Source organism: Nocardia pseudobrasiliensis NBRC 108224 (assembly GCF_001613105.1).
Lineage (GTDB): Bacteria > Actinomycetota > Actinomycetes > Mycobacteriales > Mycobacteriaceae > Nocardia > Nocardia pseudobrasiliensis.
Genome location: NZ_BDBS01000023.1, coordinates 111,362 through 222,170, shown reverse-complemented (window position 1 = coordinate 222,170; position 110,809 = coordinate 111,362). Strand labels below are relative to the sequence as shown.

The window sequence follows — 110,809 nt, the reverse complement described above, 5'->3', positions numbered from 1 at the left end:
ATTCGCGAAGGCCCCGACCGTTTGGTCGGGGCCTTCCGCGTATCCGAACCATATTCGCCGAATCCTGCTGTGCCATTTGCACAATCGACAATCCGCGGACCACCGCCGCTCATCCGATCGATGCCCGCCGTTGGCTTTGCGCCCGCAATCCCGTTCCGTTCCGCTCGGTAATGTCGCGGCCCTGATCTTGGTCGAGGATAGGGATGCGGTATGTGGACTCGAATTCTTCGCATCGGCCTGCCGATGCTTTTGCTGGGACTCGTCTTGGGAACACCGCCCGCACAGGCGACGCCCGGGCAGCTGCCGACGCAAATCTCCGGCGGCGCATGGCAATCCGGTCACGTCCAGGGCATCGCCCTCGACGAGCAGAAGGGCGTCATGTATTTCTCCTTCACCGATCTTCTGGTGAAGACCGATCTGCAGGGCAGGGTTCTCGGCACGGTCGAAGGCTTCACCGGACATCTCGGTGATCTGGCCTTCAACCCGCAGGACGGCCGGGTGTACGGATCCCTCGAATACGCCGACGCCAATGCGTTCTATATCGCGGTGATCGACGGCGATCGCATCACCGAGCGCGATATGGATGCCGTGTCCTCCGGACTGGTCAAATCCGTTTACCTGCGCGAGGTCGTCGCCGATTACACCGCACCCGGGCATCGCTACGGGTGCAGCGGAATCGACGGCGTGGCCTTCGGCCCCACTTTCGGGGCCCGAGACGGCGCACCGAAACTCACCGTCGCCTACGGCATCTACTCCGACCTCGACCGCGACGACAACGACTACCAGATCCTGCTGCAGTACGACATCGCCGACTGGCGCGCCTATGAACGCCCGCTAAACCAGAACGCCCCGCACACCAGCGGCCCGGCCGCCCCCGCGGGCAAATACTTCGTCTACACCGGCAACACCACCTACGGCGTGCAGAACCTCGAGTACGACCCGCACACCGCCAACTGGTTCCTGGCGGTCTATCCCGGCAAGAAGCCGGAGTTCCCCAACTACCCGTTCTTCATGATCGAGGCGAGCGCTCAGCCGCAGCGACAGGATCTGCAGGGCCAACCGCGGCCGGAGCAGGGTCTCGTCCTCCCGCTCGCTCCGGGCGGACTGGAAGACGAAAACACCGGCACCCGCGGCTGGAAATTCGAGGCCCCATACGGACTCGTGGCCCTGGGCGACGGCCGGTATTACGTCGTGACGAAGGGGACGAGCGGTAAGAAGCAGACCGGCACCGCGCATCTGTACCGCTGGACCGGCTCGACTCCCACACCCTTCACGAAGGTCTAGCCGAACCGTGCCAAGCTCGTAGGCATGGCTCTGCGGACTTCGTTCACGAATCTCATGTCCATCGCGCATCCGATCGCCTCGGCGCCGATGGGTGGCGAGGCGGGCGGCGCCCTCGCGGCCGCGGTCTCCAACGGGGGCGGGCTCGGCCTGATCGGCGCCGGTCGCGGCGATCGCGACTGGTTGACCCGGGAGGCGGGCATCGCCCGGAAGTCCACCGCGAACCCGTGGGGCATCGGCTTTCTGGTCTGGGCCATCGATCCCGACGCGGTGGCCTTCGCCCTGGAGTTCCAGCCCGCGGCGATCGTGCTGTCCTTCGGTGATCCGCAACCGTTCGCGCGGCGGGTGCACGATTCCGAGGCCGAACTGATCCTGCAGGTGACCGATCTGGATGAGGCCCGCCGCGCGGTCGACGTCGGCGCGGACATCATCGTCGCGCAGGGCAGTGACGCGGGTGGGCACTGCGGTGAACACGGCTTGGGCACAATGTCTTTCGTCACCGCAGTGGTCGACCTGGCCGGGTCGACTCCGGTGCTGGCCGCGGGCGGGATCGGCGACGGGCGCGGTCTGGCCGCGGCGCTGACCCTCGGCGCGGCCGGTGCGCTCATCGGCACCCGCTTCCAGGCGACCCCCGAGGCGCTGGTTTCGGCGGAAATCGTCAAGGCGCTGCTCGATGCCGACGGTGAGGACACCGAAGTCAACCGCACCCTCGATATCGCGCGCGGTTCCGCCTGGCCGCATCGCTATCCCGCTCGTACGCTGCGCAACGAGGTCCTCGAGCGCTGGCGCGACCGCGACGACGAACTGCGTTCGGATACAGCGACTCTGGCGGAGTACATCGACGCGGCCGCACGCGGCGATCTGAGTGTCGCACCCGTATGGGCCGGTCAGGGCGTCGGCCTGGTCACCTCCGTCGATTCCGCGGAGGACATCGTCAGGCGGATCGTCGACGAGGCCGAACAGGCCCTCGACCGCATCACGCGATAGTCCGAATCGGGCCCTCTTGATTGTTGCTGCGGCAACAGTATATTGTTGCTGTAGCAACAACCTGGAGATCTCATGATGTACTCGTTCACCGAAGAGGCCGTGATCACCGGCGATATCGACCAGATCTGGACGGTGGCCACCGATGTGGCGCGCTGGGCCGACTGGGATCCGCACGAGGAGAAGTCGCGGATCGAGGGCCCGTTCGCGCCGGGTACCAAGGGCTGGGTGAAGCCGAAGGGCGCCCCCGCCGGGCCATTCCGGATCGTCGCGGTGGAGCCGAAGCGATCGTGGACCAGTGAGGCCGGGATCCCGTTCGGAAAGCTGCGCGGACATCGCACCTACGAACCGCTCGGAGACGGAGCCGTGCGCGTCGCGGAAACGGTCGAGGTGCACGGTCCGTTCGGCCCGCTGTTCCACTGGATCTGGGAGAAGGCCATGCGTGCCGATATGCCGCACACCTTCGCCGCACTCGAGGCGGAAGTCGCGCGCCGTGCCTGAGCGCCCGCACGCCACCCCACAGGGCCCATTGCAGAGCCCGGGCTTCTGGCTGCATCACGCCGCTCTGGAATGGCGAGCCACCCTCGAACGCAACCTGCAGCCACTCGGCCTGACCCCCACCCAGTTCAACCTGCTGGCCTCCACCGGATGGCTTGCGCGCCAAGGCAACCCACCCACCCAACAGCAGGCCGCCGATATGTCCGGCACCGACCGCACCATGGCCTCCCGAGTGATCCGCACTCTGGAAGACCGAAATCTCCTGCGCCGCAACCCCGACCCGGTAGACGCCCGCACCTATCGCCTCGAACTGACCACCGCCGGAAAAGAACTGGCCAAGCGCGGAATCCAGATCGCGGTCGACACAGACACCGAACTGTTCGGCACCCACGGCCCCCTCCTCCGAGACCACCTGCGCCCCATCGCCGCCCACCGCTTCCCACCCGACCGCCTACCGGAGTAACACGACAACCGCCCCCCACGAATCACCAGCCAATCGCCCCCAGCCTTCGCACGCAGCCGAACCACCCGCATGGGTTGCCGCCACCGCGTCGCTGCCGACCGGAATTCGCGATGGCCGCACCGTTCGCAACGGCGGCTCGGTCGGCAGTCTCAGGTCCGATGTCCTCGGGCTCGGCCGAGAGCGTAGGCCACTGCCTCGGCGGGGTCGGCCGCGGTGGTGATCGGAATGGGTTGGCCGTGGGTGTCGGCTATGGACCAACCGCCCAGTGAGACAATGGGAATGCCGCCCCGGCGGTGGGCGAGGGCGAGTTCCGACAGCGTCCCCCACGATCCGCCGATCACGATGACCGCGTCGGCGGATTCGATCAGGATCGCGTTTCGGGCCTCGCCCATATTCGTGTACAACACGGCGGACAATCGTGGACAGGTTGCGGAGCGGTCGGTGTCGGGGCGTATGCCGATCACCAGACCGCCGGCGTCGCTGGCTCCTTCGGCCACGGCCGTCATGACGCCGGTGCCGCCACCGCAGAGCACCGTTGCCTCGGCTTCGGCAAGGAGTCGGCCGATTTCGCGGGCGCGGGCGGCCTCGGTGGGGTCGCAGTCGCGGGGACCGCAGACCGCGACCTGATACGGCATGGTCATCGGCTGGTGGCCGCGCCTTCGAGTTCCTGTGCGAGGGCGGACAATTGATCGGCGGTGCCCTGTTCGCGCCAGGCGGGCTGTTCATGGCCGTCCAGATAGACGCCGTGTTCGGTGACCACCAGGTGTGTACCGCTCTCGGTGGCAACGAATTCCACCGCGGTGAGCGAGACGGTGGCGACCGTCTCGCCCCAGTACATCGTGGAGGTGTAGACCAGTCGCTCGTCGGGGACGAGTTCCTGATAGAGCGTCTCGAAGCTCAGCTCGACCCCGTCGTGGACGCCCTTGGCGGTCTCCCGGCCGCCGACGCGGAAGTCCAGTTCGTGCCGGGCGCTACCGCCCGCGAACCAGCGGGCCTTGGTCGCCGGATCCGACCAGGCGGCGAAAACCGCTGCGGGCGTGGCCGGATAGTCGCGCTCGAGGGTGAAGGTGGCGTGGGTGACATTGCGATCGGACATGGCTCTACTCCTCGTGATCGGTCTGTTCGGCGAGGATCTCGCCGAGTGCGTCCAGGCGGTGCTCCCATCGGGTGCGCCGCGCGCCCAACCATCGTTCGGCGGGCCGCAGCGCCTCGGGCACCAACTGGCAGGTGCGTACTCTCCCAACCTTTTCCGACCGCACCAGCCCGGCATCCTGCAGTACCTGCAGATGTTGAACCACCGCCGCCAATGACATCGGCAGCGGCTCCGCCAGCGAGCTCACACTCGCCGGACCCGCACTCAGCCGCTCGATCAGCTGCCGCCGAGTCGGATCGGCGAGTGCGCGGAAGACCTGGTCGAGGTCCTCGAATTGGTTAAGCACCTACTTAAGTGTAGGGACTCGACTCCAATAGTCAAGCCGTGGCTTAACTATTGGCCGCGCGCGAACGGTTCACCCCGATGGATAACGTAATATGTTGCCGCACAAAGCGTTTCGTTATCACGCAGGCGATCCGGCCCCTCGCGGGGTGTGCTCGGCGAACTATTCGCTATTTCGGCCGTATCGGCCGTCCGAGCCCGAGTCGCGCGCCATCCGCCCTGCCCGGCCCTGTCCGAAATGTCACAAAGGATTCGCCGCTTCGCCCCCGAGTTTCGCCGTCGTACCGGCCGTCCCGTCGTATTTCCTGGTCCGGTCATATGTCCGTCTTGCCGTAAGAAGTCGAATCAACTGCGATTATCGGATCGAAATCTCACAGCGCTGAGAACTTCCAAATAATAGCTAAAAAAATCCTCCAAAAACTCTTCCCTTGAACAGTTCCATCGACTATCGTCCGATTCGGCAAATCGCCAGTGACCTGCGGGTGCAGTTTCTCACCCGTATACGCGGTCAGGGAGACAACTTCCGGCTAACGCAAGGAAAGTCGGAGGTACAACCGATGAGCCCGATCTATGACGAGGGGATCGGGCCCTTCGGTAAAGTCTCGCGCAATGTCACAGGAAACGAACGCGGGCAGGATGTACGCCGGGCAGCCCGTAGAAGACCGGCAACGGCAGCGACGTGCGCGTTTTCTGGAGTCCGGATTGACGGTTTTCAGCCGAGACGGCTATGCCAACAGCTCGGTCGGAGCCATCTGTAAAGATGCCGGACTCTCCTCACGGCAGTTCTACGAGGAGTTCACCGGGCGCGAATCGCTGCTGCTCGAGCTCTACGAACATATCGACCGGGAATCCCGGGAGGCGGTATCGGCCGCGCTGGCCGATACCTCGGAACACCGTGCGGTCGAAGCCATCGACGCGGCCGTGCGGGCCTATGTCGAAGCCATCGGCCGCGATCCACGCAAGGCGCGCGTCGCGCTCGTGGAGGTGGTCGGCGCGGGACCGAAGGTCGAGAAGTTTCGCCTGGAGTTGCGCCGGGCCTGGGGATCACTGCTGGCCAGCGCCGCGGAAGACGCTGCGTTACAAGGAGAGATCCCACCCGGTGACTACGAGATGCGATCGGTCGCGATCATCGGCGCGGTCAACTACGTGGTCGACGCGTGGAGCGGTTCGGAGCCGCGCCGGCCGCTCGACGAGATCATCCGCGTGCTACGTCGCGTGATCATCGGCGCCGTCAGCGCGTAGCTGTCGGGTCCGATTCGCTCTAGCATCGACTGCTATGCACGTCCACGAGGGGGGCGGGACGGCCCCGAGTTTTGTTGTCTGCGGGGACAATCCGCTGGTATATCAGCTGGCGCTGCAGTTGGTGACGCGGTTCACGGATGCGGCCGTGACGGTGGTGCTGCCCAATCGCGACGGTGGGTTCGTACCGCAGCTGGAGCGGTTGGAGCGCGTGCGGATCCAGTGCGCCGATCGGCTGGACGAGGAGACGCTGCGCCGGGCCGGGGTCGCGTCCGCCCGTGCGCTGGTGCTGGTGGATCAGGCCGATGTGGAGAATTTCCACGCCGCGCTGCGCGCACACGAGCTCAATGCGCGCATCCGGCTGGTGATTCGGATGTTCAATACCGGCTTGGGTTTTCGCATTCGCAGCCTGTTCGCCGACTGTGTGGTGCTGTCGATCTCGGAGATCGCCGCGCCGTCGTTCATCGCGGCGGCGCTCGGTGAGAAGACCCTGGACTACCTGCGACTGGGCGAGCGGACGCTGTATGTCACCGGCCCGTCGGACGCGCCGGCCGGGAAGGTGGTGTGCGGCCTGAGCGAACGGTCCGGAGCCATCCGCTTGGTACCGCCCGGCCAGGGCGGCGACCGGGCCCTGGCGCTGGCCGATCGGGTGCTGAATCTGCCGAATCGGCGCGATCATTGGGTACGCGTGGCCCGGTATCTGATGCGCAACAACCTCGTTCGCCTGACGCTGGTGCTGCTCACCCTGATCACCATCGGCTGCGCGCTGATGGTGGTGGTCGGAAACGCCTGGAGCGACGCGATCTACGAGACGCTGCTCGACGCCGCCGGCGCCGCGCAGCCCGAGCACGCGCGCTCAGGCGCCTTCAAGGTGTTGCAGGTCGGCGTCGTATTCACCGGTCTGGCACTGACTCCGGTGGTTACGGCCATGGTGGTGGGCGGGGTGCTGCGCGCACAGCTGTCCGAACAGATCGGCCCCGATCCCGCGGGTTTCAGCGATCATGTCGTGGTCGCCGGACTCGGCAATGTCGGCTCCCGCGTCATGGAGCAGCTGTGCGATCTCGGGGTGCGCGTGGTCGGACTTGACTACGACGAGAACGCCCGCGGTATCGCGCTGGCTCGCACGCTCGGGGTTCCGGTGGTGATCGGCCAGGCCACCTGGGAGGACTCCCTACAGGCGGTGGGTGTTTCGCGCGCCCGCGCGCTGGTGCTGTTGACCAGCAGCGACGCGGTCAATCTGGAGGCGGCGCTGCTCGGCCAGTCCTATCGCGACGATCTGCGGGTGGTGCTGCGCCTGTCCGATGACGATCTGGCCGAGCGCGTGCAGAAGAGTCTCGGAAAGGCCGTGGTGCGCAGTGTGTTCCAGCTCGCGGCCGATGGGTTCGCCGCCGCCGCGGCCGAGCGCCGGGTGATCGCGACACTGTCGGTCAACGGCGACACATTGATGATCGCCGAGATCCCGGTCGAGACGGATTCGGAACTCGCGGGAATGGCGCTCGGCGCGGCCGACGTATCCGAACACACCCGCGTCATCGCCCTGCAGCGCGCGGTCGGCGGGGAGGTGGAATGGCAGCCCGATCCGGAAACCCGGTTGGCCGCGGGCAATCAGCTCGTGGTGGTCTCGACCTCGGTGGGCCTGGAGGAGCTGCTGACCCGCAGCGTGGGCTCCGGGGGTGATACCCAGTAGCGTGCCGGATATGGAGACTGTTCCGATTCAGGTGCCCGACGGCAGCACCGTGCCGGTGCGGTTGATTCCGGCGCGCGGTCCGCATCGCCATCCGATCACCCCGGACGCGCCGCGCGCGGTGGTCGTGATCATTCCCGGACTGGGGGTGCCGGGGGCCTATTACGAGATGTTCGCCGATCATCTGGCCCGGCGCGGCTTCGACGCGGCGATCGGCGAGCTGCGCGGCAACGGGGACAGTCGGCCCAAGCCCAGTCCGGCCAGCGCCTACGGATATCAGGAACTGGTCTCGGTGGACTTCCCGGCGATCTTCGAGGTGGTGCGCGAGCGCTTCCCGGACAGTACGCCGATTCTGCTGGGGCACAGCATGGGTGGACAGCTGGGCGTGATGTACGCCTCGCGGATCCGGGGGCGGCTCGGCGGGCTGATCCTGGTCGCCTCGGGTACGCCCTACTTCCGCGGTTACAACGGTCTGGCACGCTCGGCATTTCTGCTCGGCCCGGCGGCGGTCTCGCTGACCGCGAACCTCGCGGGCTTTTGGCCCGGCGACCGCATCACCGCCGGCGGCTTCGGGCGGCAGTCGAAGGTCTTGATCTCCGATTGGGCGCGCCTGGCCCGCACCGGCCGTTTCGAACCGGCCGGTGCGGACATCGACTACGAGGAACGTATCGGCCGGTTGAAACTGCCGGTGCTGTCGATCACCATCGCGGGCGACGATCTGGCCCCGCGCGGCTCGGCCGACCACCTGCTGGCGAAGCTGCCCAAGGCCCGCGTGAGTACCTGGCATCAGCCGGAGGCGTTGGGGCACAACGGCTGGATCACCGATCCGGTCACCACCGTCGACCGGATCGAGCGGTGGATTCGTGATCGCTAACTTTCCATCAGCAGCTGGGTGAAGAACTCGTAGATCAGCGCCGCCTGGAACGCCAGCTGCTTGTTGTCCGCCGCGCCGCCGTGGCCGCCCTCGATGTTCTCGTGGTACCAGACAGTGTGACCCTCCTCCTCGAGGAGGGCGGCCATCTTGCGCGCGTGTCCGGGATGGACGCGATCGTCGCGGGTGGAGGTGGTCAGCAGGATCGGCGGATAGGTCGCATCGGCCCGGGTGTTCTGATACGGCGAGTATTTCGCGATGTACTCCCACTCCTCGGGCTTGTCCGGATCGCCGTATTCGGCCATCCACGACGCACCGGCCAGCAGCAGGTGATAGCGCTTCATATCCAGTAGCGGCACCTGACACACGATGGCGCCGAACAACTCCGGATACCGGGTGAGCATCACGCCCATGAGCAGTCCGCCGTTACTGCCGCCGACCGCGCCCAGCTGCGGCGCGGTGGTGATGCCGCGATCCACCAGATCGCGGGCGATGGCGGCGAAATCCTCGTACACCTTGTGCCGGTTGGCCTTCTGCACCTGGGTATGCCATTCGGGGCCGTATTCGCCGCCGCCGCGGATATTGGTCATCACCCAGGTGCCCCCGCGTTCCAGCCAGCCCATTCCGGACGCGCCGCTGTAGGCGGGGGTGCGCGAGACCTCGAAACCGCCGTAACCCGACATCACCGTCGGGCCCGGTGTGCCTCGGCGGTCGCGGCGGCGAATCACGAAGTACGGCACCATGGTTCCGTCGTCGGAGCGGGCGAAGAACTGTTCGGTCTCGATGCCCTCGGCGTCGAAGAAGCCCGGTTCCTGTTTGAGCGCTTCGGCCGAACCGCCGACCGAACTGGCCAGCAGCGTGGCGGGGGTGGTGAAACCGCTTGTGGTGAGCATGAATTCGTCGCCGCCCTCGAGCGGGTCGAGATTCATGACATTGGTGGTGGCCATGGGCGGGGTGTCGGCCAGCGGCTGGCGTGACCAGTCGGTCGGATCCACGACATAGAGCTTGGTTTGTACATCCTCGAGCGTGATCAGAATCAGATAGTTCTCGGTCCACCCGTATCCGTGCAGCGAGGTGTGCGCGTCCGGGGTGAACACCACCTCGAAATCCCTTCCGCCCGAGAGGAATTCCTCGAGATTCGTCGCCAGCAGCGCACCCGCGGGATAACTCCGCCCGCCCACCTCCCACGGCGATTTCAACCGCACCAGCAGCCAATCCTTGTACCAGGACTCGGAGGCGTCGCTGGGCACATCCAGATAGCGCAGGCTCCCATCGGCCTCGAGCAGATACACCGACTCGTTGAAGAAGTCGGTGGCCCGGCCGATGTAGTGCCGCTCGTAGCCGGGCGTGCGGTCGTAGCCCGCCGAGACCAGCACATCACCCCGCTCACCCTCGAATACCGTCTGCGCCTCGCTCAGCGGCGTTCCGCGTCGCCAGCGCTTGGCGATGCGCGCGTAGCCGGAATCGGTGAGCGAACCCGGTCCGAAATCCGTCCCGACATAGACGGTATCGGCATCGATCCAGCGGATCTGCGACTTCGCCTCGGGCAGATGGAATCCGCCGTCCTCCGGTTCGCGGAAACGCTTGGTGCTCATGTCGAATTCGCGGACCACCTTGGCATCCGCGCCGCCGCGCGACAGGCTGATCAACGCGAGCGACTGCTCGGGCCGCAGGACCGCGGCCCCGCCCCACACCCAGTTCTCGCCCTCCTCGGCCGCCAGCGCGTCGAGGTCGACCAGCACCTCCCATTCCGGCTCGGCCGCGCGGTACTGCTCGAAGGTGGTCCGCCGCCACAGTCCCTTGGGATGGGCCCCGTCGCGCCAGAAGTTGTAGAGCCACTGTCCGCGCCGGGTCGGATACGCGATCCGGGTGTCGGTATCGAGCATGCTCAGAATCCGATGCTCCAGATCGGAGAACCGGTCGGATGCGGCAAATCGCTCCACGACCACGTCATTGTGGGCGCGTGCCCAGGCCAGGGGTCGCTCCCCGGTCACCTCCTCCAGCCACAGGTACGGATCGGACCGCTGCTCCTCGATACCGCTCATGCAAGTCATTCTTACTGCGGTTAGGCTCGACTGCGTGACTTCCCACTACGATGTCGTCGTTCTCGGTGCTGGTCCCGGCGGGTATGTCGCCGCGATTCGCGCCGCACAACTCGGCCTGCGAACAGCGATCGTCGAGCAGAAATATTGGGGTGGCGTGTGCCTGAACGTCGGGTGCATTCCGTCCAAGGCGCTGCTGCGCAATGCGGAGCTGGCGCACATCTTCACCAAGGAAGCGAAGACGTTCGGTATCACCGGCGAGGCGAGCTTCGACTTCGGCGCGGCCTTCGATCGCAGCCGTAAGGTCGCCGACGGGCGCGTCAAGGGCGTGCACTTCCTGATGAAGAAGAACAAGATCGACGAGTTCGACGGGAAGGGCACCTTCACCGACGCGAATACGTTGTCGGTCGAGCTGACCAAGGGCGGTACCGAGCAGATCACGTTCGACAACGCGATCATCGCCGCGGGTACCGTGACCAAACTGCTGCCGGGCACCTCGCTGTCGCAGAACGTGGTGACCTACGAGGAGCAGATCATGACCCGCGATCTGCCGGGTTCGATCCTCATCGTGGGCGCGGGTGCGATCGGTATGGAATTCGGCTACGTGCTGAAGAACTACGGCGTCGACGTGCGCATCGTGGAGTTCCTGGATCGCGCGCTGCCCAATGAGGACGCCGATGTCTCCAAGGAGATCACCAAGGCGTACAAGAAGCTGGGGATCACGATCACGACCGGCGCCGCGGTGCAGTCCATCGAGGACAACGGCTCCAAGGTCACCGTCAGCATCAAGGACAACAAGTCCGGCAATGTCGAGACCGTCACGGTCGACAAGGTGCTGCAGGCGGTCGGTTTCGCGCCGCGGGTGGAGGGCTACGGCCTGGAGAACACCGGCGTGCAGTTGACCGATCGCGGCGCGATCGCCATCGACGACTACATGCGCACCAATGTGCCGCACATCTACGCCATCGGCGATGTCACCGCCAAGCTGCAGCTGGCCCACGTGGCCGAGGCGCAGGGCGTGGTCGCGGCCGAGACCATCGCCGGCGCGGAGACCCTGCCGCTGGGCGACTACCGGATGATGCCGCGCGCCACCTTCTGTCAGCCGCAGGTCGCCAGCTTCGGTCTCACCGAGGAGCAGGCCCGCAACGAGGGCTACGACGTGAAGGTCGCCAGCTTCCCGTTCATGGCCAATGGCAAGGCTCACGGCCTGGGTGATGCCCAGGGCTTCGTGAAGCTGATCTCCGACGGCAAGTACGGCGAACTGCTCGGCGGCCACCTCATCGGCCCCGACGTCTCCGAACTGCTGCCCGAGCTGACCCTGGCCCAGAAGTGGGATCTGACGGTCAACGAGCTGACCCGCAATGTGCATACGCATCCGACGCTGAGCGAGGCGCTGCAGGAGGCCTTCCACGGCCTGGCCGGACATATGATCAACTTCTAGTCCCGGCCGAAAGCATGCCGGGATAAGGTAACCGACTGAACGCCCCGCACTCGATACGAGTGCGGGGCGTTCGTCGTTCATTGGTTCGCTACCCCATTTCGGGCTGTCGAACTGCGTGAACACAGGTAATGCGGTACTCGCGCCGACGGCTCGGACGGCGCAGATCATGGTTGCCCGGGGGGATCTCCACGAAGGACCACCATGATCGACTATCGCGCCCACGCGGCGTTTCATCAGGATCTCCTGCAGCTGTTCCAGAATCACCAACTTCCCGGCGACGGCCACGCCCTGCAGGACCAATTGACCCAGGCCGCCCTGGATCTCCCCGATCACGCACTGCTCGGCGCATTCGTCGATCATCTGGTGTGGCACGCGAATTCGGACGGCGTCGAACTCGGCCACGTGCGGACCGCAGCCGGGTTGTGGCAGCGGGGCCGCGACCTCTACGACCGCGCCGGGGCCGCTCGCGCCGATATCGAATTCGCGCTGACGAATCCGGCCGATCCCACGGCCGTCACCCGCTTCGGCCGGGGCTTCGCGGACCTGAAGGCGATGACCACCGACCTGAAGGCCATCTCCACCGAGATCACCGGCCTGCGAACGGTTTTGGAGCTGCTGCCGCATCTGGCGACGTCGCATCCGCGCCAGCGGTCCGCGCCGATCGCGGACTGGGGGCTCGCCGATCGGTTCCTCGCCCGGGGCACCCATCTGTTCTTCCGCGAGCTGTCCGGGGGCACGCCGGAGGTGACGGCCTTCCAAACCGGTGTGCTGAGCTCCTATCTCGGCAATGTCATCGGATCCGGCTATCTGAGTTCGGTGACCGGCGGCCCGCGGCGCGCGCATCGCTTCCGCGATCGCCTCGCACGAAACAGTTTGGGCGCGTGGACCGCTCAGCAGCACCCGATTCCCGGGCTCACCGCGATGGCGGACCGGTTGAGCTTCGGCGCGGCGGCCCCGGCCGACGCCGCAGTGCCCGCGGATATCCGCCAGGCCGTCGAAACCGCCCTGGAGCGAACTTATTCCGGCCTGCCCGCCACCGCGGATCTGGATACCGGACTGCGCCGGATGATCGAACATTTGCGGCTGCTGGACACTTTCGACCTGCCGCCGCTGCCGGATCCCATGAGCCTCACGCTGCTCGACACCCTCGAGGTGAGCGATCTGGGTGCGATGGCGGGCGGCGGCGTACTCGGCCCCGCCAACTACGGCGACGATCCGCAGCCCGGCTCGAATGCCGGGAATTCCCAGCCGACCACGGCCGACAAATCCAGCAGTTCCGGTAACGACTGCGGCTGGGTGATCGCCTTCGTGATCGTGGCCCTGCTGGTCGTGGCCATCGACTGCATCGTGCAGATCATCGATCACGGCGAATGCGATCCGGCCGAGGTGCTGCCGGGCGGGCAGGACGACGAGGAGCCGGAGGGGCAGGTCGTCGTCGAGGGTCAGTTCCTCACCACGGCCGCGTCCGACGGCACCGGCGCGCATATCGTGCAGCACATCATCGATGTGCAGACCGCGCTGTGGCAGTCCTTCGCGAGCGCGCGCACCTTCCTGGCCACCATCGGTCTGATCTATCCGCCCGCCGAACAGCTCGGCTCCCCGCTGTTCGCCCAATTCCTCAGCGCCCCGGCCGATCCCGGCTGGCCGCATCGGGAGGATCCGCAGGCGCTGGCGAACTACATCTTCGCCCCGACCACCCCGCAGGAGCAGGCGACGCCGACCCGGTCTCCGGCGCCGAGCGCCGCCCGGCTGTTCGCGGCCTTCCCCGAACTGGCCGCGGAGTTGCTCGCGCGCTGGGACGCCGATCCGGTGAATCTGGATCTCGACGCCGATCGGGGGCATCGGCATCCGTGCTGGACCGTCGCCGAATCCGGCCGCATCACCGACCAACCCGTACCCGTCCGGGTGCTCGGCTACAAGGAAATCTGAGGTCCGCCATGCCTTATCAGGACGATATCCGCGACAACTACTCCACCTGGCTGGTAATCCCGTATTTCCAGGGCGATCTGGGCGTCTCGGGCGTGGATCGCCCACTGTCCCAGGTGGTTCCGCTGCCCGGTTCGGCGCAGCCGATCATGTGGCTGTGCCCGAGCATCCGGGTCAACGGCGGGCCGCTGCGCACCTATCGGCCGGGGGAGCCGACGACGGTCACGGTGACGGTGGCCGATTACGGCGGCGGCACCAGCCTCGCTCCGGTCACCGTCACGCTCTGGTGGAGCGATCCGAATGCGGCCTTCTCCCAACTGCACGCCTTCGGCCAGGCCACGACATATGTCGCGTCCAAGGGCGGTTCGGCCACCGTGACGATCGTCGGCACGATCCCGATCGCCGGACATGCCTGTCTGCTCGCCGCGGTCAGCGCCCCGAACGATCGAATTCCGCAGGGCACGGGCGTCGCGCCCGGCGTCGAACGGCATTGGGCCCAGCTGAATCTGGACTCGGTGGCGACCGATCCGCAGGGCCGTGCCCGCAGCCGGGTACGGGTCGGCAATCTCGGCCGGGACATCCGCTCCTATCACATCAGCGCACGTCGCCCCGACCGAGAAACCGCCGCGCAGCTCAGCCGGGATCTGAATATCGATATCGGCTCGCACATTCCGGCGAACTGGTCGCTGATCGATCCGGAGGGCGGCCGCGGCGACGGCGACGCCCCGCTGCGGGTGGTACTCGAACCGGGTGCGTCCAAGGAGCTGCTGCTCGAGGTCGAGCTGAGCGAACCGCCGGGACGCGGCAGCGCAACGGTTTTCGAGGTCGTCCAGCACAGTGCGGCCGATCCCGATTTCGATGTGCACGGCGCGCTGGGTGTGGTGGTCACCGGGCCCGAAGGCTGAGCGGTGGACCCGGTCGCCTAGTCGCGGTGGTAGGCGGCCTGGGCCTCGACGATCGAGCCGATATTGGTCTCGAGCGTGACGATCAGCGCCTCGAGGTGCTCGGCGACCTGTGCGCCCAGTTCGGTGAGGGTGTATTCGACGCGCGGGGGGATGGCCTGGACGACCTCGCGGTGGATCATGCCGTCGCGCTCGAGGGTCTGCAGGGTCTGGGAGAGCATGCGCTCGCTGACCCCGTCGACGCGGCGGCGCAGGGCGCTGAAGCGGTAGGGACCCTCGCGCAGCGCGACCAGGGCCAGCGTGCCCCAACGGCTCGCGACATTCTGCAGAACCGGCCGCGACGTGCAGTTCTTGGCGAATACGTCGGCCTCCAGCGTCGGATCGGCGTTGTCGGCCGGGCTGTGCGGCGTACTCATGACTGTGATGCTACCCATCCATCTAGTAGTGCCGGAATATCCTGTACTAACTAATAGTTAGTGCTATATATTCCGTACGCACTGAACGAAAACTCATTGGAGGTAGTCATGACCGTCGCCGTCACCGGGGCCAGTGGTCAGCTGGGTCGTCTCGTCGTGGAGGCGCTGCTGCGCCGCGATGCCGGACCGGTCGTCGCGATCGTGCGCGATCCGGCGAAGGTGGCCGATCTGGCCGAGCGCGGCGTCGAGGTCCGGCAGGCGTCCTATGACGACGCCGCGGCGCTGGATCGGGCGCTGGCGGGTGTCGACCGCGTGCTGTTGATCTCCGGCAACGAGTTCGGCGCGCGCGTGGATCAGCACACCGCCGTGATCCGCGCGGCCGAGCGGGCGGGTGTGGAGCTGCTCGTCTACACCAGCATTCCGCAGGCCGACGCCAATCCGATGATTCTGGCGCAGGAGCATCGCGGGACCGAGGATGTGCTGGCGAAAGCGGCTGTGCCGCACGCGATTCTGCGCAACAGCTGGTACTGGGAGAACTATCTGGGGGCGCTGCCCACCGCGGTCGAGAGCGGTGTGCTCTACGGCTCGGCTGGTGATGGTCGGGTATCGCCCGCCGCCCGGGCCGACTACGCCGAGGCCGCCGCGGTGGTGCTCACCACCGAGGGGCACGCCGGGCAGATCTACGAACTCGGCGGCGATGAGCATCCGACCTACGCCGACCTCGCGCGGATCGCCGCCGAGGTGTCCGGAAAGCCGGTGCGGTATCAGGACCTCCCGCGCGACGACTACGCCGCCGCCCTGGAAAAGGCCGGTCTGCCGGGCGATTACGCGCGGGTGCTCGCCGACGCCGACGAGGTGATCCGCACCGGTGTACTCGATGTGACGAGTGGTCATCTGCGCAAGCTGATCGGTCGCGCCTCCACACCCGCGGCCGAGGTGTTTGGTCCGGTACTGGCCGGGTAGCACCGGGGGTGCGCCGATTCGACGCGGCGCTTCATGGGACGGGATGGACAGGCGTTCCCGGCTCCGGCCGGGAACGCCTGTGCCGTATCAGAATTCGGCGTTCACCCACTGCACCAGCTGGATCACGATGCCGTTGGGATCGCGCATCTGGAAGTAGCGCTCACCCCACTCCTCGGTCTCGATCGGCGTCTCGATCGGCACGCCCTCGCGCTGGACGCGCTCGTATTCGGCATCGATGTCGTCGACGACGAAGACCACCAGGGTGCCCTGCCCGGCATCCCCGGCGATGCGCGCGGGGGCGAAGGTGGACAGGCCGGTCCGCAGATAGATCACGTCGAGGCCCGCGTCGGGATGGGCCAGCGAGAAGAAGCCGTCGGCCGACATGCTCACCTCGAAACCGAAATGTTCGATGAGGAAGTTCGCCGAGGCCTCGGGGTCGGCGACGTTCAGGGACAGTGCGGACGCGGCGATTTTCATGGTGACCCTCCATCCTGTCGCCCCGATCGGGGCGCGATTAAATTATATACTTAGTACGGAGTACTTTGTATAGAGTTGAGCTCGTGGTCGTGATCACACCGATACGATCGTGGCGGAGGTGAGTGCGGCAGTGAGTGAACGCAGTAGCGCGGGAGATCCCGCGCGGACGCTGGAGTTGCTGTGGGGTGCGCCCGGCCGGGCGCCCACGCGCGGCCCGAAGCAGCGCAGCAGCGTCGAGGCGGTTGTGACCGCGGCGATCGAGATCGCCGATACCGAGGGGCTCGAGGCGCTGACCATGCGCGCGGTCGCCAAGAATCTGGGCTTGACGCCCATGGCGACCTACACCTATGTGCCGGGCAAGGCGGAACTGCTCGATCTCATGCTGGATTCGGTCTATCGGCAGATGCCGCGGGCCGAGCTGGGTGAAATGCCCTGGCGGGAAAGGGTTGCCACGATCGCCGAGGAGAACCGCGCGATGCTGACCCGGCATCCGTGGGTCGCCTACGTCCCGACCACCCGTCCGCCGCTGGGTCCCGGCCTGGCGGGCAAATACGATCACGAGCTGAGCGCCTTCGACGGTCTGGGCCTCGACGACGTCACGATGGACGCCGCCCTGACCTACGTCCTCGGCTTCGTCACCTCGGTGGCGCGCATCGCCATCGATACGGCCCGCGCGGCCACGGAAAGCGGCCTGTCCGACCATGAATGGTGGCAGCGCACCGCCCCGGTCCTCGAGCGCGTCTTCGACCCGTCCCGCTACCCGCTCGCCGCCCGCGTAGGCGCGGCCGCGGGCGAGGCCCACGACAGCGCCTACAACGCCGATCACGCCTGGGATTTCGGTATGCCCCGCCTACTCGACGGCCTCGCCGCCCTGATCGAACGGGACTGAGTCCTCGTCAGGGCACCAGCGGGCGCACCTTCTCCGCGACGAATCGAACGAACCCCTCCAGATCGGGCTCGTCGGCCGTCGGTTGCAGCGTGACCGAATCGGCCCCGGCCTCGACCAATCGAGCGATCGCATCGGCCACCGCCTGCGCGTCACCGGCCACGCCGAGATCGGCGGTATCGGTGGCGCCCATGGCGCGCAGATCCGTGTCGAGCCGTTCGGCCGCATCGGGACCGGTGGCGGTGGCCAGGTTGACCACGACATACGGCTTGTCGGCGTGCCCCGCGGCGGCTCGACTCGTGCCGACGAGTTCGATTGCGTGCCGGGCCTTCTCGACGCTGGTGCTCGCGGTCAGCACCACGCCGTCCGCCTTCTCGCCGACCAGGCGCAGGGTGCGCGGACCGGTCGCGGCGGACAGCAACCGCGGCGCGGCGGCGGGCGGCCAGTCCAGCGCCACCTCATCGAGCTGGATGTAGCGGCCCCGCACCGAGACCCGTTCGCCCGACAGCAGCGCGCGCAGGCCGTCGATGTATTCACCCAGCAGCGTCACCGGCGAGTCGACCCGAGCGCCCGCCTGTCCCATCCACTCCTGCACACCGTGTCCGACGCCCCAGATCGCACGCCCCGGAAACATCCGTTCCAGCGCGGCGATCTCCATGGCCGCCAGGGCGATATTGCGCAGCGGAACCGGGAACACCCCGACCCCGATGCGCACCCGCTCGGTCCAGGCCAGGGCCGTCGCGGTGGTCGCAACGCCGCCCTCGGCGAAGCAGTCCTCCCAGATCCACAACTCCTCTAGTCCGGATTGATCGGCGACACGGGCGATTTCGCGCAGCCGCTCCGGCGGATTCTGGGGACGGAAGGCAATGCCGAGAGTCGTCATATCCCATCGGTACCAGATGGGACCGACGAAAAGCACTCCTGCCGCTGAGGCCGACAGTAAGCATTCCTGCCGCTGAGCGAAGCTCAGTGGTCGTTCTGAATGCGCAGCGTGGTGATCGTGCTGGCCAGCCCCTCGTATTGATTGACCAGCAGCACGATTTCGATCAGCCGCCGCTCGTCGTAGTGCGCGGCCAGCGCCGACCAGGTCGCATCGTCGAGGTCGCGGGTCCGCACGAGCTGATCCACCGCGCTGAGCAGCGCCCGCTCTTTGTCCGACCATCCGGCCGCCTCCGGACCGAGCCGCAGCCGTTCCAGGATCTCCTGGGTGACTCCCGCCCGCTTACCGAGCCGGATGTGGTGCTGGGTCTCGTATTCGCAGCCGCGCAGATGCGCCACGCGCAGAATGACCAGCTCGGAATCGAATCGGCGCAGCCGCCCGCCCGGCATGAGCTTGCCCGAATAGTGCAGCCACCCGCGGAACAGTCCGCCGGTGCGCCCCAGCGTGCTGAACAGATGAGCGTCGGGGGTGCCCGCGGCGCGGGAAAGCACCTGCCAGGCAACCCAGTTGATCGGTCCCAGCTCCTGCAGCCGACCCGGCGCGATACGCGGCTGATTCGACACCATGCCTCACGCTAACAGGGCGCGAGCTCCGCGCGCAGCGGCTATCGCAGCACGTAGGGCGATATGGAACTGCGGTGCTCGCTGATATCGAGGGATTTGCCCAGCGGCGGGAAGGCGCGCTGCGGGCAGTTCGTTCGCTCGCAGACCCGGCATCCCGCGCCGATAGGGGTGGCCGTGGGGTCGTTGAGGTCCAGCCCGTCGGCGTAGACCACCCGGCTGGCATGCCGCAGTTCACAACCCAGTCCGATGGCGAAGGTCTTGCTCGGCTCGTTGTAGCGGGTGGCGCGGCGCTCGACCGTGCGGGCGATCCACAGATATTTGCGGCCGTCGGGCATCTGCGCGATCTGGGTCATGATCCGGCCCGGATAGGCGAAGGTCTCGTAGACGTTCCACAGCGGACAGGTTCCGCCCGCGGAGGAGAAGTGGAATCCGGTGGCGGACTGGCGTTTCGACATATTGCCCGCCCGGTCCACGCGCACGAACGAGAACGGCACCCCGCGCAGCTTCGGCCGCTGCAGCGTCGAGAGGCGATGGCAGATGGTCTCGTAACTCTGGGTGAAGAACGCCGAGAGCCGCTCGATGTCGTAGCGGAAATCCTCGGCCACCTCGTGGAAGTACGAATACGGCAGCACGGTCGCGGCCGCGAAGTAGTTGGCCAGACCCAACCGCGCCAATTTACGGGTGTCCTCGGAGGCGAAATTGGCCTCCTCGACCAGTTTGTCGATCAGATCGCCGCATTCCAGATAGGCCAGTTCGGCGGCGAGTTTGAACACCCGCTGTCCGCCGGACAGATAGGGCGCGATCTCGAGCCGCCGCTCGGCCGCGTCGAACCGATGCAGCACACCGTCGCCCAGATCGATGCGCTCGACGATCTGCACGCCGTGGGCGGTGGTCAGCCGCCGCGCGATCTCGCGTTTGAGATCACCGCCGTGGAAACGCATGCGGGTCGCGAGTTCCTCTGCGGCGGTATCCAATTCGTGGATGTAGTTCTGCCGCTGATAGAAGAAGTCGCGGACCTCCTCGTGCGGGCGGGAGATCGCGCCGTATCCGCTGCCGTCGGAGAAGCGGTCCTCGGTGGCGGCGGCCAGCTGGGCGGTCGTATTGCGGTAGCGGCGGTGCATATTCACCATCGCGCGCGCCAGGCTCGGATGCGCGGAGACCATATCCGCGATCTCCTGGGCGTCGGCCTCGATGCCCAGCTCCTGGTCCATGACGACCTCCTGCAGTTCGGCGATGAGCCGGGTGTCGTCCTGCGAGGAGAAGAAGCTGGTGTCGACGCCGAAGATCTCGCTGATGCGCAGCAGTACCGGTACGGTCAGCGGGCGCACGTCGTGTTCGATCTGATTGAGGTAACTCGCCGAGATCTCCAGCTTCTTGGCGAGCGAGACCTGGCTCAGTCCTCGTTCGGTGCGCAGTTGGCGAAGCCGCGCCCCGACGTAAGTCTTGGCCATATGTCCAGTTTATGGGCGGTTTCGCAGGTTTGCCAACGGGGAATTAACAAATCTGCTGCGCGATATGTCACACCCCCGCGCTACCGTCGATCCGTGTTGCTCACCCGAGTCGTCGAGGCGTCGCAGACCGTACGGGCGACCTCCTCGCGCAAGACGAAGATCGCCACGGTCGCGGAGTTGTTGGCGCAGGCGGGTTCCGATGAGCTCGCCCAGGTCGTCGCGTGGATATCCGGTGAGTTGCCGCAGGGCCGCATCGGCACCGGCTGGCGCACCCTCACCGCCGTCGCGGTCGAACCGGCCGCCGCGCCGAGCCTGACCGTCGCGGCCGTCGACGCCGCGTTCACCGACCTGGCCGCTACCGCGGGAGCCGGTTCCGCGGCCCGCCGCCGGGAGTTGCTGGTCGCCCTGCTGGGCGCGGCCACCGCCGACGAGCACGATTTCCTGATCCGTCTGCTGACCGGTGAGCTGCGTCAGGGCGCACTGACCGCGATCGTCGCCGAGGCGGTCGCGCGGGCGGCCGAGGTGCCGGTCGAGGCCGTGCGCCGGGCCTACATGCTCTCGGGTCGATTACCGGTGACCGCCGCGGCCGCGCTGACCGGCGGCGCGGCGGCCCTGGCCGAATTCCGGCTAGAGGTGGGCCGGCCGATTCGGCCGATGCTCGCCTCGCCCGGCGCGACGCTGGACGAGGCGCTGACGGAGTTCGGTGGTGAGGTGAGTGTCGAGCACAAGATGGACGGTGCGCGAATTCAGGTACACCGCAGGGACTCCCAGGTTTGGGTGTTCACCCGCACACTGCGCGACATCACCTCCGGGGTGCCCGAGCTGGTGCAGCTGGTGCGCGAATTACCTTGCGACAGCGTCGTTCTCGACGGCGAGACCCTCGCTCTCAACGATTCCGGTCGCCCGCGCCCGTTCCAGGAGACGATGAGCCGCTTCGCCACCGATCCCACCATCGATCCGGCCCTGCGCCCGCCCGCGGCCACCTCCACGCGGGACCTGCTGCTGCATCCCTACTTCTTCGACTGCCTGCATCTGGACGGTGTCGATCTGCTCGACGCGTCACTGACCGAGCGTCGCGAGGCGCTCATCAAGGTCGCGGGCGAACACAGCATTCCGGCGCTCATCCGCCCCGACGCCGAGGCCGCGGCCGAATATTTCGACGGCGCGCTGGCCGCCGGGCACGAGGGTCTGATGATCAAATCGCTGTCCGCGCCGTACGCGGCGGGCCGACGCGGGCGGGCCTGGCAGAAGATCAAACCCTCGCACACCCTCGACCTCGTGGTCCTCGGCGCGGAATGGGGCTACGGCCGCCGCACCGGATATCTGTCGAATCTGCATCTGGGCGCGCGGGATCCGGACGGGGGCGAGCCCATCATGGTCGGCAAGACCTTCAAGGGCCTCACCGATGCGCTGCTGCAGTGGCAGACCACCGAATTCCCGCGCCACGAACGCACCCGAGATCCCCAGGCGGTCTACCTGTATCCCGAACTGGTCGTGGAGGTCGCCCTCGACGGCGTACAGATCAGCCCGCGCTATCCGGGCGGGGTGGCCCTGCGCTTCGCCCGGGTGGTCCGCTACCGCCCCGACAAGGAACCCGCCGAGGCCGACACCATCGATGCCGTGCGAGCCCTGCTGCCCGCCGGAACGACCGACGCCACGCCGAGCCGAAAGTCTTGAACCGACCGACTGGTATGAGAGGCCGGCATCCCCGGAATCTGTACGACAGCTGGTGCGCCAAGGGCGCGCGGGTTCGGCTCGCGCCCTACCCCGGTGAGCATTTCATCGTGGGCGCGCTCGCGATTCCGGGGGTGGCGACCTGGGTGGGCCGGATGCTCGACGACGCCCTCGTGCCCGACGGGTGCACCACGATCGCCACGCCCTGAAGCGGGGTTGACAGAACATTCACAGATTCGTCGCGGTCCGTCTCGAGGTTGGCGGCGCACGCTCGATGGCGTCGGTTCGGCCGATACGGATCAACTGCCCTGATCCGGCCCTCCCCGGCCCGCGGCGACGCCTACCCTCGCGGCGTCGCCGTTCGGGTTTTCGGCCCCGGAAATTCAGTTACTTCTTAGCCGGAACCTGGCGAGAGTTCAGTTCGCAGGCGCACACTGGTAGACGAGGACGAAGAAGAACGAAGAACCACTTCACCGCTGCCGGCGACACATCCCCCTGCGTGTCGTCGGCAGCACCTTTTTCAGTGTTCGTATTCGTGATGTCCGTTCAGTCTCGGCAACCGGCACCGCCCCGCGCTGACCTCGGTGGCCAGATCCGCATAGGCGTTCGCCAGTTCCGTCAGCCGCCGCCAGGCATCGTCGGCGAGCCAGTCCGGGGTCGTGGTCAGGGCAAGATAGGCCAGGGCCGAGAACTGGGCCAGCCGATCGATGACAGTGCCCACCGTCTCGGTGTGCAGACGCGCGCCGCCCGGCGCGACCGGTAACTCCGTGGCGACCCATCGATCGATATCGTGCACCAGTTGCGCGCGCTGGCGATCGATATCGGCGGCGGCGCTGACGGACAGTCGGTGCTCGTGCAATTCGGCCAGGCGGCAGGCGCGGCGCAGCACGAAGTGCTCACCGGGTTCCAATCCCCGGCACGCCTGCAGCAGAAGGTCTTTCGGTGGGAGCGATGCCACGGCGGCCATATTGCACGGCGAATGTTTCTGATCGGCAACGGTCGCCGGATCAGCCCGCTTCCGGATGTCCCACCTGCGTCAATCCGTCGTTCCCGGTGCGCTGCCGGACGTCTTCGAGCAGGGTGCGCAACAGTTCGGCGAGCTGAGCGCGCTGATCGGTGTCGAGGGTCTCCAGCAGTTCCACTTCCCGTTCGAGCACCAGATCGACCGTGCGCTCGACCAATTCGTGCCCCGCCGCGGTGAGTTCCACCCAGACCGTGCGCCCGCCCGGTTCGGAGCGACGCAGCACCAGCCCGTCGCGCTCGGCGCGGGCCACGCGCTGGGAGATCGCGCCCGGGGTCACGAGGGTGCGGTGCGCGAGTTCGCGAGTGCTCAGCGTGTAGGGCGGGGAACTGCGGCGCAGCACACTGAGCAGATCCAGCGTGGCCGTATCCACCCCCGCGACCGCCAGCACCCGGCGACGATCCTCGCCGAAGATCTTGGCCAGCTGCCACAGTCGGGTCACGATGCCGATCGATTCGGTGGGCGTACCCGGACGTTCCCGCTCCCAGGCCGCCGCGATCTCATCGGCGGCGTCGGCTGCCATCGCGCACCTCCTTCGCTGTTCGCCTTGCAGTTTAGACCTAAACGACTACAGTGGGCGATGTTCGTTTAGATCTAAATCTACTGGGAGGGAATCCTGATGGCACGCACAGTCCTGGTGACCGGCGGCGGAACGGGAATCGGATACGCGATCGCCGAGCGCTTCCTCGGCGACGGCGACACCGTCTACCTCACCGGCCGCCGCGTCGAGGTTCTGGAGAAGTCCGTCGCGACCTTGGGCGAGCGGGCCCATGCGATCGCGTGCGACCACACCGACCCCGAGCAGATCTCGACCCTGGCCGCCCGCCTGCCCGATCGCCTCGACGTCCTGATCAACAATGCCGGTGGCCAAACGGGATTCGACCGCCCCGAACCCGAGGACCTCACCGCCCTCGCCGAAAGCTGGTGGTCCAATCTGAACGCCAACCTGCTCAGCGCGGTCCTCACCACCCATGCCCTCACCGACCGCCTCACCGAGGGCGCCACCGTGATCCACCTCGGTTCGATCGCCGCCGACAACGGCTCCGGCTCCTACGGCGCAGCCAAGGCCGCCCTCTCCTCCTGGAACATCGACCTGGCCCGCACCCTCGGCCCCCGCGGCATCACCTGCAATGTCGTCTCCCCGGGCTACATCGCCGACACGGAATTCTTTCGCGACAAACTCACCCCGCAGCGCCGAGAAACCTTGATCTCCAACACCTTCACCGCCCGCCCGGGCGCCCCCGAAGACATCGCCGCCACAGTCCACTTCCTCACCACCCCTGGAGCCCGCCACATCACCGCACAAACCGTCAACGTCAACGGCGGCGCTCACCCGACTCGCTGACGAGCCCCCCTCCGCCCACCCCGACGGCTCCGAATGAGTAACATGTTGACTATGAGTACACACAGCTTGCGGGAGCTACGCGCGCAGCTGGGGGCCGTCGTGCGGAGTGTGGCCGCGACCGGTGAGGAAGCCATCATCACCGACAGCGGTAGTGAGATCGCGGTCATCATCTCGATGGCCGACTACGAGCGGCTGCACGAGCATGCCGATCTGTTGGATGCCCTGCGTCTGCGCGAACTGCGCGACGAGAAGTTCAAGACCATGTCGATGGCGGAGATGCTCGAATCGCTCGGCGTCGATCCGGCCGAACTACTCGCATCGTGACCGGACGGATGCGAATCGAATTCCATCCCGAGGTCCTGAAACAACTGCAACGTCTGCCCCGCGAAGCGTTCGGCACGGCATTGCGCATGATCATCGACCTGGCCGACGATCCCCGGCCCGCCGGGGTGAAGAAGATCGTCGGCAGGCCGAACGACTGGCGAATCCGCTTCGGCCAGTACCGAATCGTCTACAGCATCGACGACAAAACAGGCACGATCACAGTGTTCGTCGTCGCCAAGCGTTCCGACGCGTACCGATGATCGCGAGTATGAACGGGGGATTGCCGTGGACTTGGCCGACGCATATCAACTCGCCTGGATGGAGCGGGAAACCTCCGGCGAACAAGCCCTGTGGGACGCCACCGCCGCTGACGGTACAGCCTGACCGAAAGCCGCTGCGCTCAAACGAGATCCACCCGAACCCCCGCCTCGCGGATGGCGTTGAGGGCGTCCGGGGCGGCGGCGGTGTCCATGACGAGGATGTCCACATCTTCGATGGAGCAGATTCGGGCGAGGGCGGTTTTTTCGAGTTTGTCGGCGGTGGCCACGGCGATGACTCGTTCGGCGCGGCGAACCATTTCAGCGTTGATACCGGATTCGTCGAGGTGGCGGCCCTGGGCGCCGCCTTCGGCGGTGATGGCGTTGACGCCGAGAATCAAAGTGTCCAGACGTAATTCGGCCATGGCGCGTTCGGCCAGGGGGCCGTGCAGTTCATAGGACTCGCGGCGGGCCTGGCCCCCGATGCAGATGGTACGCAGATGCGGGCGCAGGACCATTTCACCGGCGATATTGAGGGCGTTGGTGACTATGGTCAGCTCGGCGGTGGCCAGATCGGGACGGCCGGCCAGCGCGCGGGCCACGGCCGTGGTGGTGGTGCCGCCGTTGAGGCCCACCACCTCGGTCGGAAGTACCAGGCTCGCAGCGTGTTCGGCGACCCGCTGCTTGGCGGCATCGCCACCGCGATAGCGGGCGGGCAGTTCGTAGGCGACCGAGGTCGCCACGATGCCGCCGTGCGTGCGGGTCGCCAACTGCTGATCGGCGAGGGCGGTGAAGTCGCGGCGGATGGTCGCGGGGGAGACGCCCAATTGCTCGGCCGCCTCCTCCACCGACAACCGGCCGGTGTCGGCCAGCAATTCCAGCAGCCGGTTCCAGCGCTGGGATCTATCCGTCGCAGCGGTCATTTCACGCTTCCGGCGGTGAGACCTGCGACCAGGCGCTTCTCGATGAGCGCGAACAAGATGACGACGGGCACGATGCCGACGGTAGAGATAGCGAACACATATTGCCAAGCCGTGTCGTACTGCCCGATGAACTTCGTCAAGGCCACCGACAGCGGCTGATTCTCCGGCGTGGTCAGGATCACGAGGCTCGCGGCGAATTCGTTCCAGCACGAGACGAAGGCGAAGATCGTCGCCGTCACGATGCCCGGCCACACCAGCGGCAGGCTCACGCGCGTCAGGATCTGAATCCGGTTCAGCCCGTCCAGCTGTGCCGCCTCCTCGATCTCCACCGGCACCGAGGCGAAGAAGCTGTGCAGAATCCACACCGCGAACGACAGGTTGAACGCCGCGTTCACCAGAATCATGGCCAGCCAGGTGTCGTTGATGCCCAGGGTGAAGAATTCCCGTAACAGACCCGTCACCAGCACAACCGGCTGCAACATCTGCGTGACCAGTACCAGCCCCAGAAACGCGACCTTGCCCGGAAACTTCCGTCGCGCCGAGTAATACGCCGCCGGAATCGCCACCAGCAGCACGATCACCGTCGCGAACACCGAGATCACGATCGTGCTCACGAGATTGAACGGCAGGGGCGTCTCGGGCGTGTCCCACATGGTGGCGTAGTTGTCCGGCCGCCACTGTTCGGGAATGTAGGTCGGCGGAATCCGCAGGATCTCCGAACGCGGCTTGAGCGAGCCGAGCACCATCACCAGATACGGAATCAGGAATATCGCCGCGATCACGACGCCGACCGCGGTCAGATCCCACCGTCGCCGCACCTTGCGAGGGGTGAGGTTCGAATCACCCTGCGGCACAATCGCTTCGGCGGTCGCGGCCGCGGCGGCCCGATCGACGGTGACCGGATTGGATGCTGTCATCACGCCTCCTCGCGCGCCGATCGGGTGAGCCGCACATACACCGCGATGATCACGATGATCAGCACGAAGTTCAGCACGCTCATGGCCGCGGCCGTGCCGACCTGCTGATTCTGCCGAATCAGCTTGAAGGTCAACGTGGTTGTCGTATCGGCGTCGAAACCCGCGATACTGCCGGTCAACACCTGCAGAATGGGCAGCGAGTTGAAGACGTTGATGATGTTGATGATCGTCGCCACCGCGATCGCCGGGCGCAGCTGCGGCAGCGTCAGATGCCGGTAGCGCTGCCAGGCGCCCGCGCCGTCGACCCGGCCCGCCTCCTCGATCTCGGCCGGAATCGCCTGCAGCCCGGCCAGGATCGTATAGGTGGTGAACGGCACCGAGACGAACACCGCGACGCCGATCGCCACCAGGAATGCCGGACCCGCCTGCTTGGTGAAGCCGAAACCCCGGTCCAGCACGCCGATATCGACGAGGAACCGGTTGGCGATGCCGATATCCGGATTGAGCATGTACTCGAAGATCGTCGTCGTCATCACCACCGACGCCGCCCATGGCACCAGAATCGCCAGCCGCACCGCGGTGCGGCCCGGGAACTGCTTGTTCAGGAACTGCGCCAGCGCCGTGGACAGCACCAGCGTGATGACCACGACCGCGATCACCCAGACCACGGTGTGCAGCAGAATGCTGCCCAATTCCTCGATGGCGAACAGCTTTCGGAAGTTCGCCAGGCCGGCCGGGCCGCGATCCTGCCCGTAGGGGCTCAGATCGCGGGTGCTGGTCCACACCATGTACCCGGCCGGGAACGCGACCACCCCGGCGATCAGTACCAGCACCGGGCCGATCCACGGCAACGCGCGCAGCGTTGCCGTGGATCGGATCAGGGCGCCCCTCAACTCGCCGCCTGCTGAATCTTGCCCAGCACCGACGCCGGATCGGCGCCCTGCGCGATGGTGCCCATCTGCTGGCGGATCGCGCCCTGGGCCGCACCCCACTTCGGGTTGTTGCTGGGGTAGAACTTGGCCACCGGCAGGGTGGCCGCGAAGGCCTTGGTGACCGGGTCATCGGCCATGGCCTGGGTGCCGCTGTTGGTGATCGGGATGAAGTGCTCGGACTTCACGAAGCCCGCGTAGGTCTGCGCGGAGTAGAAGAAGGTCAGGAACTTCTTGATCGCGGCCTGCTTCTTGCCGTCCTTCTTGAACGCCATCAGATGATCGGCGACACCCAGGGTGACCGGGTCACCGGACTTGGTGGGCGAGGGCGCGGTCGCGTACTTCAGGCCCGGGTTCTTCTGCGCGATCTGGCCGATGGTGGGCGGCAGACCCTCGATCATGCCGATCTTGCCCTGGTAGAAGGCGTTCAGCGCGTCCAGGCGGTTGGTCGCGCCCGGATTCGGCTGGGTCCCACCGGATTCCGCCATCGCCTTCATGGCGGCGACGCCCTCTCGGTTCTGCGGGGTGTCGACGGTGATCTTGTTACCGTCGGACCAGTTGCCACCCGCGCCGAAGGTCCAGATGGAGGTCTCGCCCTGGGCCTCCTCGCTGCCCAGCGGCAGACCGTAGCCGGATACGCCGCCGCCGAGCGCCTGGATCTTCTTGGCGTCCTCGGTCAGCTCGGCCCAGGTCTTGGGCGGCGCGGCGATACCGGCCTTGCTGAACAGGTCGGTGTTGTAGAACAGCGTGCGCGTGGAGGCGAACAGCGGTAGCGCCCACTGGGTTCCGTCGATCGAGGCATTCTTGGCGAAACCGGGCTGGATATCGCTGATCACCGACGGTTCGACGATATCGGTGGCCGGGTACAGCTTGCCGTCGGTGGCGAAGCTCGAGTACGCGTCGATGTTCAGGATGTCCGGGGTGGTGGAGTCGCTCTGCAGCTTCGTGCGCACGACATCGTTGATCGAATCCCAGGACTCCATCTGCAGCGTGACCTTGACGTCGGGGTTCTGCTTCTGGAAATCGGAGATGATCTTGTCCCACTCCGACTTGGTGCCGTCGCTGTAGATCGGTGCCAGGAAGGACAGGGAGTTCGGATCCGACGCATCGGACTTGTTGCCGCCGAACCCACAGGACGACACCGCCAACACCAGGCCGGTGAACAGCGCGAACGACGAAACTGCGCCGCGGAGTGGACGTTTCACGAGCTAGACCTTTCAATGAACAATCCGTTTGGTCAGAATCTAGCCCCTATGTTGATCGTTTGTGACCGTTTTCGTTGTTAAGTTGACATGAACGATCAATCGGGTTGATCCTGAGTTCGTGCCGACCTCTGCCGAGCGAATCCCCGAAACTCATCTGGCCGCCGAGGTGGCCACGCAGCCCGACGACTGGACGCGCGCCGCGTCGATCGCCACCGACAACGCCGCCCTGCTGCCGCAGCCGGGCGAGCGCGTGGCCGTCATCGGTTGTGGCACCTCGCTTTTCATGTCCCGCGCCATCGCCGCGCTGCGTGAGTCAGCCGGTCAGGGCCTGACCGACGCCTGGCCCGCGAGCGATGTGCGCACCAGCCGCGACTACGACCGATATCTGGTGATCTGCCGCTCCGGCACCACCACCGAGGTCGTCGAGGCCATGCGCAATATCCCGACCGGGGTGCCGCGCACGGTGATCTGTTCCAGTCCGGGCACCCCGGTGCTGGAGTTGGGCGATCCGATCCTCATCGACGAGGTCGACGAGGAGTCGGTCGTGCAGACCCGCTTCGCGACCACCACGCTGGCGATCCTGCGCTGGCATCTGGGCGAGGATCTGAGCCCGGTCATCGCCCAGGCCCGCTCGGTTCTTGCCGAGGACCTCGAAACCTCCGTCGCCGCAGTGCGTTTCGCCGAGCAGATCAGCTTCGTGGGCCTGGGCTTCGCGGCCGCGCTGGCCGAGGAGGCGGGGTTGAAGCTGCGCGAATCCTGCCAGTCCTGGGCCGAGAGCTATCTGGCGACCGAATACCGACACGGCCCGATCAGCATCGCCGCACCCGACCGCGCGGTATGGGCGTTCGGCCAGGTGGATCCCAGCCTGGCCGACGACGTCAAGGCCACCGGCGCGCATTTCGAACAGCGCGATATCGACCCGATGGCCGATCTGGTGCGCCTGCACCGGTTGTGTGTGCTGCGCTCGGCGGATCTGGGCCTGGACCCGGACCACCCGCGCAGCCTGAACCGGTCGGTGATCCTCGGGTAGGGGCGCGTCGTGACCGCCGTGGCCCCCGATGACCTGGTGCTCGCCGTCGATGTCGGCGGCACCACGATCAAGGCCGAGATCACCGATGTCGCCGGAACCGTTCTGACGACGGGCACGGTCGCCACCCCACGCGGGGAGGCGGCCTTCGACGCCATGGGCGATATCGGCGCGAAACTGCTTGCCGAACTTCCACAGCATCTGCGCGACCGAGTGACCCGGGCGGCCGTGGTCGTACCCGGAATCGTGGATCCGGATCAGGGACTCGCGGTCTTCAGCAGCAATATCGGCTGGCGGGATGTGAAGGTGGGCAACCGCTTTCCCGACCGCTGGGGCTTTCCGGTGCTGTTCGAACACGACGTCGCGGTCGCGGGCTGGGCCGAATGGCGATATGGCGCAGGCCGCGGCCACGACGACGTGTGCGTGGTCATCCTCGGCACCGGGATCAGCGGAACGCTGTCGGTGGACGGCCGTCTGGTCCGCGGCGCGGCCGGGCAGGCGGGCGAATACGGGCACATCCCGGTGCGGCATCGCGACGGATTGCCCTGTCCCTGCGGCAGTATCGGCTGCGTGGAGACCGTCGCCTCCGGCGCGGCCATCGCCCGCGCGTACACCGCCCGCACCGGCCGCGAAATCTCCGGCGCGGAAGAGGTTTTCGCGGACCTGGACACCGACCCCGACGCCCGCCACGTGGTGGACGACGCCGTCGACGCCCTGGCCGAGGGACTGTTCGGCGCGATCCACGCCACCTGCCCCGATCTGATCGTCCTCGGCGGCGGTCTGGCGGGCGCGGGCGCGGCGCTCACCGGAGCCCTACAGGGCCGTTTCGACAAACTGCTCAAGGTGGCCACACCGCCGCGAGTCGTATTGGGGGAGTTCGGCGCTCGCGCGGGTCTGGTCGGCGCGGCGTACTACGCGCGAGTGGGTGCCCTCCAGTGAATACCCCGAATCCACCCGCGGTCGAGCCCGATCTGCACACCCTGCTGCGCAAATCCGGATCCTCCGCCTTCCTCGGTCACTGCGGCTCCTCCTCGTTCCTGGGCCGCTGCGGCTCGCCCGCATTCCTCGGCACGGCGAACAAGGCCGAGGAGGTGACGGGTCGTGAGTGACCTCCGGTTGCGCGGTCGGATCCTGACCGGCGTCGAACTGATCGAGGACGGCGTGCTCACCGTGCGCGGTGATCGGGTGATCGCCGTCGAGTCGTTGACGGATTGGATTGCCGGACACCCTGATTCGGAGCTCCCCGCCCATCTCGGGCCGATCCTGCCCGGACTGGTGGACATCCACAACCACGGCGGCTTCGGGCACCGGTTCGACACCACCGATCCGGACGAGGCTCGGGCCGCGGCCGCCTTCCACCACGCCCAGGGCTCGACCAGCGTGATCGCGAGCATCGTGACCGCCGCGCCAGCCGATATGGTCGCGCAGGCCCGCGCGCTACAGGTGGTCGCGGATGAGGGCATGCTCGCCGGGATCCACGCCGAGGGACCGTTCCTGTCGGCGAATCGCTGTGGCGCGCAGGATCCGCGCTATCTGATCGACCCCGATCTCGGACTCGTCGAGCGGCTGCTGGCCGTAAGCGGTTCGCTGCGCATGATGACTCTCGCCCCGGAGCGGCCGGGCTTCGAGGCGGCGGCGAAGTTGCTCGCCGAGCACGGGATCGTGGTCGCGCTCGGCCACAGCGACGCGCCCTATGCCGAATTCCGCGCGGCTTTGGCTCCGGCCGGATTCGCCACCGTGGTCACCCATCTCGCCAACGGCATGCCCCCGCTGCATCACCGCGGCCCGGGGCCGGTGGCGGCCGGATTGGTGGCCGCGGCCGAGGAACGGGCATATGTGGAACTCATCGGGGACGGTGTGCACGTCGAACCCGGTTTCGGCGCACTGGTTTTCGCGACCGCACGCCATCGCGTCGCGCTCGTCACCGACGCGATGCAGGCGGCCGGGCTCCCCGACGGCGAATATCGACTCGGCCCGCAGCGAGTACGAGTCGTCGACGGGGTGGCCCGGGTCGCGAGCGGCTCGATCGCGGGCGGCACCGCCACCCTGCTGCGCTGTGTGCGCTGGATGGTGCGTGAATGTGGCGTCCCGCTGATCGATGCCGTCCGGGCCGCGACGGTCACCCCCGCCGCGGCCCTCGGACTCACCGATGTCGGTGAACTGCGCCCCGGCGCGTTCGCCGACGTGGTAGTGGTCGATCCCGAGTTGGGGTTGCGTCGTGTGCTACGTCAGGGACAGTGGTTGACGTGATCCTCACCGTGACGATGAACCCGGCCTACGACATGACCTATCGCGTCGAACAGTTCGAACGCGGTCGGGTGCATCGGGTGCTCTCGGTAGAACAGCGCATCGGCGGCAAGGGCATCAATGTCGCGCGCGTGCTCAATCAACTCGGCCGCTATTGCCGCGCGACGGGATTCGCCGACTACGCCTTCGCCGCGGCCGCCGAACTGGAACTGCCGGTCGACTTCGTGCACGCCCTGCCCTGGGTGCGTCGCACGCTGGTGATCAGCGAATCCGACGACGGCACCGCCACCTCGCTGTGGGAACCCGGCGCCCGCGTGAGCGATCCGTACGCCGTCGATCAGCTCATGGTCCGAGTGACCGGACTGCTGCCGGAGACCGGCGGCATGGTCGTATCCGGATCGCTGCCCGGTGGGGTGGGTCCGCAGGTGCCCGCCAAATTGGCCGCCGCCGCACTCGCCGCGGGCGTCCCGACCATCTGCGATGTGGACGGCCGGGCCCTCGAACTCGCTGCTCAGGTGCCCGGGGTGGTGCTCATGCCCAATGGTGAGGAACTGCACCGCCTGACCGGCGTGACCACCGAAACCCCCGAACAGATCGTCGCCGCGGTGCGGCCGCTGCTCGATGTCGGTGTGCGCGCGGTGATCGCCACTCGCGGCGGCGACGGCATGATCGCGATCACCACCGACGGCGCCTGGTCCGCCGCGCTGCCCGAGTCGATGGCCGGAAATCCCACCGGCGCGGGCGATGCCGCGGCCGCGGCCGTGATCGCGGGTCTGGCCGCCGACCCGAAACCCGATTGGCCGCAACTACTCGTCGACGCCGTCGCCACCTCCGCTGCCGCCGTGGTCATCCCCGTCGCGGGCGAAATCGATCGCGTCCTGCGCACGCGCCTGACCCCCGACGTCGTCGTCACCGAGCTGAACACCTAGGAGAACCCCCGCTCATGCCCCTGGTCCCCGTCCCCGACCTGATCGCCGCGGCCCGCCCCGGCGGCCTGGCCGCGTTCAACGTGATCGCCCTCGAACACGCCGAGGCCATCGCGGCGGCGGCCGAGGCGGCGAAACGTCCGGCGATCCTGCAGATTTCGCAGAATACGGTCCGATACCACGGCGGCCTGAAACCGCTGGCCCGGGCCTGCCTGGCGATCGCCGAGGACAGTTCTGCGGCGCTGGCGGTCCACCTCGACCACGCCACCGAACGCACCCTGATCACCGCGGCGGTCCAGCTGGGCATCACCTCGGTCATGTACGACGGCTCCACCCTCGCCTACGCCGAAAACCTGGACAGCACAGCCGATATCGCACGCTGGTGCCATGAACGCGACGTCTTCGTCGAGGCCGAACTCGGCGAGGTCGGCGGCAAGGACGGCGCCCACGCGCCCGGCGTGCGCACCGATCCCGACGAGGCCGTGGCCTTCGTCGCCGCGACCGGTGTGGACGCGCTGGCCGTGGCGGTCGGCTCCTCGCACGCCATGCACACCCGCGACGCCCGCCTCGACGACGAACTGATCGCCCGCCTCGCCGCGAAGGTGCCGGTGCCGCTGGTCCTGCACGGCTCCTCGGGCGTTCCCGACGCGGGCCTGCGCTCGGCGGTCGAACACGGCATGACGAAGATCAATATCGCGACTCGGCTGAATGTCGTTCTGGGCGAGGCGATCCGCGAGGTCCTGGCCGCCGACGACCGCCTGTCGGATCCTCGCAGGTACCTCGGCCCCGGCCGCGCCGCGGTGCAGGCGGAGCTCGAACGCTTCCTGCGCCTGCTCGCCTAGGAGAAGACCACGCTGGCCACGAATTCACCCGGCTGCACCCGATCGCCCGGCGCGAGCGGATGGCAGCACCCGTCGCCGTCCTCCTGTTCGTGCAGCCAGGCGGTGGTGTCGGTGTCGTTGACCACCTCGGCGTCGATCCACATCTGCACGTTGTAGGCGATCGTGTCGACGGGATCGGTGAGTGTGCGCCGGTGGCCGTCGGAGTCGATGTAGATGAAAACGCCGATTGCCATGCTGTCTCCCTTCGACCGGAATTATTCCATGTCAGAAGGTCTTTTCCAGATCTGCCGCGAGCCGGTGGCCAACTGTGACAGCGCGTTGCCACGGTTGTTATTCGACCGCACGGTACAGTCCGCGAATGGGACATATGCCCCGCCCGGTTCGCGCGGCGCAGCTGATGGCCCTGGGCATGGCGATGCTGGGCATCGTCTGCACGGCCTCGGCCGGTTGGCTGCTGGGCGCTCATCTGGCACTCGTCATCGCGATCGCCTTCGTTCCGAGTTGGCTGCTGGGCCTGCTGGCATTGGCATTCGGCGCGGTGGGCAACACCATTCGCATCGCGGCGATCCTGCTGGCGGGTCTGAACATGCTGTGGACCGTGCCCGCGATCACCGCGGGCCATCCACCGGGCTGGCTGGGCCCGATCGTCTCGGTGATCCTCATCGTGCTGCTGTTTCGCCGCTCGGCCCGGCAGTGGTTCGAGCCCGGCTGGTAACGCACCCGAAATCTGGTGTGCCGATTCGCAATATCGGCGCAACCGGTTGCTCCTAGGGTGACGGTTTATGAGCAGTACGGAGACCGCGGGCACGGGTATTCATCTCAGCGGTCTGAGCAAGACATTCCGGGTCGGGCGGCGCGCGGTGCAGGCGCTGGATTCGGTCGAACTCCACACCGAACAGGGCACATTCCTGTCCCTGCTGGGACCGTCGGGCTGCGGAAAGTCCACGGTATTGCGCATTCTGGCCGGACTAGAGACACCGACGGCGGGCGCCGCCAAGATCAATGGGGCTACCCCCGCCGAACTGCGTCGCCGCCACGAATTCGGCATCGCCTTCCAGGATTCGGCGCTGCTGCCCTGGCGCAGTGTGGAATCCAATATCAAACTCCCCCTGCAGGTCGCCGGATTGCCGGTCGAGCCGCGGCTGATCGCGGATCTGATCGCCCTGGTCGGCCTCGAGGGTTTCGAGAAGGCCAAGCCCGCGCAGTTGAGCGGCGGTATGCGCCAACGGGTTTCGATCGCGCGGGCCCTGGTGGTCAAGCCGAAGATCCTGCTGCTGGACGAGCCGTTCGGCGCGCTCGACGACATGACCCGCCAGCGGCTGAACCTCGAACTGCTGCGCATCTGGACCGAAAAGCCGGCCACCACGCTGATGGTCACGCACGGTATCGGCGAGGCGGTATTCCTTTCCGATGTGGTCGCGGTGATGAGTCCACGCCCGGGCCGGGTGGTGGAGGTGGTGCCGATCGATCTGCCCCGCCCGCGCACACCGGAGATGATGCGCTCACCGCAGTTCCACCGGCTGCACGACTATCTGTCGGAACTGCTGTTCGGCCGCAGCGGCCGCGGCGGGATCGAGGCGGAAGCCGAGTCGGCCCTGGGTGTTTCGGAGGCGGTCGAATGAAACGACTGGGCGGCGCGCTCGGTATCGGCGCGCTGATTCTGCTGTGGTGGATCCTGGCCGAGCTGCGGGTGGCGGGCGGGACGATTCCGGGCCCGTGGACGGTGCTGCACACCATGTACACCGACGGTTGGGCGCTCTACGGTCCCAACTTCCGGATCACCGCCCTGGGCGCGCTGAAGGGATTCGCCTGGGGCAACGGCCTGGCCGTGGCGCTCGCGGTGCTGGTGATGCTGGTCCCGCCGATCGAATCGCTGGCCACCCAGCTGGCGATCCTCAGCTACTGCACCCCGCTGCTGGCACTGGGCCCGATCATCCTGGTGGTGTTCGGCGGGCGCACCCCGACGGTATTCCTGGCGGCGATGTACTGCTTCTTCACCACCATGGTCGGTACGGTTTCCGGTCTGCGCTCGGCCGATCGCACCAGCCTGGATCTGGTCCGAGCCTATGGCGGCGGGCGCTGGCAGCAGCTGTGGCGGGTGCAGCTGTTCGCGGCGCTGCCGAATACTCTGGCGGCGTTGAAGATCGCCGCGCCCTCCGCGGTGCTCGGTGCGATCATCGGCGAATATCTCGGCGGCGTCGACAGCGGCATCGGGGTCGCGCTGACCGCGGCGCAGACCTCCTACAACGTGCCGCGCACCTGGGGGATGGCCCTGGCCGCGGCCGCACTGGCCGGACTCGGCTATGTCGTGGTGGCGCTGGTTGCGCGGGCGCTCGCGCCCTGGACCGGACGGGAGTCGCGGGCATGAAGGCTGTTCGGCGGATCGCGAGATTCCTTTTCCCACTGATCATCTCGCTGATCCTGATGTTGCTCATCTGGTACGCGTTCTTGAAGTCGTTCCCGCAGGTGGGCCCGCGGGTGGGTAAGACGCCCGGCGATGTGTGGACCTATCTGACCACCAGTGACAGTGCGCGCCAGGCGATTCTGTCGGATCTGCGTATCACGCTGCAGGACGCGGCGATCGGTTTCGGCGTGGGTATGGCGGCCGCGATGATCGTCGCCGCGCTGTTCGTGACCCTGCCCGCTGTCGAGCAGTCGTTCATGCCGGTGGCCATGCTGCTGCGCTCGGTTCCGCTGGTGGCGCTGAGCCCGATCATCGTGCTGGTATTCGGGCGCGGGCTGACCGGCGTGACCGTACTGGCCGCGATCGTGGTGTTCTTCCCGGCGCTGGTGATGATCATGACCGGACTGCGCTCGGCCTCGGCGCAGGCGATGGAACTGGTTGCGGCATACGGCGGTTCGCGCTGGACGCGATTGCGGATGGTGGGAGTTCCGGCCGCGCTGCCCGCGGTGTTCGCCGCGGCGCGGATCTCGGTGCCCGGGGCCCTCATCGGCGCGCTGCTGGGGGAGTGGCTGGGCAGCGGAACGGGGTTGGGCTCCAGCCTGGTTCGCGCCATACCGACCTTCCAATACAACCGGCTGTGGGCCTCGATCGTGCTGGTCACCCTGGTGTCGGTGCTGCTATACGCCATCGTGGGCGTGATCGAGAACCTCGTCTTGGCAAGATTCGGCTCCGAGGCCGGGAACAATTGACGCGAAAGCAAAGTGAACGCAATCGAAACACCCTAGATTTCCGACATGACTCGCGTTACAGACCGTCGTTCCTTCCTGCGCTATTCGGCGCTGTCCGGGCTCGCGCTCGGCGGCGCGGGATTGCTCGCGGCCTGCGGTAAGGACTCCTCGTCGGGCAATGCCAACGGCTCCGCCGCGGACGGTTCCAAATACGGGACGGTCGCCATCCAGCTGTCGTGGCTGAAGAACATCGAATTCGCCGGTGAGTACTTCGCCGACAGTAAGGGGTACTACCGGGACGCGGGCTTCGGCCACGTCAATTTGATCGCGGGCGGCGCGGCCAGCACCTCGGTCGAGGCCGGACTCGACACCGGCAAGATCTGGCTGGGCATGTCCGCACCGCAGACCACCGCGCCCGCGGTACTGGACGGTCTGCCTGCCAAAATCATCGGCACGACCTATCAGCGCAATCCGTTCTGCATCGTCAGCTCCGCGGCCAAACCGATGATGTCGCCGCTCGAGATGAAGGGCCGCAAGATCGGCGTGCAGGACACCAATCAGCTGATCTTCAATGCCCTGCTGGCCGCGAACGGCATGAGCGATAAGGACGTTCAGGTGGTTCCCGCCCAGTTCGATCCGACACCGCTGGCCAACGGCGAGGTCGACGGCTGGGTGAGCTATGTGACCAATGAGCCGATCACGTTGGCGGCCAAGGGGTTCCAGACCGCGCATTTCCTGTTCGCCGACTTCGGCCTGCCGCTCACGGCCGAAACCCTGACCGTGCGCCAGCAGACCATCGATAACGAGCGCGACAAGCTCAAGGCGTTCCTGGCCGCGGAGATCAAGGGCTGGAAGGATGTCGTGGCCAACCCGGCCGAGGGCGCGCGCCTGGCCGTGGAGGTCTACGGCAAGGATCAGCGGCTGGATCTGGGCGAGCAGACGCAGGAGGCCAAGGCCCAGAACGATCTGGTCGTCTCCGAGGACACCAAGGCCAACGGCCTGTTCACCATGACAGACAAACTCGTCGCCGCGAATATCGAGGCGCTGAGCAAAGCCAAGATCAATATCAAGGCCGATCAGCTGTTCGACATGTCCGTCCTGCGCGAACTGTTCGCCGAGCGGCCGGATCTGAAGTAACTCAGGACACCGCCAGCGTCGTGCGGGCGCTCGCCCGCACGGCCAGCAGTTCCGCGGCGATCGCCACGGCCGTCTCCATCGGCGTGCGCGCCCCGATATCCAATCCGGCCGGGGCGTGCAACCGGGCCAGGGTGGCCTCGCCGAATCCGCCGGCCCGCAGGGCCTCGAGCCGATTGGCATGCGCGCCACGGGAACCCAGCGCGCCCAGGTAGCCGAATTCCGGCAGTCGCAGTGCGACCGTGAGCAGCGGGATCTCGAATTTCGGATCCTGGGACACGGCGATCAGTGCGGTATCGGCGGTGATCGCGCCCGCGGCGGCCTGCGCGTTGAGGTAGCGGTGCGGCCAGTCCACCACCACCTCCGCGCCCGGGAAGGACGCGGTGGAGGCGAAGGTTTCGCGGGCATCGCAGATCGTGACGCGGTAGCCGAGCAGGCGGCCCTGTGTCGCGAGCGCGGCCGCGAAGGGATTGGCGCCGAAGATGATCAGTCGCGGCGGCGAGGTGAAGGAGGAGACGAACACATCCGATTCCGGCAGCGACACCATCTCGGTGTTGTGGCGGCGATCGGTCACCAGATGCTGGCCGATGACTTCCGGATCGGAATGCCACACCACGGTGAATACGGTGACCGGCTTGTAGATCGCCATATCCGCGGCGACATCGGGGAATTCGGGGAAATGCACGCGGGAGAACGGTTCCACGAACACATCGATCGTGCCGCAGTCGGATCCCACATCCAGTCCGGATTTGGCATCGAAGCGGCGTAATTCGCGCCTGCCGGTACGCGCGGCCTCTACCGCGCCCTCGTATACCGCCGCCTCGTAACAGCCGTCGGAGACCGATCCGAAGACGCCGCCGTCCGGATCGACCAGCATTCGCGCGCCGACCGGCAATGGGCTGGGACCGAAGGTCCGTACCAGGGTGGCCAGACCACCCGTTCGGCCGCTGTGCCATACCCGCAATAGGTCATCGACGATGTCGCGCATCACACACTGCTCCCGGTCAGCGTGCGCGATTGGGCGGGTAGTCGTGGTCGCGACCCGTTGCCAAATCGTCGCACGTGACGGCCACGATATCGGTTCTCCCGTCCAGAAAGGTACGGGCTCCGGAATTTCCTTGCGCGGATTTGATCACCGCCGCCCAGTGGTCGTGAAATAGCACAACCGGATGACCGGGGCGGCCATCGAATGTCGCGCGCGCCAGCCCGCTCGGCGCCGCCCGCGCGGCCGCTATCACCCGCGCGACGACATCTGCTCCCACATCCGGCGTATCGACCGGCATGATCGCCACATACCGCGGTGCCCCGGCTTCGGTCGGTTGTTCGTCGTGTCGCGCGATCGCGCCGAGGCCCGTGCGCAGCGACGCGGCCAGGCCCACCGCCCAATCCGCGGCCCAGACCGGTTGCACGCCTTCGGGAATCGCGAGGGTTTCGCAGATCAGCCACCGCCCGTCCGGCCCGCGCCGCGCCGGGCCGGTCGCGCCCAGGACGACGTACAGCGGATCGCAGCCGCCCGCCCGCAGCGCCGCGACGGCCGTGCGCAACCAGGCCCCGTCCTCGGCCAGCACCTTCGGGCGGCCGTAGCGGGTGCCCGCGCCCGCGGCCAGCAGTACCCCCGCGCAGCGTCCGTCGCTCATGGCCGCGAGGGTAGCCGCGTGCGGTGATCTTCGCCGTCCGAGTGGCATCCGTCCTGGCGGTCGCCGATGCTGGGAGGCGATGACGAATGAGGAGATCGACCTGCGCGCCCTGGCCGCGCTGCCCGAGGATCAGGCCGTCGAACTGCTGCTTACCTGCTGTTCCTCACCCGCCTGGGCGCGGGCCGTGGCCGCCCGGCGACCCTTCGCCACTCTTCCCGAGCTGTTGGCGACGGCCGATCGCGCGCTGGCGGAGATCTCGGAGGAGGAGTTGGATCGCGCCCTGTCCGGCCATCCCCGGATCGGCGCGACGCCCGACAATCCCTCCTCGGCCCGCGAACAGGCCGGAGTGGCCGACGCCACCGACGACATCCGCGCCGCGCTGGCCGCCTGGAACCGCGCGTACGAGGCCGAATTCGGCCATGTCTATCTGGTCTGCGCGACCGGCCGCACGGCCTCGGAACTGCTCGACATCCTGATGTCGCGACTGCACAACGACTACCGCACCGAGCGCGGTATCGTGCGCGAGGAACTGACCAAGATCAATCGGATCAGACTGCGCCGATTGATCCGCGATCCGGCGGAGGCGCGATGAGCACCCTCAGCACCCATATTCTCGACGCGGTTCGCGGCGCGCCCGCTGCGGGCGTCGCGGTGACGCTTCTCGCCGCGGATGACACCGCATCGGCCACGGCGGTCACCGATGCCGACGGGCGGATCGCTCGGTTGGGGGAGAGCCTCGGGCCGGGGGTCCACCGCGTGCGATTCGCCACTGCCGAGTACTTCGCCGCGCAGGGCGTCGAGACCTTCTATCCCGAGGTCACCATCGCCTTCACCGTGGCCGAGGAGCGGCACTATCACGTGCCGCTGCTGCTGTCGCCGTTCGCCTATTCGACCTATCGGGGCAGCTGACCTCGCCACGCAACATCCTCGCAATCCAAAGCCTTTAGTCTGGGTAACAGATCGGCCCCGGGCCGCGGCAGTATGGTGAGGATTGGGGTGGTCGACGTGGATTTGGATACGGTGCGCGAGTTGGTGGTGGCCCGGGAACGGGCCGATCTCGCGGCGCTGACCGGATCCGCGGCGGTGCTCGCGGGCGGCACCTGGCTGCTGTCGGAACCGCAGGATCACATCGAACGCCTCGTCGATATCACCGCACTCGGCTGGCCCACGCTCACCGTCACCGACGCGGGCCTGGAAATCGCCGCGACCTGCACCCTCGCCGAATTCGACACTGCCGCGACGCCCGCGGAATGGCCTGCGGCGGAATTGTTCCCGCTCGCCTGCCGGGCGCTGCTGGCCTCGCACAAGATCCGCCGGACCGCGACCGTCGGCGGCAATATCTGCCTGGCGCTGCCCGCCGGTGCGGTGCTCGCCGTGCTGACCGCCCTCGACGCCGAGGCCCTCCTCTGGCACGGCGACACCGAACGCCGAATCCCGCTGTCCCGGTTCGTCCTCGGTCCGGGTCGCATCGATCTGCGCCCGGGCGAGGTGTTGCGCTCGGTGCACATCGAGGCCGCGAAGATGCGCTCGCGCACCGCCTTTCGCAAGATCGCCCTCGCCCCGCAGGGCCGCTCCGGTGCGGTCGTCATGGGTCGCGCCGATGTCGACGGCCACTGCGCGATCACATTGAGCGCCGCGACCACCCGCCCGATCGGCCTCGAATTCGCCCGCGTGCCCACAGATGGCGAACTCAGGGCAACCATTCTGGACCTGCCGCGTGAGCTCTGGTTCGACGATCCACACGGCACACCCGCCTGGCGACGCCACGTCTGCACCGTGCTCGCCGCGGATGTGCTGGCCGAACTACGGGAGGCGCGGCCGTGAAATTCGAACTCGACGGCAGATCCATCGAGGCCAACCCCCGCCCCGGACAGTGCCTGCGCACCCTGCTGCGCGAACAGGGCGAAACGGCCGTGAAGAAGGGCTGCGACGCGGGCGACTGCGGCGCGTGCGCGGTCCTCATCGACGGGGAGGCCGTCCATTCCTGTGTCTTCCCGGCACACCGCGTGGCCGACCGATCGGTGACCACCGCGGCCGGACTCGGCACCCCCGCCGACCCGCACCCGATCCAACAGCGCCTCGCCGAGCGGGGCGGATTCCAGTGCGGCTTCTGCACCGCCGGAATGGTGGTCAGCGCATGCGATCTGGAACGGATGTGCGCCGGTTCGCCGCGCCCCGAACAGCTTCCGGACCTGCTGAAGGGAAATCTGTGCCGCTGCACCGGCTATCGGGCCATCGGCGAGGCGATCTGCGACGCCGACGCCGCGGCCGATCCGGGCATCGCGCCACCGGCCGCCCTGCGGGTGGTTTCCGGGACCGAACCGTTCACCATGGATATCGCGACCGACCCCGCGGACGGTCCGCCCACACCGCCGCTGCACCTGGCCGTGCTGCCCAGCCCGCATCCGCACGCGCGCATCGTCTCGATCGATACCTCGGCGGCCGAGGCGATCGCGGGCGTGCGCGCGGTGCTGACCCACGCCGACAGTCCCGCGACCGCGTATTCCTCGGCCCGCCACGAGATCCGCGAGGACGATCCGGACGACACCCGCGTCCTCGACGACGTGGTGCGCTTCGCGGGCCAGCGCGTGGCCGCGGTGGTCGCCGACACCCTCGATATCGCCCGGGCCGGATGCCGCGCGCTGCGCGTGGTCTACGAGCCGCTGCCCGCCGTCTTCGACCCGGAGGCCGCCCTGTCGCCGCGTGCGCCGAAACTGCATGCCGACAAACCGGATTCGGCCCGGATCGCCGATCGCGAACGCAATATCGTGGCCGAGGTGCACGGTCGCGCGGGCGATGTGACGGCCGGACTCGCGGCGGCCGCCGAGGTGGTGCGCGGCGTCTGGTTCACCCCGCGCGCCCAGCACGTCCACCTCGAAACCCACGGCAGCATCGGCTGGCTCGACGACACCGGCCGCCTGGTCATCCGCACCAGCACCCAGGTGCCGTATCTCGTGCGCGATGAGCTGTGTCATCTGTTCGAACTGCCGCGCGAGCGGGTGCGCGTCTTCGCCAAACGCGTCGGCGGCGGTTTCGGCGCGAAGCAGGAGATGCTGTCGGAAGACCTTGTGGCCCTTGCCGTCCTGCGCACCGGCCGCCCCGTGCAGTACGAATTCACCCGCACCGACGAATTCACCGCGGCCACCTGCCGCCACCCGATGCGCATCGAGGTGACCGCGGCCGCCGACGCCGACGGCCGCCTGACCGCCCTGGCCATCGACGTCCTCGCAGACGCCGGAGCCTACGGAAACCACAGCGTCGGAGTGCTTTTCCACGGCGTGAACGAATCGGTCGCGCTGTACCGCTGCGCGAACAAGCGCGTCGACGGCCGCGCGGTCTACACCAACAACATCCCCTCCGGCGCGTTCCGCGGCTACGGCCTGGGCCAGATCGGCTTCGGCATCGAATGCGCCCTCGACGAACTCGCCCACCGACTCGGCCTGGACCCCTTCGAATTCCGCCGCCGCAATGTCATCGTGCCGGGCGACGCGCTGATCGGCGGCCCGTGCGTGGACGACGACGATCTGACCGTAGCCAGCTACGGCCTGGACCAGTGCCTCGATCTCGCCGAGCGAGCACTCGAGCGCGGCCGCGCCGACGCACGGGTCGAGCCGGGCTGGCGGATCGGCGAGGGTATGGCCGCCGCCATGATCGCCACCATCCCGCCCCGCGGCCACCACAGCGTCGCCGAGGCCGAACTCCTGGCCGACGGAACCTATGAAATCCGCGTGGGCACAGCGGAATTCGGCAACGGCACCACCACCGTGCATGCCCAGCTCGCGGCGGACGCCCTGGGGACCGACGTGTCGCGCATCCGAATCCGCCACGCCGACACCGATCTCACCGATCACGACACCGGGGCCTTCGGCTCCACCGGAATCGTGGTCGCGGGCAAGGCCGTTCATGCCGCCTGCGTCGAATTGCGGAAACTGATGATCGCCCGCGCCAGGGGAAATCGCCAACTCACCGCCCGAGAACTGTTGTCGTCCGGGCGATTGCACGCCCGCGCCGACTACGACGGCAGTCAGCGCTCGGTCGCCTTCAACGTCCAGGCCTTCCGCATCGCGATCAACCCCGACACCGGTCAGCTGCGCATCCTGCGGTCGGTGCACGCCGCCGACGCCGGTGTCGTACTCAACGAACGCCAGTGTCGCGGTCAGGTGGAGGGCGGCGTTGCCCAGGCCATCGGCGGCGCGCTGTATGAGGACATGCGTGTGGACGAGGGCATCGTCACCACGAAAACCCTTCGCCACTACCACATTCCGCAGTACGCCGACCTACCCCGCACCGAGGTGTACTTCGCCGCGACCGCCGACGAATTCGGCCCGCTGGGTGCCAAGTCGATGAGCGAATCGCCCTACAACCCGGTCGCCCCGGCCCTGGCCAATGCCGTTCGCGCCGCCCTGGGCGTGCGGCCGCACGCGCTGCCGCTCACGGCCGACCGCCTCTGGGAGCTCTACGCGAACAGATTCCGCACGAACGGCACCGAATCGACGAGCGAGGCGTTCACCGTCCCGCTGTGATCGGTCGGATAGGTCTTGAACGTGACCGGCTGCCCATTGGCCTGCAGCACCGCGGCGAAGCGCAGCGTCTCCGGGGTGATCACATCGGTGTCGCGCAGGCCCTGACCCATGAACAGCGGCTTGTCGTAACCCGTTTCGGGCAGTCCGAGGTAGTTGTACAGCAGGCCGTGCAGATCCGGGATCTGCGACAGCGGCCGGGCGAACAGATCGCCGACCACCACATTGTGCTCAGACGCGTCCTCGGCCAGCGCGCCCACGCATTCGCGCTGTCCGCGCGCGACCCATTCACGGCCCGCGTCGGTCAGGAACGAGTCGATATTCAGCTCCGGATGCGCGGTGCGCAGGCCGTTGAGAATGAACAGCACATAGGCGGTGGTGTCCTTGCTCAACTTCACCGGCGGCACACCGGGTCCCAGCGGCTGCAGAATGTCCTCGATATAAGCGGGCGTACCGGTGGCCACCGCACCGCGGTAATCCAATTCGGGTCCGCCGAATTCGGTGGCGTGCCGCGCGGTGGCCACCGCCGCCCCGCCGCCCTGGGACTGACCGACCACCACCCATTTCTTCGCCAACGAGCCGTAGTGATCACTCGCGGCCCGCACCGCGTCGACGACATTGTGCGCCTCGACCACACCGTCCAGATACGGATGCTCACCCGGCGTGCCCAGGCCCGCGTAATCCGCGGCCACGATCGCATAGCCCTGCTTCAACCACGTCCCCAGATAGGCCCAGTCGCGCGCGACCTCCGCGGGCCCGCCCACGCTGTAGGCGCAGTCGTCACCGAGCCCGACCGTCCCGTGCGCCCACGCGATGATCGGCCATCCGCCCGCGGGCGCCTCGCCGGGCGGGAAATACACCGCGGCGCTCGCGACGGTCGGCTGATCGCCCACGGTCGTGGTCGAGTAGAGCAATCGCTCCGAATTCACCGATCCCGGCAGGGTCGCGGCGGCCGACAGCGGTTCCACCGACCGCACCACGCCCGTGGCGGGCGCGGCCTGGGCGATCGGTAGGCCGAGTAGGCCGGTCGCCGAGGCGACGGTCAGCACGGCCGTGGTCAAGAGCTTCCGCATACGTGAGTCCTCTTCTCTTTCCCCAGAACACAAGTCTCGCAGTAGGGCGCATGTCCATCTCGTCGCCGGGTATCTCGTCTACCCGATAAGTGATCCAGACCACACAGGAGGCGCCCGCCCGAGCTTGTGAACGTCATCACAAGCGGGAATCTGCACCGCCGAAGCAACCAAGTGGTAACGATCACCCAAACAGTACGCGCGTTACGCTAAACTGCAGGTCAGACCTACTCGCGAGTAGATGTCGGCCGTGCAATTAACTCGCAAATTTCACAGGATTAGCAAAGTGACCGACAAAGCTAGCCGAGATTCGCATTAGCAACAGGTAGACGGCACTTTTGGTCTGTGCAATCGTGTGGAAGTACACCCCGAGGCCCTAGCAAGCCTGCAAATTGCCGCTCCAGCAGAGTTCGGACATTCCCCCGAGTGCCCCGGACTGGGGCACCGACTAGACCGAAGAAGTGGAGTCAAGAGATGTCGAACGTTGGCACCCCGAAGACCGCTGCGGAAATCCAGAAGGATTGGGACACCAACCCCCGCTGGAAGGGCGTCACCCGCAACTACACCGCGGAGCAGGTTTCGAAGCTCCAGGGCACCGTCGTCGAAGAGGCCACCCTGGCCCGCCGCGGTTCGGAGATCCTCTGGGATCTCGTGAACAACGAGGACTACATCAACTCCCTGGGCGCCCTCACCGGCAACCAGGCCGTGCAGCAGGTCCGCGCCGGCCTGAAGGCCATCTACCTGTCCGGTTGGCAGGTCGCCGGTGACGCGAACCTGTCCGGCCACACCTACCCCGACCAGTCGCTGTACCCGGCCAACTCGGTGCCGTCGGTGGTCCGCCGCATCAACAACGCGCTGCTGCGCGCCGACGAGATCGCCAAGGTCGAGGGCGACGACTCGGTCAAGAACTGGCTGGCGCCGATCGTCGCCGACGCCGAGGCCGGCTTCGGTGGCGCGCTGAACGCTTACGAACTGCAGAAGGCCATGATCGCCGCCGGCGCCGCCGGCGTGCACTGGGAGGACCAGCTGGCCTCCGAGAAGAAGTGTGGCCACCTGGGCGGCAAGGTGCTGATCCCCACCCAGCAGCACATCCGCACTCTGACCTCCGCGCGTCTGGCCGCCGACGTCGCCGACGTGCCGTCGGTGATCATCGCCCGCACCGACGCCGAGGCCGCCACCCTGATCACCTCGGACGTGGACGAGCGCGACCGTGAGTTCCTGGACGGCACCCGCACCGCCGAGGGCTTCTTCGGCGTGAAGAACGGCATCGAGCCCTGCATCGCTCGCGCCAAGGCCTACGCGCCCTACGCCGACCTGATCTGGATGGAGACCGGCGTGCCGGACCTCGAGGTCGCGCGCAAGTTCGCCGAGTCGGTCCGCGGCGAGTTCCCGGACCAGCTGCTGGCCTACAACTGCTCGCCGTCCTTCAACTGGAAGGCGCACCTGGACGACGCGACCATCGCGAAGTTCCAGCGTGAGCTCGGCGCGATGGGCTTCAAGTTCCAGTTCATCACCCTGGCCGGCTTCCACTCGCTCAACTACGGCATGTTCGACCTGGCCTACGGTTACGCCCGCGAGGGTATGACCGCCTTCGTCGACCTGCAGGAGCGCGAGTTCAAGGCCGCCGCCGAGCGTGGCTTCACCGCCATCAAGCACCAGCGCGAGGTCGGCGCGGGCTACTTCGACACCATCGCCACCACGGTCGACCCCAACACCTCGACCGCGGCGCTGAAGGGTTCGACCGAAGAGGGCCAGTTCCACTGAGCGATCAGTATTTCCAGGCTCACTGAGCAATCAGTGATTTCCCCGGCGCAGCCGGGGACGGTGGCCGGGACCCGGTCCGCATCACCCGGGTTCCGGCTCCGCCGGAAAAGCGCGAAAGCGCTTCACCCACAAACCAATAGCCGCCCGGCATAGGGCGCACCTCGGCCCTTCCCGCTGAACAGCCCCGGCGGGAAGGGCGTCCCTATTAACGTTTCCCGTCGAAGGCGCGGGGCTCTACGAGAGCCGACACCTTCCACCGAACAGATAAGTCACCGACAGCCAGACACCAGGAGCGGGACGTGAGCAGCGAAAAGATTCAACGCGTCGGAATCATCGGCGCCGGACAGATGGGCGCCGGAATCGCGGAGGTTTGTGCGCGGGCGCATGTCGACGTGCTCGTGTTCGAACCCACTCGGGAGCTGGCCGCCGCCGGTCGCGCCCGCATCCTGCGGTCGCTGGATCGTGGCGTGTCCTCCGGCAAGATCACCGAGCGCGAGCGGGAGCAGACGGCCTGGCGGCTGCGGTTCACCTCCGACCTCGGCGATTTCGCCGACCGTCAGCTCGTGGTCGAGGCGGTCGTGGAGAGCGAAGAGGTCAAGACCTCGATCTTCGCCGAACTCGACAAGGTCGTGACCGATCCGGACGCGGTGCTGGCCTCCAACACCTCCTCCATCCCGATCATGAAGGTCGCGGTCGCCACCACCCAGCCCGAGCGGGTCGTGGGCATGCACTTCTTCAACCCGGTGCCCGTGCTGCCGCTGGTCGAGCTGGTGACCACGCTCAAGACCAGCGAGGCCGTCTCCAAGCGCGCCGAGGCCTTCGCCTCCGAGGTGCTGGGCAAGCAGGTCGTGCGCTCGGCCGACCGCTCCGGCTTCGTCGTGAACGCGCTGCTGGTGCCGTATCTGCTCTCGGCCATCCGGATGGTCGAATCCGGTTTCGCCACAAAGGAAGACGTCGACAAGGCCATGGTGCTGGGCTGTGCCCACCCGATGGGCCCGCTGGCGCTGACCGACCTGGTCGGCCTCGACACCGTCAAATCCATCGCCGACTCCATGTACTCCGAGTTCAAGGAGCCGCTGTACTCCGCGCCTCCGCTGCTCATGCGCATGGTCGAGGCCGGTCTGCTCGGCAAGAAGACGGGCGCTGGCTTCTACCAGTACAACAACAGTCGTGTCTGATGACGCCGCCTTCGGCGTCGCGTGTTCGCGGCCCTGAGGCTCGCTCCGGAGCGGTCGAGACTCGCGCCTCGCGCATGCGCTTCGACCGCTCCGGAGCGAGCCTGCCGCGAACGGCGCTCGTAAGACTCGCACCCGAGTTGGTTGCGCGAGTGCCGGGCGTCACCACCCATGGTCTGAGCCGCCGCGCTGGTGGCGGCATTTCCCGTTATCGGGCATAAGCTGCATAAAGGGTCGGGCTGAACCCGCAGCTCGGAAGGAGTGTCCCGCTCATGGTCAACGTCACCGACGGCTTCGGATCGAGCATCCTCGGATATCCGAGGATCGGACCGCACCGGGAACTCAAGCGCGCACTCGACGCGTACTGGCACGGCGGCATCTCCCGCGAGGAGCTGCTTCGGGTCGGCCGGGAGATCCAGGACAGTCAGTTCGCCGAACTCAATGCCGCGGGGCTGACCCAGGTCCCGGGCAACACCTTCTCCTTCTACGACCACATCCTGGACAACGCGCTGCTGTTCGGCGCGGTCCCCAAGCGGTTCGAGCCGTATCGAGAAGGCTTGCATCCCTTGGACTTCTACTTCCTGATGGCCCGTGGCCGCCCGGATCTGCCGCCGCTGGAGCTGGTCCGGCTGTTCGGCTCCAACTACCACTACCGTCAGCCCGAGTTGGACGCCGACACCGAATTCTCGCTGCATCCCGAGGCCCTGCTCGACGAGTTCGACCGGGCCAAGGCGAAGGGCATCGAACTGCGCCCGGTCGTGCTGGGTCCGCTGTCGCTGCTGCTGCTGTCCAAGGCCGGCCAGGTGCCCGGTGAGGACGAATTCGATCGACTCTCGCTGCTGGACAAGCTGCTTCCGATGTACGAGCAGCTGTTCGAGATCCTCGCCAAGCGCGGATCGACCTGCGTGCAGCTGGACGAGCCGTGCTTCACCAGCGATCGCACCCCCGAGGAGTTGGCCGCGTTCGAGCGCGCCTACCAACGGCTTTCGACCGCGCCGCTGCGTCCGCGCATCCTGGTCACCGGCCAGTACGGCGATTTCGGTGAGGCCGTGCGCGTTCTCGCCCGGACCGCCGTCGAGGCCATCGGCCTGGATCTGGCCAGCTACCGGGTGCGTCCCGAGGAGCTCGCCGAGATCCCCGGCATCAAGCGCAAGCGCCTGTACGCTGGTGTGATCAGCGGGACGAATGTGTGGCGCGCCGACCGCTACGTCACCCTCACCTATCTCAACGAACTGGCCCAGGTCTGCCCGGATCTCGTGGTCGCCACCGGCACCACGCTGCTGCACGTGCCCTACGACCTGCTCGTCGAATACGATATCGAGGGTCCGGTCGCCGATCGCCTCGCCTTCGCGAAACAGAAGGTGCTCGAGGTGGTTTCGCTGGCCAAGGCGCTCACCGAGGGTCCGTCGGAGAAGTGGCGCAAGCGACCCAGCGAGGTGCACTTCAAGCAGAAACACGCGGTGCGCCAACGGGTTTACGCCGTGACGCAGGATATGCGCGAGCGCGAACCGTACGAGGTGCGCCGGGAAGCGCAGCGGCAGAAGCTGAATCTGCCCGTTGTGCCCGCCACCACGCTGGGCTCCTTCCCGCAGACCGCCGCGGTCCGCCAGGCCCGCTACGACCTCGGCGAGGGGCGACTGTCCTACGAGGAGTACCGCAAGCGTATCGAGGCCGAGATCGAGTCGACCATTCGGCTGCAGGAGGACATCGGCCTGGATGTGCTCGTGCACGGCGAGCACGAGCGCAACGATATGGTCCAGTACTTCGCCGAACTGCTCGACGGTTTCGCCACAACGCATTTCGGCTGGGTGCAGGTCTACGGCTCGCGCTGCGTGCGTCCGCCGATCCTCTACGGCGATGTCGCGCGGCCCAAGGCGATGTCGGTCGAGTGGATCACCTACGCGCAGTCGCTCACCGACAAACCGGTGAAAGGCATTGTGACCGGGCCGGTCACAATGGTCGCTCGCTCGTTCGTGCGCCAGGATCAGCCGCTGTACGAGACGGCCGATCAGGTCGCGCTGGCGATCCGCGACGAGCTGGCCGATCTGGAGAAGGCCGGGGTGGCCATCATCCAGGTCGACGAGCCCGCCGTGCGCGAACTGCTGCCGCTGCGCCCCAACGGCCGTCGCGAGTACCTGCGCTGGGCGGTCAACGCGTTCCGGCTGGCTACCTCGGGCGTCAAGTCCGAGACCCAGATCCACACTCATATCGCCTATTCCAGTCGCGCCGAGATCGTGCAGGCCATCGAGGAACTCGACGCCGACGTCACCGCCATCGTCGCCAGCCGCTCCATCGACTGGGTGCTCGAGGCCCTGCAGAAGGACGCCGACCAGGGCCACGGCCTGTCCCACGGCGTGGGACCCGGTGTGTACGAAAGCCGTTCGGCCCGCATCCCCGATATCGACGAACTCGACGAGGCCCTCACCGCCGCGGCCGAGGCCGTTACCCCCGAACGCCTGTGGGCCAACCCCGACGGCGGCCTGAAGACCCGCCACTACTGGCAACTGGAACCCTCCCTCCGCAATATGGTCGCCGCCGCCCGCCGCGTGCGCCGACGGTCCGAATCCGAATAGGGCTGCGCTCTCGACGTCGTTGCGGCAGGATCATTGCCGCAACGACGGCCGGGTGGCGGACGGGAGAATCGTGGTGAGTCGCGGAATGCGCGGTATCGGACTGTGCGCGATCCTGCTGGGATTGACGCTTCCGGTGGTCGAACCTGTTGCCGCACAAGCTGAATCGAACAACTGCGCCGCGAGCGCGGCCACGCTCATACCCGCGACCGCGCCCCTTCTCGACTATGCGGAGAACCTGACCTACGACCAGCATGGCAATCTGTGGGTGGCCCGGATCGGGCGGAATCAGTTGCAGCGCTACGACAGTGCCGGGCGGATGACGGCGACGGTCGCGGTCGAGTCGCCCGGTGCGGTGCGAACGGGGCCGGACGGATTGATCTACGCGGTGTACGGCGATTCGCCGCTGAGCCGGTTGCCCGGCACGGTTGGCGGGGGTGTGGTCCGCTTCGACCCGGAGGCCGCCACGCCGATTCCGGAGGTCTTCGTCTCCGGCCTCGGCATGCCCAACGGGGCCGCCTTCGACTCCGCGGGGAATCTGTACATCGCCGATACCGCCGAGGGCGTCATCCGAATTCGCCCCACCGGCGTGATCGATACGCAGTGGAGCGCTCACACCGCGATCCCCGGAGCCAATGGCATCGTCGTCTCCGACGACCTCGTCTACGTGACCGAGTACTACAGCCTCGACGGCCGCGTCGTCCGCATCCCGATCGCCGATCCCGCCGCACGGACGACCGCCGCGAACGTACAACTCGGATCCTCCCGGTTGTCCGCCATGCCGGACGATCTCGCGCAGGCTCCCGACGGCTATCTCTACGACGCCACCACCACCGGCTCGCTCGTCCGTATAGATCCGCTCGCCCACACCACCTGTCAGGTGTATTCCGGCGCGGACCCGCTGACCGCGGTCGCCGTCGCCCCGGACGGATCTCTGGCCGTCTCCACCATCGGTGGACGGGTATTGCGCGTTCTACCCGCCTGACCAACTCACGGGCACTACGCTGCCATCCGGAATCACCGCGGTGTCGAATCCTTGATGGAGCTGGGTCCACAGGAGGTTGGTCGGTGCGTGTTCGCAGGTCGTTGGTCCGCGCGATGGCGTGGATCGCCGTGGGGGGCTTGGGGTTTTCGGCTACGGCGCTGGCGCGGCCGGGCGATGCGCACGCGACCGAGGCGCTGCCCGGCGTGCTCACCGGCTGGGACTCCTACCGTCACCTCGAGCGGCTGCCGTATCTGGGCCTCGGGGCGCAGACGCTGCAGAGTTCGAGCTTCGATCGCAGCGGTGGCAACAACGACGGCGCGGGCGGCTGCGTCGGCGCGGGTGGGGCCGGATGCGTGGTCGCCGAGGATCACGGTGCGGGCGAAGTCGATTCGATCTGGTTCACCATCGATCGCGGTGATGTGACCGCCCTGGGCGAGCTGCGGATCGAGCTGGACGGGCGGACGGTCGTGAGCGCGCCGCTGCAGGCCGTGGTCGACGGCGCGCTGGGTGCGCCGTTCGCATATCCCTTGGTGGCCAACGCCGATCAGTCGCCGGGCGGGGTGTACATCAAGGTGCCGATGCCGTATCACGATCGGATGCGGGTCAGCGTGCAGAACCCCGTGCAGTACTACCACGTGACCTATCGGCATTTCGCGACCGGAATCGGGTTGGACACCTTCGATCCGTCCGATCGCGCGGAGGATGTGCTGGCCATGCTGCGCTCGGCGGGCGGCCACGATCCGAAACCGCCCGCACCCGGAGCGCGGGCCCAGCGGCAGACCGTCACCGTACCCGCGAACGGCAGCACGACGATCGCCGGTGCGACCGGACCCGGCGCGGTCTCGGCGCTGCGACTGCGGCTGCCGAATGCGGGATCCTTCACCGCGCTGCGGCTTCGAATCGCTTTCGACGGAAGGGATTTGGTCGATTCCCCGGTGAGCGAGTTCTTCGGGCTCGGTCTCGGCCCGGGCGGGGTCGTGCCCGTGCGCGCCCTGATGTTCGCCGCGGATCCGCGACCCGGCGGGTGGGTTTCGGCATGGTGGCCCATGCCGTTCGCCGCGGCGCTGTCGGTGAGCCTGGTGAACACCGGCGGCGACCCGATCGACGGCATCGATACCGAGGTGGTGGTCGATCCGGATCCGCAGTGGGCAACGGCCCTGCTGCTGAAGTCCGCGGGCTACTTCACCACCCGATCGCATGCGGGACCGACCGAGCCGGGCCGGGATTGGATATTCGCCGACGATTTCGGGCGCGGCAAGTTCGTGGGTGTCAGCCAGACCATGCGCGGCGGCTCGCCGTGGTTTCTCGAGGGCGATGAACACGTCTATGTCGACGGTTCGCCGGTACCGCAGATCAATGGAACCGGGACGGAGGATTTCTACGAGGGCGGCTGGTACTTCGACAGCGGCCGCAGTTACAGCCTGCCGTTGACGGGAGCATCCACCCCCGCCTGCGCGGGCTACTGCGTGAACGCCTATCGGCTGATGCTCGCCGATTCGGTCGAGCACCTCGCCCATCTGCGTTTCGGTATCGAACACGGCGGTGTGAACGAGGAGCCGGCAGTTTACGGATCCACCGCCTTCCGTTACGCCGCAATGTAATTCACATCGGAAAAGGGGTTCGAGTGAGAGTGCTCGTGGCGGCCGCGCTGGTTGCCGTCGGCATATGCGTATGCGATTCGCCCGCCGTCGCGAATATCGTGCCCGAACGGGTTTCGAGCGGCGCGTTCGACAGGGTGTACGACCCGAGCGATGAACTGCGGAATTGGTACGTCAACGACCATTCGTTCGTCTTCGACGAGTCCGACGCCACCTGGCATCTGTTCGGCATCACCCATACCGAATTCGCGGCGCCCTACGGTGAGACGACGATCGGACATGCCACCGCGAAACAACTCGGCGGACCGTGGACCACGCAGCCCCCGGTTCTGAGGGCCGATCCCGCCTATGGGCGGCCCTACGGCGAAACCCATTTGTGGGCCCCGCATATCGTTTCCGAAGGCGGCGTCTATTACATGTTCTATTCGGGCGGCGCGCCGCTCGGCAGCCGTTCCGCGATCAGTCTCGCGACCTCCACCGATTTGGTGAACTGGACCCGCGATCCGGATGGTCCGCTGTTCCGCGACGGCTGGGACGCCCGCGATCCCATGGTGACGCGCGTGGGCGACCAGTGGGTCGTGTATTACACCGCGACCTCGACGCCGGTGGGCGGCAGCCACATCGTGGCCTACCGGACCAGCGCGGATCTACGGCATTGGAGTGAGCGCCGGACAGCCTTCACCGATCCCGGTCCGGTCGGCTTCGGCGGCGGACCGACCGAATCGCCGTTCGTCGTCCAGCACGGCAACCTGTGGTACCTGTTCATCGGCCCGCGCGGCGGCTATGTCGGCACCGACATCTTCTACAGCGACAACCCCTGGCATTTCGACAACTCGGCGCGGGCGGGTCATATCGACGCCCACGCCGCCGAGGTCGTCGCGGACGGTGATCGCTACCTGGTCAGCTCCGCGGGCTGGGGCCAGGGCGGACTTTCTCTCGCCCCGCTCGTTTGGCACACCGCCTGATCGGCCGATTATCCTGTCTCCGACCGATTTTCGACAGGAGGCGCAGCATGGGAATGTTCGACCAGTTCAAGGAAGTCGCCGAAAAAGCGAAAGATCTTGCCGCTCAGCATGCCGACAAGATTGATCCGCTGATCGAGAAGGCGGGCGACATCGTGGACGAAAAGACCGACGGCAAGTTCGCCGGACAGGTCGACTCGGTTCAGGACGCGGCGCGGAAGGCGCTGCGCGAACAGTAAATCGCATAGGCGTTTCGAGCGCCGCCTGCGCGGATTTTCGGCGGATTGCGCCTAGCATCGGCTAACGAATCGTTACTTCTCTTCGGCGTGGAAGGGACGGTCGATGCGGTCGCTGGCGGTGTTCGTTGTCGCACTCTGTTGTTGCACGGTGGTGACGTTCGGCGAGGCGTCGGCCGATCCGGTCGATTCGATCGAACGACCCGCCGACGGAAGTATTGCTCCCGAGGGGGCTAATGATTGGCAATGCGCACCGCGCGCGGTGCATCCGGATCCGGTCGTACTCGTGCACGGCACCTGGGGAAATCAGAACTCCTGGGATGTGCTCGCACCCGAGCTGCGCTCGTCCGGATATTGCGTCTATTCGCTCAACTACGGCCGCGACACCTCCAGCATCTGGGGCGCGCGCCCCGGTGTCTACGGCACCGGCGATATCCGTGCCTCGGCGCGGGAACTGGCCGCATTCGTGGAAAAGGTTCGCCTCGCGACGAATTCGCCACAGGTCGACATCGTGGCCCATTCACAGGGCGGTGTGCTCGCTCGGCAGTACATGCGTTTCGAGGGCGGTGCGAATCCGGCGGATCCGCAACAGAACAAGGTGCGCAACGCGGTGTTCATCGCCGCGACCAATCACGGCACCACGGCCATGGATATGGGCCGTCTGGTTCATCTGGGCAGCTCCGACGGACCCGCCGATCGAATGGTCGGCGCGGTGCTCGGCACCGCCGCGGCCCAGCAGGTCATCGGCAGCGATTTTCTGCATCGCCTCAACGCGGGCGGGGATACCGAACCCGGCGTGCACTACACGGTGATCGCCACCCGCGTCGATCAGGTCTCCACCCCGCCGGAATCCGCGTTCATGCGCCCGGGCCCGGGCGCGACCGTGGAAAACCTCTGGGTGCAATCGTTCTGCCCGACCGACGACACCGATCACGGTCGACTACCCCAGTCGCCCACCGTGATCGGACTTGTGAAACATGCCCTCGATCCCTCCTATCAGGAGTCGAATTGCGCCGCATGACCCCGAATTCGTACGACCACCGCGTCACCACGCCCGCGCCCCGGCCGTTCATGTTCCCGATCGTGCCCCTGCTGTGCCTGATCCCCGTGGCCTGGTTGAGTGCGAGCTGGTCCTTCGGCCGCGTGACCCGATGGCTCCGGCGCAGGCCCGCGAAATCCGTGGCCACGCATCGCACCCTGAGCGTCGCGGCTGTGTTGCCGGATCTGTACGACCGTCCTCGACACCGCACACCGGTCCATTCGGCATGAGCGACATACATATTCGCCGCTGGCTGGCCCCGGGCGTGCTGACCGCCGTGGTCGCGACCGCGGCCGCCGCGCCGCCACCCGACGCCTCCGCCACTCCGGCCCCCGACGCCGAAGCGGCAGTGCTGTCCGAAATCCGTGATACCGCCGCGGACCTCACACCGTTGCGAGGGCCCGATCGAGACGCGCTGGTCGCGGAGATCCGAGACCTACCGCTGTCGTCCGCCCGGGCCGCCTGGGACGAGACCGCGGCCTTCCGACTGCCCGCCGGACGTTCGGCGACGATCACACCCCTCACCGCGACGAACGGCGCACTCGCGGTGCTGTTCGCCGCCGACGGGACGATCATCCATCACGCCGAAACCGACCTCGTCCCAGGCACGGACGGCGACGCTGCCGTCACGACCCGGATCGACGTGCGTCCCGCAGAGACGCACGTCGTACCCGCCGATCGGCTCGCCGCCACCACACGCGATATCGCGGTGCGGGAGATCCTGCTCGGACCGGGCTGCTGGGCCGCGGTGACGACAGCCGTCCTCGCGACCCTGCTCGTGATAGTTCTGATCCCGCTCAACATGATCCCGTTCTTCGGGACCATCCTGTTCACCATCCTGGCCACCGCGCTGCTCATGACCTGGGTTCCGGCGATTCCCCTCTGCCTGGGCCTGTAGCTTTCCGGCCCAAGCCCGCCCGTGTTATCCGTCCGCTCCGGACATCGGAACTACTCGGGCACGTCGGCGTCGAGCGGCACATTGACCCAACTGGGCGCGTCCGGATCCAGCCGCAGATGCTCCGGCCGCAGCCCGCTGTCGACCAGCGCCGGCAGCGGCGGCACACCCTTGGGAAAGTTGCTGGCGTACACATCGACTCGCAGCCGATGTCCCGGTTGCAGCACCGCATCGGTCGGAGTCAGCGCGATATCCAGCGTGACCGGCTCCCCGGGCACGGTGGTCTGCCGCCGATCGATGTCGACATACGGCACGGGCACCGTGTAGTCGCCATCGGCCGACCGCTTGCTCTGCGCATCGTCGATCTGCCGCAGCGACGCCACCAGCTGACCGGTGGTGAGCTCGCGCGAATTGCCGTCGGGCGAGACGTCGTTCACCGTGGCGACCCAGTACCCGTCGGCGGCATCGTGAACCACATTGAGGTGTACCGCGATCGGGCCCGACAGGGTGGTCGGCCGGGTGACCGCGGCGCTGGTGAACGTGAGACCGTTGGCCTCCCAGATCCGCGAATCATCCGAACACGCCAGCACCAGCGCGGGAATCCCCGCGGCGATACGCGTGGTGTCGCGCGAGCACAGGCCCAGCACGCCCGGCGCGACGGTCAGATCGCGCACACCGGCCTGTAGCGGCTGCGCCGACAGACTGCCGTCGTACAGCGACGTCCCGGTGGTCCCGGACGGTCGATCGTCGAGATACATACGGCGATAGGTGATTTCCGCACGCGGGAAGGATGCCAGCCCGGTCCACCCGCCACCCTGCTGCTTGACGGTGATCGGACTGTAGCGATCGATCCCGTTATCGATCCCCTTGAGCCACTTGTCGAACCAGGCCCGCTGCAATACATCCAGGCGCGGCGGCATCCCCGGATGTCCGAAGCCGCCCAACCCCAGTCCGGAGTGATAACCGTCGCCCATGATCAGCTTCTTCTGTTCCAGCGGAAGCGGAATCGCGTTGAAGGCATCGGTCGCGGTGGTCCCGAACACATCGAACCAGGCATCGGCCATGAACGTGGGTACGGTGATCCCGGCCGGATCGGCGCTCAACCCCTGCCGCCACCGCGAACCCTGCCGGAACACGTCCAGCGTCTTGGGCATCAGCTGATCGACCCTGGTCGAACCCCAGGCATTGGCGACCACATCGAGGAAGGTGAGCGGATCGGCGAGGCGGTCCTGTAGCCAGCGCAACTGCTGCGCCGGATCGAACCTGCCCGCGAGCATCGACTCGACATCCGGGGCCATCTTCGCCAAATTGACTGCCAGCAGCCAGAATCCGAGAAATCCCAGCCCGACCGCACCGCCGGGTCCCGCGATATCGCGGAAGATATCGGCGCTGCCCTCGTAGGAGAACACGGCCTTCAGCGCCGGATTCTTCTGCGTGGTCGCCTGCAGGGCGGTGATCGCGGTGAACGAGGTGCCCATGGTGCCGATAGTGCCGTCGCTCCACGGTTGACGGGTGATCCAGTCCATGACCTCCGAGGTGTCGCGCCGCTCGCGCTCACCGAAGATCTGCCACTGCCCCTCCGAGGTCCCGGTTCCGCGCAGATCGACCTGGACCAGCGTGTATCCGGCCTTGGCCAGATCCCAGTCCTGAATCGCGGCCTGTACGGCACCGGAGTCCAATTGCCTTGTCAGATCGGTGATTCCGGACAGCGGTGTACCGCCGAGATTCAGCGAGGCGATCCAGGGCAAGAGCACGTTCTCGACGCCCGGGATATGCAGTAGCACCTGGCCTAGATTCATCACGACCTTGCCGTAACCCTGCATTTGCAAAATGACGGGGCCGGGCTGCTGGGCTACCGCCGAGCCGTGTGCCGGGCGCACGACGTCGGCCTTGAGTACGGTGCCGTCGCTCATTGTGATCGGCACGGCCATGTCGACGGAGATATCCGAATACGGTTGCGGCCCATCGACCGCCGCGGTCCAGGCCGCGGCCAAGTCGCCGCCATCGATACCCGTGAATTCGCCGGAGGTGGCGAGGGAGGAGGGTGCCGCGAAAGTTGTGCAGATTGCCGCGGCAACGGTAACTGTGAGTGTGCGGACTGTCAGATGGGTGAAAGTCGCTGTCTTCATTGAACTTCGCTTTCTGCCAGCTAACCCCTACCGGCGAGTAGGACTGTAACGGCAGTCACACGAACTTGGCAAGATAGCGATCGGTCACCATCGAAGTCGGGATACTCTAAGCTGGATTCGGTGCGGAGAACCCAACAGGAGCGCCGCGAGGCCACCATCACGAGGCTGATCGACGCGGCCATCGTGACGCTCGACGAGCTCGGCTACAGCCGGGCCTCGGCGAATACGATCACCGCGCGCGCGGGCCTGTCCTACGGCGCGCTGTTTCGACACTTCCCGACGATGAGCGAATTCATGGCGGCCACGGCGCGCGAAACCGTCCGGCGGCATACGGAATTGGTGTCCGAACGCGTCCGGGAACTGGCGGGCCGGGACGGTCGAACCGACCTCGAGGCCGTCCTGGTCGCCATGCGCGAACTCGTGCGCGAACCGACCCACCACGCCGTACTCGAGCTGACCGTGGCCGCGCGCACCGACGAGCAATTGGCCGCGGCCATGCGCCAGACCATGTTCGAGGCCGGACAGGTCATGATCGAGGCGGCCACCCGGATGGTCGGCCACGAATCCGACCTCGACGCCAAGGATTTCGTGACGCTGGTCTTCCTGATCGCGGATATCTCCGACAGCGAGGCCATCCAGCATCCGCTGCGGGCCCCGTATCCGGAGATCTACGATCGCCGCATTCATCTGCTCACGAAGATGCTGAAAGCACTGTCGCCGCAGTGGGATACGGCCGCCTCGAACTGAAGCTCACCGATCCAGCGCGGCGGTGAGCGAATCGAGTCCCGCCGCAATGGTTTCCGGACCGGGTGCGGCGGCCGGATCCAGCAGCCACTGGACCAGTAGGCCGTCCAGCAGCGTGAGCAGGATCGCGCCGAGGGCGTCGTCGGGATCGCCTTCCGGCGCGAGCATCCGCGCGAACGCGGTGCGCGCCTCCCGCTGCTTGGCGGAGATCTCGGCGCGCACCTCGCCGGAATGCAGTGCCTGGGCGAGACTTTCGATATTGGCCGCCCAGACGCCGTGATCCTCGGTGAAACTCGTGGTCAGCTTGGCCAGGAAGGTCCGCAGCCGCGCGGCGGGTTTGCGCTCGGCGCTCGATTCGAGATTGTCGAGAATGCGCTGCACGGCCTCGGTCGTCGATTCGATCATCGCCTGATTCAGCAGGGCGTCCCGAGTGCCGAAGTGGTAGTTGATCGCCGCGAGGTTACTGCCGGAGCGGGAGACGATATCGCGCACGGTCGTTCGCGCATAGCCCCGTTCGGCCAGGCACTGCTTGGCCGCGGCCAGTAGATCGTCCCGAGTTCCCACGTCAGCAGGGTAGCAAGCGACGACTGACAACCGTTTCAAACAAACGTATTGCACAGATGTATAAAACGCTCGTATGCTTCCGGCCATGACGCAACGACCGATTTCGCCGCTGGAACAAGGCTTCTTCAGCGCGGGCGCCCAGCTGGGTTCCGTGCCCGTGGGCGGCATGCCGCTGTTCATCGGGTCGACGATCGAGGGCGAACTCGACCTCGACGCGCTGCGGGAGGTGCTGGGCGAACTGGTCGCCGGGCATCCGCTGCTGCGCTGCGGCCACGTCCTGGACGACGGCGTGCCGATGCTTCGCCTGATCGAGGGGTATCGGACGCCGCTGGCCGTGGCCGCGGGTGGCGAGGAGGAATATCTGCGCTTGGTGAATCAGCCGCAGGATTGGACCGCGGGACTGTTCCGCGCGGTGGTGCTGCGCGAAGGCCGGGTGAGTCGAATCGTGCTGGTGATTCATCACGGGATCTCGGACGGGCGTTCGGCTTTCGCGCTGTTGGGGGAGCTGTGGCGGCGCTACACCGCGCGCGTGGTCGGCGCGCCGATGCCGATTACCTCTGCGACGCAAGAACTTCCGCAAGCCGTGGACGATCTGCTGGCGGCGACGATGCCCGAGGCGGAGGCGCTCGATCTGCTCGACATGATGCGGGGCATGCTGATCGAGCCGCCGCACACCCTGCCCCGCGACGGCGCGGCCGGTGATCCGCTCGGTCGCTACGCCGTGGATCGAATCGAATTGGACGACAGGGAAACCGGGCGTGTGGTCGCGGCGTCCCGGGCCGCCGGGGTGTCGGTCCACAGCCTGCTGAGCGGGTACGCGATGGCCGCCGTACGGGCGCAGTTCGAAACCCCGGCCGCGCTCTCGATGATCTGCGGCTACGCGGCCGATATTCGCGGCGCGCTGGACCCCGCGCTGCCGGAGAGCCTCGTGCTCAACTGCGCCTCGGGTGCGGGCACCCCGCTGTCGATCGGTCCGGACGCCGATCCGATCGAGTTGGCCCGGCTCGTCGACGTCGATATCCGCACCGCCCGCGAGCGCCGCGATCCGGCGCGACTCGCGGTGGCGTTCCGGCATATTCGCGACGAGGCCACCGCCACGATGTTCAGCGCCCCGCCGACGATCGCCCTGTCGAATATCGGCCGCGTTCCCGCGCACGCGACTCCGGCCGGGGTGCGCATCGTGCGTGACGACGTCTACGCCATGGGCCCCGGTATGCCGCCGAAACTCACCATCTTCACCCTCGGCGACCGCCTCACGATTCAGGTGGAATACGACACCGTCGACCACAGTCGCGCCCAGTTGACCCGGGTTCGCGAGGCGCTCACGACGGCACTGCGTCGGATCGAGGTTCCCGAAGTCCCGGCAGCGACGCACTGAGCGCGAACGCGCTGAGAACGAGACTGCCCTCGACGACGTGCACGATATTGCCGAAGGTGTCGACGGCCATGAGGTGCAGGACATTTCCGCCGCCGAGGAAGCCGAGCGCGGCGATCAGGAGATAGAAGGGACCGCAGGTCCAGGTGTAGACGAAGGCCCGATTGCCCCGAGGCGCGGCGACCAGCCCGGCCAGGCCCGTGAGGAGATGGAACAGCGCGTGCCACCCGTTGACGGTGACGGGTATGAAGGCCAGGAATTGGATCGCGCAGGACCGCGTCCGCCCGGCTGCCCGATCGCGGCCATCGCGCTCGGCGCGGGCCCCGAGGACGCGGGATTGCTGGAAGCCGCGAGATTCGCCGAGGCGGACGCGGCGGGCCTCGCGGCCCTGTTCATCGCGGTCCTGGAGGGTGGTCTGGTGCTGTGCCGCACCGAGGGAAGTAATGAGCGCTGGGCCGCGTCGCGGCCGGACTCGAATACGCCTTGCGCAACTGAGGCCATCCCCGCGGCCGTCGTTGTGCTGTGCGCTGGATATTCCACCGCGGGGATGCCATTGCGGGTTTTCGTCTAGGCAGCACCTCCTTTGAATTCGGTCCAGAACTGATGGCGCACCGCATCCCAGAGCGCGGTGAACTCCGGCAGGAACTCACGCACCGAAGCGAGATCCGGGCGCGGATCTCGCTCGAACGTCGCGAGTGTCGTGCCATCGCAGACTTTGCGCACCGCGACGATTTCGAGGCGTTGTAAGTCCCACCGCCACAGCGCCTCCAGTCCGTCGAGTTCGGTGCGCTGCATTCCACTCAAGCCGTCCCCCTTTCGTTCGCTGACGGGATCAGGGGACCATGGCGTCGGTGCGGAACCGGGAAAATCAGTCCGTCCGAGACGGTTTCGCGCGAAACCGCAGGAAGAGGTTCATTACGGGAGTAAAGTCGGTACCGCGCTGGATACCGGATAGATCCACTTCTGTAGGGGGTAGTCGATCCATGTCCAACGACGATGACGACCAACCGTCGACTCTGGCGCAGCGCGAACTCGGACGCTTCCTTCGTGAGAAGCGTGAGGGTATGGGGTTCACGATGCTGCAGGCGGCGCGGTTGGTGGGGTTGAGTAAGACTGCGCTCCAGCGTTTGGAGACAGCGAGATTGAAGAGGAAGTATCGGCCTCAGGATGTCGAGGCGCTGTGTGAGCTGTACGAGGTGAGCGATGAGGAGACCACTCATGCAATGGAATTGGTCAAGCAGGCTCGAATGGCCATGGCCGTTAGCGGTTTGTACGTCGACGCCAAATTGATTACGTACGTCGGACTAGAATCAACAGCGCGTGAATTGATTTCCTATGAAGAGATTGTTCCTGGCTTACTGCAGACGCCGGACTACGCACGAGTGTTGATCAGTGGCTGGTTTCGGAACGATGATGCAGAGAACATCGAGCGGCGTGTTGCACTGCGGACGAAACGGCAGGTCCTGGTGACGCGTCGAGCAATGCCGCTGAAATTTCAAGTCCTGCTTCATGAGTCGGCCCTGCATCGCTTGATCGGCAACAAGCACATCATGCGCGCTCAGTTGCATCATCTCGCCGAGATGAGCAAGCGGTCGAACATTGAGATTCGCATCGTGCCGTTCTCTGCTGGCTGTACTTGGGGAGTGGTGCCTGGAATGTTCTCGATTCTCGACTTCGGTGTCGATTCGCGAGGTAATCGGGTGCAGCCGTCCCTGGTCTTTCTGGAAGGTAGTGGCAAGTTTGATCTCTACGTTGAGGGAGATGAGGTGAAACGTTACTATGAATTGGCTTCCGCAATGCGGGAAACCACTCTGGACGAACAACAATCGCGCGACCTCCTGAGGCGGGCGGCGAGGAGTTACGAGAGATGAGCGATCTGGCCGGGGCGGATTGGTTCAAGTCGAGTCGCAGCAATGGGAGCGGGGCATGCGTCGAGATCGCCTGGCTGCCCAACGGCGAGACGGCCGTACGTGATTCGAAGGACCCCACCGCCCCGGCCTTGGTCTTCACCGCTGCGGAGTGGACCGCCTTCATCGAGGCGCTCCCTATTCAGTAAGGGCACTTAGGGATTCGCCCCTAACCCCGCGGAGCTAGCCCGAATCCACTCCCGGGAGTGATGCCCGCCCACGGCCGCGCTTCCTACCGTGACAATCGTGCAGATAAGAAAATACGCGGCCGCCGCCCTGCTGGCCTCCAGTTTCGCCCTCTCCGCCGGATTCGCCAGTGCCGCAACGACTACCGCCGTCTCCGCCCCCATGGACACCGGCAGCGCGGCCCCCGCGCAGCCCTACCGCACCCCGCCCACCCAGAACGCCTGGGACGACGATTGCGACGGCTACAACTACACAACCGTGGTCGGCTGCCCGGGCTACCTCCCGCCCCAGGCCCCCGAACCGGTGACCCCGCCGACCCAGCCGACGATGCCGCCCACGACCCTGCCCGTCGATACCCACGACTCCGGTTCGACCACACCCGGACACGTCGAAATACCGTCCGTCTCCCAGAACAATCACCCCGGCGCATAACGTCGCCGCAGTTTATGGACACCTTCACCTGGTGTCCGGAATATCCGAGTCATCCTAGACTGGCCGCATGCGCGCCCGACGGCTCCCAGTCCTTCTTGCATTCGCCCTGCTCACGCCCCTCGCCGCGGCCTGCTCGGCGGAGGGGCCGGGCACCTCCACCAACTGCGAGATCAGCGCCTGCACGGTGACCTTCGCCCGCGGTGTCGACGCGCAGGCCAGCATTCTCGGCATTCAGGCCAAACTCATTGCGGTGGACGGCAATATGGTCACCCTTGATGTGGCGGGCCAGAAGGTCACCGTCCCTGTCGGGGAGACGCAGCCCGCCGACGGCCGCAGTGTCACGGTGCAGGAGGTCACCGCCGACAAGGTCATCGTGCGCGTCGCCACCGGCCTCACCTCCGGATAGGCCCGAGCTGCCGGTGCGGGCGATTCCTACTCCAACTGTCCCTCGTTGAATTCATCGGTCCCGCACAGACTTTCCGTGCGCGACGACTCGGTCGGCCAGGTGACCCCGGGATCGAAGGTCCACTGCGAGATCGGTCCGGCCGATCGCCAATACAGGCCGCCGCCCTCGGGGACCGCCTCGAAGATGTCACCGACGCCCGGGACCAGCTGCGGGCCCGAGCAGTAATCGTCGAAATCGGTGCCCGGCTGGCGAGCGCCCTCGCTGTACAGACCCGCGGGTTCGGGCTCCGCGCCCGGATTCGGCACGGTGCTGGCCTGATTCGTCGCGGCCCCCTCGGTCCAGGCCGCCGCCGCGCCATCGGTACCGCAACTGTAGACATGACCTCCGGCAACGACTGTCGAGCCCTGCGGATGCGGGCCGCCATCCCACAGGCAATCGGCTCCACCGGGGGCCGCGTGCGCGACCACTGTGCCGAGGCCGACATATCCGGTGGCCACTGCGGCCACGGCGAGCAGACGAACGGTTCTCATGGCTTCGATTGTCGGCTTGTCACGGTTGCGAATCGCCTTGTCACAGCTGCTAATCAGGAAGGTATCAGCTGACCGCAAGCCATCCAATTGTCTCGCGGCAACGAAGTTCTGATTGGAACAAACGTCGAGGAGCGGGAGTGACCTTGGAAGCATGACGAAGTGGTCGATTGGTGCTCGCGGTGATGGCCGCCATAGTGTGTTTCGGGGTGGCTGCGCAGAGTTCTGTCGGGGTGGCGGGCGGACGAGCCCGACAGCGGGTTGGCGGCTCATAGCGCCGAGCTGCTGTCTGCGATGAAAAAGCTGAAGGACGAGGAGTTTTCGCAGAGCGATGACGAGCGGCTGCGGCAGTCGGGCCTGTGCACGTCGAAGCAGGAGGAGAATGCCGAGGGCAATGGATGTGCGGGCAAACGGAAGGCCAGCGCTCAAAAGCGGCTGGACGCCGTCGACAAAGCCATTGCGGAAACCATGAACGAAGAAGACGAAAAGCGGCTCACCCGAGTAACTCCCTTGGAGATGCGATCCGATGTCGGGGTTGCGCCCGAAACCCGGGATATCCCTCCGGCGCGCGGCGCGGCACTGGACGCGAAGGCGGCCGCTGTTCTCGCCTACGAACTGGACGGCAAGGAATCCCTGAAGGATCGGCAGGACGCCGACAGGGCCGAGGCGATCGCGTTGGAGATGTGGGACATGATGGGCTGGAACGTGAGCTGATAACCGGCTGCGGCACAACCGTTTCCACACATTCCACCCATATTCGGCGGTAGGCTCCTGATCTCGCTATAACTCAGGAGAACACCATGGTTCGAAAGTTAGCCGCCACCTTCGCCGTCGCCGCCGCCCTCACCGGGGCCTCCGGCGCGGTCGCCTCGGCCGCCACCCCCACGGCCCCCGCTCCCGTCCAGCCCGTCGCCGTCCAGCCCGTCGCCGCGGGCCAAACCCAAGCCCTCGCGGGCGGGCAGGTCGGGGCGGTCGTCGGAACGGTGGTCGGCGTCGGAGTCGGCGCGGTGGCGGGTGGGGCCTTCGCCTGTATGGTCACCCTGCCCGTATGCCCCGCGACCGCACTCGTCGGCGTCGGCGTCGGCGCGGTGGCCGGTGGCGCGATCGGCGGCGCGGTGGGTGCGGGCGTCGGCAGCGCGATCGGCGCGCAGATCCCGGGTTAGCCCGAAATCGGCCCGGCACAGTCGAAATGGCTGTGCCGGGCCGAATCATCTTTCACCGGAGCGTCGAGCGCAATTCCGTCTTCCCCGCGGCAGGGGCTTGATTCGGCAAGCGGTATCGGATAGAACTTGTTCGTTGCGATCCGCAACGCGAAACATTCTGCACGCCAATGGGTTGCGTGCACGGGGGTCCGGGAGGATTTGGAAAATCATGCGTAGCACCATGCGCAAAATCGGTCGTAAGGCTCTCATCGCGGCATTGCCGCTGGCGATCGCGACGACTTTCGCGAGCGCGGGTACGGCATCCGCCGAGGTCACAAGTATTGTCCCGCAGTCGGTTTCGGTCGTGCAGGCCCCGGTCGCGGTTCAGCCCGTCGCTGAGGCCGCCGTCCAGCCGGTCGCCGAGTTCGTCGACCAGGCCACCGCCGCCGATATCGCGCCGTCCGACGCTTCGGAGGACGCACAGCCGGTGGCGGCCGAGGCGGCCCAGGATATCGCCACGAATCCGAATGCGGCCAACCATGATCCGCTGGGCAATGGCGCGGCGGCCGGTGCGATCGTCGGCGCGGTATTCGGTGCGGTCGTCTGTGGCGTCACCATTATCGGCATCCCGCTCATTCCGCTCTGCATCCTCGGCCCCGCGCTCCAGGGCGCGCTTATCGGCTTGATCGTCGGCGCGATCGCCCCCGACGTCATTCCCCAGGTCCTGCCCTGATCCCTTGGCAGTGAACGCTTCTCGCCCCCGGTAGTCGAATCCGATTCGGCTACCGGGAGCCGGGTCGACCTCACCGACTCGAGCCCGCTCCCGATGCGGTGGTAGGCGCCGACGCCCCAGACCGCCGGGTGTGAATCATCGCGAAACAATCCGTTCATTGTGAATCCCCCATAGTGAACGAAATATCGAACAGCGTCGGCGGAGCATCGTCGATCCGCCGACACCGACCCCCAGTTCCCCCGGGCTCTCATGCTCCCCGCTCGAGCACCCGCATCCACTGTAACATGAACATTATTCATATTTATGTTCATGTCGTGTCAAGATGACGAGTGTGGCCCCCGAACGTCAGCACCGTCGCCGAGAACCGGTCCAGGAGCGCAGCCGCGAGCGCGTCGAACGCCTGCTGACCGCGGCCAGGGAACTGCTGGACGAGCAAGGCCCGCAAGCGGTTACGACCCGCTCGATAGCCGAACGCGCCCGCCTGCCTGTGGCCACCCTCTACCAGTACTTCGCCAATCGCGAAGCGGTACTGGGCGAATTGGCGCTGCGCCTGATGGACCGCCTCGACGAGGAACTCCCACAACGCCTGGCGGCCCTACCCGCCACCACCCTCCCGGACATGGTCCACCAACTGATGGAACTGCACCGCGAGATGTACCGCAGTGAGTACCCCGACCTGGTCCCCATCTACTACGAGTCCCGCCGATCCGGCGCCACCCCCGACGCGATCCCCCACCGCCGCCGCTTCGCCCACATGGTCCACGAATCCCTCATCACCCGAGGCCTACTCCCCGCCGACACCGACCCACTGATCACCGAACTGGCCGTCGAATTGGGCGAACGCGCGGTGGAACTGGCTTACCGGCACGCTCCGGGCGGGGATCCGGTGGTGTTGTCGGAGGGGACTCTCGCGGTGACCTTGTATCTCGAATCCCATGCGGGCGGCGGTGGCTGATGAAACTGTTCAGCCGAACTGAAGTCGCATGGAGTGAATTTCGAAGTCCGAATCGCCGTCGATTCCTCCCGCGAGGATCATCACATCCGGCCATCCGGAGCAATCAGGCGTGCGGTAGAGAAATATGCTCTTGTGGTAATTGTTCTGCACGGACAAGAAGTGATCGGCCTTGAAATCGGTGAAGCAGCCGGTGATCTCTGTGCCGTCCGGGTTCGTCAGCGTCGCGCCCCATTCCTCGCCTTGAAAATACAGCTCGGTCCACAGGCATACATCCCATCCGCAGGAGTATGGCTCGGGGTATTCGCTCTTTGCTGACGCGGTTCGATCGCTGAGGCATACGGTGGCAACGGCCAATGCGGCTGCGCAGTATGAAGTAAATCGTCGGTACACGGTGGGTTCCTCCCCTTGATGTGACGTTGCCGTCATGGAACCTCGACGACGCACTTCCGCCTACCCATCGATCGGTCGGAAAGGGGTGAATCCGCTGGTGGGAGAGGGTTTCTCGGTTTGCCGGTCCGGCGGCGATCAACCGTTGTCGAGAGCCTGTTGCAATGTCGTGAGATAAACGGTCGCGGAGTCGGTTTCGGCGGATCCGATATGTTGGTAGATCGTGATGGCATCGCGGAGTTCGGTTATCGCCGTGTTGATGTCGCCGAGGCTGGCTCGGCTGCGCGCGAGGCCGTCCAGCGCCCGGGCTTCGTGCAGGGGACTGTTCACCTGACGCGCCAGTTGTAGCCCGACGGTGAACAGCGCCAATGCTTTCCCGTGTTCCCCCGTTTCGGCGAGCGCCGCGCCGAAGCGATTGAGGGCCTCCGCCTCCATGATCTGATCCCCGGCATCGTGCAGCATCGCTATGGCCTCCTGGCCCAGTTCGATGGCGGCCTGGCGATCGCCGCTGCGGTAGCGCGCCGATGCCGAAATGCCCAGCGCCACAGCCTCGATCATGCGGTCGCCGACGGCACGTGCCAGGGTCAGCGTGCGCTGCGCGGCGTCGACTGCGCCGGGCAGATCACCGCTGTCCGCGAGGACCAGCGTCAGATATGTCAGTGCGTAGAGTTCGTGGAAATTGCCGGGGTCGAGGGATAGCGACAGCGCTTCGTTCAACAGGCGCACCGCGCCGGGGAAGTCGCCGCGACGCCAGTGCGCCGCGCCGAGGTGGGTGACGGAGGCCGTTTGGCCGACGCGATCGTCGAGTTCACGGTAGATCGTGAGTGCCTGTTGCAACAGATCCGCGGCATCCTGATAGACGCCGGTCCGGTAGTGCAGCAAGCCGAGACCGAGGAGGGCATTGGCGTCGCCGAGCCGGTTGCCGAGTCGCTGGTAGATCCGGCGAGCCCTCTCGAGTATTTCGGCGGCTTCGTGCTTGTCGCCGGTTCGGTGGCCGATGATGCCCAGGCCGAGGCAGGCATTGGCCTCGGCGAACGGGTCGTCGATCCGCCGAGCCAACTCGATCGCCCGTCGATGTAGTTCGCCCGCCTGCGGCCAGGGGCCTTCGCGAAAGAGCAGGCTCGACAGCGCATCGATCAGTTCGATTGCCCGCGATGGTTGGTCGTGGGACGACGAATGCTCGATGAAGGCCAGGAAATTGGCGCGCTCCCGCCGCATCCATGCCAGAGCCTCAGCTGTGTCGCGGAGATTCCGGGGCGACGGAATGGGCGCTCGCGGCGGCCTGACAGCGGTCGGGTCGGTGGGTTGGGTAACGAGCCTGAGATATCGGTCCGCGGTCGCTGCGGTGTCGCAGTAATAGGAGTGGAGGCGGTCCAATGCGTCGGCGCGGTCGCCGGGCGTGTCCGTAGCCGCGAGGTCATGCGCGTATTCGCGCAGCAGGTCGTGCATGCGGTAGCGACCGGGTGTGGTCTCGTCGACGAGGTGGTCGGTGTAGAGGGCCTCGAGGGCGCGTCGGGCCCTGGCCAGCGGGATGTCGTCGAGGGCCGCGGCGGCATATTCGTCGAAGTCGGGTCCCGGATGCAACCCCAGCCGACGGAACAACCGCTGCAGATCAGGACGCAGGTTGTTGTAGGAGGTGGTGAAGGCCGCGCGGACCGCGCGGTCACCGCTGTCGAGTTCACCGAGACGGTCCTGCGCCGTGGCGAACTCGGCGGCCAAGCCGCTGAGAGTCCAGGTGGGGTGGTGGGCTACGCGCCCGGCCAGCAGCACGATTGCCAATGGTAGAAAGCCGCACCATCGGACGATCTCGCCGACGGCATCGGCGTCGCGTCCGCTCGGATCACGTTGTGCCAGCAGGCAGAACAGGTCGGCGGCGTTGTCGGGAGTGAGGGTGTCCAGCGACAGCGGGAGGGCGTTGTCCAGGGCGACGAGTCGGCGACGGCTGGTGATCAGGGTGAGACAGCCCGCCGCGGCCGGAAGCAGCGGTTCGATCTGGGCGTGGTCGCGAGCGTCGTCCAGTACCAACAGCATTCGCTTGGCGGCGACGCGGTCGCGCCACAGATCGCGACGCGCGTCGAGTGAGTCGGGTATATGGCCCGGTGCGATTCCCAGATCGGTGAGCAGGGTGGCCAGTACGTCGGCGGGTTCGGTGGGTGAATGTCCCGGCGTGTGGGTGTTGAGTTCGACGAAGAACCGGCCGTCGGGGAATCGATCGGACAGCAGATGCGCCGCACGGGTTATCAACGCGGTCTTACCGATGCCAGGCATGCCGTCGACGGTGTGGATGGAAACCACTCTCCCCGGCCCCGCGGCCTCGATGATCCGGCGCACCTCGGCATCGCGTCCGACTAATGTGCCGATATCGCGTCGCAGGGTGGTCGTGACCGTCGGACGCACGGGTTCCGCGATCGCCGCCTTCCACAGACGCCGCCACGCAGTGCGATTCGACAGGGTCGACGGGACCGGCCCCGACGCCGCCTCGGCCAGCCTGACCAATGTCACCAGCACCGGTTCGAACGATTCGTAGCGGGAGGGCACATTACGACCGCTGCGCCAGTCACTGATGCGCTGCGGCAAGGCGCTACGGTTGCTTTCCGGCGCTCTGGCGGCCCGCATCCGCGCCTCGGCGGTATCGGCGACCCGTTGCAGGGTGGGATTGCCCGCGGCCTCCCACAGCCGTGTCAGCTTTGCCGCGAAAGCCGCTCGCGGCGAACGACTCTCGATACCGCCGTCGAAACCGCCAACCCCGCCCACAGGGACTCAGGGTATCGACAATCCGGACGCGGCGGAAGTTGTTGCCGCCGCTTCGGTCAGGCCACGGCGCCCTCTGCTCGAAACCGGCGAGATCGGCTGCGCCGCAGCGGTTACCATGGCACCGTTCCCGCATCGTCGAAGAATTCGCCGGTCGGTCCGTCATCGGGAAGGGTTGCGAGGTGTATCGCGATCGCCGCGCCCTGTTCGGGGGTGCGGTGGCCGCGGAAGCCGTTGAGGTCGGTGGCGGTGTAACCGGGGCAGCCGCAGTTGATCAGGATGTTGGTGTCGCTCAGTTCTTTCGCGTATTGGATGGTGACGGCGTTGAGGAAGGTTTTCGACGCCGAGTACGCGGCGGAGATCGGGCCGGTCTCGGCGCCGGGCGTGGTTTGCAGGGTGAGGGAGCCGACGCTACTGGACATGTTCACGATTCGCGGTGAGGACGATCCACGCAGCATGGGCAGCATCGCGTTGGTGACGCGGATGACGCCGATCACGTTGGTTTCCACGGCATTTCGCACGGTCGCGGGATCCACCGTGGTGGGTGTCTGTGGCATGCTGCCGGTGATCGCGGCGTTGTTGACGAGGACGTCGAGGCGTCCGGCGCGGTCGGCGATGAGATCGGCCGCGGCGGCCACACTCGCGTCGTCGGTGACATCGAGCGGTACACCGAACGCATCGGTTCCGGCCGCGCGCAGCTTCGCCACCGCTGCTTCGCGGCGTTGTGAATCCCGCGCGCCCACACCGATTCGCCAGCCGAGGGCGCCCAGGCCCGCCGCGATCTCGTATCCGATTCCCTTGTTCGCGCCGGTCACCAGCGCGATCGTCTGTGCACTCATATCGTCGATCCTGGTTCGGCAGCGGGGAGCGCGTCCAAGACCGGCCGGGTAGGCGGCAATACCGTACGGGTATCGGTCGCGGTCGGCGGCGGATACGATGCCAAGGTGGAGACGCGGGAGTTGCGATACTTCGTCGCCGTCGCCGAGGAATTGCACTTCGGTCGGGCGGCACAGCGGCTCGCGATGGCGCAGCCGCCACTGTCTCGGGCCATTCAGCAGCTCGAGCGGCGGCTGGGAGTGGTGCTGCTGCACCGTGGCTCGCGCGCAATCACTTTGACCGAGGCCGGGGCGGTGCTGCTGCGGGAGGCCCGGGCCGTGCTGGACGCGGTCGACGCCGCGGAGCGCCGCACCCGACGCGCCGCCGCCGATCGGCCGGGCATAGTGCTGGCCACGAAGGCCGGAGCGTCCAGCGAACTGTTGGCGAAGCTGCTCGACGCCTACGCCGCCGAACCGGGCGCCGTCGCCGTCGAGGTGATGCTGTGCGGGCCCGGCGAACAGGAGAGACTCCTGCGCGACGGTCGCGCCGACGTCGCCCTGCTCCACCGGCCTTTCGACACCACGGCCGGATTCGACACCGAGGACCTGCACACAGAACAGCAGGTCGTGGTTCTGCCCGCGGGACACTCTCTCGCCGATCGGGCCCAGATGTCGCTGGCCGAGGTCTCCGTCCTGACGGACCTGCCGTTGCCGCGCTGGCCGCGACGGGATGGAAGCTATCCGGACGGCCCCGGGCCGCGGGTTCGCGACCATACCCAGCTGACCCAGCTGATCGCGCTCGGCCGAACCTGTGCGGTCATGCCCGAGTCCGTCCGAACTCATCTGCACGACAAACACGCCGTCGTGCCGGTGCCGGACGCACCGGCAGTCACGACCGTCATCGCGTGGCCACCGCACAGCAGATCCAAGGCCGTCGCCGACCTCGTCCGCACCGCGGTACGCCTCTAGCCGAGGGACTGTCGTCGCACCGGTATACGATCCTGAGATCGTTCTTGATGGGGAGGTCTCGGTATGCGAAAAGTTCTGGCGCTCATGGTGGTTGCGTGCGCCGCGGTGTTCGGTGCGGCGGGAGTCGCTGCGGCGGAGCCGGATTCGGCGGGGGCGCGGGAAGCGGCTTGTGAGTTCGTGCGGAATTTCGAGAGTTACGACTATCGGGATATGGATGCTCACACCGCGCGCATGCTCACGTTGACGACCGGTGGGTTGCGGGAGAACCTGATTCGATCGTCGTCGACGCTGGCGGATCTGATGGCCGCCGATCAGGTGCATTCGGAGCCGGGGAATGTGGTGTGCGCGGTGGAATCCGTCGACGGCGATACCGTCCTGGTGCGGGCCGACGCCGAACAGATCATGACCTCGCGCAGTACGCAGGGGCAACCGCAGACCAGTTCGACAACCATGGTCGTGACCGAGCGGAACGTCGGCGGTCGGTGGCTGGCATCGGATGTGCAGACCGCCGAATGATGCGGGAATCAGGTCAGGGTGGCCAGTAGTGCGGCGAGGTGGTCGCGGGTGACGGTGAGCTCGTCGAGGCTGGACTGCGCGGCGGACAGTTTGCGCGCGATCGCCTCGGCCCCGGCGGGACAGGAAGGGAGCAGGACCGTTTCGGCTTCCAGACAGGGCAGGAAGCCGACGATCTCACATCCGCGCCCGCGGCGGCGAATTGCCGCGCCGCCGCTCGCCCCGATCCCGGTGCCGCCGCCCGTGATGACCACCGCGCGTCCCCGCAGTGAAGTCGATTCGCTCATGCCGCGACGCTGAACCTTGACCTCGGGGTGAAGGTCAACCTCTCAGGGGATCAGTACGAGCTTGCCGGGCGCGTGTCCGGCGATGCCGACCTCATGGGCCTTCGCCGCCTCGGCGAGTGGGAAGGTGGCGTCGACGATGACCCGCAGGGCACCGGATCCAGCGCGTTCGACGAGCTCACCGCGAGCGGCATTGCGCAGTTCGGCCCCCGCGTCCTCGCCTGGGCCATAGCCGAGCGATTTGATGCCGGTCGCGGCGCGGCGGGGCGATCCGGTGATCGAGGAGATCCGGTCGCGGTCGGCCACCAGCTCCAGCGAGACATCGAGCGCCTCGTCGGTACCGGCGAAATCGACTGCGGCGGTGACGCCTTGCGGCGCGGCGGCGCGCACGCGGTCGGCGAGTCCGGGGCCGTAGACCACGGGAGTCGCGCCGAGTTCGCGCAGCAGCGCGTGATTGCGCTCGGCGGCGGTGGCGATCACGGTCGCGCCCGCGGCGGTGGCCAGCTGCACGGCCATCAGTCCGACGCCGCCCGACCCGCCGTGGACCAGTACCGTATCGCCCGCGCCCACCCCCGCGGCGTGCAGCGCGTGTACGGCGGTGGTGCCGGTCAACATGAGCGCACCCGCCTGGGCCCAGTCGATTTGGGCTGGCTTGCGGAACAGCGCGTCGGCGGGGGCCGTGATGTAGTCGGCGTAGGCGGCGGTCACGGGGTACACGATGACCTCGTCACCGACGCGCACATCGGTCACCTCCGCGCCGACCTCGGTGACCACGCCCGCGCACTCCAAACCGAGCGAGGGCATCGAGGCGGCGAGTCCGGCGGCATCCTTGTGATCGTCGTCCACATCGTGGAACGCCCCGCTGTAGAGCTTCCAGTCGATCGGATTGACCCCGGCGGCCCGGACCTCGACGACCACGCCGTCGGCGGCCGCGCTCGGAGTGGGCGCCTCGGTCACGGTGAGCACATCGGGTGTGCCGTAGGCGGTCGGACGCACAATTCGGGGCATGACGGGACTCCTTGTCCTGATGTCGAGAACTTCCGAGGACGAGTATCGACGCACCGAGGTATGACCCGCAGCGCAACATTGGCAAGTAGTAGTTGCGTCTGCTGCAAGCTATGTTCGCATTTCCCTCCGGGCCATCTATCGGACCTGCGGCAACGAAGTTTTATTCGGAATGAACTTCGAGGAGCAGGAGTGACTTTGGGAGCAAGGCGGTGCGGTCGACTGGCGCTCGTGGCGCTTACCGCGATGCTGTGTTTCGGTCTGGTCTCGGGTGGTTCGTATGCCCTGGCGGACGAACCGCCAGACCACGGCAGTATGGCGGGTGGTGGGACCTCGCTGCAGGAGGCGTTGGGGGAGATGCAGATCAAGGCCGACGAGATCACCGACAAAGAACTGGCCGAGGCGAACCTGTGCACATCGGCGCAGGAGAAACAGGGCGACGACGATAAGAACGTATACAACGAGTGCGTCGACAAACGCAGGGCCAGCGTCCGAAAGCGTTACGACAACATACTTGTCGACGGCAAGAAGATCGCTGACGATAAGCGGCTCAGTAGGATAACGCCCTACGAGATGAAGGGCGATGACGGAGTCGCGCCAATGACCGTCGCGGTCAACGCGCGAGCAGTGGCGCTGGATGTATGCGGAAATCTGATCGAACGAGGCGGGGCCTACTGCGATGACATTGTCGAGCCGTGCACGGCGAACACATGCGACGCGCTGGCGGACTATCGCATCAAGAAGGCCGGTCACGGCCTGAAGGCCAAGCGAGGCAACACCCAGAACGACAGCAACCTCGACGAGATCGACCGCGATCTGAAGGCCGCCGCCATCCTCGCCTATAAGACGACAGACGGCGGCGACAGCGAAAATCGAACGGAGGCCGACAAAGCCGAGGCGGTCGCGATCGAAATGTGGCGGCTGAAGCGCTGGTTGAGATAGCCGCGCCGAATACCCGGGAAAACAGGTGGACCTCGCCGTGGACTTCCGTATGGAATAGACGCGGATCAGGCGCCGTTCGATCACGGTGTCGGGGCGAGGAGAGGGCGTGTCGTTGAGTGCCACAGCTACCACCGGGTCTTCGGTAGGTTTTCGCTCCGAGCGTGGGCCCGTCCTCGCGGCGATCATGCTCGCCACCTCGCTGGTAGCGCTCGACTCGACGATCATCGCCACCGCGGTGCTCACCATCACCGAACGGCTCGGCGGGTTCGCGCAGTTCCCGTGGTTGTTCTCGATCTATCTGCTCGCGCAGGCGGTTACGGTGCCGATCTACGGCAAACTCGCCGACACCGTGGGGCGCAAACCGGTGATGCTGTTCGGCATCGCGGTGTTCGCGCTCGGTTCGCTGCTGTGCGGGATCGCGACGAATATGGTGGCGCTCATCATCTTTCGCGCGGTGCAGGGCGTCGGCGCGGGCGCGGTGCAGCCGATGTCGGTGACGATCGCGGGCGATATCTACACCCTCGAGGAGCGCGCCAAGGTGCAGGGCTACCTCGCGAGCGTATGGGCCGTCTCCTCGGTCCTGGGCCCCCTGCTGGGCGGGGTGTTCTCCGAATATGTGAGCTGGCGCTGGATCTTTCTGATCAACCTTCCACTCGCTGCGCTGGCCGGCTGGGTGCTGATGCGGAACTTCCGGGAGACCCCGCAGCGTCGGCGTCATCGCGTCGACTATCTCGGCGCCGGACTGCTCACAGCCGGGGCGGGCGCGGTCATTCTGGCGTTGCTCGAGGGCGGTCATTCGTGGGGTTGGGCGTCGCCGACCGGTATCGCCCTGTTCGGCGGTGGGGTCGGCGCGCTGGCGGCATTCGTGGTGGTGGAGCGGCGAGCCGCGAATCCTGTTCTGCCGCTGTGGATCTTCGGCAGGCGGGTGATCGTGGCCAGCAGCCTGATCTCGGTGCTCGTCGGGGCGATCATGCTCGGATTGACCTCGTACGTACCGATTTTCACCCAGGATGTGCTCGGCACCGGCGCGCTGGTCGCCGGACTGACCGTGGGAGCGCTGACGTTGGGCTGGCCGCTGTCGGCCGCGCAGTCCGGCCGGATATATCTGCGGATCGGCTTCCGCATCACCGGCCTGATCGGTGCGAGCATCGCCGCGCTCGGCGCCGGATCACTGCTGCTGCTCACCGATGATTCGCCGTTGCTCGCGGTGGCCGCGGGCTGTTTCGTGGTGGGCGCGGGCCTGGGCCTGATCGCGAGCCCTAGCCTGATCGCGGCCCAGACCAGCGTGGACTGGTCGGAACGAGGCGTGGTGACCTCGTCGAATATGTTCGCCCGCTCGATCGGCAGCGCGGTCGGTGTCGCGGTATTCGGCGCACTGGTCAACGCCGGCGTCGGCGGGGTGAACCATCCCGATCGGGCCGCCCTGTCCTCGGCGGTCCACGGCGTCTTCATCGGCGTGGCGGCCATGGCTGTGGTCATGATGCTCGTGGGCGCGGCCATGCCGCGCCCGCGTCCCGCCCGCTCGGTCTCGCTGCCCGTCGCCGACTGAACTACGTCGAGATCTTGTCCCAGTGCATCCGATCGTCCGCCAGGAATTCAAGATCCAGTAGCTCAACGCCCCCGCGCCGGACGCACGATGATCTCGTTCACGTCCACATCATCGGGCTGGGACAGGGCGTAGGAGACGGCCGAGGCGATGGCGTCCGGTTCGAGGGCGTGCGCGCGATAGGTTCGCATCGCCTGTGCCGCACCGGGTTCGGTGATGGAATCGGCGAGTTCGGAGGTGACCACGCCGGGGGAGATGGTCGTGACGCGGATCGAGGGATCGCATTCCTGTCGCAGCCCCTCGGTGATCGCCCACGCCGCGTATTTGGTGCCCGAGTACACCGCGCCCGTCGGCACCACCTGATGCGCGCCGATACTGGCGACGGTGACGAAATGGCCCGACCCCTGCGCGCTGAAATGCGGTAGCGCCGCGGCGATTCCGTAGAGCAGGCCGCGTATGTTCACATCGATCATCCGCTCCCACTCGTCGACCAGCAGCGAGTCCAGCCGCGACAGCGGCATCACCCCGGCATTGCTGATCAGCGCGTCGACGCGGCCGGTCCGCTCCCGCGCCAGAGCGACGAATCGTCCGACATCGGCGCGGTCGGTCACATCCAGTTGGGTCGGATGCAGACTGCCGCCGGATTCGGTTGCGGCCGAGGCGATCCGCTCGGCCAGGGCGTGTAGGCGATCGACGCGCCGCGCGCCCGCGATGACGTGGTGTCCCTCGGCGGCCAGCCGAGCGGCCACCGCAGCGCCGATTCCGCTGCTGGCGCCGGTGACGAGGATGGTTTTGTGTTCCGACATGCCCACCACGATCGCCCGATCCGGCGATCGGTGGCAGGCCGCGTTTCTCCTGGTAGCGCGACGGCTACCCGCTCACATGGTCGAGGCGTCGATGACGAACCGGTACCGCACATCGCTGCCGACGGCCCGGTCGTACGCCTCGTCGATTTGGTCGGCGGAGATGATCTCGATCTCTGCGCCGATACCGTGCTCGGCGCAGAAGTCGAGCATCTCCTGGGTCTGCGGAATGCCGCCGATCATCGAACCCGCCAGTGCGCGACGGTAACCCGCGAGGGTGAACGGGCCGACGGACAGGTTGTTATCGGGCAGGCCCAGGATGACCAGGGTGCCGTCGAGAGCGAGCAGCTTCATGTAATCGTCGACGGGCAGTTCCGCCGAGACCGTGTTGAGGATCAGATCGAAGCGGCCGCGCAGATCGCGGAAGGTCTGACGATCCTTGGTGGCGAAGTAGTCCTTCGCGCCGAATCGCAGGCCGTCCTCCTGCTTGCTCAGCGTGCTGCTGAGCACCGTCACCTCCGCGCCCATGGCCGCGGCGAGTTTGACACCGACGTGCCCCAGACCGCCCATGCCGATGATCGCGACCTTCTTGCCGGGGCCCGCATTCCATTTACGCAGCGGCGAATACAGCGTGATGCCCGCGCACAGCAGCGGCGCGGCCTGATCGAGGGGAAGCGAGTCGGGAATGGACAGCACGAAGTTCTCGGTCACCACGACCTGCGTGGTGTAGCCGCCGAAGGTCACCCCGCCGGGCTGGTACTCCTCGGACACCTTCGTGTTGTAGGTCATCGTGGTGCCACGCTGGCAGACCTGCTCCTCGCCCATCAGGCAGTAGCGACACTCGCCGCAGGAGTCGACCATGCAGCCGACGCCGACTCGGTCGCCGACCTTGTGCTTGGTCACCGCCGAACCCACGGCGGCGACGAGTCCGGCGATCTCGTGGCCGGGTACGCACGGATAGGTGGTGCCGTGCCACTCGTTGCGGGCGGTGTGGATGTCGGAGTGGCAGATGCCCGCGTACTTGATATCGATCAGTACGTCGTGCGGACCGAGTTCGCGGCGCTCGATCGTGGTTTTCGCGAACCGACCGTCGGGCGCGGAGATGGCATACGCGGCAGCAGTGGTCATGCGTTCATGCCTACTCCCGCATACTTGACAATGCAAACTATTGCGAGATAGGCAACGCGAGCAGCGTCGACTCGCCGATCGGATGTGCCCAGCGCGGCCGAGACCGTATCCGATGCTGATCGGATGGCGATCCTGCTGGCCCTGGTTTCGATGTGCTCGACCCTGGTGGGCGGTTTCGTGGCGGCCCGGATCGGGGAGCGTAAGCGCCTGGTGCTCGGGCTGGCCGCGGGCGTGATGCTCGGGGTGGTGGCCTTCGATCTGCTGCCGGACGCGCTGGCCGAATCACATGAGCAGATCGCCGGGGTGCCCGGTGCGCTGATCGCGGCCGTGGTCGGCTTCTTCACCGTGCACATCATCGAGCAGGAGATGGCCGTGCACGTCGGCCACGAACACGAATTCGGCGCGCACACCCACGATTTCCAGTCGGTCGGCCTGCTGGCCGCGGGCGGGCTGATCTTCCACAGCATGCTCGACGGCCTGAGTATCGGCGTCGGCTTCCAGGCCGGGACCGCGCTGGGTGTCTCGCTGGCCATCGCGGTGATCTGCCACGACTTCGCCGACGGCTTCAACGCCTTCACCATTCCCACGCTCTACGGCAACGAACACCGCCGGGCGGTGATACTGCTGTGGCTGGACGCCATCGCGCCGGTGGTCGGCGCGTTGATCGGCACGCTGATCCACGTGCCCGCGCAACTGGCCGGACTGTATCTGGGCTACTTCGCCGGCTTCCTGCTCTATCTGGCCACCGGCGACATCCTGCCCGAGGCCCACGCCGGGAAACCCTCGCGGCTGGTGCTGCTGTGCACGATCGCGGGTGCGGTGCTGATGTTCGCCGTATCCGTCCTGAATCACTGATTACGCGACATGGACCAGTTGTTTTGGTACACATAGAAGCACAATCGCCGGAGATCCGCGGGGCGCGCACGAGGCGGAGGTGTCGATGTACGACGGCACGAATACAGCCGATGTGAACAGTACGCAATCGCCGCGCGCGGGCCGGGCGGGCCGGGCGATCGCGCTGCTGATCGCCGTGCTGCTGACCGGTGTCGTACTGCTGGGATATCGAGATCAGCTGCCGCGCTGGGCCTTCGGGATCGGCGACTCCTCGGCGACGCTGCTCGGACCGCCGCTGCCGCCGATGGATTCGGCCGTGGTCGCCGCCGCGGTCGAGCCGCAGCTGGTCAATGTGAATGTCTCGATCCGGCCCAGTGGGATCAACGCCGCGGGGTCGGGCATCGTGCTCACCGCCGACGGACAGGTGCTCACCAGCCATCATGTGATCAAGGGCGCCGATGTCATCACGGTCGGGGATCTGGGCACCGGGCGCGACTATCCCGCGACCGTCCTGGGTTACGACGCGACCGCCGATATCGCGCTGCTGTCGCTGCCCGGAGCCAGCGGCCTGCCGATCGCGCGGATCGGCAGTTCGGCCGGATTGCGGTTGGGCGATGAGATTCTCGCGATCGGCAATGCGGGCGGCACCGGATCGCCGACGGTCACCCCGGGCACGGTGACCTCGCTGAGCAGTTCGATCCGCGCGCGCGACGCGGCGGATCTGTCACTCAAATCGCTCACCGGCATGATCGAGGTGGCCGCGCCGGTGGCCTCCGGACAGTCGGGCGGGGCGCTGGTGGATCGGTACGGCGCGGTGATCGGGGTGATCACGGCCTCATCGGGGGAGGTGGCCAAGGCGGCCGGACGGGCCAGCGGATACGCGGTGCCGATCGATACGGCCATGAGCGTGATCCGCCAGATCCGTTCCGGCACACCGACCGACACCGTGCATGTCGGCCCGACCGGAACCCTCGGCGTGCTGACCTCCGAGGCCGGACGGCTCGCCGGCGCTCGCGTCGATGTCGCGCTCTACGGACAGCCCGCCTACCGCGCGGGCTTGACCGCGGGCGAGGTGATCACCGCGGTCGATGGGCGGACGATCACCTCGCCGCAGACGCTGAAGGCCGCGCTGAATGTCCGCAAACCCGACGACGCCGTGCGCCTGGAGCTGACCGAACCCGACGGCTCACACCGCGTACTGACCGTGGTGCTCGCCGTCGGGCCGCCGAATTAGAACAGCGAGAGCCAATAGTCCTGGAAGCGCAGGAACACCAGCAGCAGCACGACCGCGTAGAACAGGGCCACGAAGGTCCAGCGCCATTCGGCGAGGATCCGTAGCGGCATGGGCGAATCGTGCCACAGCAGATCGGTGACCACCGCGAGGATGACCGGGGTGAACGCCCAGACCACCATGCAGTACGGGCACAGGGCGTTGATCCGGTACAGACTCTGGAAGATCAGCCAGCCGATGAAGCCGATACCCAGCGCCGCGCCCAGCCAGAGCCCGCCCCAGAACCATTTGGGCAGACCGACTCCGGCGATGGCCAGCACCGCGACGGTCACCACGACCGAGAAGCCGACCACGCCGATCAGCGGATTCGGGAATCCGAATACCGCCGCCTGATGGGTGGTCATGACCGACCCGCAGGCCAGCACGGGATTGATGCTGCAGGACGGCCGATAGTCCGGATTCTGGAACAGCTTGAACCGCTCCACCGTCAGCGTGACCGCCGAGATCCAGCCCGCGAGACCGGCGATCAGCAGCAGCCACGCGGAACGAGCAGGTGCGCCGATCACTTCGCCACGGCCTCGATCTTCTGCTTGAAGGCGTCGGGCGAGAGGTCGTTCGGCTGCAACTGCTGGCCGTTGACGTAGATCGTCGGAGTCTGGTGGATGCCGCTGTTCAGCGCGTCCTTGGTGACCTTCTGCACGTACTTGTCGTACTTGTGATCGGTAATGCACTGGCCCACAGCGGGATCGGTGTACCCGGCATCCTTGGCGATCTGGACCAGCTTGTCGTCGGGCAGGCCGCCCGCGCCCTCCGGCGGCTGCTGCTTGAACATGCTCTCCAGCCATTTCTGGAATTTGGCCGGATCGCTACCGGCCACGCAGTAGGCGGCATTGGCCGCGCGCGAGGAGTAGCGGCTGTTGCCGCCGGAGTTCGGATCCAGGAACGCGATGATGTTGTACTCGACGGCCGTATTACCGGAGGCGACCGCCTCCTCCAGGGTCTTGCCGTTGAGGGCCTCGAACTGCTGGCAGGCCGGGCACTGCAGATCGGCGACCACGCGGACGACGGTCTTGGCGCCGGCCTTGGCGAGCCGGATCGAACCGTTGTCGGTCAGCGAGCCGACGATGCCGTCGGCCGTGGCCTGGGAGGGAATCGGTGGCGTGGGCCCCGGATCGTTCTTCTCGGCGTTGCGCACCGCGATGCTGATCCCGATGGCGGCGATGAGGCCGACCAGGACTACGGCCACACCCACTTGGATCAGAATGGTGCGCGTCCGATCGGTGCGCTGCACCGAGGCCAGCGCATTCTTACCCCGAGGATTCTTGCTCACCTTCGAGTTCACCACGCCTTTCCTGTGTTCGTGAGGACACCCGTTCCATGCCGCCCCGATGGTACGGGCGCGGCCGGACGGACGTCGCGCCCGGACACATGATTACCGGCCAACCTGAGATTCCGGTCAGAACTTCATGTTCGCGAGATGTTCGGACCCCTACGCGTCGGCGAGGCGGCGCTGCTGTTCGGCCACGTCGAATTGGGCCTTCGGCCAGGTCAATTCGAGGCGTTGCAGTGCGTCGATCAGCAGTTCGGTGACGGCCAGGCGGGCGTACCACTTGCGATCGGCGGGAATGACGTGCCAGGGGGCCTGCTCGGTCGAGGTGCGATCGAGCATGGCCTGGTAGGCCTCCTGATAGGCGGGCCAGTAGGCGCGCTCGTCGATATCGCCCGGATTGAACTTCCAATATTTGTCCGGTCGTTCGAGGCGCTGGGCCAATCGCTTCTTCTGCTCGTCCAGGGAGACGAACATGGCCACCTTCACGATGGTGGTGCCCGCCTCGACGAGTTTGGCCTCGAACTTGTTGATCTCGTCGTAGCGCTTACCCCACACCTCGGGCGCGACCAGATCGTGCACCCGCACCACCAGCACATCCTCGTAGTGGGAGCGGTCGAAGACGCCGATCTGCCCGCCGCGCGGCAGCTTTCGACGGATGCGCCACAGATAGTGATGACGCTTCTCCTCCGCGGTCGGCACGCCGAAGGCCGCGTGATCGACGCCCTGCGGATCGACCGAGCCGATGACATGACGCACGATGCCGCCCTTGCCCGCGGTGTCCATACCCTGCAGTACCAGCAGCACACTGCGAGGATCGCCGGAACGACCGTTGGCGTAGAGCATCTCCTGCAGATCCGACAGGACCTGGGTGCGTTCTGCGAGCAGCTTCTCACCGTCGGCCTTGGCGCCCTTGTAGCCGGGCGTGGCCGAGGTGTCGAGATCGCCGACCTTCACACCGTCGGCGCGTAGCGCCTTGGTGATCGAGCCGGGGCGGGGAGATTTGGGCATGCAAGCGAGTATGGCCTGTGTTGTCCCGGAATCACTGGATGCAGGCCAGGCGGGTCAGTTGAGCGGCGAGATCGCCATCGGCGACCGGGGTGAGGGAGAGATCGGCGGCGGTGGTGAGCAGATAGCGGCCGTCGCCGGTGAAATCGAGCCAGGTGCGGTGGCGGGTCGGGGGTGACATCGGATTATCGGGTGCGACGGTGACGGTGATGAAGCCGCGGGAGTCGACCGGATCGCGGAGTTTTCGCCGGAAGCGGGCGGCATTGCGATGGCCGTGGGTCAGATAGGGCGGTTTGCCCTCGGGATCCAGCACGGCCTCCTGCGGTTCGCGCATCGATTCGCCCTGTCCGGGCGGGGCAGAGCCGATCACCTCGACCAGTTCCGCGCCGAGCGCGCGGGCGTGGCAGACCCGCACCACCACCGCGTCGGCGCGACCGATCAGAATTCCGGCGTGATTGTGGACCACGGCCGCGAAGGCGAGGATGCGTTCGGGTTCGCGGCCGTGACGCTCACCGGAGACCGTGATCGTGGTCGCGTCGGCCCGCGCGCACAGCAGCAGCGCGGCGGTCAGATCCGGATCGGTATTGCGGGCGTAGCGATGCCGCAGGCTCAGCGCGGCGTATTCGCTCTCGGTGCGCGTGGTGGCCGCCGGAACCATGTTCACCGGATAGGGCCGTCGATCCAGGCCGGTCTCGGAGGCCCAGACGTGTGTGAACTCGTCCGGGGTGAGGACCCACTTCACTACTCGCGACCCCCGCTCGGCGCCGGGGCGAATCTGGGCACCCGGTCTCCGGAGGCGGGCAGGGTCGGGTTGTACACGTAGGTGAGCACATCGCGGGCGTCGGCGAGGGCGGCCGCGGCGGCCAGGTCGTAATCCATCCGGCGTCGACCGCCGTGGACGGCCTCGGCCGCCGGATCGTCGAGCGGGCGGTAGGGCCGCGGCGGGGGCGGGATGGCGTCGCGAATCGATTGCGCGGCTTCGGCATCGGCCTCCATCAGGCGCTGGAGGGTGTCGCAGGCGTCGGGCAGAGCCAGGCCGCGGTCGACGAATTCGCGGGTGGCGCGCTGGGCGACCTCGCGACTGTGGCCGCGCCAGCGGGCGAGTTCACCGTTGACCGAATCGGCGAACACCCGGAACGCCTCGCCGACCAGTTCGGCTTGGCGACGCCAGGTGTCGGCGACCCGGCCGAGGGCCGCGGGATCGAGCGATTCGTGCACCAGATCCCAGATCTCCTGATGGGTGAACGCGCCGAAGACCTCGCGATCCGGCACGTAGGGCGGATCGACCTCGGCCGGGCTCACCGATGATCCTCCAGCCGCACGGTGACCAACTCCACCGCGGCGCGGCCGGCGGCCTCGGCCTCCTCGACGTATCGGCCCGCGGCCAGATAGGCGGCCTTGAACAGCAGCGCGGTCTGCTGGAAAGCCGTGATGAGGTCCAGGAATTCGCGGCCCTTGTCGGCGAAGCCCTGGGTCAGGGCCTGGCCGGAGGGCAGTTTCGGAAAGCCGGTGACGTCGGTGACCTGGGGATCGAGGGTATGGGCGCGCTGCAGATCCTCGATCAGGCGATCGCACGCCGCGGCCAGGCTCCGGGCCACATCCTCGTCGATTTCGAAGATCGAACCATCGGAACCCGTGGTCGCGGAATACAGTTCGCGAGCAGCCTGCTGTCCGGTTTCCGGGACCCCCACTGTGCTCCCCTTCCGATCACCGCCCCTCGATCGGGACCCTACCCGACCGGGATCGGGCGTGTCGGGCGTCGCCACTGTGACCCGGCACACCATTGCCACCGCGGGATTGGTCTAATGCCCTGCGCCCAAGGCGATTCCGAGCATGGTCTGGACCAGTGCGGCGGCGAAACCGGGCAGGGCGGCCAGGCCCGCCGGATCGACCAGGGTGGAGGCGACCGTGGTGGTCGTGCAGCCCGGCGGCGGGGTCTGGCCCGCCAGTACGCGATCGAGCCAGGCCATGGCGGGACCGGCCGAGGTCAGCGCGATGATGGTGTGGTCGCTGACCAGATCGGGCAGCGCGTCGCGGGTGTAGCTCACCGACGCGCCCCCGGCGCAGAATCCGGCGACCAGATCGTCCACCGCCGCAATCGGACTGACCTCGTCGTTCAGACCGTTGACGACATAGAGCGGGGTGGTGGGCGTGGCGAAGCCGCGGGCGCGTTCGCGCAGTGCGGCCCGCAGGGCCGGATCGGCCAGGACCTGATCCATCGGCGCGATCATGAGCTGATCGGAGCGGCGGAACAGATTCTTCAGCACGGTTTCGGGAGCGCAGTCGCGCCCCGCGGCGGCGACCACCGCCCGGCCCTGGGGGGTCAGATAGTGATCGATGGTCGCGGCGAGTTCAGGGGAGTCCTTGGCCAGGGCCGCGACGCCGATCGGGGCCAGGCCGCCGAGCAGCCGTCCGTTCACCGCGCGCAGGGCTCCGTCGAAATCGTTGACGGGAGCGCCGAGTACGGCCCCGGCCAGATTCAGCTCGGGCGCGTATTCGGGTTGCAGTTCGGCGGCCCAGTCGGTGGTGATGCCGCCACCGGAGTAGCCCCACATGGCGGTCCGGGTGGCCGCGCCGGGCAGGCCGAGCGGGGTGAAGTTCTCCGCGGCGCGAATGCCGTCGAGGACGGTGTAGCCCATGACGCGCGGGGTGAGGAAGTTGTTGTCGACACCCGAGGCGTCGGGTACCGAAACCGCCCAGCCGCGCGCCAGACCGGCCGCGGTGAGCGCGAATTCCATGGGCGGCAGCGCGAATCCGGACTCCTTGGCGGTATCGAGGATATCGAGCGGATTGCTGTTGACCAATGAGTACGAGGGCATGCACGCGCGCTGCATGGAGTCGTAGGCCATGTTGTAGGACAGCAGTGGTCGCGGCCGCGCGGGACCCTGCGGGACCATGACCGTGGTGACCGAGGCGTAGGGATTTCCGTCGGAATCGGTTGTCCGATAGAGCAGCTGCCAACTCTGCGCGCGGACGGGGAACAGCTCGAGCGCTTTGACCACGACCGGCCTGCTGCGCAGTACCGTGCCCGGCGCGGTGTCCTCGTATCCCGCGGGCGGGGTGTAGAAGGTGTCGTCTTCGCCCTGCGCCACGGTCGAGATCTCCGGCTCCGCAGCGGCTTTCGGTGTCAGGTGCGCCGGTGCGGCGAGCGCGGTCGCGCAAACCGCCAGCACCATGGTCGCCGAGCCCCACCATCGTCGAATGGACAGTGCCATACCCCACCCCTCCCAGTTCCTGCTACCCGCCAGTACTGTAACGGGTTTCAGGGACCGGGATGATCGAAACGATTGAGATTCATTGGGGCCGAGAGGCGCTCACGTACTGAAGCAGTCCGTGGATCTCCTGCTCGATGTCGACCAGGCCCGCCTGGGTGAACAGCTCGGGAAAGGTGTCGATATCGAAAACCCGCAGCCCGCCGGCATTCCCGACCGCCGAGCTCACCGCGCCGAACCAGGTGTCGGTGCGCTGGCTGGTGCTGATGGCGATGCGACCGCCCGGGGCCAGTACCCGGATCATCTCCCGGGCCGCCTCGAGCGGATCGGGAATCAGGTACAGCGCACCGAAACAGCACACGGCGTCGAAACTGCCGTCGGGGAACGGCAATCGGCGAGCATCGCCGCGGACGTAACCGACGTGCGGGCCGGAGTTGTCCGCGCGGGCCTGGCGCAGCATGGGTCCGGAGAAGTCGATGCCGATCGCGAAACCGTCGCCGTCGAGCTGTTCGCTCAGATAGTGGGTGATATTGCCTGGACCGCACGCGACGTCGAGCACCCTGCTGTCCGGGCGCAGGTGCAGGGTGCGCGCGGCATCGCGGCGGTCGGCCTGCATGGTGCGACCGGTCGCCAGGAAGAACGTCGCCGGGCGCCACGCGCGTTCGTAGACGAGCGCGAACGCGGGATTGTTCATGGTGCGCCGGGCGAGGTTCACGCGGTCATCCTAGCTGTAACAACCTGTAACAGGTACCCCTCAAGCGGGCTCGACCTCGACCGTGATGCCCGCCCCGCGCATGCGCTCGGTGAGCGCGTCGCCCATGGCCGAGGCCGGGGTCAGAATGCCCGCGAGCGCGGGCAGCTCGTCGAAGGCCAGGCACAGTCCGGCCTGGCCGAGCATGACCGAGGTGGCCTGATAGCCCGGATCGCCCTTACCCGCGAAGGTGCAGACGTATTTCGCGCCGGAGGTGGTGTGCGCGAAGGTCTTCATGGTGAACCAGCCGCCGCGCCGGGACTTCTCGTCCGGTCCGGTGCCGGGCTTGGGCAGCACCCGATCCAGCAGTCGCCGTCCGGCCGCGACTCGCGACAGCACCGCGCCGGCGGCCATGGTCGCCACGATGCCGCCCGCGACGCCCGCCGCCACCAGCGGCGCGGTCGGCGACGAACCGGTGCCCATCACCTCGCGATAGCGGAAGTTCTTGCCGTACACCCAGCCCAGCAGGCCATTGCTGCGGCGCACGATCTTGGTGTTGTGCTGGGCCATGATGAAGGTGGTGACCCAGCCGTCCAGGCTCGGATCGATATTCGACGCGCGCGACAGGGCCTGATCGGACTGGCGGCCGACATCGGGTTCCATCGAGCGGTCCGGGCTCAGCGAATACGGATGCGACAGCACCGAACCCTTGGCCGGATCCGCGGCGATGGCCTCCATCATGGCGCGGCCGGAGTCGATGGTGCCGCCGCTGGCCCCACCCTTGAGCCAGGCGACCAGGGTGGTGTCGGTGAGCTCGCCCGTATTGTCCGCGACCGAGCGGCGATACAGCTGATACACGCTCAGATCCGACGGAATCGAGTCGTAGCCACAGGAATTCACGATCTTGGCGCCGGTCTCCGCGGCCTGTTCGCCGTAGCGGTCGATACATTCGCGGATGAACAGCGGCTCACCGGTCAGATCGGCGTAGTGGGTGCCCGCCTGGGCGCAGGCCTGCACCAGCGGCAGGCCGTAGCGCAGGTACGGGCCGACCGTGGTGACCACGACCTTGGTCCGGGCCGCCAGCGCGTCGAGTCCGGCCTGATCCGACGAATCCGCTACCAGCAGAGGCCATTCCGCGGCCGCCGCGCCCAGTTCGTCGCGCACGGCGGTGAGTTTGTCGGGCGAGCGGCCCGCCAGGGCGATCCGCGCGTCCGGCGGTGCGGTCTCGGCCAGATAGGCGGCGGTGAGTTTGCCGACGAAACCGGTCGCGCCGAACAGCACGAGGTCGAATTCCCTGTCTGCCATGGGTCTTTCACATCTCCTGACGGCTGGTCACGCCTTGCGCCGCTTCGCGGTGCTCGACTTCTTGCGCGCGGTGGTTCTCGGGGTCTTCTTGGGGCGCTGCGCCAGCCACGCGTGATGCAGCTTGCCCAATTCGGTGACCGGTGGATCGCCGTAGAGCCATTCGCGGGCGATGCGATGCCAGTTCGCCGTCGCCTCCAACTGGCCGAGGACACCGAAGGTGAGGAAGTCGGCGCGGCGGGAGAACAGATGCTCCGGCGGCAGGTTCTGCTGTTTCATCCCGGCGTACTCGGCGGCGCGGGGATCGACGGCGAGAACGAAGGCGCCGCTGGCCAATTCGGGGGTGATGGTCAGCTCCTCGTCGAGCACCACCCACTCGCAGGCGGCCAGCACGTATTCCAGCGCCTCCTCGGGGGTGACCTCGTCGGGCTCCTCGATCACGCCGCGGTCGATCAGCAACTGCCACAGCTCGTCCGCGCGATCCTCGGCCGCGAACCGAATACCGGCCATCTCGGCCTGCACGTGTTTGGGATCCATCCGGTTGTAGAGGCCGAAGTCCAGGAACGCCACCCGGCCGTCGTCGCCGAGCAGCAGATTGCCCGGATGCGGATCGCCGCAGAACTCGTTGAAGGTGAACAGCGATCCCACGTAGAAGCGGTAGATGATCTCGCCCACCCGATTGCGCTCGGCCGCGGGCAGGGCCCGGATCTCCTCGAAGCCGCGGCCGGGGAAGTATTCGCTGACCAGCACCCGCGTACTCGACAGTTCGGGGAATGTCTTGGGCACCACGATGAACGGATGGTCGGTGTAGAGCTCGGCGATCTCGCACTGGGTGTTGGCCTCGGCGACGTAGTCGAGTTCGCTCTCCAGATTCAGCCGCAGCTCGTCGAGGACCGCCGGGGTGACCCAGGGCATGGCCGACTGCAGTACGCGCCGGAACATGGCCAGATTCTTCAGATCCGCGCGCACCGCCACATCGATGCCCGGGTACTGCACCTTCACCGCCACCTGTCGGCCGTCGTGCAGTCGGGCGCGATAGACCTGGCCGATCGAGGCGGCCGCGATCGGCTCGGGCTCGAATTCGGCGAACAGCTCGGTGATCGGGCGGCCGAAATCCTCCTCGATCACCGCGATCATGGTCTCGAAGGACACCTTCGGCGCGCTGTCGCGCAGTACGGCCAGCCGGCGCTGGAAGCGTTCGCGATGTTCGGCGGGAACCAGATCCAGATCCAGGACCGAGAGCATCTGCCCGAGCTTCATGGCGACGCCCTTCATGGTGCCCAGCACCATGACCATCTGCTCGGTCGCCCGGATCATCGACTCCTCGGCCATACGGGCCCGCACCGCTTCGGAGCGGCCGCGCATGGAGCGCCGAGTGCGTTGAGCGCGGATGACATTGCCGGCGACCGCCACACCCAGCTTGGTCCCGCGAGCAAGTCGGGACGTCGGCAACTCTTTCGCCATGGAGAGCTACTCCGCCTCTCTGCGTGTTCCTCGACCAGCGTTTGCCGCCTGCTAACAGGCTGGCCGATCATGGGAGTCCGGGTCAAGAGGTGAGCCGCGGTGTCGCCCCACGGAATATCGCGACGCGGATTGTTGCGTCGAGGAATACGACCGGATGTACTTTCCGCGCCTCACTCTTCCCGGGCGGGAAGATGATGCGGTTGGGCGTTGAAGGTCTCGGGCGAGCCGTTCGCGCGGACCATGCCCTCGATCGCGCTCCAGGCCATCATGGTCATGTGGTCGAGCATCTTGTCGGCCGTCATGGCGCGATTGGTGATCCACCAGTCGGTCGCCAACTGCACGCCGCCCACGAGGACGTAGGCGTAGAGCATGATGCCCTCGGTCTCGACGCCGCGGTCGAAGGCCTTGTCGCGCAGCACCGCGGCCACCACGTCGGCGAACAGCTTCTCGAAGTCGGCCAGCGTGGATTTGTCGGTGGTGGCGCCGTTGCCCATGATGAAGCGGTAGACGTCGGTATCGGCGTCGACGGTGTGCACGTAGGCGGCGAGGGTGTTGCGGACCAGCTGATATTCGTCGAGGTCGTCGCTGATCGCCTCGTAGATGCGCGGCATCAGGGTGGTCTCGACGAACCGTTCCATAGTGGCGCGGGTCAGATCGCCCTTATCCGAGAAATACCGGTACAGGACGGTTTTCGAGACGCCGATCTCGGCCGCGATCTCGTCCATGCCCACATCGCCGCCGCGTTTTCGAATGGCGGCCAGGGTGCCGTCGACCAGCTCCTCGCGCCGATCGATCTTGTGCTGGTGCCAGCGTCGTTTACGACCGTCCACTCGGCCCGTGCGCGCCGGAGCGCTCGCGCCGGAACGCGTGGCTCGGTCGCCGACTTCGACGAGTTCTTCGGTGGACAGGGGTGACTCCTCGCTCGCGGATTTTATCGGGGCGCATCCAGCTTAAGTCCTTCCTCATCGGGTTGGTCCGGTCCCGTGGAAATGCGTGCCGCGTCACCGTCCGGTTCGGGCGCGGCGGGGCGGCACGGGGAGAAGCTCATCGATCCAGCCAGCAGAATGGAAATATGGAGCAATCTCCCGGCAGCGTGCCCGCTGTGTCCGAATCGCGCGTGGTTGCCGCGCCCCCTACCTCGTTCGCCGATCTGATGGACGAGACCGGTAAGCGGCGTGACCTGCGCAAGATGAAGATGGTCGCGACGGGTTTCCTGATCGCGGCGACGGTTGTGTATCTGTTCTGCTGCTGGATGGGTTCGCGCGGGGCCGGCGGCAACTGGGTCGGATATGTGCGCGCGGCGTCGGAGGCCGGCATGGTCGGCGCGCTGGCCGACTGGTTCGCGGTGACCGCGCTGTTCCGGCATCCGCTCGGCCTGCCCATTCCGCATACCGCGATCATTCGCAAGAAGAAGGATCAACTCGGTACGAGTCTCGGCGACTTCGTGCGCACGAATTTCCTGTCGCCGGATACCGTTGTGGCCAAGGTGAATTCGGCGCAGATCTCGCTGCGGCTCGGACGCTGGATGGCGCAGCCCGACCATGCCGCGCGGGTGTCGGAGGAGACCTCGACCCTGTTGCGCGCGGTGATCGGCGCGCTGCGCGACGAGGATGTCGAGCAGATCATCGACCAGACCATCGTCAAACGCATCGCCGAACCGCTGTGGGGTCCGCCGATCGGGCGGGTGCTCGCGGAACTGCTGTCGGAGAACCGGCAGGCGCCGATGCTGGATCTGCTGGCCGAGCGCGCCCATCAATGGGCGCTGGGCAGTCAGGAGACGATCGATCGGATCGTCCTGCGCGACGCGCCGTCGTGGGCGCCGAAATTCGTCAACGTGCTGTTGTCGGAGCGTATTTATCGAGAATTGGTGGAATTCACCTGGAAGGTGCGTTCACAGCCCGATCACGAGGTGCGGCTCGCGGCGACCCGGTTCCTCGAGGATTTCGCGCACGATCTGCAGTTCGACGACGCCATGATCAAGAAGGCCGAGCGGATCAAGACCGAGATCATGGGCCGCGAGGAGATCACCGGAATGGCTCGGGCCACGTGGCGCGCGGCCAAGCGGATGATTCTGGAATCGGCCGACGATCCGAACAGCACGTTGCGCCGCAAGGTCACCGAGAACGTGCAGCAACTGGGTCAGCGCCTGGTCGACGAGACCGAACTGCGCGAGCGAATCGACTCCTGGACCGAACGGGGCGTTCGGTATCTGGTGTCGAACTACGGTTCCGAGATCGCGACCCTGATCAGCGATACGGTTGCCCGGTGGGATGCCGACGAGGCGAGCTCCAAGATCGAATTGCAGGCCGGGCGCGATCTGCAATTCATCCGAATCAACGGAACGGTGGTGGGATCGCTGGCGGGACTTGCGATCTACGCCGTTTCGCATTTGTTGTTCCCTGGCTGGTCGGCGTAGCGCCGAATGTTTGCCGAATCAGTGCTAACAGAGTGCTTGCAATAGTTAGCACTTCGTTTTAGAATCGTCAGTACAACCGCCGGAAGGTGAGTGATGGCACAGGAGCCCGAGGTTTCCGATCAGAACACCGGAGTGGCCCGCGTAGCCAACGCGGCACACGACATCGGAAGCTTCATCCGTGCGCAGCGGGAAGCCGCGCAAGTCTCGCTGCGACAGCTCGCACAGCTGGCGGGGGTGAGCAATCCGTATCTCAGTCAGATCGAGCGCGGACTGCGTAACCCGTCCGCCGAGGTGCTCGCGCAGATTGCCAAGGGTCTGCGGGTCTCCTCGGAGGTCTTGTACGTGCGGGCCGGCTATCTCGAGCAGCGGCCGCACAGTCCGGTCCGGGACGCCCTGCTGGCCGATTCGGGAATCACCGAGCGGCAGAAGCAGGTCCTGCTGGACATCTACGAATCGTTCCGCCGGGAAAACGCGGGGAACGACATCGGAGGGGACGCAACGGAATCCGAGGGGGGCGTTCCCCGGGGGGACAGGGACAACGAGGTTCCGCACCATGCCACCGATGGCACTGCTACCGAAGTTCCACGCCAGGAGAACGAAACATCATGACCGAAGCCAACGCCACCGTGACCAAACCGCTGTACGCCACCGTCGGTGCGGGTGACGCCGTCTACAAGGCCTTCACCCAGATCGTCGACGACCTGCGCGGTCGCGCCGCGACCGCCGATGTGACCGGCCGGGTCGAGGAGGCGCGTGAGCGTCTCGCCAACCTGCCCGCCGATGCCCAGGAGCGGATCGAGTCGCTGCGCCAGCGTCTTTCGAGCCTGCCCTCCGAACTGCCGGACGACGTCGCCGAGCTGCGCGAGAAGCTGACCCCCGAGGAGCTGCGCCGGATCGTCGACCAGTACTACCACCAGCTGCTGGACATCTACTCGGATCTGGCCGTGCGCGGTGAGGAGACCGTCGGCAAGCTGCGCGAGACCAATGCGACCTTCGACGAGCAGTTCGGCCGGGTGGAGAGCACCTACACCGATGTCGCCGGCCGCATCGAGGATGTTCTCGGCAAGGTGACCGACCAGGCCCGCGGTCTGCTGACCAAGGCCGCCGACGAGGTCGTGGAAACCGGGTCCGAGCTCGAGGCCGAGGTCGTATCGGTGACCACCGAGACCGCCGGCGCGCTGGAGGATGTCGCGAACGAGATCCCGGTCAAGAAGGCCCCGGCGAAGAAGGCTCCCGCCAAGAAGGCCGCCCCGGCGAAGAAGGCCACCGGCACCGCCGCCCCCAAGAAGTAAGGCCTGCGGCCGTAGGGAATTCGCCCTGCACCGCGAGGTCAGCGATAGCCGCCGCGCGGTGAGGTCGGCACAGGCCCCCGTGCGGTGAGGTCGGCACAGGCCCCCGTGCGGTGAGGTCGGCACAGGCCCCCGTGCGGTGAGGTCGGCACAGGCCCCCGCGCACCGAAGCCATCAATTGCCCCCGCGCACGTTCTTCGCGCGGGGGCGTTGCTTCTATCATTGGTGATGTGTACCAGCTGACAAGTGCAATCATCTGGCTGCTGTGGCTGGCGGCAATGGGTGCGACCATCTTCGCGCTGGTCCATGCGATCAGGCAGCGGGCCGATGCCTTCACCGCCGTCGACAAGCTGACCAAGCCGATCTGGGTGACGATCCTCGCGGTCGCGCTGGGCCTGCTGTTCCTGGCCCGGACGCCTGTCGGACTGATCGGCATCGCCGCCGTGGTGGCCACCGGCGTCTATCTGGCCGATGTGCGCCCGAAAGTGGACGAGATCCAACGCGGCCCGCGCTGGTAGTCCCGCCCCGTCCTACCTGCGGCGTCGCCCCGCGACCACACACCCGTCGTTCGCCTTCGCGAACGGCGGGTGTCCTATTTTCGTCCAGCTAGCACTAGCTAGCACTCCTCCCGTGAGTTACCGTGGCTAGTAGTAACACACAAAGGAGTGTTCGATGTCGGCAACGCTGCCCAACCCGCTGGCGGGTATCGCGCGCCGGGTGCACGCCCTGATGTCCGCCCATCGTGCCGACCTGCGCACGCGCGTGTACGCGACCCCGGCCCTCAATCCGCCCACCGCGCCGCACGAGGTCGTTCCGGTCACCACCGCCGACGGAGTGCGGCTGCGGGTGCACGCCTACGGCCCCGCCGACGGCGAGGTGCTGGTGCTGGTGCACGGCTGGAGCTGCTGCCTCGAATACTGGAATCCGCAGATCAACGAGTTCGCCGACCGCTACCGCGTGATCGCCTACGACCAGCGCGGTCACGGCGAGACCGAACTCGGCGACGCCCGCGTGAACACCGATCTGCTCGCCGAGGATCTGTCCACCGTGCTGGCCGCGGTGCTGCGCCCCGGACAGCGCGCGGTTCTGGTCGGACACAGCCTGGGCGGTATGACGATTCAGGCCTGGGCCAGTCGCTACTCCGAACAGGTCGCCCAGCGCGCGGCCGCGGTGCTGCTGACCAACTCCGCCCCGTACGGCCTGATCGCGGCCACGACCGTGGTGCCGCTGTTCAATCGCGGCCTGATCGTGCTGCCGGATCTGCTCGGCCGACTCGGCCTGGGCGCGCCGATCGTATTTCCCCCGATTCGCCCGGTGCGGTGGGTTTTCCGCCGTCAGGTCATGAGCCTGGCCGCCACCGGCGATATCGCCGACTTCTCGCTGGCCATCGTGCGGTCGTGTCCGGCGCGGGTGCGGGCGAAGTTCGGCATCCTGCTGGCCGAGATGAATGTGGGCCGCGGCGCGGCGAATCTGACCGTGCCGACTACCGTGATCGCGGGCTCGCGCGACGATCTCACGCCGGTGGTGCATTCCGAACGGATCGTCGAAATGCTCAGGGAAGCGGGCAGTTTCGTGAAGATGGTGGTCCTGCGGACCGGACATCTGGGCAATGTCGAGGATTATGAGCGGTTCAACGACGAACTCGCTCTGGTGCTGGGTGCGGCCTTCCATCGGGTCCGCGAGGTCAGCGCGTAGATCGCTTGGCATCGTTGGCATTTCGTTATCCGCCGGGTCGGTAGCGGGGAAGCCCCGCGCGCCGATATGTGTTCCAGACAACAGAGTTTCCGACGATTGCCGGATCGCCCGTGAATTGCCTTGCCCCGGAATGGGTATAAGGAGAGGGCGGGTTGCACGCAGCCGAAGTTTCTCTCCCAGCGACTTCCTGCTTGCACTAGCAAGCACTGCTGCTAGCGCGGTAGTGTGCGGTAGGACACAAAGGAGTGCTCATGCTGGTGAAGTTGCCAGGGACGGTGACCCGCGGCGCGGACAGCCTCAACGCGGCCTACAGTGCGCGTTTGCGGGCGCGGACCTACGCCACGGCCGCGTTGAACGTCGCGCCGTCTCCCGAAATCGTTCCCGTCACCACCGCCGACGGCGCCCGCCTGCGCGTACACGCGCACGGACCGGCCGATCGCGATGTCCTCGTATTGATCCACGGCTGGTCCTGCTGCATCGAGTACTGGAATCCGCAGATCAACGAGTTCGCCGGGGAATATCGCGTGGTCGCCTACGATCAGCGTGGGCACGGCGAATCCAGCCTGGGCTCCGAGCGTTTCGGGGCCGATCAGCTGGCCGGAGATCTGTCGGCCGTGTTGGACGCCGTGCTGCGGCCCGGACAGCGCGCGGTGCTGGTCGGGCACAGTATGGGCGGGATGACGATTCAGGCCTGGGCGCAACGCTTTCCGGAGCAGGTCGCGCAGCGGGCCTCGGCCATCATGCTCGCGACCACCGCGGCGGGCCGAATTCCGGGGCGCGCCAAGATCATTCCGCTGCTCAACGAGATTCTGCCCAATCCGACCTGGCTCGCACAGGCCCTGTTCGGGGCGCCTGTCCCGCTGCCCGGAACGGCCGCGGCGCGGGGTGTGTTCAAGAACCGCATCATGAGCCCGGCCTGCGACGCCGATGCCGTGGCCTTCGGCCTGGCCATCGTCCGCTCCTGCCATCCCGCGGTGCGCGGCGCCGTGGCGCGCGATCTGGCCAAACTCGATCTCGCCGAGGCCGCCGCGCACATCACCGTGCCCACCAGCGTGATCGCCGGTGAATACGACAAGCTGCTGCCGCCGATCCACTCCCGCGAGATCGCCGACCTGCTGGCCGCCACCGGTTCGCTGGACCGCTACACCCTGCTCCCCACCGGACATCTGCCCAATATCGAAGCCCCCCACGAATTCAACGCCGAACTGCACCGCCTGATCCGTATCGCCGGCGCCGATGCGCCGGGCCTGCGGGTCGGTGGCGTGGTGGCATCGTGACGGACTGTTCACCCGGCTATACCAGTTGACGCGTCCAGAAAGCGGACACTGGAGGTAGCGGAGGACTTCCTCGGCGCACAGCGGGGGATGGGCGGCAGCGCGGGCGACCGAGTTGCCAGCCAAGGCCGGTCAAGGGCGCCCGGTCTTGGCCTGCTGTGCTGTCCCGCTGTCCCGCCTCTCCGAGTTCTCGGCCATACCAGTCATCGCCGCGTGAGTTGGTCACAGGTCCTGCGTTGGGTTTCGGGAGAGTTTTGGGCGTTCCCGGCGAGTTACGCATGTGCTCGCGAAATCAGTTGTTGCGAAACGTAGTTCTCAGTTGAAGACAACTGTTCTTCGGCCGTGGACCAGGACTCTTCCCTCCAGGTGCCAACGCAGGCCGCGGGCGAGGACCACGCGTTCGATGTCGCGGCCCTGGCGGACCATGTCCGCGACGGTGTCGGCGTGGTCGATTCGGGTGACGTCCTGTTCGATGATCGGGCCCGCGTCCAGTTCGGGGGTGACGTAGTGGCAGGTCGCGCCGATGAGTTTGACGCCGCGGGCGAAGGCCTGGTGGTAGGGGCGGGCGCCGACGAACGAGGGCAGGAAGCTGTGGTGGATGTTGATCGCTCGGCCCGCCCAGTGTTCGCACAGTTGCGGCGGTAGTACCTGCATGAAGCGGGCCAATACGACCGCGTGCGGGTCGTGGGCGTCGACGATCTTGCGGACCTGCTCGAAGGCCGGGCCGCGCTCGGCCGGATCCTTCGGGAACGGGATGTAGTGGAACTTCACCCCGTGGGCCTGGGTGATCTCGGACAGATCCGGATGGTTGCCGACGACCGCCTCGATCGTGGCGGGCAGTTCACCGCTGACCGCGCGACCGAGCAGATCGTGCAGGCAGTGACCGTCTCGGCTGACCAGCAGCACCGCGCGTCGCTTCTCGGCGGAATCGAGCAGCTGCCATTCGGTCCGCGGGCCGAGTTCATGGGCCACGGCCGCGAATCGGGCGCGCAGCTCGTCGAGGGAGAACGGCACGGTCGAGGCCTTGATGGCCTGCCGGGTGAAGAACCAGCCCGACTCGGTATCCGAGTGATAACCGGCCTCCACGATCGAACCCCCGAATTCGGCGATGAACGACGTGATGCGCGCGATGATGCCCGGGCGGTCCAGACAGCCGAGGGCGAGCACATAGCGACGGTCATCGGAATTCTCGGGGGTGGAGCTCATACCCCCATCCTTACAGGGCGAGTTCAGAGCGCATAAAAGGGTTCGGCGTAGTGGAATTCGCCGACGATCCCGGATTCGTAGGTGGTCAGGCGGCGAATCTGGAAGTGCGAGGTCCAGGTGGGCTCGTCGGGGACGATGCCCATGCGCGTACCGGGCACGAAGCCGAAGCGGGGGTAGTAGTCGAGGCTGCCGAGCAGTCCGATCAGCGGTTCGTCCAGGGCGTCGGCCGCGCCGAGCGCGGCGTGTATGAGGGCCGAACCCACGCCCGCGCCCTGATGGTCGGGCAGTACGCCGATCGGTCCGAGCGCGAGCACCGGGAACGGTCCCACACTCGCACGGGTGAGGCAGACGTGGCCGACAACTCGGTCGTGCGCCTGGGCGACCATCGATAAGGTCGGAATCCAGCCCGCGTCGCTGCGCAGTCGATGCACCAGATCCACCTCCGCCGGATCGGCGGTGGCCAGGGGCGTGCCCTCGGGATTGCCGTTCGGATAGTCGCGGGCGAATGCGACGCGATGCACCGCATCGATAGCGGGGATGTCGCCGGCCCGTTCCCGACGGATCAGCACCCTGACGTTCTCCTCCCCGATGGGTGGCCCACAGCGGGCCGTCCCCTACGAGTGTGCGGGACGGCCGAGGTCGCTCGCAACGCATATGTGCCAGACTCTGTCCCCATGGCCGATACCACCAGCGAATCCGGAAGCCGTCCGCTGACTCGTGGGGAGGTGGCGGCGATGATCGATCACACCCTGCTCGCGCCCGAGGCCACCGACGAAAAAGTCGCGGCCACCATCGCCGAGGCGCGTCGGCTCGGGGTGTACGCGGTTTGCCTGTCGCCGTCGATGCTGCCGGTGCGCGCGCCGGGTCTGGTGGTGGCGACGGTCGCGGGTTTCCCGTCGGGCAAACATCATTCGCTGGTGAAGGGCACCGAGGCGCGGTTGTCGGTGGACCAGGGCGCGGCCGAGGTCGATATGGTCATCGATATCGGCGCGGCGATCGCCGGGGACTACAACGCCGTGCTGGCAGATATCGTCACCGTGCGCGAGGCCATCGGCGACCGGGCGCTGCTGAAGGTGATCATCGAGGCGGCCGCGCTGTCGGATGAGGCGATCGTCGAAACCTGCCGCGCCGCCGAACGCGCCGGGGCCGATTTCGTGAAGACCTCCACCGGATTCCATCCCGCGGGCGGCGCCAGCGTGCACGCCGTGCGGCTGATGGCCGAAACCGTCGGCGGCCGACTCGGTGTCAAGGCCAGCGGCGGCATCCGGACCGCCGCGGCCGCGGCCGAACTGATCGCCGCGGGCGCGACCCGCCTCGGCCTGTCGAAGTCGGCCGAGGTGCTCGACGGCTTCCCGGAGTGATCAGCAGCTGACGTCGCCGCCGCCCTGCAGCCGGGTCGCCCCGCCGGTCAGCTGAACGTTGATGCCGGTGTCGGTCACCTTGATCGCGGTCGGCTTCAGATCCAGCGGATAGCTCTGCAGACTCTGCGACATGAGTTGCACGATGCCGTCGACCAGATCGGTGGGCAGGCCCAGGCCGAACAGCTGTGCCGATTCGGTGGTGACCTGGATCTGATCACCCACGATCTGGGGACGCAGCCGCAGATCGGCCAGGCCGCCGAGGACCTTCACATCCAGGGTGCCGCCGCTCGGATCGGATTGCACGCCGGAGACCAAGCCGCTCAACGTCTTCGCGATCCCGTCATTGCTCCAGTCGGCGTCGGCGTTGGAATTGTCGACCGTCGCGCCGCCGCGACCGCCGTCGATCAGCTTGATGTCGTTGAGCCGGGCATGCACCTTCATGCCTACGGCCGGGCCGAATTTCGCGTCGTCACTGTCCAATTCGACGTATTGGACCTGATGGTCGACGGCGGTGATCAGCAGCGGCTTCGGGCCGAAATGCACCGCGACCTTGGAGCCCAGCTCCTTCTCGACCTGCGATGCGATGCAATTGGAGCTCTGGCGGCGGTAATAGGTCTCGGCGGCCGCGGCGGTGCCGACCAGGGCCAGCACGACGACGAGTCCGAGAATCAGCACGATGCGGCGCACATTGCGGGTGCGCGGGGCGTCCGGGGGAATCGAACTCATGGCAGCGATTCTTCCCGAGCTTTCTGAGCCGGCTCTGTGGGAGGTTTGAAGGGATTCGACGAAGCCGGGCAAATTGTGACATACCGCACAGGGCCGGGCGTAGCCTGGAACACATGTCCGGGGAAGTCGTCGCCAGCAGTATCCGCGATCCGGAACAGGGCTGGTCGATATTGCGGCAGCTCGCGGGGCGGCATGCCGGTTATTTCACCACGCGTTCGGTGCTGCGCACCGGATGTGAGGCGCGCATTCGCACCGCACTCGAGGACGGGTTGGTGATCCGGGCGGGGGTGGGCCTGCTGCGGATGGCCGACTGGCCCGAGGGTCCGCTCGACGAATACGCCATGTGGTCGGCGTGGTTCGAGGGTCAGGCCGCGATCTCGCATCACAGCGCCGCCGAACTGCACGGTATGGGACGGCTGCGACCGCGATTCGTACATCTGTCCGCCGGTTCCGGCCGGGTGCCGAGCGCGCCGCGACTGGTCGTACTGCGCCGGGTGTTGCGCGATGACGAGGTGGAGTCGGCCGGGGCGTTCCTGGTGACCACGCCGGTGCGCACGGTGCTCGATCTCGCCGAAACGGGAATCGGGCAGGCGGCCCTGGACGAGGTGGTGGCCGATGCCGTGGCCATCGATCGCTGTGGTGGTACGGAAATACGGGCTGCCGCAGCGGGTTTGCCGCCGCGCACCGCGGCGCGGGTCCGTCAGGCCCTCGCCCGGGCGTGAACCTACCGCGTCGGCTCGACCGTCGCCCACGGCACCGACAGCACGCAATCACGCATCCGACGCCGATAGTCGCGTACCGGAAAACCCTGCTCGCGCAATATGTTCGCGGCCTCCTTCCAGCGCACCCGGGGACCGTAGGGCGCCAGGGGCGCGGCATGTGACCACGCGCGATCCGCGGCGGTGAGCAGGGTGTGGATGCGCTCGCCCGGAATATTGCGGTGGATCAGGGCTTTCGGGAGCCGCTCGGCGATATCGGAGGGCCGCTCGACGGTGAACGGATCCCATGCCAGCGTCAGTGACAGCGGGCCGGAACGGTCGAGCAGCACCCAGGCGCAGCGGCGGCCGAGTTCATCGCAGGTGCCGTCGACCAGCAGGCCGCCGGGCGCCAGACCCGACAGAATGGTCGACCACGCCTGCGGGACGGCCGATTCCGGATATTGCCGCAGTACATTGAACGCGCGCACCAGAATCGGGCGCAGACCCGCCAATTCGAAACCGCCCCGGGCGAATACGACACCGTCGCGGGCGGGGACGACGCGTTCGGGATCGATCTCCAGCCCCATCACTCGCACATCGGGACGTATCCGGCGCAGCCGGGTGGCCAATTCCAGCGTGGTGACCGGGCTCGCGCCGTAACCGAGATCGATGACCAGCGGATCGGGGGCCGCGCGCAATCGCGTCCGCACCAGATCGTCGTGCACGAGACGACGATCGCTGCGGCGCAGGCGATTGATGCCCGTGGTGCCGCGCGTGATCTCGCCGATGGGTTTGACGCGGGAAGCCTGGTGGTGACGCATGACTCGCGAGCTGCCGAACGGTCAGGCCGTCGGATGCCGCTCCTCGAGCCACCGCGTGGTGAACTCGCCCTCGGCGCGCAGCAGATCGATCAGGTTGATGAGCATCAGCTGTTCCAGTTTGGGGCCCAGCAGCGGGATGAACACCTTGGCCGTCGAGGAGGTGCGCAGCGTGCAGCCGGTCTCGGTGGGGAACAGCTGCATGGTCCCGGCCAGGGCGCCCGGCCCCGCCGGAATGGATGCGCTGTATTCGCCGGTGACCTCCGGACCGAACGGACCGTAGATCTCCTTGCGGGTGATCATCATGTCCTTGCGCATGACCGCCTGCGCGAGATCGGGCAGCATGTCGCGCGGCAGGACGTGTTGCAGCACGACCTCGATGCCGCCGTCGCCGGCATCGAGGCTGACCACGTCGTTGGGGGAGTACTTGCGCATTTCCTCCATCCGAGCGTCCCAGTAGGCGCGGTCGGACAGGGCCTCGTACACCTCTTTGGTGGTGTGCAGCGGGTAGCGGGCGGAGTAGTCCAGTCGACGGGCCATGGCGGGTCAGATTACCGTGCCCGACCGGTCGGACCGGTGTCGCCGCCCCGACAACGCCGGGTTGCTACCGATTTGCCCGAATCAGTGGGAGGCGATCCAGCCGTTCGTGAACTCGGCCTCGGCGGCGAGCAGTTCGGTCAGCTTCTCGGCCACCACGGCCTCGATCTTCTTGCCGAACAGCGGAACCGAGACCTCGACCGAGCCGTCGACCGCGATCGTCGAGGAGTTGTCGTCGCCGGTCAGGGTGACCGTGCCGCGCACCTTGGCGGGCGCGCCCTCGACATGGGCCTCGAAGATGCCCGAATCGCCGGAGTAGGTCTCGGTGCGAGGAATGATCAGATCGCCGGGGCGCACGGCGGTCAGCTGGCCGGGCAGTTCCGCCTCCGCGATCGCCTGGGTCACCTGCACCCGCAGCTGGTCGCCGGAGGATTCGAAGCTGTCGATCCGCGCCCCCGGGCCGCCGACCTCGGCGATGCGGTCCTTCCAATACTGCTCGTCGGCGATCGCGGCGCGCACGGCCGCCGCCGGATGCGAGTAGTGAGCCGTATACGCCAGGGGTGTCGCCATGACCGAACACGCTACCGTCTGTGGTCGTGCGTACATCTCAGGTGGTGCCGTTCGACGAAGTGAGCGAGCTGCTCACCGCAACCGGTGCGCGGGTGCGCAATTCGGTTCCCCTGGCGGAGCTGACCACGCTGCGGGTCGGTGGTCCGGCCATCGTGGCCGACTGCGCGAGCACCGACGCGCTCGTCGCGACCGTGCGGGCGCTCGACGCGGCCGGGATTCCGGTGCTGTTGCTGGCGGGCGGATCGAATCTGCTCGTCGCCGATGCCGGATTCGGCGGGGTGGTCGTGCGTATCGCCACCGAGGATGTGCGGATCGAGGCCGATCATGTGATCGCCGAGGCGGGTGCGAACTGGGACGCTGTCGTCGCGGCGACGGTCCAGGCGGGACTGGGTGGGCTCGAATGCCTGTCCGGCATTCCGGGTTCGGCGGGTGCGACGCCGGTGCAGAACGTCGGGGCCTACGGGGTGGAGGTCGCGCAGTTGCTGCGGCGGGTGCGGCTGCTCGATCGCCCGAGCGGTGCGGTGCGGTGGGTCGAGCCGGAGGAACTCGGCTTCGGCTATCGGACCTCGGTGCTCAAGCACAGCGATCGGGCGGTCGTGCTGGGTGTGGAGTTCGCGCTGCGGTCCGACGGCTCGAGTGCGCCGCTGCGGTATCGGGAGCTGTATCAGGCCCTCGACACCGAAGAGGGGCGCAGCCGTCCGGCTGCCGAGGTGCGCGCCGCGGTGCTGCGGCTGCGCGCGAGTAAGGGCATGGTGCTCGATCCGGACGATCACGACACCTGGAGCGCGGGGTCGTTCTTCACCAATCCGGTGGTGCCCGCGCAGCGGGAGGCCGAGGTGCGCGCGGCCGTCGCGGCCCATGTGGGAGATGTCACAATTCCCAGCTACCCGGCTCCGGACGGGGTGAAGTTCTCCGCGGGCTGGCTGATCGAGCGTGCCGGATTCGCCAAGGGCTTCCCGGGGCCGCAGGCGCCCGCCCGGCTGTCCACCAAACACACCTTGGCCCTGACCAACCGGGGCGCGGCAACCGCGGCGGACCTGGTCGAGCTCGCTCGTACCGTGCGCGACGGGGTGGCCGAGCGGTTCGGAATCCGGCTGGAACCCGAGCCGGTCACGGTAGGGGTGAACCTCTAGTTCACCCGGGCCGCTCGGACTGGGGGCTGGGTTTGCCGCGGCTTCGCGGTAAATTCGAGGAAGTGAGCGTTCGAGAGATTGCTGGCCGACGTGCCGTGCTGGTCGGAATGGGACAGCTGGCGGCCGCCGCGCTGGTGGCCGGATGTTCCAGCGGTTCCGGAAGCGGTGGTAATGCCGCGCCGAAGGAGAAGCCGCCGGTCGCCAAGGTGAGTTTCGAGCCGGGCAATGGCAAATCCGATGTCAATCCCACTGCGCCGGTATCGCTTTCGGTGGTCAGCGGTCGAATCGACCAGGTGGCGCTGAGCAATCCGGGCGGTAAGCAGGTCAAGGGCGAGTTGTCGCCGGACAAGACCAGTTTCAAGGTCACCGAACCGCTCGGGTACGGCGTGACCTACAGCTGGTCGGGCACCGCGGTCGGCACCGACAACAAGCCCGTGCCGATCGAGGGCAAGTTCAGCACGGTGCAGCCGAAGGCGACCGTGCCCGCCACGATCAATATCGGCGACGGCCAGCAGGTCGGCATCGCGGCCTCGATCATCCTGCAGTTCAAGAAGCATGTCGCCAACAAGGCGGCCGTCGAGAAGGCGCTGACGGTCACCACGACGCCGCCGACCGAGGGCGGCTGGGCGTGGCTGCCCGACGACAACGGCGGTTCGCGGGCGCATTGGCGGCCGCGCAACTACTGGGCGCCCGGGACCGAGGTGAATCTGTCCGCCAAGCTGTACGGCCTGGATCTGGGCGACAGCTTCTACGGCGATTCCGATCTGACCTCCGAATTCAAGATCGGCCGGGCGCAGATCGTGAAGGGTCACGCGCCGAGCCATCGCGTGCAGGTGGTGCGCGACGGCGATACGGTCTTCGACTTCGCCTGCAGTTACGGCGAGGGCAACGAACCGCGCAACGTCACCCGCTCGGGCATCCACGTGGTGACCGAGAAATACGAAGATTTCATGATGTCGAATCCGCCCTTCTACACCAATGTTCGCGAACGCTGGGCGGTCCGCATCTCCAACAACGGCGAATTCATCCACGCCAACCCCGAATCCGCCTCCGCCCAAGGCAATTCGAACGTAACCAACGGCTGTATCAACCTCAGCACCGGCGACGCCCAGAAATACTTCCCCACAGCCATGTACGGCGACCCGGTTGAGGTAACCGGCACCTCCATCGCCCTGTCCGCCGCCGACGGCGACATCTACGACTGGACCATCGACTGGGACACCTGGCTGACCATGTCGGCCCTGCACGGCGAACCGTCCTCGGTCGTCTCGGCCACACCCGTGCCGCCGGGGCCGGTTCGCGGGGGAAATTAGCGCGGCCAGGGGCCCTTGGCGACGGTTCGACCAAGGGCCCTGGGCGGGTCGCACGCTGCCGCAGGGGCTGCTGACCCCGCGTCGGCTGCGCGTGGTCATGAACGTGGCACCGCCGCTGCTTTTCCTCGGCGTCCGAGTGGACCGATTCGCCGACGACTGGACCTCCGCCCACGTCAGCCTCGAAGTCCGCCGCTGGAACTCCAACCACAATGTAGCCGCCCCCGGCTGGTCGCTGTTCGCCATGACCGACCCCTTCTTCGGCATGATGGCGTACGGCCGACTGGGTCCCGGCTATCGAGTCTGGAATACCACGGCCGCAATGCAATTCCTCGCTCCGGGCCGCGGCACTGTCCACTGCACAATGCTCATGCCCCTGGCGACCACCGAGGAAATCCGCCGAACCACAAACTCCGGCGGCAAATCCATCACCACCCACGAAGCCCAGATCCTCGACTCCACAGGCAATCTCGTAGCCCGCGCCACCCAGGACCTCTACGTCCGCAAATCAACTCCGCACTGACCCCGGACCGTAAGCCAGTTCACCTCCCGGGCAGTCACATCCATCATTCCCGAGCCGGCCCCGTTCTATCCCGCAAGCGAATCTCTCGCCTCCCCGCGAAAACGGCTACCCTCCCGCGGTCGTATTCCTCTTTCCCGCAGGTAAATTCCTCTTTCCCGCAGCGAACTCATCTTCTCCCGCGGCGAACTCATCTTGCCCCGCGGCGAACTCATCTTGGCCCGCGGCGAACTCAACTTCCCCCGCGAGCGAAGCGAGCGGGGTTACTTGTGGCGGGCGAAGCGGCCCGGGTCGGCCTGGTCTCGGGGTTTCACGATGATGGTGTCGAGGTTCACGTGGGAGGGGCGGGAGGCGGTGAAGGCGATTATTTCGGCTATGTCCTGGGCTACGAGAGGATCGATGCCCTCGTAGACCTTGGCGGCGCGGTCGGAGTCGCCGTTGAAGCGGACCAGGGAGAATTCGGTTTCCACTGCGCCGGGGGCGATTTCGGTGAGGCGGACCGGTTTGCCGAGTAGTTCGCCGCGCAGGGTGCGGTGCAGGACGGCCTGGGCGTGTTTGGCGGTGGTGTAGCCGGAGCCGTTGTCGTAGGCGTGGAAAGCGGCCACCGAGGTGACCGTGACGATCAGGCCGTCGCCGGAGGCGATCAGTTTGGGGAGCAGGGCCTTGGTAATGCGCAGGGTGCCGAGGACATTGGTTTCCCACATCCAGCGCCAGTCGTCGAGATCGGCCTCGGCGACCGTGGCCATCCCCTTCGCGCCGCCGGCATTGTTGACCAGCACGTCGACCCGCTCGATCGCCTCGGTGAAGGCCCGCACCGACTCCTCGTCGGTCACATCCAGCGGCAGCGCCGTCCCGCCGATCTCGGCGGCCAACTTCTCGAGCCGGTCCACCCGCCGGGCGCCCACATAGACGTGAAAGCCCTGTTCGGCGAGCGCGCGGGCGGTGGCCTCGCCGATTCCCGAACTGGCCCCGGTGACGACAGCGGTACGAGTGCTCATGGCCCGAGCTTAAGGTCCGGACGGATCGGGCAACTAGCCTGGCCTCATGGCGATTCGGGAAGTTGTGAGCGCGGACGGAACGACCATCGTGTACCGGGCGACCGGACCGGCGGACGGACGGCCGCTGGTGCTGCTGCACGGCTGGGCGGGCAACCTGCTCAACTGGGGCGCGGCCGCGTCGGAACTCGCCCAGCGGTTCCGGGTCATCGCGGTCGATCTGCGCGGCCACGGCTACTCGGGCGCGCCGGAGGCCGGATACGACGATCCGAAGAACTGGGCCGCCGATATCGCCGCGGTGCTCGCGGGCGAGGGCATCGACACCGGCGCGGTGCTGCTGGGCTGGTCCTACGGCGGCATCGTGCTCAGCGACTATCTGACCGCCTACGGCACCGGTGCGATCGCGGGCGTCGTGTACTGCGGTTCGCAGGCGAATATCGGCCGCGGCGTGCCCGGCGCGAATACCGGCCCGGCCATGCAGAAGGCGATTCCCGACGTCTTCGAGGAGAGCGCGGGCAAGGCCGTGCGCGGATTCTCCGCCTTCGGCAGCGCCAACACCGGCCGGGCGCGCGACAAGGGCGCGGACGCGCAACGCCTGTTCGGCGGCAGCCTGTCGACCCCGCCGCGGGTGCGCAAGGCGCTGTTCTATCGCACCGTCGACAACACCGAAACCCTTCGCACCCTTGATGTTCCGGTCCTGGTTCTGCACGGAACCGACGATCCGGTCGTCCCGATCGACAACGGCCGCTACATCGCCGATGCCGCGCCGGATGTGCGCACCTCCTACTGGGAGGGCGCCCAGCACGGCCTGTTCGTCGAGGACACCGCCCGCTTCGTCGCCGAGGTCGGCGAGTTCGTCGACGGTCTGAACTAGGCTCGGCTCGTGCGGAGTGATCTGAAAATAGCTGTGGCGCAACCCAAATGCCTCGCGCACGAGGTGGCCGCCAACGCGGTCGAACACGCGCGGGCCATTCGGGAGGCGCGGGCGCGGGTGGTGCTGTTCCCCGAACTGTCGCTGACCGGCTACGAACTGGACGCCGAAATCATCGCGCCCGACGACGAGCGATTGAGCCCGATCGTCGAGGCCTGCGCCGAAACGGGTGCGCTGGCCCTGGCCGGTGCGCCGGTCGCGGGCCCGCGCATCGGGGTACTCGGCATCGACGGCGACGGCGCGTCGGTGGTGTACGGCAAGGTCTACCTGCACGGCAGCGAATCGGACCGGTTCATCCCCGGCGCGCCCGCGGTGCTCGAGGTCGACGGCTGGCGACTCGGCCTGGCCGTATGCCGCGACACCAAATTCCCCGAACACGCCGCCGACACCGCCGCGCTGGGTATGCACGCCTACCTCGCCGGTGTGGTCAATGCCGACGACGAGGCCGAAGTGGCCGGTGAGCGGGCCCGCCGCGTGGCCGCCGCCCACGGCGTCCCGGTCGCGGTCGCCGTCTTCGCCGGGCCCACCGGCGGCGGATTCGATCGGACGTGTGGCCGCTCGGGCATCTGGTCGGCAATCGGAGAGCTACTGGTCGAGGCGAGCGACGAACCGGGCGACGTCGTCTGGCACACCCTCGCGGGCTGACCGGATCCGGGATCCGGTTCGCGTGTCGTCGAACCCGGAGCGCGCCCACCTCGTTCGTCGGGTGTGAGGCAACGCACGCACTCCGGTCGATGCCCGGATCGTCGCATCGAACGTATTGCGCGCGGCGATGTTCGGCTATGCCTCGCTGCGGTTGTGCTTGTGTCGCTTGATATTTGCCGGACCGCCGCTGAAATCATGCGCGCCGGGATCTCGGATCGAATCTCGCAGATTGCGGTGTATCGCGTTGTGATGGCAGTCACTTGGTGGCGCAGGTCGCGCCGGACGGTTCCGGTGGGCGTGCACACTGGAGTAGTGAGTCAACGTGCGGACCTACGGCCGAATCGGATCGCCGTGTTGTCGGTGCACACCTCACCACTGGCGCAACCGGGTACCGGCGATGCGGGCGGCATGAACGTCTACGTGCTGCAGACCGCCCTCCAGCTGGCCCGCCGCGGCGTCGAGGTCGAGATCTTCACCCGCGCCACCTCCTCCAACGACGAACCGGTCGTCGAGGCCGCGCCCGGTGTGCTGGTCCGCAATGTGGTGGCCGGGCCGTTCGAGGGCCTCGACAAACACGATCTGCCCACCCAGCTGTGCCCGTTCGCGGCCGAGGTGCTGCGGCAGGAGGCGCGGCATCAGCCCGGCCACTACGACCTCATCCATTCGCACTACTGGCTGTCCGGCCAGGTGGGCTGGCTGGCCCGGGATCGATGGCGGGTGCCGCTCGTGCACACCGCGCACACCCTGGCCGCGGTGAAGAACGCCTATCTGGCCGTGGGCGACGTACCCGAACCGCCCGCCCGCGAAATCGGGGAGAAGCAGCTCGTCGCCGAATCCGATCGCCTGGTCGCCAATACCGCCGAGGAGGCCCGGCAGCTGGTCGAGCTGTACGGGGCCGAACCCGATCGCATCGATGTGGTGCTGCCGGGTGCGGATCTGGCCCGCTATCACCCCGGCGACAAGGCGGCCGCCCGCGCCGAACTGGGCCTGTCCCCGGATGAGCAGGTGGTGGCCTTCATCGGCCGGATCCAGCCGCTCAAGGCGCCCGACGTCCTGATCCGGGCCGCGGCGCGGGTGCTGACCGCCGAGCCCGGACGGGCCCTGCGCGTGCTGATCGTGGGCGGTCCGTCCGGCACCGGCCTGGATCGTCCCGATGCCCTGATCGAATTGGCCGCCGACCTCGGGATCGCCGATCGCGTGACCTTCCTGCCGCCGCAGCCGCCGCATCGGCTCGTGCAGGTCTATCGCGCCGCGGATCTGGTGGCGGTGCCCAGCTACAACGAATCCTTCGGCCTGGTCGCGATCGAGGCGCAGGCCAGCGGGACGCCCGTACTGGCCGCGCATGTGGGCGGGCTGGGGACCGCGGTGCGCGATGGGGTGTCCGGACTGCTGGTGCCCGATCACAGCACCGAGGAATGGGCCGCGGCCCTGCGGTCGCTGCTGAACGATCCCGCGCGGCTGGGTCGGATGGGTCTCGCGGCGCGCGACCATGCCGCCGAATTCTCCTGGGAACATACGGCCGAGGGATTGCTGGACAGCTATGCCGAGGCGCTGTCGGGCCATCGAGGTGTGCGATCGCGACTGGCGGGTACGTTGCTCGCAGAGAGTAATCAAGCCAGGTCGCGGGCGCTGTGGCGGCGCCGGATAGGAGCGGTGCGCCGGTGAGCGAGCCAACGATTCCCGAAACCGCGCAGCTCATCGAGGACACGCTGCGCGATCGGGAGGTCGAGTACACGCGCGAGGGCGAGGACGTCTTCATCGTCGTGCTGCCCGGTGAGCGCAAGCTGAAGACGACCGTCATGCTGACCGTCGGCAAGCACGGCCTGCGCCATGAATGCTTCGTCTGCCGCAAGCCGGACGAGAACTTCGAGGGCGTCTACAAATTCCTGCTGCGCCGTAATCGCCGCCTCTACGGCGTCGCCTACACACTCGACCGCGTCGGCGATATCTACCTGGTCGGCCGCGTCGCCACGCACGCCGTGACCGCCGACGAACTCGATCGCATCTTCGGTCAGATCCTCGAGGCCGTCGACGCCGACTTCAATGTGCTGCTCGAACTCGGCTTCGCGGAATCCATTCGCCGCGAATGGAAGTGGCGGGTGTCGCGCGGGGAGTCGCTGAAGAATCTGCGCGCCTTCGAGCATCTGGTCGAGGAGTGACCGCGCACCCGTAGCCTGGATGGCGTGGGAGAGTGGGATTTCGCGGGTCCGGCCGATGCCGGGCCGATGTCCGGTGTCGCGATGCTCGGCTTCCGCGATCGCGGGGGCGCGGGGCTGGATCTTCGGGTTGCCGGAGCCCCCGTGGTCACCGTGTTGATCGGGTTCGGGAACGACGCGCTGACCGTCGACAATGCCGATGGTCGCCAGACGCTCACCGGCTTCGTCGCGGGACTTCCCATCAAGGCGACGCGAATTCGCGGCGAGCGCGCCGAATGCGTCGAGGTGCGGCTGTCGCCGCTGCGGGCCCGTGCGCTATTGGGGGTCGCCCCAACCGATCTGGGCTCCGCGGTACTCGGACTCGAGGACCTGTGGGGTTCTCCGGTGTCCTCGCTGCGCGA

124 protein-coding genes (1 of these 124 only partly in view) are annotated in these 110,809 nt (G+C 67.0%); 75 read left to right on the top strand and 49 right to left on the bottom strand.

The window, feature by feature from the left end; translation table 11 throughout:
* Window positions 1–210 precede the first annotated feature (210 nt).
* The 4 genes from NP4_RS19870 to NP4_RS19855 all read left to right on the top strand — a co-directional run bounded on the left by NP4_RS19870 (window position 211) and on the right by NP4_RS19855 (window position 3,226).
* The gene (locus NP4_RS19870) at window positions 211–1,284 is read left to right on the top strand and encodes a hypothetical protein (protein WP_067999804.1); all 1,074 of its coding nucleotides are present in this window, start codon (window positions 211–213) and stop codon (window positions 1,282–1,284) included.
* Window positions 1,285–1,308: 24 nt separating this feature from the next.
* Entirely contained in the window at window positions 1,309–2,268 is a 960-nt protein-coding gene (locus NP4_RS19865) for an NAD(P)H-dependent flavin oxidoreductase (RefSeq protein WP_067999802.1), read from the top strand.
* A 72-nt stretch (window positions 2,269–2,340) separates the two neighbouring features.
* Window positions 2,341–2,766: an SRPBCC family protein gene (locus NP4_RS19860; protein ID WP_082876021.1), complete on the top strand. Its 426-nt coding sequence runs from the start codon at window positions 2,341–2,343 to the stop codon at window positions 2,764–2,766.
* On the top strand, window positions 2,759–3,226 hold the full coding sequence (locus tag NP4_RS19855; protein ID WP_067999799.1) for a MarR family winged helix-turn-helix transcriptional regulator: 468 nt from the start codon (window positions 2,759–2,761) through the stop codon (window positions 3,224–3,226). Before NP4_RS19860 ends, NP4_RS19855 begins: the two co-directional genes overlap by 8 nt.
* Before the next feature lie 149 nt (window positions 3,227–3,375).
* On the opposite strand, the gene NP4_RS19850 is transcribed toward NP4_RS19855, so the two are convergent.
* Genes NP4_RS19850 through NP4_RS19840 form a run of 3 tightly spaced genes read right to left on the bottom strand, consistent with a single transcriptional unit; the run spans window position 3,376 to window position 4,665 of the window.
* Window positions 3,376–3,867 carry an SLOG cluster 4 domain-containing protein gene (locus NP4_RS19850; protein ID WP_211335850.1) on the bottom strand — a complete coding sequence of 164 codons (492 nt, stop codon included), beginning with the start codon at window positions 3,865–3,867 and terminating at the stop codon, window positions 3,376–3,378.
* The gene (locus tag NP4_RS19845) at window positions 3,864–4,322 is read right to left on the bottom strand and encodes an SRPBCC family protein (protein WP_067999797.1); all 459 of its coding nucleotides are present in this window, start codon (window positions 4,320–4,322) and stop codon (window positions 3,864–3,866) included. Before NP4_RS19845 ends, NP4_RS19850 begins: the two co-directional genes overlap by 4 nt.
* Before the next feature lie 4 nt (window positions 4,323–4,326).
* On the bottom strand, window positions 4,327–4,665 hold the full coding sequence (locus tag NP4_RS19840) for an ArsR/SmtB family transcription factor (protein WP_062509463.1): 339 nt from the start codon (window positions 4,663–4,665) through the stop codon (window positions 4,327–4,329).
* Between the two features lie 605 nt (window positions 4,666–5,270).
* Between NP4_RS19840 and NP4_RS19835 the strand changes: the two genes are divergently transcribed.
* Genes NP4_RS19835 through NP4_RS19825 form a run of 3 tightly spaced genes read left to right on the top strand, consistent with a single transcriptional unit; the run spans window position 5,271 to window position 8,458 of the window.
* Window positions 5,271–5,903 (top strand): TetR/AcrR family transcriptional regulator, encoded by a 633-nt coding sequence (locus tag NP4_RS19835; protein WP_245997693.1) that lies wholly within the window; start codon window positions 5,271–5,273, stop codon window positions 5,901–5,903.
* 34 nt (window positions 5,904–5,937) lie between these two features.
* Window positions 5,938–7,587 carry an NAD-binding protein gene (locus NP4_RS19830; protein WP_067999793.1) on the top strand — a complete coding sequence of 550 codons (1,650 nt, stop codon included), beginning with the start codon at window positions 5,938–5,940 and terminating at the stop codon, window positions 7,585–7,587.
* 10 nt (window positions 7,588–7,597) lie between these two features.
* Window positions 7,598–8,458, top strand: a complete 861-nt coding sequence (locus NP4_RS19825; protein ID WP_067999869.1) for an alpha/beta hydrolase family protein — start codon at window positions 7,598–7,600, stop codon at window positions 8,456–8,458.
* On the opposite strand, the gene NP4_RS19820 is transcribed toward NP4_RS19825, so the two are convergent.
* Window positions 8,455–10,500 carry a prolyl oligopeptidase family serine peptidase gene (locus NP4_RS19820; RefSeq protein ID WP_174556156.1) on the bottom strand — a complete coding sequence of 682 codons (2,046 nt, stop codon included), beginning with the start codon at window positions 10,498–10,500 and terminating at the stop codon, window positions 8,455–8,457. The two genes, NP4_RS19825 and NP4_RS19820, sit on opposite strands and share 4 nt — an antisense overlap.
* A gap of 34 nt (window positions 10,501–10,534) precedes the next feature.
* On the opposite strand from NP4_RS19820, the gene lpdA reads away from it, so the two are divergent.
* From lpdA to NP4_RS19805, 3 genes are all read left to right on the top strand, one after another.
* Window positions 10,535–11,938 carry a dihydrolipoyl dehydrogenase gene (gene lpdA, locus NP4_RS19815; RefSeq protein WP_067999791.1) on the top strand — a complete coding sequence of 468 codons (1,404 nt, stop codon included), beginning with the start codon at window positions 10,535–10,537 and terminating at the stop codon, window positions 11,936–11,938.
* Between the two features lie 201 nt (window positions 11,939–12,139).
* The gene (locus NP4_RS19810; protein ID WP_067999789.1) at window positions 12,140–13,867 is read left to right on the top strand and encodes a hypothetical protein; all 1,728 of its coding nucleotides are present in this window, start codon (window positions 12,140–12,142) and stop codon (window positions 13,865–13,867) included.
* Between the two features lie 8 nt (window positions 13,868–13,875).
* Window positions 13,876–14,769: a hypothetical protein gene (locus NP4_RS19805; RefSeq protein WP_067999786.1), complete on the top strand. Its 894-nt coding sequence runs from the start codon at window positions 13,876–13,878 to the stop codon at window positions 14,767–14,769.
* 17 nt (window positions 14,770–14,786) lie between these two features.
* On the opposite strand, the gene NP4_RS19800 is transcribed toward NP4_RS19805, so the two are convergent.
* The gene (locus NP4_RS19800) at window positions 14,787–15,182 is read right to left on the bottom strand and encodes a winged helix-turn-helix transcriptional regulator (RefSeq protein WP_067999784.1); all 396 of its coding nucleotides are present in this window, start codon (window positions 15,180–15,182) and stop codon (window positions 14,787–14,789) included.
* 108 nt (window positions 15,183–15,290) lie between these two features.
* On the opposite strand from NP4_RS19800, the gene NP4_RS19795 reads away from it, so the two are divergent.
* Entirely contained in the window at window positions 15,291–16,145 is an 855-nt protein-coding gene (locus tag NP4_RS19795; RefSeq protein WP_067999783.1) for an SDR family oxidoreductase, read from the top strand.
* Between the two features lie 87 nt (window positions 16,146–16,232).
* On the opposite strand, the gene NP4_RS19790 is transcribed toward NP4_RS19795, so the two are convergent.
* A complete protein-coding gene (locus NP4_RS19790) occupies window positions 16,233–16,622 on the bottom strand; it encodes a VOC family protein (protein ID WP_067999781.1) in 390 nt (129 codons plus the stop codon).
* 130 nt (window positions 16,623–16,752) lie between these two features.
* Here NP4_RS19790 and NP4_RS19785 point away from each other — a divergent pair, with 130 nt between their 5' ends.
* Complete coding sequence (locus NP4_RS19785) at window positions 16,753–17,511, top strand: TetR/AcrR family transcriptional regulator (RefSeq protein ID WP_245997697.1); 759 nt, start codon at window positions 16,753–16,755, stop codon at window positions 17,509–17,511.
* A 7-nt stretch (window positions 17,512–17,518) separates the two neighbouring features.
* Here the strand turns inward: NP4_RS19785 and NP4_RS19780 are convergent, their stop codons facing one another.
* From NP4_RS19780 to ramB, 3 genes are all read right to left on the bottom strand, one after another.
* Window positions 17,519–18,391: an LLM class flavin-dependent oxidoreductase gene (locus tag NP4_RS19780; protein WP_067999779.1), complete on the bottom strand. Its 873-nt coding sequence runs from the start codon at window positions 18,389–18,391 to the stop codon at window positions 17,519–17,521.
* 83 nt (window positions 18,392–18,474) lie between these two features.
* Window positions 18,475–19,014 (bottom strand): carboxymuconolactone decarboxylase family protein, encoded by a 540-nt coding sequence (locus NP4_RS19775; protein ID WP_067999777.1) that lies wholly within the window; start codon window positions 19,012–19,014, stop codon window positions 18,475–18,477.
* A 38-nt stretch (window positions 19,015–19,052) separates the two neighbouring features.
* Entirely contained in the window at window positions 19,053–20,462 is a 1,410-nt protein-coding gene (ramB, locus tag NP4_RS19770) for an acetate metabolism transcriptional regulator RamB (RefSeq protein ID WP_067999774.1), read from the bottom strand.
* Between the two features lie 93 nt (window positions 20,463–20,555).
* On the opposite strand from ramB, the gene NP4_RS19765 reads away from it, so the two are divergent.
* Together NP4_RS19765 and NP4_RS19760 are read left to right on the top strand one after the other, a co-directional pair.
* Window positions 20,556–22,139: an ATP-dependent DNA ligase gene (locus tag NP4_RS19765; RefSeq protein WP_067999772.1), complete on the top strand. Its 1,584-nt coding sequence runs from the start codon at window positions 20,556–20,558 to the stop codon at window positions 22,137–22,139.
* Between the two features lie 14 nt (window positions 22,140–22,153).
* The gene (locus tag NP4_RS19760; protein ID WP_067999770.1) at window positions 22,154–22,345 is read left to right on the top strand and encodes a hypothetical protein; all 192 of its coding nucleotides are present in this window, start codon (window positions 22,154–22,156) and stop codon (window positions 22,343–22,345) included.
* Between the two features lie 311 nt (window positions 22,346–22,656).
* Here NP4_RS19760 and NP4_RS19755 read toward each other — a convergent pair whose 3' ends face one another.
* Together NP4_RS19755 and NP4_RS19750 are read right to left on the bottom strand one after the other, a co-directional pair.
* A complete protein-coding gene (locus NP4_RS19755) occupies window positions 22,657–23,094 on the bottom strand; it encodes a DUF4254 domain-containing protein (protein ID WP_114755613.1) in 438 nt (145 codons plus the stop codon).
* Between the two features lie 49 nt (window positions 23,095–23,143).
* Window positions 23,144–23,680: a MarR family winged helix-turn-helix transcriptional regulator gene (locus NP4_RS19750; RefSeq protein WP_067999766.1), complete on the bottom strand. Its 537-nt coding sequence runs from the start codon at window positions 23,678–23,680 to the stop codon at window positions 23,144–23,146.
* Between the two features lie 96 nt (window positions 23,681–23,776).
* Here NP4_RS19750 and NP4_RS19745 point away from each other — a divergent pair, with 96 nt between their 5' ends.
* Genes NP4_RS19745 through NP4_RS19735 form a run of 3 tightly spaced genes read left to right on the top strand, consistent with a single transcriptional unit; the run spans window position 23,777 to window position 25,086 of the window.
* Window positions 23,777–24,502 carry an SDR family NAD(P)-dependent oxidoreductase gene (locus tag NP4_RS19745; protein WP_067999765.1) on the top strand — a complete coding sequence of 242 codons (726 nt, stop codon included), beginning with the start codon at window positions 23,777–23,779 and terminating at the stop codon, window positions 24,500–24,502.
* 51 nt (window positions 24,503–24,553) lie between these two features.
* Entirely contained in the window at window positions 24,554–24,826 is a 273-nt protein-coding gene (locus tag NP4_RS19740) for a type II toxin-antitoxin system Phd/YefM family antitoxin (RefSeq protein ID WP_067999763.1), read from the top strand.
* Window positions 24,823–25,086: a type II toxin-antitoxin system RelE family toxin gene (locus NP4_RS19735; protein ID WP_082876019.1), complete on the top strand. Its 264-nt coding sequence runs from the start codon at window positions 24,823–24,825 to the stop codon at window positions 25,084–25,086. Before NP4_RS19740 ends, NP4_RS19735 begins: the two co-directional genes overlap by 4 nt.
* A gap of 140 nt (window positions 25,087–25,226) precedes the next feature.
* Here the strand turns inward: NP4_RS19735 and NP4_RS19730 are convergent, their stop codons facing one another.
* The 4 genes from NP4_RS19730 to NP4_RS19715 are packed head-to-tail and all read right to left on the bottom strand — an operon-like array spanning window position 25,227 to window position 29,057.
* A complete protein-coding gene (locus tag NP4_RS19730) occupies window positions 25,227–26,006 on the bottom strand; it encodes a DeoR/GlpR family DNA-binding transcription regulator (RefSeq protein WP_067999760.1) in 780 nt (259 codons plus the stop codon).
* A complete protein-coding gene (locus tag NP4_RS19725; RefSeq protein ID WP_082876018.1) occupies window positions 26,003–26,923 on the bottom strand; it encodes a carbohydrate ABC transporter permease in 921 nt (306 codons plus the stop codon). The genes NP4_RS19730 and NP4_RS19725 overlap by 4 nt, the downstream gene beginning before the upstream one ends.
* Entirely contained in the window at window positions 26,923–27,816 is an 894-nt protein-coding gene (locus tag NP4_RS19720) for a carbohydrate ABC transporter permease (protein ID WP_067999758.1), read from the bottom strand. Before NP4_RS19720 ends, NP4_RS19725 begins: the two co-directional genes overlap by 1 nt.
* Window positions 27,813–29,057 (bottom strand): extracellular solute-binding protein, encoded by a 1,245-nt coding sequence (locus tag NP4_RS19715; protein WP_067999756.1) that lies wholly within the window; start codon window positions 29,055–29,057, stop codon window positions 27,813–27,815. The genes NP4_RS19720 and NP4_RS19715 overlap by 4 nt, the downstream gene beginning before the upstream one ends.
* A 118-nt stretch (window positions 29,058–29,175) precedes the next feature.
* Here NP4_RS19715 and NP4_RS19710 point away from each other — a divergent pair, with 118 nt between their 5' ends.
* The 6 genes from NP4_RS19710 to NP4_RS19690 are packed head-to-tail and all read left to right on the top strand — an operon-like array spanning window position 29,176 to window position 34,099.
* Window positions 29,176–30,087 (top strand): SIS domain-containing protein, encoded by a 912-nt coding sequence (locus NP4_RS19710; protein ID WP_114755595.1) that lies wholly within the window; start codon window positions 29,176–29,178, stop codon window positions 30,085–30,087.
* 9 nt (window positions 30,088–30,096) lie between these two features.
* Window positions 30,097–31,023 carry an ROK family protein gene (locus NP4_RS19705; RefSeq protein WP_082876017.1) on the top strand — a complete coding sequence of 309 codons (927 nt, stop codon included), beginning with the start codon at window positions 30,097–30,099 and terminating at the stop codon, window positions 31,021–31,023.
* Complete coding sequence (locus NP4_RS41005) at window positions 31,020–31,193, top strand: hypothetical protein (protein WP_156524924.1); 174 nt, start codon at window positions 31,020–31,022, stop codon at window positions 31,191–31,193. Before NP4_RS19705 ends, NP4_RS41005 begins: the two co-directional genes overlap by 4 nt.
* Entirely contained in the window at window positions 31,186–32,334 is a 1,149-nt protein-coding gene (locus NP4_RS19700; protein ID WP_067999751.1) for an N-acetylglucosamine-6-phosphate deacetylase, read from the top strand. The genes NP4_RS41005 and NP4_RS19700 overlap by 8 nt, the downstream gene beginning before the upstream one ends.
* Window positions 32,331–33,260, top strand: a complete 930-nt coding sequence (locus NP4_RS19695; protein WP_245997705.1) for a hexose kinase — start codon at window positions 32,331–32,333, stop codon at window positions 33,258–33,260. The genes NP4_RS19700 and NP4_RS19695 overlap by 4 nt, the downstream gene beginning before the upstream one ends.
* A gap of 14 nt (window positions 33,261–33,274) precedes the next feature.
* Window positions 33,275–34,099: a class II fructose-bisphosphate aldolase gene (locus NP4_RS19690; RefSeq protein WP_067999749.1), complete on the top strand. Its 825-nt coding sequence runs from the start codon at window positions 33,275–33,277 to the stop codon at window positions 34,097–34,099.
* Here NP4_RS19690 and NP4_RS19685 read toward each other — a convergent pair.
* Window positions 34,096–34,332, bottom strand: coding sequence for a hypothetical protein (locus NP4_RS19685; protein ID WP_067999747.1), 237 nt, complete (start codon window positions 34,330–34,332; stop codon window positions 34,096–34,098). The two genes, NP4_RS19690 and NP4_RS19685, sit on opposite strands and share 4 nt — an antisense overlap.
* A gap of 125 nt (window positions 34,333–34,457) precedes the next feature.
* Between NP4_RS19685 and NP4_RS19680 the strand changes: the two genes are divergently transcribed.
* The 5 genes from NP4_RS19680 to NP4_RS19660 all read left to right on the top strand — a co-directional run bounded on the left by NP4_RS19680 (window position 34,458) and on the right by NP4_RS19660 (window position 38,368).
* Entirely contained in the window at window positions 34,458–34,814 is a 357-nt protein-coding gene (locus tag NP4_RS19680; protein ID WP_067999745.1) for a hypothetical protein, read from the top strand.
* A 67-nt stretch (window positions 34,815–34,881) separates the two neighbouring features.
* On the top strand, window positions 34,882–35,721 hold the full coding sequence (locus NP4_RS19675) for an ABC transporter ATP-binding protein (RefSeq protein WP_067999743.1): 840 nt from the start codon (window positions 34,882–34,884) through the stop codon (window positions 35,719–35,721).
* Window positions 35,718–36,467: an ABC transporter permease gene (locus NP4_RS19670; protein WP_067999741.1), complete on the top strand. Its 750-nt coding sequence runs from the start codon at window positions 35,718–35,720 to the stop codon at window positions 36,465–36,467. Before NP4_RS19675 ends, NP4_RS19670 begins: the two co-directional genes overlap by 4 nt.
* A complete protein-coding gene (locus NP4_RS19665; RefSeq protein WP_067999739.1) occupies window positions 36,464–37,252 on the top strand; it encodes an ABC transporter permease in 789 nt (262 codons plus the stop codon). Before NP4_RS19670 ends, NP4_RS19665 begins: the two co-directional genes overlap by 4 nt.
* Window positions 37,253–37,297: 45 nt before the next feature.
* Complete coding sequence (locus NP4_RS19660; protein WP_067999737.1) at window positions 37,298–38,368, top strand: ABC transporter substrate-binding protein; 1,071 nt, start codon at window positions 37,298–37,300, stop codon at window positions 38,366–38,368.
* Window position 38,369: 1 nt separating this feature from the next.
* Here NP4_RS19660 and NP4_RS19655 read toward each other — a convergent pair whose 3' ends face one another.
* Together NP4_RS19655 and NP4_RS19650 are read right to left on the bottom strand one after the other, a co-directional pair.
* Window positions 38,370–39,353, bottom strand: coding sequence for an XdhC family protein (locus tag NP4_RS19655; RefSeq protein WP_067999736.1), 984 nt, complete (start codon window positions 39,351–39,353; stop codon window positions 38,370–38,372).
* Window positions 39,354–39,369: 16 nt separating this feature from the next.
* Window positions 39,370–40,002 (bottom strand): nucleotidyltransferase family protein, encoded by a 633-nt coding sequence (locus NP4_RS19650; RefSeq protein WP_067999734.1) that lies wholly within the window; start codon window positions 40,000–40,002, stop codon window positions 39,370–39,372.
* A 79-nt stretch (window positions 40,003–40,081) separates the two neighbouring features.
* Between NP4_RS19650 and uraD the strand changes: the two genes are divergently transcribed.
* The 4 genes from uraD to NP4_RS19630 all read left to right on the top strand — a co-directional run bounded on the left by uraD (window position 40,082) and on the right by NP4_RS19630 (window position 44,525).
* Complete coding sequence (gene uraD / locus NP4_RS19645; protein ID WP_067999731.1) at window positions 40,082–40,594, top strand: 2-oxo-4-hydroxy-4-carboxy-5-ureidoimidazoline decarboxylase; 513 nt, start codon at window positions 40,082–40,084, stop codon at window positions 40,592–40,594.
* Complete coding sequence (gene uraH / locus NP4_RS19640; protein ID WP_067999729.1) at window positions 40,591–40,911, top strand: hydroxyisourate hydrolase; 321 nt, start codon at window positions 40,591–40,593, stop codon at window positions 40,909–40,911. The genes uraD and uraH overlap by 4 nt, the downstream gene beginning before the upstream one ends.
* Window positions 40,912–41,007: 96 nt before the next feature.
* Window positions 41,008–41,826, top strand: a complete 819-nt coding sequence (locus NP4_RS19635) for an FAD binding domain-containing protein (RefSeq protein WP_067999860.1) — start codon at window positions 41,008–41,010, stop codon at window positions 41,824–41,826.
* Window positions 41,823–44,525, top strand: a complete 2,703-nt coding sequence (locus NP4_RS19630) for a molybdopterin-dependent oxidoreductase (protein WP_082876015.1) — start codon at window positions 41,823–41,825, stop codon at window positions 44,523–44,525. The genes NP4_RS19635 and NP4_RS19630 overlap by 4 nt, the downstream gene beginning before the upstream one ends.
* On the opposite strand, the gene NP4_RS19625 is transcribed toward NP4_RS19630, so the two are convergent.
* Window positions 44,459–45,595, bottom strand: a complete 1,137-nt coding sequence (locus NP4_RS19625; RefSeq protein WP_067999728.1) for a lipase family protein — start codon at window positions 45,593–45,595, stop codon at window positions 44,459–44,461. The genes NP4_RS19630 and NP4_RS19625 overlap by 67 nt on opposite strands.
* Window positions 45,596–46,066: 471 nt before the next feature.
* Here NP4_RS19625 and aceA point away from each other — a divergent pair, with 471 nt between their 5' ends.
* From aceA to NP4_RS19575, 10 genes are all read left to right on the top strand, one after another.
* Window positions 46,067–47,356 carry an isocitrate lyase gene (aceA, locus tag NP4_RS19620; protein ID WP_067999726.1) on the top strand — a complete coding sequence of 430 codons (1,290 nt, stop codon included), beginning with the start codon at window positions 46,067–46,069 and terminating at the stop codon, window positions 47,354–47,356.
* A 299-nt stretch (window positions 47,357–47,655) separates the two neighbouring features.
* Window positions 47,656–48,534, top strand: a complete 879-nt coding sequence (locus NP4_RS19615; RefSeq protein WP_067999723.1) for a 3-hydroxybutyryl-CoA dehydrogenase — start codon at window positions 47,656–47,658, stop codon at window positions 48,532–48,534.
* A 269-nt stretch (window positions 48,535–48,803) separates the two neighbouring features.
* Window positions 48,804–51,104, top strand: coding sequence for a 5-methyltetrahydropteroyltriglutamate--homocysteine S-methyltransferase (gene metE, locus NP4_RS19610; RefSeq protein ID WP_067999721.1), 2,301 nt, complete (start codon window positions 48,804–48,806; stop codon window positions 51,102–51,104).
* 73 nt (window positions 51,105–51,177) lie between these two features.
* Entirely contained in the window at window positions 51,178–52,086 is a 909-nt protein-coding gene (locus NP4_RS19605; RefSeq protein WP_147287918.1) for an SMP-30/gluconolactonase/LRE family protein, read from the top strand.
* Between the two features lie 83 nt (window positions 52,087–52,169).
* Window positions 52,170–53,687: a glycoside hydrolase family 172 protein gene (locus NP4_RS19600; RefSeq protein WP_245997707.1), complete on the top strand. Its 1,518-nt coding sequence runs from the start codon at window positions 52,170–52,172 to the stop codon at window positions 53,685–53,687.
* 23 nt (window positions 53,688–53,710) lie between these two features.
* The gene (locus NP4_RS19595; RefSeq protein ID WP_245997709.1) at window positions 53,711–54,649 is read left to right on the top strand and encodes a glycoside hydrolase family protein; all 939 of its coding nucleotides are present in this window, start codon (window positions 53,711–53,713) and stop codon (window positions 54,647–54,649) included.
* Window positions 54,650–54,696: 47 nt separating this feature from the next.
* Window positions 54,697–54,885: an antitoxin gene (locus tag NP4_RS19590; RefSeq protein ID WP_062509387.1), complete on the top strand. Its 189-nt coding sequence runs from the start codon at window positions 54,697–54,699 to the stop codon at window positions 54,883–54,885.
* A gap of 148 nt (window positions 54,886–55,033) precedes the next feature.
* Window positions 55,034–55,903, top strand: a complete 870-nt coding sequence (locus tag NP4_RS19585) for a lipase family alpha/beta hydrolase (RefSeq protein ID WP_169813770.1) — start codon at window positions 55,034–55,036, stop codon at window positions 55,901–55,903.
* The gene (locus tag NP4_RS19580; RefSeq protein ID WP_067999713.1) at window positions 55,900–56,151 is read left to right on the top strand and encodes a hypothetical protein; all 252 of its coding nucleotides are present in this window, start codon (window positions 55,900–55,902) and stop codon (window positions 56,149–56,151) included. Before NP4_RS19585 ends, NP4_RS19580 begins: the two co-directional genes overlap by 4 nt.
* Window positions 56,148–56,819: a hypothetical protein gene (locus NP4_RS19575; RefSeq protein WP_067999711.1), complete on the top strand. Its 672-nt coding sequence runs from the start codon at window positions 56,148–56,150 to the stop codon at window positions 56,817–56,819. Before NP4_RS19580 ends, NP4_RS19575 begins: the two co-directional genes overlap by 4 nt.
* 50 nt (window positions 56,820–56,869) lie before the next feature.
* Here NP4_RS19575 and NP4_RS19570 read toward each other — a convergent pair whose 3' ends face one another.
* Window positions 56,870–58,945 carry a CocE/NonD family hydrolase gene (locus NP4_RS19570; protein ID WP_067999709.1) on the bottom strand — a complete coding sequence of 692 codons (2,076 nt, stop codon included), beginning with the start codon at window positions 58,943–58,945 and terminating at the stop codon, window positions 56,870–56,872.
* A gap of 120 nt (window positions 58,946–59,065) precedes the next feature.
* On the opposite strand from NP4_RS19570, the gene NP4_RS19565 reads away from it, so the two are divergent.
* A complete protein-coding gene (locus tag NP4_RS19565; protein ID WP_067999708.1) occupies window positions 59,066–59,692 on the top strand; it encodes a TetR/AcrR family transcriptional regulator in 627 nt (208 codons plus the stop codon).
* A 3-nt stretch (window positions 59,693–59,695) separates the two neighbouring features.
* On the opposite strand, the gene NP4_RS19560 is transcribed toward NP4_RS19565, so the two are convergent.
* Entirely contained in the window at window positions 59,696–60,253 is a 558-nt protein-coding gene (locus NP4_RS19560; RefSeq protein WP_067999707.1) for a TetR/AcrR family transcriptional regulator, read from the bottom strand.
* An 85-nt stretch (window positions 60,254–60,338) separates the two neighbouring features.
* On the opposite strand from NP4_RS19560, the gene NP4_RS19555 reads away from it, so the two are divergent.
* Window positions 60,339–61,631: a phthiocerol/phthiodiolone dimycocerosyl transferase family protein gene (locus NP4_RS19555; RefSeq protein WP_169813769.1), complete on the top strand. Its 1,293-nt coding sequence runs from the start codon at window positions 60,339–60,341 to the stop codon at window positions 61,629–61,631.
* On the opposite strand, the gene NP4_RS43390 is transcribed toward NP4_RS19555, so the two are convergent.
* Entirely contained in the window at window positions 61,576–61,815 is a 240-nt protein-coding gene (locus tag NP4_RS43390) for a hypothetical protein (protein WP_373863849.1), read from the bottom strand. The two genes, NP4_RS19555 and NP4_RS43390, sit on opposite strands and share 56 nt — an antisense overlap.
* Window positions 61,816–61,848: 33 nt before the next feature.
* Here NP4_RS43390 and NP4_RS42665 point away from each other — a divergent pair, with 33 nt between their 5' ends.
* Window positions 61,849–62,199 (top strand): hypothetical protein, encoded by a 351-nt coding sequence (locus tag NP4_RS42665; protein ID WP_245997711.1) that lies wholly within the window; start codon window positions 61,849–61,851, stop codon window positions 62,197–62,199.
* On the opposite strand, the gene NP4_RS19545 is transcribed toward NP4_RS42665, so the two are convergent.
* On the bottom strand, window positions 62,196–62,423 hold the full coding sequence (locus tag NP4_RS19545; protein ID WP_067999702.1) for a hypothetical protein: 228 nt from the start codon (window positions 62,421–62,423) through the stop codon (window positions 62,196–62,198). The two genes, NP4_RS42665 and NP4_RS19545, sit on opposite strands and share 4 nt — an antisense overlap.
* A gap of 188 nt (window positions 62,424–62,611) precedes the next feature.
* Here NP4_RS19545 and NP4_RS19540 point away from each other — a divergent pair, with 188 nt between their 5' ends.
* The 4 genes from NP4_RS19540 to NP4_RS19525 all read left to right on the top strand — a co-directional run bounded on the left by NP4_RS19540 (window position 62,612) and on the right by NP4_RS19525 (window position 64,559).
* A complete protein-coding gene (locus tag NP4_RS19540) occupies window positions 62,612–63,499 on the top strand; it encodes a helix-turn-helix domain-containing protein (protein ID WP_067999700.1) in 888 nt (295 codons plus the stop codon).
* Entirely contained in the window at window positions 63,496–63,684 is a 189-nt protein-coding gene (locus tag NP4_RS19535) for a DUF397 domain-containing protein (RefSeq protein ID WP_067999698.1), read from the top strand. Before NP4_RS19540 ends, NP4_RS19535 begins: the two co-directional genes overlap by 4 nt.
* Before the next feature lie 97 nt (window positions 63,685–63,781).
* Window positions 63,782–64,153 (top strand): hypothetical protein, encoded by a 372-nt coding sequence (locus tag NP4_RS19530; RefSeq protein ID WP_147287919.1) that lies wholly within the window; start codon window positions 63,782–63,784, stop codon window positions 64,151–64,153.
* A gap of 67 nt (window positions 64,154–64,220) precedes the next feature.
* Window positions 64,221–64,559 (top strand): hypothetical protein, encoded by a 339-nt coding sequence (locus NP4_RS19525; RefSeq protein WP_067999694.1) that lies wholly within the window; start codon window positions 64,221–64,223, stop codon window positions 64,557–64,559.
* Window positions 64,560–64,585: 26 nt separating this feature from the next.
* Here NP4_RS19525 and NP4_RS19520 read toward each other — a convergent pair whose 3' ends face one another.
* The gene (locus NP4_RS19520; protein ID WP_067999692.1) at window positions 64,586–65,089 is read right to left on the bottom strand and encodes a hypothetical protein; all 504 of its coding nucleotides are present in this window, start codon (window positions 65,087–65,089) and stop codon (window positions 64,586–64,588) included.
* Window positions 65,090–65,380: 291 nt separating this feature from the next.
* Between NP4_RS19520 and NP4_RS19515 the strand changes: the two genes are divergently transcribed.
* The 4 genes from NP4_RS19515 (at window position 65,381) to NP4_RS19500 (ending at window position 67,916) form a co-directional block, all read left to right on the top strand.
* Window positions 65,381–65,800 carry a hypothetical protein gene (locus NP4_RS19515; RefSeq protein ID WP_147287920.1) on the top strand — a complete coding sequence of 140 codons (420 nt, stop codon included), beginning with the start codon at window positions 65,381–65,383 and terminating at the stop codon, window positions 65,798–65,800.
* Window positions 65,801–65,886: 86 nt separating this feature from the next.
* Window positions 65,887–66,249, top strand: a complete 363-nt coding sequence (locus NP4_RS40030; protein WP_082876011.1) for a hypothetical protein — start codon at window positions 65,887–65,889, stop codon at window positions 66,247–66,249.
* A 208-nt stretch (window positions 66,250–66,457) separates the two neighbouring features.
* The gene (locus tag NP4_RS19505) at window positions 66,458–66,961 is read left to right on the top strand and encodes a hypothetical protein (protein WP_147287921.1); all 504 of its coding nucleotides are present in this window, start codon (window positions 66,458–66,460) and stop codon (window positions 66,959–66,961) included.
* A 322-nt stretch (window positions 66,962–67,283) separates the two neighbouring features.
* On the top strand, window positions 67,284–67,916 hold the full coding sequence (locus NP4_RS19500; RefSeq protein WP_067999687.1) for a TetR/AcrR family transcriptional regulator: 633 nt from the start codon (window positions 67,284–67,286) through the stop codon (window positions 67,914–67,916).
* A 9-nt stretch (window positions 67,917–67,925) separates the two neighbouring features.
* Here the strand turns inward: NP4_RS19500 and NP4_RS19495 are convergent, their stop codons facing one another.
* The 3 genes from NP4_RS19495 to NP4_RS19485 all read right to left on the bottom strand — a co-directional run bounded on the left by NP4_RS19495 (window position 67,926) and on the right by NP4_RS19485 (window position 71,893).
* Window positions 67,926–68,306, bottom strand: a complete 381-nt coding sequence (locus NP4_RS19495) for a peptidase inhibitor family I36 protein (RefSeq protein ID WP_169813768.1) — start codon at window positions 68,304–68,306, stop codon at window positions 67,926–67,928.
* 135 nt (window positions 68,307–68,441) lie between these two features.
* Complete coding sequence (locus tag NP4_RS19490; RefSeq protein WP_067999684.1) at window positions 68,442–71,057, bottom strand: ATP-binding protein; 2,616 nt, start codon at window positions 71,055–71,057, stop codon at window positions 68,442–68,444.
* Between the two features lie 110 nt (window positions 71,058–71,167).
* Window positions 71,168–71,893: an SDR family NAD(P)-dependent oxidoreductase gene (locus NP4_RS19485; protein ID WP_067999682.1), complete on the bottom strand. Its 726-nt coding sequence runs from the start codon at window positions 71,891–71,893 to the stop codon at window positions 71,168–71,170.
* Between the two features lie 105 nt (window positions 71,894–71,998).
* On the opposite strand from NP4_RS19485, the gene NP4_RS19480 reads away from it, so the two are divergent.
* On the top strand, window positions 71,999–72,838 hold the full coding sequence (locus NP4_RS19480; RefSeq protein WP_067999679.1) for a LysR family transcriptional regulator: 840 nt from the start codon (window positions 71,999–72,001) through the stop codon (window positions 72,836–72,838).
* 63 nt (window positions 72,839–72,901) lie between these two features.
* Complete coding sequence (locus NP4_RS19475; RefSeq protein ID WP_067999677.1) at window positions 72,902–73,354, top strand: hypothetical protein; 453 nt, start codon at window positions 72,902–72,904, stop codon at window positions 73,352–73,354.
* Between the two features lie 8 nt (window positions 73,355–73,362).
* Here NP4_RS19475 and NP4_RS19470 read toward each other — a convergent pair whose 3' ends face one another.
* Together NP4_RS19470 and NP4_RS19465 are read right to left on the bottom strand one after the other, a co-directional pair.
* The gene (locus NP4_RS19470; protein ID WP_147287922.1) at window positions 73,363–73,638 is read right to left on the bottom strand and encodes a MerR family transcriptional regulator; all 276 of its coding nucleotides are present in this window, start codon (window positions 73,636–73,638) and stop codon (window positions 73,363–73,365) included.
* Window positions 73,639–73,680: 42 nt separating this feature from the next.
* Window positions 73,681–74,643: an NADP-dependent oxidoreductase gene (locus NP4_RS19465; protein ID WP_067999674.1), complete on the bottom strand. Its 963-nt coding sequence runs from the start codon at window positions 74,641–74,643 to the stop codon at window positions 73,681–73,683.
* A 189-nt stretch (window positions 74,644–74,832) separates the two neighbouring features.
* Here NP4_RS19465 and NP4_RS19460 point away from each other — a divergent pair, with 189 nt between their 5' ends.
* Window positions 74,833–75,582, top strand: coding sequence for a hypothetical protein (locus NP4_RS19460; protein WP_156524923.1), 750 nt, complete (start codon window positions 74,833–74,835; stop codon window positions 75,580–75,582).
* A gap of 112 nt (window positions 75,583–75,694) precedes the next feature.
* A complete protein-coding gene (locus NP4_RS19455) occupies window positions 75,695–77,131 on the top strand; it encodes an MDR family MFS transporter (RefSeq protein WP_067999853.1) in 1,437 nt (478 codons plus the stop codon).
* 62 nt (window positions 77,132–77,193) lie between these two features.
* Here the strand turns inward: NP4_RS19455 and NP4_RS19450 are convergent, their stop codons facing one another.
* The gene (locus tag NP4_RS19450; protein WP_067999671.1) at window positions 77,194–77,934 is read right to left on the bottom strand and encodes an SDR family oxidoreductase; all 741 of its coding nucleotides are present in this window, start codon (window positions 77,932–77,934) and stop codon (window positions 77,194–77,196) included.
* A gap of 72 nt (window positions 77,935–78,006) precedes the next feature.
* A complete protein-coding gene (locus tag NP4_RS19445; protein ID WP_067999670.1) occupies window positions 78,007–79,059 on the bottom strand; it encodes an NAD(P)-dependent alcohol dehydrogenase in 1,053 nt (350 codons plus the stop codon).
* A 123-nt stretch (window positions 79,060–79,182) separates the two neighbouring features.
* Here NP4_RS19445 and NP4_RS19440 point away from each other — a divergent pair, with 123 nt between their 5' ends.
* Window positions 79,183–79,914 (top strand): ZIP family metal transporter, encoded by a 732-nt coding sequence (locus NP4_RS19440; RefSeq protein ID WP_067999851.1) that lies wholly within the window; start codon window positions 79,183–79,185, stop codon window positions 79,912–79,914.
* An 85-nt stretch (window positions 79,915–79,999) separates the two neighbouring features.
* Window positions 80,000–81,127 carry a S1C family serine protease gene (locus tag NP4_RS19435; protein ID WP_067999849.1) on the top strand — a complete coding sequence of 376 codons (1,128 nt, stop codon included), beginning with the start codon at window positions 80,000–80,002 and terminating at the stop codon, window positions 81,125–81,127.
* On the opposite strand, the gene NP4_RS19430 is transcribed toward NP4_RS19435, so the two are convergent.
* The 11 genes from NP4_RS19430 to NP4_RS19380 form a co-directional block, all read right to left on the bottom strand.
* Window positions 81,124–81,690: a vitamin K epoxide reductase family protein gene (locus tag NP4_RS19430; protein WP_067999668.1), complete on the bottom strand. Its 567-nt coding sequence runs from the start codon at window positions 81,688–81,690 to the stop codon at window positions 81,124–81,126. The genes NP4_RS19435 and NP4_RS19430 overlap by 4 nt on opposite strands.
* Window positions 81,687–82,466, bottom strand: a complete 780-nt coding sequence (locus tag NP4_RS19425) for a DsbA family protein (protein ID WP_245997715.1) — start codon at window positions 82,464–82,466, stop codon at window positions 81,687–81,689. The genes NP4_RS19430 and NP4_RS19425 overlap by 4 nt, the downstream gene beginning before the upstream one ends.
* 147 nt (window positions 82,467–82,613) lie before the next feature.
* Complete coding sequence (locus tag NP4_RS19420) at window positions 82,614–83,462, bottom strand: polyphosphate kinase 2 family protein (protein WP_067999666.1); 849 nt, start codon at window positions 83,460–83,462, stop codon at window positions 82,614–82,616.
* A gap of 31 nt (window positions 83,463–83,493) precedes the next feature.
* Window positions 83,494–84,201 carry an ESX secretion-associated protein EspG gene (locus NP4_RS19415; protein WP_067999664.1) on the bottom strand — a complete coding sequence of 236 codons (708 nt, stop codon included), beginning with the start codon at window positions 84,199–84,201 and terminating at the stop codon, window positions 83,494–83,496.
* Entirely contained in the window at window positions 84,201–84,761 is a 561-nt protein-coding gene (locus tag NP4_RS19410) for a hypothetical protein (RefSeq protein WP_067999661.1), read from the bottom strand. The genes NP4_RS19415 and NP4_RS19410 overlap by 1 nt, the downstream gene beginning before the upstream one ends.
* Window positions 84,758–85,150: a hypothetical protein gene (locus NP4_RS19405; protein ID WP_067999660.1), complete on the bottom strand. Its 393-nt coding sequence runs from the start codon at window positions 85,148–85,150 to the stop codon at window positions 84,758–84,760. Before NP4_RS19405 ends, NP4_RS19410 begins: the two co-directional genes overlap by 4 nt.
* Window positions 85,151–85,261: 111 nt before the next feature.
* A complete protein-coding gene (locus NP4_RS19400) occupies window positions 85,262–86,674 on the bottom strand; it encodes a lipase family protein (RefSeq protein ID WP_067999658.1) in 1,413 nt (470 codons plus the stop codon).
* Window positions 86,675–86,753: 79 nt separating this feature from the next.
* Window positions 86,754–87,386 carry a class I SAM-dependent methyltransferase gene (locus NP4_RS19395; protein ID WP_067999656.1) on the bottom strand — a complete coding sequence of 211 codons (633 nt, stop codon included), beginning with the start codon at window positions 87,384–87,386 and terminating at the stop codon, window positions 86,754–86,756.
* Window positions 87,387–87,425: 39 nt separating this feature from the next.
* Window positions 87,426–88,667 (bottom strand): saccharopine dehydrogenase family protein, encoded by a 1,242-nt coding sequence (locus tag NP4_RS19390; RefSeq protein ID WP_067999654.1) that lies wholly within the window; start codon window positions 88,665–88,667, stop codon window positions 87,426–87,428.
* A 27-nt stretch (window positions 88,668–88,694) separates the two neighbouring features.
* A complete protein-coding gene (locus NP4_RS19385) occupies window positions 88,695–90,128 on the bottom strand; it encodes an ABC1 kinase family protein (RefSeq protein WP_067999651.1) in 1,434 nt (477 codons plus the stop codon).
* Window positions 90,129–90,298: 170 nt separating this feature from the next.
* Window positions 90,299–90,958 carry a TetR/AcrR family transcriptional regulator gene (locus NP4_RS19380; protein WP_067999649.1) on the bottom strand — a complete coding sequence of 220 codons (660 nt, stop codon included), beginning with the start codon at window positions 90,956–90,958 and terminating at the stop codon, window positions 90,299–90,301.
* 242 nt (window positions 90,959–91,200) lie between these two features.
* Here NP4_RS19380 and NP4_RS19375 point away from each other — a divergent pair, with 242 nt between their 5' ends.
* From NP4_RS19375 to NP4_RS19350, 6 genes are all read left to right on the top strand, one after another.
* Window positions 91,201–92,544 carry a DUF445 domain-containing protein gene (locus NP4_RS19375; RefSeq protein ID WP_067999648.1) on the top strand — a complete coding sequence of 448 codons (1,344 nt, stop codon included), beginning with the start codon at window positions 91,201–91,203 and terminating at the stop codon, window positions 92,542–92,544.
* 93 nt (window positions 92,545–92,637) lie between these two features.
* A complete protein-coding gene (locus NP4_RS19370; RefSeq protein WP_067999646.1) occupies window positions 92,638–93,153 on the top strand; it encodes a helix-turn-helix domain-containing protein in 516 nt (171 codons plus the stop codon).
* A complete protein-coding gene (locus NP4_RS19365; protein WP_067999644.1) occupies window positions 93,150–93,836 on the top strand; it encodes a heparin-binding hemagglutinin in 687 nt (228 codons plus the stop codon). Before NP4_RS19370 ends, NP4_RS19365 begins: the two co-directional genes overlap by 4 nt.
* A gap of 218 nt (window positions 93,837–94,054) precedes the next feature.
* Window positions 94,055–94,351 carry a DUF2516 family protein gene (locus tag NP4_RS19360; RefSeq protein ID WP_082876007.1) on the top strand — a complete coding sequence of 99 codons (297 nt, stop codon included), beginning with the start codon at window positions 94,055–94,057 and terminating at the stop codon, window positions 94,349–94,351.
* 154 nt (window positions 94,352–94,505) lie between these two features.
* Complete coding sequence (locus tag NP4_RS19355; protein ID WP_067999642.1) at window positions 94,506–95,528, top strand: alpha/beta fold hydrolase; 1,023 nt, start codon at window positions 94,506–94,508, stop codon at window positions 95,526–95,528.
* Between the two features lie 251 nt (window positions 95,529–95,779).
* Window positions 95,780–96,805: an alpha/beta fold hydrolase gene (locus NP4_RS19350; protein WP_067999640.1), complete on the top strand. Its 1,026-nt coding sequence runs from the start codon at window positions 95,780–95,782 to the stop codon at window positions 96,803–96,805.
* Between the two features lie 312 nt (window positions 96,806–97,117).
* Here NP4_RS19350 and purU read toward each other — a convergent pair whose 3' ends face one another.
* Both purU and NP4_RS19340 read right to left on the bottom strand, forming a co-directional pair.
* The gene (purU, locus tag NP4_RS19345) at window positions 97,118–98,008 is read right to left on the bottom strand and encodes a formyltetrahydrofolate deformylase (RefSeq protein WP_067999638.1); all 891 of its coding nucleotides are present in this window, start codon (window positions 98,006–98,008) and stop codon (window positions 97,118–97,120) included.
* A gap of 23 nt (window positions 98,009–98,031) precedes the next feature.
* Window positions 98,032–98,577 (bottom strand): GNAT family N-acetyltransferase, encoded by a 546-nt coding sequence (locus tag NP4_RS19340; RefSeq protein ID WP_067999636.1) that lies wholly within the window; start codon window positions 98,575–98,577, stop codon window positions 98,032–98,034.
* 105 nt (window positions 98,578–98,682) lie between these two features.
* On the opposite strand from NP4_RS19340, the gene deoC reads away from it, so the two are divergent.
* Window positions 98,683–99,369, top strand: a complete 687-nt coding sequence (gene deoC, locus NP4_RS19335) for a deoxyribose-phosphate aldolase (protein ID WP_067999634.1) — start codon at window positions 98,683–98,685, stop codon at window positions 99,367–99,369.
* On the opposite strand, the gene NP4_RS19330 is transcribed toward deoC, so the two are convergent.
* Window positions 99,370–100,095 (bottom strand): LmeA family phospholipid-binding protein, encoded by a 726-nt coding sequence (locus NP4_RS19330; protein ID WP_067999632.1) that lies wholly within the window; start codon window positions 100,093–100,095, stop codon window positions 99,370–99,372.
* 113 nt (window positions 100,096–100,208) lie between these two features.
* On the opposite strand from NP4_RS19330, the gene NP4_RS19325 reads away from it, so the two are divergent.
* On the top strand, window positions 100,209–100,817 hold the full coding sequence (locus NP4_RS19325; protein WP_067999631.1) for a type IV toxin-antitoxin system AbiEi family antitoxin: 609 nt from the start codon (window positions 100,209–100,211) through the stop codon (window positions 100,815–100,817).
* A 2-nt stretch (window positions 100,818–100,819) separates the two neighbouring features.
* On the opposite strand, the gene NP4_RS19320 is transcribed toward NP4_RS19325, so the two are convergent.
* The 3 genes from NP4_RS19320 to NP4_RS19310 all read right to left on the bottom strand — a co-directional run bounded on the left by NP4_RS19320 (window position 100,820) and on the right by NP4_RS19310 (window position 102,718).
* Window positions 100,820–101,614, bottom strand: a complete 795-nt coding sequence (locus tag NP4_RS19320; RefSeq protein ID WP_067999628.1) for a methylase — start codon at window positions 101,612–101,614, stop codon at window positions 100,820–100,822.
* A gap of 21 nt (window positions 101,615–101,635) precedes the next feature.
* Complete coding sequence (locus NP4_RS19315) at window positions 101,636–102,151, bottom strand: DUF2505 domain-containing protein (RefSeq protein ID WP_067999626.1); 516 nt, start codon at window positions 102,149–102,151, stop codon at window positions 101,636–101,638.
* Between the two features lie 81 nt (window positions 102,152–102,232).
* Window positions 102,233–102,718: a DUF2505 domain-containing protein gene (locus NP4_RS19310; protein ID WP_062505364.1), complete on the bottom strand. Its 486-nt coding sequence runs from the start codon at window positions 102,716–102,718 to the stop codon at window positions 102,233–102,235.
* Window positions 102,719–102,762: 44 nt separating this feature from the next.
* Between NP4_RS19310 and NP4_RS19305 the strand changes: the two genes are divergently transcribed.
* The 3 genes from NP4_RS19305 to NP4_RS19295 all read left to right on the top strand — a co-directional run bounded on the left by NP4_RS19305 (window position 102,763) and on the right by NP4_RS19295 (window position 105,684).
* The gene (locus NP4_RS19305) at window positions 102,763–103,851 is read left to right on the top strand and encodes a UDP-N-acetylmuramate dehydrogenase (RefSeq protein ID WP_373863848.1); all 1,089 of its coding nucleotides are present in this window, start codon (window positions 102,763–102,765) and stop codon (window positions 103,849–103,851) included.
* Between the two features lie 107 nt (window positions 103,852–103,958).
* On the top strand, window positions 103,959–105,164 hold the full coding sequence (locus NP4_RS19300; RefSeq protein WP_067999843.1) for a L,D-transpeptidase: 1,206 nt from the start codon (window positions 103,959–103,961) through the stop codon (window positions 105,162–105,164).
* Window positions 105,165–105,261: 97 nt separating this feature from the next.
* Entirely contained in the window at window positions 105,262–105,684 is a 423-nt protein-coding gene (locus NP4_RS19295; RefSeq protein ID WP_067999624.1) for a DUF4442 domain-containing protein, read from the top strand.
* Window positions 105,685–105,944: 260 nt separating this feature from the next.
* Here the strand turns inward: NP4_RS19295 and NP4_RS19290 are convergent, their stop codons facing one another.
* Window positions 105,945–106,679, bottom strand: a complete 735-nt coding sequence (locus NP4_RS19290; RefSeq protein WP_067999622.1) for an SDR family NAD(P)-dependent oxidoreductase — start codon at window positions 106,677–106,679, stop codon at window positions 105,945–105,947.
* Between the two features lie 46 nt (window positions 106,680–106,725).
* On the opposite strand from NP4_RS19290, the gene NP4_RS19285 reads away from it, so the two are divergent.
* The 5 genes from NP4_RS19285 to NP4_RS19265 all read left to right on the top strand — a co-directional run.
* A complete protein-coding gene (locus NP4_RS19285) occupies window positions 106,726–107,550 on the top strand; it encodes an alpha/beta fold hydrolase (RefSeq protein ID WP_067999620.1) in 825 nt (274 codons plus the stop codon).
* Window positions 107,551–107,559: 9 nt separating this feature from the next.
* Window positions 107,560–108,252, top strand: a complete 693-nt coding sequence (locus tag NP4_RS19280; protein ID WP_067999619.1) for a carbon-nitrogen hydrolase family protein — start codon at window positions 107,560–107,562, stop codon at window positions 108,250–108,252.
* A gap of 291 nt (window positions 108,253–108,543) precedes the next feature.
* Window positions 108,544–109,917 carry a D-inositol-3-phosphate glycosyltransferase gene (gene mshA, locus NP4_RS19275; RefSeq protein WP_373863847.1) on the top strand — a complete coding sequence of 458 codons (1,374 nt, stop codon included), beginning with the start codon at window positions 108,544–108,546 and terminating at the stop codon, window positions 109,915–109,917.
* A gap of 11 nt (window positions 109,918–109,928) precedes the next feature.
* A complete protein-coding gene (locus NP4_RS19270) occupies window positions 109,929–110,411 on the top strand; it encodes a type III secretion system chaperone family protein (RefSeq protein ID WP_067999841.1) in 483 nt (160 codons plus the stop codon).
* 24 nt (window positions 110,412–110,435) lie between these two features.
* Window positions 110,436–110,809 carry the 5' portion of a helix-turn-helix domain-containing protein gene (locus NP4_RS19265; RefSeq protein ID WP_245997716.1) on the top strand. It continues 472 nt past the right edge of the window, so only the first 374 of its 846 coding nucleotides appear in the window; its start codon is at window positions 110,436–110,438; its stop codon lies beyond the right edge, outside the window.

Bases quoted from the DNA above. Each gene is read 5' to 3' on its own strand.
- NP4_RS19295 (WP_067999624.1), top strand. From the start codon at position 105,262: ATGAACGTGGCACCGCCGCTGCTTTTCCTCGGCGTCCGAGTGGACCGA.
- NP4_RS19420 (WP_067999666.1), bottom strand. From the start codon at position 83,462: ATGCCCAAATCTCCCCGCCCCGGCTCGATCACCAAGGCGCTACGCGCC.
- NP4_RS19450 (WP_067999671.1), bottom strand. From the start codon at position 77,934: ATGTCGGAACACAAAACCATCCTCGTCACCGGCGCCAGCAGCGGAATC.
- NP4_RS19690 (WP_067999749.1), top strand. From the start codon at position 33,275: ATGCCCCTGGTCCCCGTCCCCGACCTGATCGCCGCGGCCCGCCCCGGC.
- NP4_RS19590 (WP_062509387.1), top strand. From the start codon at position 54,697: ATGGGAATGTTCGACCAGTTCAAGGAAGTCGCCGAAAAAGCGAAAGAT.
- NP4_RS19730 (WP_067999760.1), bottom strand. From the start codon at position 26,006: ATGACCGCTGCGACGGATAGATCCCAGCGCTGGAACCGGCTGCTGGAA.
- NP4_RS19385 (WP_067999651.1), bottom strand. From the start codon at position 90,128: ATGGCGAAAGAGTTGCCGACGTCCCGACTTGCTCGCGGGACCAAGCTG.
- deoC (WP_067999634.1), top strand. From the start codon at position 98,683: ATGGCCGATACCACCAGCGAATCCGGAAGCCGTCCGCTGACTCGTGGG.
- NP4_RS19725 (WP_082876018.1), bottom strand. From the start codon at position 26,923: ATGACAGCATCCAATCCGGTCACCGTCGATCGGGCCGCCGCGGCCGCG.
- NP4_RS19775 (WP_067999777.1), bottom strand. From the start codon at position 19,014: ATGGTGTCGAATCAGCCGCGTATCGCGCCGGGTCGGCTGCAGGAGCTG.
- NP4_RS19580 (WP_067999713.1), top strand. From the start codon at position 55,900: ATGACCCCGAATTCGTACGACCACCGCGTCACCACGCCCGCGCCCCGG.
- NP4_RS19540 (WP_067999700.1), top strand. From the start codon at position 62,612: ATGTCCAACGACGATGACGACCAACCGTCGACTCTGGCGCAGCGCGAA.
- NP4_RS19525 (WP_067999694.1), top strand. From the start codon at position 64,221: ATGCGCGCCCGACGGCTCCCAGTCCTTCTTGCATTCGCCCTGCTCACG.
- purU (WP_067999638.1), bottom strand. From the start codon at position 98,008: ATGAGCTCCACCCCCGAGAATTCCGATGACCGTCGCTATGTGCTCGCC.
- NP4_RS19535 (WP_067999698.1), top strand. From the start codon at position 63,496: ATGAGCGATCTGGCCGGGGCGGATTGGTTCAAGTCGAGTCGCAGCAAT.
- NP4_RS19570 (WP_067999709.1), bottom strand. From the start codon at position 58,945: ATGAAGACAGCGACTTTCACCCATCTGACAGTCCGCACACTCACAGTT.
- NP4_RS19445 (WP_067999670.1), bottom strand. From the start codon at position 79,059: ATGACCACTGCTGCCGCGTATGCCATCTCCGCGCCCGACGGTCGGTTC.
- NP4_RS19745 (WP_067999765.1), top strand. From the start codon at position 23,777: ATGGCACGCACAGTCCTGGTGACCGGCGGCGGAACGGGAATCGGATAC.
- NP4_RS19400 (WP_067999658.1), bottom strand. From the start codon at position 86,674: ATGGCACTGTCCATTCGACGATGGTGGGGCTCGGCGACCATGGTGCTG.
- NP4_RS19845 (WP_067999797.1), bottom strand. From the start codon at position 4,322: ATGTCCGATCGCAATGTCACCCACGCCACCTTCACCCTCGAGCGCGAC.
- NP4_RS19355 (WP_067999642.1), top strand. From the start codon at position 94,506: ATGTCGGCAACGCTGCCCAACCCGCTGGCGGGTATCGCGCGCCGGGTG.
- uraH (WP_067999729.1), top strand. From the start codon at position 40,591: ATGAGCACCCTCAGCACCCATATTCTCGACGCGGTTCGCGGCGCGCCC.
- NP4_RS19475 (WP_067999677.1), top strand. From the start codon at position 72,902: ATGCGAAAAGTTCTGGCGCTCATGGTGGTTGCGTGCGCCGCGGTGTTC.
- NP4_RS19850 (WP_211335850.1), bottom strand. From the start codon at position 3,867: ATGACCATGCCGTATCAGGTCGCGGTCTGCGGTCCCCGCGACTGCGAC.
- NP4_RS19370 (WP_067999646.1), top strand. From the start codon at position 92,638: ATGGCACAGGAGCCCGAGGTTTCCGATCAGAACACCGGAGTGGCCCGC.
- NP4_RS19665 (WP_067999739.1), top strand. From the start codon at position 36,464: ATGAAGGCTGTTCGGCGGATCGCGAGATTCCTTTTCCCACTGATCATC.
- NP4_RS19685 (WP_067999747.1), bottom strand. From the start codon at position 34,332: ATGGCAATCGGCGTTTTCATCTACATCGACTCCGACGGCCACCGGCGC.
- NP4_RS19680 (WP_067999745.1), top strand. From the start codon at position 34,458: ATGGGACATATGCCCCGCCCGGTTCGCGCGGCGCAGCTGATGGCCCTG.
- NP4_RS19470 (WP_147287922.1), bottom strand. From the start codon at position 73,638: ATGAGCGAATCGACTTCACTGCGGGGACGCGCGGTGGTCATCACGGGC.
- NP4_RS19325 (WP_067999631.1), top strand. From the start codon at position 100,209: ATGTCCGGGGAAGTCGTCGCCAGCAGTATCCGCGATCCGGAACAGGGC.
- NP4_RS19740 (WP_067999763.1), top strand. From the start codon at position 24,554: ATGAGTACACACAGCTTGCGGGAGCTACGCGCGCAGCTGGGGGCCGTC.
- NP4_RS19290 (WP_067999622.1), bottom strand. From the start codon at position 106,679: ATGAGCACTCGTACCGCTGTCGTCACCGGGGCCAGTTCGGGAATCGGC.
- NP4_RS19500 (WP_067999687.1), top strand. From the start codon at position 67,284: ATGACGAGTGTGGCCCCCGAACGTCAGCACCGTCGCCGAGAACCGGTC.
- NP4_RS19835 (WP_245997693.1), top strand. From the start codon at position 5,271: ATGTCACAGGAAACGAACGCGGGCAGGATGTACGCCGGGCAGCCCGTA.
- NP4_RS19285 (WP_067999620.1), top strand. From the start codon at position 106,726: ATGGCGATTCGGGAAGTTGTGAGCGCGGACGGAACGACCATCGTGTAC.
- NP4_RS19435 (WP_067999849.1), top strand. From the start codon at position 80,000: ATGTACGACGGCACGAATACAGCCGATGTGAACAGTACGCAATCGCCG.
- NP4_RS19545 (WP_067999702.1), bottom strand. From the start codon at position 62,423: ATGCAGCGCACCGAACTCGACGGACTGGAGGCGCTGTGGCGGTGGGAC.
- NP4_RS19830 (WP_067999793.1), top strand. From the start codon at position 5,938: ATGCACGTCCACGAGGGGGGCGGGACGGCCCCGAGTTTTGTTGTCTGC.
- NP4_RS19820 (WP_174556156.1), bottom strand. From the start codon at position 10,500: ATGAGCGGTATCGAGGAGCAGCGGTCCGATCCGTACCTGTGGCTGGAG.
- NP4_RS19865 (WP_067999802.1), top strand. From the start codon at position 1,309: ATGGCTCTGCGGACTTCGTTCACGAATCTCATGTCCATCGCGCATCCG.
- NP4_RS19505 (WP_147287921.1), top strand. From the start codon at position 66,458: ATGCGTAGCACCATGCGCAAAATCGGTCGTAAGGCTCTCATCGCGGCA.
- NP4_RS19310 (WP_062505364.1), bottom strand. From the start codon at position 102,718: ATGGCGACACCCCTGGCGTATACGGCTCACTACTCGCATCCGGCGGCG.
- NP4_RS19790 (WP_067999781.1), bottom strand. From the start codon at position 16,622: ATGAAAATCGCCGCGTCCGCACTGTCCCTGAACGTCGCCGACCCCGAG.
- NP4_RS19555 (WP_169813769.1), top strand. From the start codon at position 60,339: ATGACGCAACGACCGATTTCGCCGCTGGAACAAGGCTTCTTCAGCGCG.
- NP4_RS40030 (WP_082876011.1), top strand. From the start codon at position 65,887: ATGGTTCGAAAGTTAGCCGCCACCTTCGCCGTCGCCGCCGCCCTCACC.
- NP4_RS19760 (WP_067999770.1), top strand. From the start codon at position 22,154: ATGAGAGGCCGGCATCCCCGGAATCTGTACGACAGCTGGTGCGCCAAG.
- NP4_RS19625 (WP_067999728.1), bottom strand. From the start codon at position 45,595: ATGCGGAAGCTCTTGACCACGGCCGTGCTGACCGTCGCCTCGGCGACC.
- NP4_RS19810 (WP_067999789.1), top strand. From the start codon at position 12,140: ATGATCGACTATCGCGCCCACGCGGCGTTTCATCAGGATCTCCTGCAG.
- NP4_RS19660 (WP_067999737.1), top strand. From the start codon at position 37,298: ATGACTCGCGTTACAGACCGTCGTTCCTTCCTGCGCTATTCGGCGCTG.
- NP4_RS19575 (WP_067999711.1), top strand. From the start codon at position 56,148: ATGAGCGACATACATATTCGCCGCTGGCTGGCCCCGGGCGTGCTGACC.
- NP4_RS19485 (WP_067999682.1), bottom strand. From the start codon at position 71,893: ATGAGTGCACAGACGATCGCGCTGGTGACCGGCGCGAACAAGGGAATC.
- NP4_RS19655 (WP_067999736.1), bottom strand. From the start codon at position 39,353: ATGCGCGACATCGTCGATGACCTATTGCGGGTATGGCACAGCGGCCGA.
- NP4_RS19375 (WP_067999648.1), top strand. From the start codon at position 91,201: ATGGAGCAATCTCCCGGCAGCGTGCCCGCTGTGTCCGAATCGCGCGTG.
- NP4_RS19675 (WP_067999743.1), top strand. From the start codon at position 34,882: ATGAGCAGTACGGAGACCGCGGGCACGGGTATTCATCTCAGCGGTCTG.
- NP4_RS19330 (WP_067999632.1), bottom strand. From the start codon at position 100,095: ATGAGTTCGATTCCCCCGGACGCCCCGCGCACCCGCAATGTGCGCCGC.
- NP4_RS19860 (WP_082876021.1), top strand. From the start codon at position 2,341: ATGATGTACTCGTTCACCGAAGAGGCCGTGATCACCGGCGATATCGAC.
- uraD (WP_067999731.1), top strand. From the start codon at position 40,082: ATGACGAATGAGGAGATCGACCTGCGCGCCCTGGCCGCGCTGCCCGAG.
- NP4_RS19320 (WP_067999628.1), bottom strand. From the start codon at position 101,614: ATGCGTCACCACCAGGCTTCCCGCGTCAAACCCATCGGCGAGATCACG.
- NP4_RS19750 (WP_067999766.1), bottom strand. From the start codon at position 23,680: ATGGCAGCCGACGCCGCCGATGAGATCGCGGCGGCCTGGGAGCGGGAA.
- NP4_RS19515 (WP_147287920.1), top strand. From the start codon at position 65,381: ATGAAAAAGCTGAAGGACGAGGAGTTTTCGCAGAGCGATGACGAGCGG.
- NP4_RS19805 (WP_067999786.1), top strand. From the start codon at position 13,876: ATGCCTTATCAGGACGATATCCGCGACAACTACTCCACCTGGCTGGTA.
- NP4_RS19795 (WP_067999783.1), top strand. From the start codon at position 15,291: ATGACCGTCGCCGTCACCGGGGCCAGTGGTCAGCTGGGTCGTCTCGTC.
- NP4_RS19350 (WP_067999640.1), top strand. From the start codon at position 95,780: ATGCTGGTGAAGTTGCCAGGGACGGTGACCCGCGGCGCGGACAGCCTC.
- NP4_RS19650 (WP_067999734.1), bottom strand. From the start codon at position 40,002: ATGAGCGACGGACGCTGCGCGGGGGTACTGCTGGCCGCGGGCGCGGGC.
- NP4_RS19315 (WP_067999626.1), bottom strand. From the start codon at position 102,151: ATGGCCCGTCGACTGGACTACTCCGCCCGCTACCCGCTGCACACCACC.
- NP4_RS19390 (WP_067999654.1), bottom strand. From the start codon at position 88,667: ATGGCAGACAGGGAATTCGACCTCGTGCTGTTCGGCGCGACCGGTTTC.
- NP4_RS19440 (WP_067999851.1), top strand. From the start codon at position 79,183: ATGGCGATCCTGCTGGCCCTGGTTTCGATGTGCTCGACCCTGGTGGGC.
- NP4_RS19800 (WP_067999784.1), bottom strand. From the start codon at position 15,182: ATGAGTACGCCGCACAGCCCGGCCGACAACGCCGATCCGACGCTGGAG.
- aceA (WP_067999726.1), top strand. From the start codon at position 46,067: ATGTCGAACGTTGGCACCCCGAAGACCGCTGCGGAAATCCAGAAGGAT.
- NP4_RS19670 (WP_067999741.1), top strand. From the start codon at position 35,718: ATGAAACGACTGGGCGGCGCGCTCGGTATCGGCGCGCTGATTCTGCTG.
- NP4_RS19365 (WP_067999644.1), top strand. From the start codon at position 93,150: ATGACCGAAGCCAACGCCACCGTGACCAAACCGCTGTACGCCACCGTC.
- NP4_RS19870 (WP_067999804.1), top strand. From the start codon at position 211: ATGTGGACTCGAATTCTTCGCATCGGCCTGCCGATGCTTTTGCTGGGA.
- NP4_RS19300 (WP_067999843.1), top strand. From the start codon at position 103,959: ATGGGACAGCTGGCGGCCGCCGCGCTGGTGGCCGGATGTTCCAGCGGT.
- metE (WP_067999721.1), top strand. From the start codon at position 48,804: ATGGTCAACGTCACCGACGGCTTCGGATCGAGCATCCTCGGATATCCG.
- NP4_RS19465 (WP_067999674.1), bottom strand. From the start codon at position 74,643: ATGCCCCGAATTGTGCGTCCGACCGCCTACGGCACACCCGATGTGCTC.
- NP4_RS19780 (WP_067999779.1), bottom strand. From the start codon at position 18,391: ATGACGACTCTCGGCATTGCCTTCCGTCCCCAGAATCCGCCGGAGCGG.
- ramB (WP_067999774.1), bottom strand. From the start codon at position 20,462: ATGGCCAAGACTTACGTCGGGGCGCGGCTTCGCCAACTGCGCACCGAA.
- NP4_RS19825 (WP_067999869.1), top strand. From the start codon at position 7,598: ATGGAGACTGTTCCGATTCAGGTGCCCGACGGCAGCACCGTGCCGGTG.
- NP4_RS19520 (WP_067999692.1), bottom strand. From the start codon at position 65,089: ATGAGAACCGTTCGTCTGCTCGCCGTGGCCGCAGTGGCCACCGGATAT.